99 protein-coding genes, 3 tRNA genes and 1 pseudogene (2 of these 103 cut by a window edge) are annotated in these 113,411 nt (G+C 62.8%); 49 read left to right on the top strand and 54 right to left on the bottom strand.

Translation table 11 applies throughout. The annotated features are described in order from the left end of the window. Positions 1–2,218, bottom strand: partial view of a PAS domain-containing hybrid sensor histidine kinase/response regulator gene (locus tag AC1D1L_RS00750; RefSeq protein ID WP_477338025.1) — the 5' portion only. The gene continues 1,271 nt to the left of window position 1, outside the view; 2,218 of the gene's 3,489 nt are visible here — the first part of the coding sequence; the start codon lies at positions 2,216–2,218; the stop codon falls past the left edge of the window. Between the two features lie 249 nt (positions 2,219–2,467). Here AC1D1L_RS00750 and mscL point away from each other — a divergent pair, with 249 nt between their 5' ends. Beyond that, positions 2,468–2,887: a large conductance mechanosensitive channel protein MscL gene (gene mscL, locus AC1D1L_RS00745; protein ID WP_477338023.1), complete on the top strand. Its 420-nt coding sequence runs from the start codon at positions 2,468–2,470 to the stop codon at positions 2,885–2,887. A 114-nt stretch (positions 2,888–3,001) separates the two neighbouring features. Next, the gene (locus AC1D1L_RS00740) at positions 3,002–4,168 is read left to right on the top strand and encodes a pyridoxal phosphate-dependent aminotransferase (protein WP_477338021.1); all 1,167 of its coding nucleotides are present in this window, start codon (positions 3,002–3,004) and stop codon (positions 4,166–4,168) included. Positions 4,169–4,186: 18 nt separating this feature from the next. Here AC1D1L_RS00740 and hemA read toward each other — a convergent pair whose 3' ends face one another. Then, a complete protein-coding gene (gene hemA, locus AC1D1L_RS00735; protein WP_477338019.1) occupies positions 4,187–5,464 on the bottom strand; it encodes a 5-aminolevulinate synthase in 1,278 nt (425 codons plus the stop codon). 277 nt (positions 5,465–5,741) lie between these two features. On the opposite strand from hemA, the gene galE reads away from it, so the two are divergent. The 3 genes from galE to AC1D1L_RS00720 all read left to right on the top strand — a co-directional run bounded on the left by galE (position 5,742) and on the right by AC1D1L_RS00720 (position 9,922). Then, positions 5,742–6,737, top strand: coding sequence for a UDP-glucose 4-epimerase GalE (gene galE, locus AC1D1L_RS00730; protein WP_477338017.1), 996 nt, complete (start codon positions 5,742–5,744; stop codon positions 6,735–6,737). Between the two features lie 105 nt (positions 6,738–6,842). Next, on the top strand, positions 6,843–8,093 hold the full coding sequence (locus AC1D1L_RS00725; RefSeq protein WP_477338015.1) for a D-amino acid dehydrogenase: 1,251 nt from the start codon (positions 6,843–6,845) through the stop codon (positions 8,091–8,093). 2 nt (positions 8,094–8,095) lie between these two features. Beyond that, positions 8,096–9,922, top strand: coding sequence for an alanine racemase (locus AC1D1L_RS00720; protein ID WP_477338013.1), 1,827 nt, complete (start codon positions 8,096–8,098; stop codon positions 9,920–9,922). Here AC1D1L_RS00720 and AC1D1L_RS00715 read toward each other — a convergent pair whose 3' ends face one another. The 7 genes from AC1D1L_RS00715 to AC1D1L_RS00685 all read right to left on the bottom strand — a co-directional run bounded on the left by AC1D1L_RS00715 (position 9,923) and on the right by AC1D1L_RS00685 (position 17,092). After that, positions 9,923–11,299 (bottom strand): FGGY-family carbohydrate kinase, encoded by a 1,377-nt coding sequence (locus AC1D1L_RS00715; protein WP_477338011.1) that lies wholly within the window; start codon positions 11,297–11,299, stop codon positions 9,923–9,925. Further along, positions 11,296–11,613 carry an L-rhamnose mutarotase gene (gene rhaM / locus AC1D1L_RS00710; protein ID WP_477338009.1) on the bottom strand — a complete coding sequence of 106 codons (318 nt, stop codon included), beginning with the start codon at positions 11,611–11,613 and terminating at the stop codon, positions 11,296–11,298. Before rhaM ends, AC1D1L_RS00715 begins: the two co-directional genes overlap by 4 nt. Beyond that, positions 11,613–12,608 (bottom strand): ABC transporter permease, encoded by a 996-nt coding sequence (locus tag AC1D1L_RS00705; RefSeq protein ID WP_477338007.1) that lies wholly within the window; start codon positions 12,606–12,608, stop codon positions 11,613–11,615. The genes rhaM and AC1D1L_RS00705 overlap by 1 nt, the downstream gene beginning before the upstream one ends. After that, positions 12,605–13,582: an ABC transporter permease gene (locus tag AC1D1L_RS00700; protein WP_477338005.1), complete on the bottom strand. Its 978-nt coding sequence runs from the start codon at positions 13,580–13,582 to the stop codon at positions 12,605–12,607. Before AC1D1L_RS00700 ends, AC1D1L_RS00705 begins: the two co-directional genes overlap by 4 nt. Beyond that, entirely contained in the window at positions 13,579–15,129 is a 1,551-nt protein-coding gene (locus tag AC1D1L_RS00695) for a sugar ABC transporter ATP-binding protein (RefSeq protein WP_477338003.1), read from the bottom strand. The genes AC1D1L_RS00700 and AC1D1L_RS00695 overlap by 4 nt, the downstream gene beginning before the upstream one ends. A 114-nt stretch (positions 15,130–15,243) precedes the next feature. Next, positions 15,244–16,239 (bottom strand): rhamnose ABC transporter substrate-binding protein, encoded by a 996-nt coding sequence (gene rhaS, locus AC1D1L_RS00690; protein WP_477338001.1) that lies wholly within the window; start codon positions 16,237–16,239, stop codon positions 15,244–15,246. Positions 16,240–16,288: 49 nt separating this feature from the next. Further along, the gene (locus AC1D1L_RS00685; RefSeq protein ID WP_192258893.1) at positions 16,289–17,092 is read right to left on the bottom strand and encodes a DeoR/GlpR family DNA-binding transcription regulator; all 804 of its coding nucleotides are present in this window, start codon (positions 17,090–17,092) and stop codon (positions 16,289–16,291) included. A gap of 184 nt (positions 17,093–17,276) precedes the next feature. Between AC1D1L_RS00685 and AC1D1L_RS00680 the strand changes: the two genes are divergently transcribed. The 3 genes from AC1D1L_RS00680 (at position 17,277) to ggt (ending at position 22,660) form a co-directional block, all read left to right on the top strand. Next, a complete protein-coding gene (locus AC1D1L_RS00680) occupies positions 17,277–19,379 on the top strand; it encodes a bifunctional rhamnulose-1-phosphate aldolase/short-chain dehydrogenase (RefSeq protein WP_477337999.1) in 2,103 nt (700 codons plus the stop codon). Between the two features lie 106 nt (positions 19,380–19,485). After that, positions 19,486–20,778, top strand: a complete 1,293-nt coding sequence (gene rhaI / locus AC1D1L_RS00675; RefSeq protein ID WP_477337997.1) for an L-rhamnose catabolism isomerase — start codon at positions 19,486–19,488, stop codon at positions 20,776–20,778. A 142-nt stretch (positions 20,779–20,920) separates the two neighbouring features. Then, positions 20,921–22,660 (top strand): gamma-glutamyltransferase, encoded by a 1,740-nt coding sequence (ggt, locus tag AC1D1L_RS00670; protein ID WP_477337995.1) that lies wholly within the window; start codon positions 20,921–20,923, stop codon positions 22,658–22,660. Between the two features lie 22 nt (positions 22,661–22,682). Here the strand turns inward: ggt and AC1D1L_RS00665 are convergent, their stop codons facing one another. The 3 genes from AC1D1L_RS00665 to AC1D1L_RS00655 form a co-directional block, all read right to left on the bottom strand. Next, complete coding sequence (locus AC1D1L_RS00665) at positions 22,683–23,027, bottom strand: hypothetical protein (protein ID WP_352592729.1); 345 nt, start codon at positions 23,025–23,027, stop codon at positions 22,683–22,685. A gap of 296 nt (positions 23,028–23,323) precedes the next feature. Continuing rightward, positions 23,324–24,673, bottom strand: a complete 1,350-nt coding sequence (locus AC1D1L_RS00660; protein WP_352592726.1) for a sigma-54-dependent transcriptional regulator — start codon at positions 24,671–24,673, stop codon at positions 23,324–23,326. Beyond that, entirely contained in the window at positions 24,670–26,544 is a 1,875-nt protein-coding gene (locus AC1D1L_RS00655; protein WP_477337992.1) for a sensor histidine kinase, read from the bottom strand. The genes AC1D1L_RS00660 and AC1D1L_RS00655 overlap by 4 nt, the downstream gene beginning before the upstream one ends. 223 nt (positions 26,545–26,767) lie before the next feature. Between AC1D1L_RS00655 and AC1D1L_RS00650 the strand changes: the two genes are divergently transcribed. Both AC1D1L_RS00650 and AC1D1L_RS00645 read left to right on the top strand, forming a co-directional pair. Next, on the top strand, positions 26,768–28,102 hold the full coding sequence (locus AC1D1L_RS00650) for a dicarboxylate/amino acid:cation symporter (protein WP_477337990.1): 1,335 nt from the start codon (positions 26,768–26,770) through the stop codon (positions 28,100–28,102). Between the two features lie 140 nt (positions 28,103–28,242). Then, complete coding sequence (locus tag AC1D1L_RS00645) at positions 28,243–28,824, top strand: histidine phosphatase family protein (protein ID WP_477337988.1); 582 nt, start codon at positions 28,243–28,245, stop codon at positions 28,822–28,824. Between the two features lie 177 nt (positions 28,825–29,001). Here AC1D1L_RS00645 and AC1D1L_RS00640 read toward each other — a convergent pair whose 3' ends face one another. Continuing rightward, positions 29,002–29,766 carry a pseudouridine synthase gene (locus tag AC1D1L_RS00640; RefSeq protein ID WP_477338718.1) on the bottom strand — a complete coding sequence of 255 codons (765 nt, stop codon included), beginning with the start codon at positions 29,764–29,766 and terminating at the stop codon, positions 29,002–29,004. Between the two features lie 119 nt (positions 29,767–29,885). Between AC1D1L_RS00640 and AC1D1L_RS00635 the strand changes: the two genes are divergently transcribed. Both AC1D1L_RS00635 and AC1D1L_RS00630 read left to right on the top strand, forming a co-directional pair. Beyond that, entirely contained in the window at positions 29,886–30,047 is a 162-nt protein-coding gene (locus tag AC1D1L_RS00635) for a hypothetical protein (RefSeq protein ID WP_477337986.1), read from the top strand. A 34-nt stretch (positions 30,048–30,081) separates the two neighbouring features. Next, entirely contained in the window at positions 30,082–30,291 is a 210-nt protein-coding gene (locus tag AC1D1L_RS00630) for a DUF768 domain-containing protein (protein WP_192252188.1), read from the top strand. Between the two features lie 78 nt (positions 30,292–30,369). On the opposite strand, the gene AC1D1L_RS00625 is transcribed toward AC1D1L_RS00630, so the two are convergent. Beyond that, on the bottom strand, positions 30,370–30,828 hold the full coding sequence (locus tag AC1D1L_RS00625) for a hypothetical protein (RefSeq protein ID WP_477337984.1): 459 nt from the start codon (positions 30,826–30,828) through the stop codon (positions 30,370–30,372). 190 nt (positions 30,829–31,018) lie between these two features. Here AC1D1L_RS00625 and AC1D1L_RS00620 point away from each other — a divergent pair, with 190 nt between their 5' ends. Continuing rightward, complete coding sequence (locus AC1D1L_RS00620; RefSeq protein ID WP_112561894.1) at positions 31,019–31,276, top strand: DUF982 domain-containing protein; 258 nt, start codon at positions 31,019–31,021, stop codon at positions 31,274–31,276. Positions 31,277–31,342: 66 nt separating this feature from the next. Further along, positions 31,343–31,942 (top strand): SOS response-associated peptidase, encoded by a 600-nt coding sequence (locus AC1D1L_RS00615; protein ID WP_477337982.1) that lies wholly within the window; start codon positions 31,343–31,345, stop codon positions 31,940–31,942. A gap of 1,021 nt (positions 31,943–32,963) precedes the next feature. On the opposite strand, the gene AC1D1L_RS00610 is transcribed toward AC1D1L_RS00615, so the two are convergent. After that, positions 32,964–34,304 carry a TubC N-terminal docking domain-related protein gene (locus AC1D1L_RS00610; protein ID WP_477337980.1) on the bottom strand — a complete coding sequence of 447 codons (1,341 nt, stop codon included), beginning with the start codon at positions 34,302–34,304 and terminating at the stop codon, positions 32,964–32,966. Between the two features lie 659 nt (positions 34,305–34,963). Here AC1D1L_RS00610 and AC1D1L_RS00605 point away from each other — a divergent pair. From AC1D1L_RS00605 to AC1D1L_RS00595, 3 genes are all read left to right on the top strand, one after another. Beyond that, the gene (locus tag AC1D1L_RS00605) at positions 34,964–35,719 is read left to right on the top strand and encodes an AEC family transporter (protein WP_477337978.1); all 756 of its coding nucleotides are present in this window, start codon (positions 34,964–34,966) and stop codon (positions 35,717–35,719) included. Between the two features lie 416 nt (positions 35,720–36,135). Continuing rightward, positions 36,136–36,705, top strand: coding sequence for a TetR/AcrR family transcriptional regulator (locus tag AC1D1L_RS00600; protein WP_477337976.1), 570 nt, complete (start codon positions 36,136–36,138; stop codon positions 36,703–36,705). A 49-nt stretch (positions 36,706–36,754) separates the two neighbouring features. Continuing rightward, positions 36,755–37,672 (top strand): oxidoreductase, encoded by a 918-nt coding sequence (locus tag AC1D1L_RS00595; RefSeq protein ID WP_477337975.1) that lies wholly within the window; start codon positions 36,755–36,757, stop codon positions 37,670–37,672. A gap of 135 nt (positions 37,673–37,807) precedes the next feature. On the opposite strand, the gene AC1D1L_RS00590 is transcribed toward AC1D1L_RS00595, so the two are convergent. The 12 genes and pseudogenes from AC1D1L_RS00590 to AC1D1L_RS00535 all read right to left on the bottom strand — a co-directional run bounded on the left by AC1D1L_RS00590 (position 37,808) and on the right by AC1D1L_RS00535 (position 45,250). Beyond that, positions 37,808–37,984: a hypothetical protein gene (locus tag AC1D1L_RS00590; RefSeq protein ID WP_477337973.1), complete on the bottom strand. Its 177-nt coding sequence runs from the start codon at positions 37,982–37,984 to the stop codon at positions 37,808–37,810. A gap of 25 nt (positions 37,985–38,009) precedes the next feature. Next, a pseudogene (locus tag AC1D1L_RS00585) lies at positions 38,010–38,771 on the bottom strand (tyrosine-type recombinase/integrase); the annotation flags it as partial. A 218-nt stretch (positions 38,772–38,989) separates the two neighbouring features. Continuing rightward, positions 38,990–39,065: transfer RNA gene (locus AC1D1L_RS00580), tRNA-Phe, on the bottom strand. 225 nt (positions 39,066–39,290) lie between these two features. Continuing rightward, entirely contained in the window at positions 39,291–39,482 is a 192-nt protein-coding gene (gene yacG / locus AC1D1L_RS00575; RefSeq protein ID WP_112561909.1) for a DNA gyrase inhibitor YacG, read from the bottom strand. Then, on the bottom strand, positions 39,479–40,105 hold the full coding sequence (locus AC1D1L_RS00570) for a Maf-like protein (RefSeq protein ID WP_112561910.1): 627 nt from the start codon (positions 40,103–40,105) through the stop codon (positions 39,479–39,481). The genes yacG and AC1D1L_RS00570 overlap by 4 nt, the downstream gene beginning before the upstream one ends. A 19-nt stretch (positions 40,106–40,124) precedes the next feature. Continuing rightward, on the bottom strand, positions 40,125–40,343 hold the full coding sequence (gene infA, locus AC1D1L_RS00565; RefSeq protein ID WP_006200926.1) for a translation initiation factor IF-1: 219 nt from the start codon (positions 40,341–40,343) through the stop codon (positions 40,125–40,127). A gap of 183 nt (positions 40,344–40,526) precedes the next feature. Continuing rightward, positions 40,527–40,994: an arsenate-mycothiol transferase ArsC gene (locus AC1D1L_RS00560; RefSeq protein WP_477338716.1), complete on the bottom strand. Its 468-nt coding sequence runs from the start codon at positions 40,992–40,994 to the stop codon at positions 40,527–40,529. After that, a complete protein-coding gene (locus tag AC1D1L_RS00555; protein WP_436258270.1) occupies positions 40,981–41,466 on the bottom strand; it encodes a UPF0262 family protein in 486 nt (161 codons plus the stop codon). Before AC1D1L_RS00555 ends, AC1D1L_RS00560 begins: the two co-directional genes overlap by 14 nt. 6 nt (positions 41,467–41,472) lie before the next feature. Further along, entirely contained in the window at positions 41,473–42,765 is a 1,293-nt protein-coding gene (hisD, locus tag AC1D1L_RS00550) for a histidinol dehydrogenase (RefSeq protein WP_477337970.1), read from the bottom strand. 110 nt (positions 42,766–42,875) lie between these two features. Beyond that, positions 42,876–43,310, bottom strand: coding sequence for a DUF2948 family protein (locus AC1D1L_RS00545; RefSeq protein WP_477337968.1), 435 nt, complete (start codon positions 43,308–43,310; stop codon positions 42,876–42,878). 287 nt (positions 43,311–43,597) lie between these two features. Continuing rightward, complete coding sequence (murA, locus tag AC1D1L_RS00540) at positions 43,598–44,890, bottom strand: UDP-N-acetylglucosamine 1-carboxyvinyltransferase (RefSeq protein ID WP_477337966.1); 1,293 nt, start codon at positions 44,888–44,890, stop codon at positions 43,598–43,600. A 141-nt stretch (positions 44,891–45,031) separates the two neighbouring features. Continuing rightward, positions 45,032–45,250 (bottom strand): hypothetical protein, encoded by a 219-nt coding sequence (locus tag AC1D1L_RS00535; protein ID WP_477337964.1) that lies wholly within the window; start codon positions 45,248–45,250, stop codon positions 45,032–45,034. Positions 45,251–45,398: 148 nt separating this feature from the next. Here AC1D1L_RS00535 and AC1D1L_RS00530 point away from each other — a divergent pair. Both AC1D1L_RS00530 and AC1D1L_RS00525 read left to right on the top strand, forming a co-directional pair. Beyond that, positions 45,399–45,473, top strand: a tRNA-Thr gene (locus tag AC1D1L_RS00530). 374 nt (positions 45,474–45,847) lie between these two features. Further along, entirely contained in the window at positions 45,848–46,141 is a 294-nt protein-coding gene (locus AC1D1L_RS00525) for a GYD domain-containing protein (RefSeq protein ID WP_142869763.1), read from the top strand. 345 nt (positions 46,142–46,486) lie between these two features. Here the strand turns inward: AC1D1L_RS00525 and AC1D1L_RS00520 are convergent, their stop codons facing one another. Continuing rightward, a complete protein-coding gene (locus tag AC1D1L_RS00520) occupies positions 46,487–46,972 on the bottom strand; it encodes a DUF6314 family protein (protein WP_477337962.1) in 486 nt (161 codons plus the stop codon). Between the two features lie 408 nt (positions 46,973–47,380). Here AC1D1L_RS00520 and AC1D1L_RS00515 point away from each other — a divergent pair, with 408 nt between their 5' ends. Both AC1D1L_RS00515 and AC1D1L_RS00510 read left to right on the top strand, forming a co-directional pair. Then, on the top strand, positions 47,381–47,905 hold the full coding sequence (locus AC1D1L_RS00515) for a hypothetical protein (RefSeq protein WP_477337960.1): 525 nt from the start codon (positions 47,381–47,383) through the stop codon (positions 47,903–47,905). A gap of 262 nt (positions 47,906–48,167) precedes the next feature. Further along, on the top strand, positions 48,168–48,530 hold the full coding sequence (locus AC1D1L_RS00510) for a hypothetical protein (protein WP_477337958.1): 363 nt from the start codon (positions 48,168–48,170) through the stop codon (positions 48,528–48,530). Between the two features lie 113 nt (positions 48,531–48,643). Here the strand turns inward: AC1D1L_RS00510 and AC1D1L_RS00505 are convergent, their stop codons facing one another. Next, positions 48,644–49,417 (bottom strand): SDR family NAD(P)-dependent oxidoreductase, encoded by a 774-nt coding sequence (locus AC1D1L_RS00505; protein ID WP_477337956.1) that lies wholly within the window; start codon positions 49,415–49,417, stop codon positions 48,644–48,646. Positions 49,418–49,553: 136 nt separating this feature from the next. On the opposite strand from AC1D1L_RS00505, the gene AC1D1L_RS00500 reads away from it, so the two are divergent. The 4 genes from AC1D1L_RS00500 to AC1D1L_RS00485 all read left to right on the top strand — a co-directional run bounded on the left by AC1D1L_RS00500 (position 49,554) and on the right by AC1D1L_RS00485 (position 53,825). After that, on the top strand, positions 49,554–49,697 hold the full coding sequence (locus AC1D1L_RS00500) for a hypothetical protein (protein ID WP_477337954.1): 144 nt from the start codon (positions 49,554–49,556) through the stop codon (positions 49,695–49,697). A gap of 185 nt (positions 49,698–49,882) precedes the next feature. After that, positions 49,883–51,277 carry a multicopper oxidase family protein gene (locus tag AC1D1L_RS00495; protein ID WP_477337952.1) on the top strand — a complete coding sequence of 465 codons (1,395 nt, stop codon included), beginning with the start codon at positions 49,883–49,885 and terminating at the stop codon, positions 51,275–51,277. A gap of 154 nt (positions 51,278–51,431) precedes the next feature. Then, on the top strand, positions 51,432–52,745 hold the full coding sequence (locus AC1D1L_RS00490; protein ID WP_477337950.1) for an NAD(P)H-dependent oxidoreductase: 1,314 nt from the start codon (positions 51,432–51,434) through the stop codon (positions 52,743–52,745). Positions 52,746–52,946: 201 nt separating this feature from the next. Further along, positions 52,947–53,825, top strand: coding sequence for an MBL fold metallo-hydrolase (locus tag AC1D1L_RS00485; RefSeq protein ID WP_477337948.1), 879 nt, complete (start codon positions 52,947–52,949; stop codon positions 53,823–53,825). 50 nt (positions 53,826–53,875) lie between these two features. Here the strand turns inward: AC1D1L_RS00485 and proC are convergent, their stop codons facing one another. From proC to AC1D1L_RS00470, 3 genes are all read right to left on the bottom strand, one after another. Further along, positions 53,876–54,691: a pyrroline-5-carboxylate reductase gene (gene proC / locus AC1D1L_RS00480; RefSeq protein ID WP_477337946.1), complete on the bottom strand. Its 816-nt coding sequence runs from the start codon at positions 54,689–54,691 to the stop codon at positions 53,876–53,878. 85 nt (positions 54,692–54,776) lie between these two features. Next, positions 54,777–56,096, bottom strand: a complete 1,320-nt coding sequence (locus tag AC1D1L_RS00475) for an O-antigen ligase family protein (RefSeq protein ID WP_477337944.1) — start codon at positions 56,094–56,096, stop codon at positions 54,777–54,779. After that, entirely contained in the window at positions 56,065–57,063 is a 999-nt protein-coding gene (locus AC1D1L_RS00470) for a glycosyltransferase family 2 protein (RefSeq protein WP_477337942.1), read from the bottom strand. The genes AC1D1L_RS00475 and AC1D1L_RS00470 overlap by 32 nt, the downstream gene beginning before the upstream one ends. 173 nt (positions 57,064–57,236) lie before the next feature. Here AC1D1L_RS00470 and AC1D1L_RS00465 point away from each other — a divergent pair, with 173 nt between their 5' ends. The 3 genes from AC1D1L_RS00465 to AC1D1L_RS00455 are packed head-to-tail and all read left to right on the top strand — an operon-like array spanning position 57,237 to position 60,120. Continuing rightward, positions 57,237–58,409 (top strand): glycosyltransferase, encoded by a 1,173-nt coding sequence (locus AC1D1L_RS00465; RefSeq protein ID WP_477337940.1) that lies wholly within the window; start codon positions 57,237–57,239, stop codon positions 58,407–58,409. After that, positions 58,406–59,200 carry a WecB/TagA/CpsF family glycosyltransferase gene (locus AC1D1L_RS00460; protein ID WP_477337938.1) on the top strand — a complete coding sequence of 265 codons (795 nt, stop codon included), beginning with the start codon at positions 58,406–58,408 and terminating at the stop codon, positions 59,198–59,200. Before AC1D1L_RS00465 ends, AC1D1L_RS00460 begins: the two co-directional genes overlap by 4 nt. Then, positions 59,197–60,120: a DUF6492 family protein gene (locus AC1D1L_RS00455; RefSeq protein ID WP_477337936.1), complete on the top strand. Its 924-nt coding sequence runs from the start codon at positions 59,197–59,199 to the stop codon at positions 60,118–60,120. The genes AC1D1L_RS00460 and AC1D1L_RS00455 overlap by 4 nt, the downstream gene beginning before the upstream one ends. On the opposite strand, the gene AC1D1L_RS00450 is transcribed toward AC1D1L_RS00455, so the two are convergent. Continuing rightward, positions 60,117–61,412, bottom strand: a complete 1,296-nt coding sequence (locus tag AC1D1L_RS00450; protein ID WP_477337934.1) for a lipopolysaccharide biosynthesis protein — start codon at positions 61,410–61,412, stop codon at positions 60,117–60,119. The genes AC1D1L_RS00455 and AC1D1L_RS00450 overlap by 4 nt on opposite strands. Positions 61,413–61,611: 199 nt before the next feature. On the opposite strand from AC1D1L_RS00450, the gene AC1D1L_RS00445 reads away from it, so the two are divergent. From AC1D1L_RS00445 to AC1D1L_RS00430, 4 genes are all read left to right on the top strand, one after another. After that, positions 61,612–63,975 (top strand): GumC family protein, encoded by a 2,364-nt coding sequence (locus AC1D1L_RS00445; RefSeq protein ID WP_477337932.1) that lies wholly within the window; start codon positions 61,612–61,614, stop codon positions 63,973–63,975. A 230-nt stretch (positions 63,976–64,205) separates the two neighbouring features. After that, the gene (folD, locus tag AC1D1L_RS00440) at positions 64,206–65,105 is read left to right on the top strand and encodes a bifunctional methylenetetrahydrofolate dehydrogenase/methenyltetrahydrofolate cyclohydrolase FolD (protein ID WP_477337930.1); all 900 of its coding nucleotides are present in this window, start codon (positions 64,206–64,208) and stop codon (positions 65,103–65,105) included. A 53-nt stretch (positions 65,106–65,158) separates the two neighbouring features. After that, positions 65,159–66,121 (top strand): GlxA family transcriptional regulator, encoded by a 963-nt coding sequence (locus AC1D1L_RS00435; RefSeq protein ID WP_112561945.1) that lies wholly within the window; start codon positions 65,159–65,161, stop codon positions 66,119–66,121. A gap of 149 nt (positions 66,122–66,270) precedes the next feature. Continuing rightward, positions 66,271–67,941, top strand: a complete 1,671-nt coding sequence (locus AC1D1L_RS00430) for a vWA domain-containing protein (RefSeq protein ID WP_477337928.1) — start codon at positions 66,271–66,273, stop codon at positions 67,939–67,941. A gap of 67 nt (positions 67,942–68,008) precedes the next feature. On the opposite strand, the gene edd is transcribed toward AC1D1L_RS00430, so the two are convergent. The 3 genes from edd to zwf form a co-directional block, all read right to left on the bottom strand. Further along, entirely contained in the window at positions 68,009–69,832 is a 1,824-nt protein-coding gene (gene edd, locus AC1D1L_RS00425) for a phosphogluconate dehydratase (RefSeq protein ID WP_477337926.1), read from the bottom strand. Between the two features lie 65 nt (positions 69,833–69,897). Then, positions 69,898–70,614, bottom strand: coding sequence for a 6-phosphogluconolactonase (gene pgl, locus AC1D1L_RS00420; RefSeq protein ID WP_477337924.1), 717 nt, complete (start codon positions 70,612–70,614; stop codon positions 69,898–69,900). Further along, positions 70,596–72,065, bottom strand: coding sequence for a glucose-6-phosphate dehydrogenase (zwf, locus tag AC1D1L_RS00415; RefSeq protein WP_477337922.1), 1,470 nt, complete (start codon positions 72,063–72,065; stop codon positions 70,596–70,598). Before zwf ends, pgl begins: the two co-directional genes overlap by 19 nt. Positions 72,066–72,389: 324 nt before the next feature. On the opposite strand from zwf, the gene AC1D1L_RS00410 reads away from it, so the two are divergent. Both AC1D1L_RS00410 and AC1D1L_RS00405 read left to right on the top strand, forming a co-directional pair. After that, complete coding sequence (locus AC1D1L_RS00410; protein WP_352558744.1) at positions 72,390–73,136, top strand: SDR family oxidoreductase; 747 nt, start codon at positions 72,390–72,392, stop codon at positions 73,134–73,136. Between the two features lie 101 nt (positions 73,137–73,237). Next, a complete protein-coding gene (locus tag AC1D1L_RS00405) occupies positions 73,238–74,113 on the top strand; it encodes a glutamate ligase domain-containing protein (protein WP_477337920.1) in 876 nt (291 codons plus the stop codon). Between the two features lie 48 nt (positions 74,114–74,161). Here the strand turns inward: AC1D1L_RS00405 and AC1D1L_RS00400 are convergent, their stop codons facing one another. The 6 genes from AC1D1L_RS00400 to AC1D1L_RS00375 all read right to left on the bottom strand — a co-directional run bounded on the left by AC1D1L_RS00400 (position 74,162) and on the right by AC1D1L_RS00375 (position 80,435). Then, on the bottom strand, positions 74,162–75,019 hold the full coding sequence (locus AC1D1L_RS00400) for an SH3 domain-containing protein (RefSeq protein WP_477337918.1): 858 nt from the start codon (positions 75,017–75,019) through the stop codon (positions 74,162–74,164). 247 nt (positions 75,020–75,266) lie between these two features. Further along, the gene (locus AC1D1L_RS00395; RefSeq protein ID WP_477337916.1) at positions 75,267–76,553 is read right to left on the bottom strand and encodes an NAD(P)/FAD-dependent oxidoreductase; all 1,287 of its coding nucleotides are present in this window, start codon (positions 76,551–76,553) and stop codon (positions 75,267–75,269) included. A 139-nt stretch (positions 76,554–76,692) separates the two neighbouring features. Next, entirely contained in the window at positions 76,693–77,061 is a 369-nt protein-coding gene (locus AC1D1L_RS00390) for a four helix bundle protein (RefSeq protein WP_477337914.1), read from the bottom strand. Positions 77,062–77,100: 39 nt separating this feature from the next. Further along, entirely contained in the window at positions 77,101–78,537 is a 1,437-nt protein-coding gene (locus AC1D1L_RS00385) for a glutamine synthetase family protein (protein WP_162712151.1), read from the bottom strand. Between the two features lie 102 nt (positions 78,538–78,639). Continuing rightward, on the bottom strand, positions 78,640–79,458 hold the full coding sequence (locus tag AC1D1L_RS00380; protein WP_477337912.1) for an ATP-grasp fold amidoligase family protein: 819 nt from the start codon (positions 79,456–79,458) through the stop codon (positions 78,640–78,642). A 152-nt stretch (positions 79,459–79,610) separates the two neighbouring features. Then, positions 79,611–80,435: a hypothetical protein gene (locus AC1D1L_RS00375; protein WP_477337910.1), complete on the bottom strand. Its 825-nt coding sequence runs from the start codon at positions 80,433–80,435 to the stop codon at positions 79,611–79,613. An 87-nt stretch (positions 80,436–80,522) separates the two neighbouring features. On the opposite strand from AC1D1L_RS00375, the gene AC1D1L_RS00370 reads away from it, so the two are divergent. Then, positions 80,523–81,239 (top strand): HAD family hydrolase, encoded by a 717-nt coding sequence (locus tag AC1D1L_RS00370; RefSeq protein WP_477337908.1) that lies wholly within the window; start codon positions 80,523–80,525, stop codon positions 81,237–81,239. Positions 81,240–81,279: 40 nt separating this feature from the next. Here the strand turns inward: AC1D1L_RS00370 and AC1D1L_RS00365 are convergent, their stop codons facing one another. From AC1D1L_RS00365 to aceA, 3 genes are all read right to left on the bottom strand, one after another. Then, positions 81,280–81,741, bottom strand: a complete 462-nt coding sequence (locus AC1D1L_RS00365; protein WP_142870044.1) for an ANTAR domain-containing protein — start codon at positions 81,739–81,741, stop codon at positions 81,280–81,282. A 276-nt stretch (positions 81,742–82,017) separates the two neighbouring features. Then, positions 82,018–82,260 carry an SMc00767 family acetate metabolism repressor gene (locus tag AC1D1L_RS00360; RefSeq protein WP_006202762.1) on the bottom strand — a complete coding sequence of 81 codons (243 nt, stop codon included), beginning with the start codon at positions 82,258–82,260 and terminating at the stop codon, positions 82,018–82,020. 54 nt (positions 82,261–82,314) lie between these two features. Further along, on the bottom strand, positions 82,315–83,604 hold the full coding sequence (gene aceA / locus AC1D1L_RS00355; RefSeq protein WP_477337905.1) for an isocitrate lyase: 1,290 nt from the start codon (positions 83,602–83,604) through the stop codon (positions 82,315–82,317). Between the two features lie 248 nt (positions 83,605–83,852). Here aceA and AC1D1L_RS00350 point away from each other — a divergent pair, with 248 nt between their 5' ends. The 7 genes from AC1D1L_RS00350 (at position 83,853) to AC1D1L_RS00320 (ending at position 91,938) form a co-directional block, all read left to right on the top strand. Then, positions 83,853–85,286 carry a helix-turn-helix domain-containing protein gene (locus AC1D1L_RS00350; protein ID WP_477337903.1) on the top strand — a complete coding sequence of 478 codons (1,434 nt, stop codon included), beginning with the start codon at positions 83,853–83,855 and terminating at the stop codon, positions 85,284–85,286. A gap of 149 nt (positions 85,287–85,435) precedes the next feature. Continuing rightward, positions 85,436–86,335: a DUF2167 domain-containing protein gene (locus AC1D1L_RS00345; protein ID WP_477337901.1), complete on the top strand. Its 900-nt coding sequence runs from the start codon at positions 85,436–85,438 to the stop codon at positions 86,333–86,335. Positions 86,336–86,519: 184 nt separating this feature from the next. After that, a complete protein-coding gene (locus AC1D1L_RS00340; protein ID WP_477337899.1) occupies positions 86,520–87,455 on the top strand; it encodes a DMT family transporter in 936 nt (311 codons plus the stop codon). 374 nt (positions 87,456–87,829) lie between these two features. Next, positions 87,830–88,927, top strand: coding sequence for a polyamine ABC transporter substrate-binding protein (locus tag AC1D1L_RS00335; protein WP_477279726.1), 1,098 nt, complete (start codon positions 87,830–87,832; stop codon positions 88,925–88,927). Positions 88,928–89,008: 81 nt separating this feature from the next. Next, complete coding sequence (locus AC1D1L_RS00330; RefSeq protein WP_477337897.1) at positions 89,009–90,148, top strand: ABC transporter ATP-binding protein; 1,140 nt, start codon at positions 89,009–89,011, stop codon at positions 90,146–90,148. A gap of 9 nt (positions 90,149–90,157) precedes the next feature. Then, positions 90,158–91,123, top strand: a complete 966-nt coding sequence (locus tag AC1D1L_RS00325) for an ABC transporter permease subunit (protein WP_477337895.1) — start codon at positions 90,158–90,160, stop codon at positions 91,121–91,123. Further along, positions 91,120–91,938, top strand: coding sequence for an ABC transporter permease (locus tag AC1D1L_RS00320; RefSeq protein ID WP_477337893.1), 819 nt, complete (start codon positions 91,120–91,122; stop codon positions 91,936–91,938). Before AC1D1L_RS00325 ends, AC1D1L_RS00320 begins: the two co-directional genes overlap by 4 nt. 67 nt (positions 91,939–92,005) lie before the next feature. Here the strand turns inward: AC1D1L_RS00320 and AC1D1L_RS00315 are convergent, their stop codons facing one another. After that, entirely contained in the window at positions 92,006–93,862 is a 1,857-nt protein-coding gene (locus tag AC1D1L_RS00315; protein WP_477337891.1) for an AsmA family protein, read from the bottom strand. A gap of 329 nt (positions 93,863–94,191) precedes the next feature. Here AC1D1L_RS00315 and AC1D1L_RS00310 point away from each other — a divergent pair, with 329 nt between their 5' ends. After that, the gene (locus AC1D1L_RS00310; RefSeq protein ID WP_477337889.1) at positions 94,192–96,150 is read left to right on the top strand and encodes an acetoacetate--CoA ligase; all 1,959 of its coding nucleotides are present in this window, start codon (positions 94,192–94,194) and stop codon (positions 96,148–96,150) included. A gap of 271 nt (positions 96,151–96,421) precedes the next feature. Here AC1D1L_RS00310 and AC1D1L_RS00305 read toward each other — a convergent pair whose 3' ends face one another. Further along, positions 96,422–100,420 carry a PAS domain S-box protein gene (locus AC1D1L_RS00305; protein ID WP_477337887.1) on the bottom strand — a complete coding sequence of 1,333 codons (3,999 nt, stop codon included), beginning with the start codon at positions 100,418–100,420 and terminating at the stop codon, positions 96,422–96,424. 299 nt (positions 100,421–100,719) lie between these two features. Here AC1D1L_RS00305 and AC1D1L_RS00300 point away from each other — a divergent pair, with 299 nt between their 5' ends. The 3 genes from AC1D1L_RS00300 to AC1D1L_RS00290 all read left to right on the top strand — a co-directional run bounded on the left by AC1D1L_RS00300 (position 100,720) and on the right by AC1D1L_RS00290 (position 102,034). After that, positions 100,720–101,178: a phasin gene (locus AC1D1L_RS00300; protein WP_436258321.1), complete on the top strand. Its 459-nt coding sequence runs from the start codon at positions 100,720–100,722 to the stop codon at positions 101,176–101,178. A 348-nt stretch (positions 101,179–101,526) separates the two neighbouring features. Further along, positions 101,527–101,603: transfer RNA gene (locus tag AC1D1L_RS00295), tRNA-His, on the top strand. A gap of 176 nt (positions 101,604–101,779) precedes the next feature. Next, entirely contained in the window at positions 101,780–102,034 is a 255-nt protein-coding gene (locus AC1D1L_RS00290; RefSeq protein ID WP_477337885.1) for a hypothetical protein, read from the top strand. A gap of 34 nt (positions 102,035–102,068) precedes the next feature. Here AC1D1L_RS00290 and AC1D1L_RS00285 read toward each other — a convergent pair whose 3' ends face one another. Then, positions 102,069–103,187, bottom strand: coding sequence for a DmpA family aminopeptidase (locus tag AC1D1L_RS00285; RefSeq protein WP_477337883.1), 1,119 nt, complete (start codon positions 103,185–103,187; stop codon positions 102,069–102,071). Positions 103,188–103,256: 69 nt separating this feature from the next. Beyond that, positions 103,257–104,867 carry an exodeoxyribonuclease VII large subunit gene (xseA, locus tag AC1D1L_RS00280; RefSeq protein ID WP_477337881.1) on the bottom strand — a complete coding sequence of 537 codons (1,611 nt, stop codon included), beginning with the start codon at positions 104,865–104,867 and terminating at the stop codon, positions 103,257–103,259. 121 nt (positions 104,868–104,988) lie between these two features. Between xseA and AC1D1L_RS00275 the strand changes: the two genes are divergently transcribed. Next, entirely contained in the window at positions 104,989–107,202 is a 2,214-nt protein-coding gene (locus AC1D1L_RS00275) for a bifunctional diguanylate cyclase/phosphodiesterase (RefSeq protein WP_477337879.1), read from the top strand. 6 nt (positions 107,203–107,208) lie between these two features. Here AC1D1L_RS00275 and AC1D1L_RS00270 read toward each other — a convergent pair whose 3' ends face one another. Then, positions 107,209–108,165 (bottom strand): LysR substrate-binding domain-containing protein, encoded by a 957-nt coding sequence (locus tag AC1D1L_RS00270; protein WP_477337877.1) that lies wholly within the window; start codon positions 108,163–108,165, stop codon positions 107,209–107,211. Between the two features lie 179 nt (positions 108,166–108,344). Here AC1D1L_RS00270 and AC1D1L_RS00265 point away from each other — a divergent pair, with 179 nt between their 5' ends. Beyond that, positions 108,345–108,635: a DUF1127 domain-containing protein gene (locus tag AC1D1L_RS00265; RefSeq protein ID WP_477337875.1), complete on the top strand. Its 291-nt coding sequence runs from the start codon at positions 108,345–108,347 to the stop codon at positions 108,633–108,635. 359 nt (positions 108,636–108,994) lie between these two features. On the opposite strand, the gene AC1D1L_RS00260 is transcribed toward AC1D1L_RS00265, so the two are convergent. The 4 genes from AC1D1L_RS00260 to AC1D1L_RS00245 form a co-directional block, all read right to left on the bottom strand. Next, positions 108,995–110,023 carry a DUF937 domain-containing protein gene (locus AC1D1L_RS00260; RefSeq protein WP_477337873.1) on the bottom strand — a complete coding sequence of 343 codons (1,029 nt, stop codon included), beginning with the start codon at positions 110,021–110,023 and terminating at the stop codon, positions 108,995–108,997. Positions 110,024–110,113: 90 nt separating this feature from the next. Next, positions 110,114–111,487 (bottom strand): glutamate--cysteine ligase, encoded by a 1,374-nt coding sequence (locus AC1D1L_RS00255; RefSeq protein ID WP_477337871.1) that lies wholly within the window; start codon positions 111,485–111,487, stop codon positions 110,114–110,116. A 142-nt stretch (positions 111,488–111,629) separates the two neighbouring features. Further along, positions 111,630–112,364 (bottom strand): 16S rRNA (uracil(1498)-N(3))-methyltransferase, encoded by a 735-nt coding sequence (locus AC1D1L_RS00250; RefSeq protein WP_477337869.1) that lies wholly within the window; start codon positions 112,362–112,364, stop codon positions 111,630–111,632. Positions 112,365–112,395: 31 nt separating this feature from the next. Further along, positions 112,396–113,043, bottom strand: a complete 648-nt coding sequence (locus AC1D1L_RS00245; RefSeq protein WP_477337867.1) for a hypothetical protein — start codon at positions 113,041–113,043, stop codon at positions 112,396–112,398. A gap of 87 nt (positions 113,044–113,130) precedes the next feature. Here AC1D1L_RS00245 and AC1D1L_RS00240 point away from each other — a divergent pair, with 87 nt between their 5' ends. Continuing rightward, positions 113,131–113,411 carry the beginning of a type 1 glutamine amidotransferase gene (locus AC1D1L_RS00240; RefSeq protein ID WP_477337865.1) on the top strand. It continues 418 nt past the right edge of the window, so only the first 281 of its 699 coding nucleotides appear in the window; its start codon is at positions 113,131–113,133; its stop codon lies beyond the right edge, outside the window.

The following is a 113,411-nucleotide window of genomic DNA, read 5'->3' as shown; positions in this document are numbered from 1 at the left end:
GCATCGGGTTGGAGCGCAGTTCCAGGATGCGGCCGCTGGTCTTCAATTCCATCTGCCACGGGCTGACGAAGCTGGTCAGCCGGTTGAGCATCGCCACACGCTGGTCGGCCGGGATGTCGCCGCGCTCGGCCAGATGGCGCAGGATAAGGTCGAGCGAGACGCCGACCTGACCCATCTCATCGGGCAGGTCGAACAGCGCGCGATATTGTCTGTTCCAGCAGATCAGGCGGAAATCCCGGTCGAAGACGGTGATGCCCTGTTCCATCTGGTCGAGCGCTATCTGCAGCAGGTCGCGATTGTGCTGCAGCGCCTCGGTGGCGTCGTCGAGCAGGCGGAACGCATCCTTGGATTCGCGGTCGTTGCGGCGAAACAAAAGCGACAGGATCAGCCGTGCCGAAGACGAGCCGACTGCGCTTGCCAGCAGCTGCTCGGAAAAGCGGATGACATCCATGCTGGCCTGCTCATTGCCATGCAGCGAGACGCCGGTGCTTTTCTCGAAGGACTGGAAGGAGCGCTCGGTGCGCTCGACGCCGAGATAGCGCGATATGGTGTCCTTGAGGAGGTTGACGGTAATGGCGGTGCGGAAGCGGCGCAGGCTGGGCATCGGGCCGGACTCGCGCGGCACGAAGATTGACGCCTGGATGCGCTCCAGCGGCACCGACGCACGCGACAGTGAGCCGAGGACAAAAAACAGCGTGTTGACGGACAGGCTCCAGAGCACACCGTGGTTCAACGGCTCGGCGACGGTGCCGAACAAGGCCTGCGGCCGCAGCGCCTCGAAGCCGAACAGCCCTTGCACGACGATGTCGGCATCGGGCGCCGACAGCGAAGGCAAAAGCAGCGTGTAGCCCCAGACGAGGATGCCGGCGACCATGCCGAGTGCAGCGCCACGGCCGTTGGCGCCGCGCCAGATCAACCCGCCGATCAGCGCCGGCGCGAATTGGGCGATGGCCGCGAACGACATCAGGCCGATCGACGACAGCCGCGCCGCGTTGGTGCTCTCGCGGTAGTAGAGGAAGGCGATGAACAAAAGGATGAAGATCGCGCCGCGCCGTACATTGAGGATCAGCGTCGACCAGTCCTCATTTTCCGAGGTCGTGGTCTTGAGCAGCCGGCGCACGAACAGCGGGATGACGAGATCGTTGGAGATCATGATCGACAGCGCCACGCTTTCGACGATGACCATGGCGGTCGCCGCCGACAGGCCGCCGATGAAGGCCGCCATGGCGAGCACGTCATGGCCGCTGAACAGCGGCAGCGACAGCACATAGAGATCGCTGCTGGTCCTGGTGCCGACCAGCGACAGGCCGGCGAAGGCAATCGGCAGCACGAACAGGTTGATCGCCACGAGATAGAGCGGAAACACCCAGGTCGCAGTGCGCAATTCGGCCTCGCCGCGGTTCTCGACGATGGTGACGTAGAACTGGCGCGGCAGCATGATGATGGCAAAGCCGCTCAGACAGGTCAGCACCAGCCAGGTGGCGAGCGAGGTGTTGTAGCCCATCGCCTGCCGCACCTGGTTGTTCTCGGCCAGTTTGTCGATCATGTCGCCCGGCCCCCCGAAGATCAAGAAGGTGACCATCAGACCGATCGCCAGGAAGGCGGCGAGCTTGACCACGGTTTCGACCGCCACGGCCAGCACCAGTCCGTCTTGGTGTTCGGTGGCATCGGCATGACGGGTGCCGAACAGCACCGCAAACAGCGCGAGCAGCATGGCCACCACCAGCGAGATGTCGCTGACGAACGGATCGAAGGACGGCGGCGATCCCGTATAGTGCTCGACCATCAGGCCGACCGAACCGGAGATCGCCTTCAACTGCAGCGCGATATAGGGCACAGCGCCAATGGTGGCGATCAGCGTGGCGATCGCCGAGACGGCAAAACTCTTGCCATAGCGGGCGCCGAGGAAGTCGGCGATCGAGGTGATCTTCTCGCTCTTGGCCAGCCGCACGATGCGGTTGAGCAGCGGAAAGCCGAACACGAACACCAGCACCGGGCCGGTATAGATGCCGAGGAATTCGAGGCCGCGCTCCGATGACAGGCCGACCGAGCCAAAGAAGGTCCAGGACGTGCAGTAGATGGCCAGACTGAGCGCGTACATGAAGGGCCGGGCACGGCCGGGCCCGGAAGCCGCCGAACGCCGGTCGCCGAGGCTGGCGATGACGAACAGCAGCGTCACATAGGCGACGGCAATGATGACAATGAACCAGCCCTGCACGGCCCGAAAGTTCCTCCTCGGCCAGCTTTCATCCGGCCAACCCAGACGCAATCACAGCTTTGGGGTCGAGTCCATCGCGGCTTTCGGCGCATGGCGGCTGCCTGTCACCCGCGCGCCATGACCTAAGGTAAGGAGAAAGCGGTGTTTTCCGACTTTCGCTTCTGTTGCAACCGCAGGTTTTTGTTATGGTATGGCGGGCCGGCGCCGGAGGACGGCGGCAGCGCGGCCTGCCATGACAAGGAGGGTCGAATGCTGAAAGAATTCCAGGAATTCATTTCCAAAGGCAATGTGATGGACCTGGCCGTTGGTGTCATCATCGGCGCCGCCTTTGGCAAGATCGTCGATTCTCTTGTCAACGACATCATCATGCCTTTCATCGGCGCGCTTGGCGGCGTCGACTTTTCGAACTATTTCATCGGCCTGTCGTCATCAGTCCATTCGACCAACCTTGCCGATGCACGCAAGGAAGGCGCGGTGTTCGCCTACGGAAATTTCATCACAGTGGCGCTGAATTTTGTTATTCTCGCCTTAATCATCTTCCTGATGGTCAAGGCGGTGAACAATCTGCGCAAGCGGCTCGAGCGCGAGAAGCCCGCGGCCCCGGCTGCGCCGCCATCGGCTGATGTTGCGCTGCTCACCGAGATCCGTGATCTGCTCGCCAGGAGGTAACACCGGGAAACAGCCATAGGCGATTCTGGACCAAAACCCCGGTCGTTCGCGGCCGGGGTTTTCTGTTGTCGCATCTGCTAAGAGCACTTCCTCGACATCAAAACGGACCTGTCCATGACCCTGATCGATAGCTTGCGCGCCGAAGCCGTTGCCGCCCCTGAAAGCGGCATTGTCGCCGTCGTCAATTACGGCCGCACGCGCGAGGGCATGATCCCGCTCTGGGCCGGTGAAGGCGATTTGCCGACGCCTGCCTTCATCTCCGAAGCCGCCGCCAAGGGGCTCGCCAATGGCGAGACCTTTTACACCTGGCAGAAGGGCATTCCGGAGCTCAGGCAAGCGCTTTCCCGCTACTATGCCAGGCATTTCGGCAAGAATTTCGCCGAAGAGGAATTCATTGCCACCGGTTCCGGCATGCACGCCATCCAGCTGGCGCTTGCCGCCGTCGCCGGCAGCGGCGACGAGGTCATTTATCTGTCGCCGGCCTGGCCGAATTTCGCCGCCGCCGCCGGTGTCTCCGGCGCTACGCCCGTGGCGGTCACGCTCGACCAGTCCGGCAATGGCTGGTCCTGCGATGTCGACAAGATCGCAGCTGCGGTGACACCGCGCACCAAGGCGCTGTTCGTCAACACGCCATCCAACCCGACCGGCTGGACCGCCGACAAGGAAACACTGCAGGCGATCCTCGATCTCGCCCGCGAAAAGGGCCTGTGGATCATCGCCGACGAAATCTATTCGCTGTTCCACTACGGCCACGGCCGCGCGCCGTCCTTCCTCGACATTTCGGCCGCGGAAGACCGCATCCTGTTCGTCAACTCCTTTTCCAAGAATTGGGCGATGACCGGCTGGCGCATCGGCTGGATCAAGACCCATCCGGACCTGCAGCAGGTGTTCGAGAACCTGATCCAGTATTCGACCTCGGGTGTAGCCCAGTTCATGCAGCGCGGCGCGGTCGCCGCCCTTGACCACGGGGATGCCTTCATCGTCGAGCAGGTGGAGCGCGCGCACGCGGCACGCGATCTGGTCTGCGGCATAATCGGCGCCACCGGCAAGGCGCGGTTCACCGTGCCGCAAGGCGCTTTTTATCTGTTCTTCACGGTCGACGGCCTCACCGACCCGCGCCGGGCCGCCTTCGACATCGTCGACAAGGCCAATGTCGGCCTGGCCCCGGGAACGGCCTTCGGCGCGGGCGGCGAAGCGTTTTTGCGGCTGTGTTTCCACCGCCGCCTCGATCAGCTCGAGGAAGCGGCACACCGGCTGGCGGGATGGATGAAGACTGTTTGAGCTGAACGGGCGGCGGCTTCAGCCGCCCGACTTCGGCACCAGCAGCGGAACAATCCGGTCGCTCTTGGCGACAGCGGGCCGGCCTGCCGAACCGTAGGGAATGCCGAGCGCATCCCATGTCTCGACCAGCGCGTCCTGCAGTCCCGCAATCAGTGCATCGGAATGGAACGGCGTCGGCGTGATGCGCAGCCGCTCCGTGCCGCGCGGCACTGTCGGATAGTTGATCGGCTGGATGTAGATGCCGTGCACGCCAAGCAAGCGGTCGCTGGCCATCTTGCAGAGTTCCGGGTCACCGACCAGCACCGGCACGATATGCGTCGGCGAGTCCAGCACCGGCAGGCCGGCGGCAGACAGAACCTCCTTGGTCCGCGTCGCCTGGCGCAATTGCGCGTCGCGTTCGGCCTGTGAGCGCTTCAGGTGGCGGATGGAGGTGGTGGCGGCGGCGGCGATCGCCGGCGGCAGCGCCGTGGTGAAGATGAAGCCCGGCGCATAGGAGCGCACCGCATCGATGATAGCGCTGTTGCCGGCGATATAGCCGCCGAGCGTACCGAACGCCTTGGCGAGCGTGCCTTCGATGATGTCGATGCGGTCGGCCAGGCCTTCGCGCTCGGTGATGCCGCCGCCGCGCGGTCCGTACATGCCGACGGCATGGACCTCGTCGACATAGGTCATGGCATTGTAGCGTTCGGCCAGTTCGACGATCTGTTTGATCGGCGCAATGTCGCCATCCATCGAATAGACGCTCTCGAAGACGATCAGTTTGGCGCGCTCGCGACCCGCCGCCTGCAACAGGCTTTCCAGATGCGCGACGTCATTGTGGCGGAAAATCTTCTTTTCGGCGCCCGAGCGCCGCACGCCCTCGATCATCGAAGCGTGGTTGAGCTCGTCCGAGATGATCAGGCAGTTGGGCAAAAGCCGCGCAATGGTCGAGATCGAGGCTTCGTTGGAGACGAAGCCGGAGGTGAAGACCAGGGCCGCTTCCTTGTCGTGCAGGTCGGCAAGTTCCACTTCGAGCTCGACCAGCGGGTTGCTGGTGCCGGAAATGTTGCGGGTGCCGCCGGCGCCCGAGCCCATCTTGCCCGCCGCGTTCTGCAACGCGGCGATGACATCGGGATGCTGGCCCATGCCGAGATAGTCGTTGGAACACCAGACGGTGATTTCCTCGGCGCGGCCATTGGAACGCCAGATGGCGCGCGGAAACCTGCCGACGATGCGCTCGAGGTCGGCGAAGACGCGGTAGCGCCGCTCGGCATGAAGCTGGTCGATCGCTTCCTCGAAGAACCGCTGATAGTTCATGTCGCCTTCCCAGTTTTGCGCGGGATCATAATCATTGGCCCATTCGTCGTCCACCGGGCCCGTTTGGTCAAAATGCCACGCCCCGCCACTGTTCCTAACGATCCAGGATCGTGGCTTATTCCCTTGATGTGCATCACCTTTGTTTCACTACGATGCCTTGGGCCGCTGAGACTGTTACGGACTTAACACACCGGTCTTGTATAGCCCTGCGGCGGTCTTTCCAGTAAGGCGGCATTTGAGACAGTTTCCGATAAATCTTGAATAGCGAGGATACGGAATGACGGTTTTGGTGACAGGCGGCGCCGGCTATATCGGCAGCCACATGGTCTGGGAACTGCTGGATGCCGGTGAAAGCGTCGTCGTGCTCGACCGGCTTTCCACCGGCTTCGAATGGGCGGTGGCGCCGGAGGCCAAGCTGGTTGTCGGCGATGTCGCCGACAGGGAACTGGTCGGCCAGATCATCCGGGACAACAAGGTCGGTGCGATCATTCATTTCGCCGGCTCGATCGTGGTTCCCGAATCGGTTGCCGATCCTCTCGCCTATTACGAGAACAACACCTCGAAGACCCGCACGCTGATCGAAACCGCGGTGCGTGAGGGCGTGCCGCATTTCATCTTCTCCTCGACTGCCGCCGTCTATGGCGGCGCCGGCCTTGAGCCGGTGCGCGAGGATGCCCGCCTGGCGCCGGAATCGCCCTACGGCCTGTCCAAGCTTATGAGCGAATGGATGCTGCGCGATGCGGCGCTTGCCCATCCCTTGCGCTACACGGCGTTGCGCTATTTCAATGTCGCCGGCGCCGATCCCAAGGGCCGCACTGGCCAGTCGACCCCGGGCGCCACTCATCTGATCAAGGTCGCCTGTGAGACCGCGCTCGGCAAGCGTCCCTTCATGCAGGTGTTCGGCACCGACTATCCGACGCCGGACGGCACCTGCATGCGTGACTACATCCATGTCAGCGACCTGGCCGCCGCGCATCGCCTGGCGCTGGAGCGGCTGCGCGCAGGCGGCGACAGCCTCGTCGCCAATTGCGGCTACAGCCATGGCTATTCGGTGCTCGAGGTCATCGACAGCGTGCGCCGCGCCTTCGGCCGGGATTTTGAGGTCAAGATGGGCGACCGCCGTCCGGGCGACGCCGCCGCCGTGGTCGCCAATTCGGATCTTGCCCGCGCCGAACTCGGCTGGACCCCGCAACGCGACGATCTCGACCAGATCGTTGCCGACGCCCTTGCCTGGGAGCGTATCCTGACGGGCAAGAACTCCGCGCGGAGCTAATCCAGGCCCTGCCGAGGGCTCGCAAGGCGCGCCGCGAAGCGCTATTGAAGGCATTCGCAAGCAAAGCGTGGAGGCGCTGCGCCGCGAAGAGCCTGGGGGAACGGCATGAGGATAACGGTGCTCGGGGCCGGCGTTGTCGGTACGGCGGCCGCCTATTATCTGGCTGCCGACGGCCACGAGGTCACCGTGATCGAGCGGCATCCGGCGCCGGCGCGCGGCACAAGCCAGTCCAATGCTGGCCTGGTCTCGCCGGGTGACGCCACCGCCTGGGCCTCGCCGGCGGCGCTCAAGACGTTTTTGCGCGCGCTCTGGAACCATGATCTCGGCATCAAGGTCAGGCTGCGCTTCGATCCCTATTTCCTCGCCTGGAGCCTGCGCTTCCTGCGCCAGTGCACGGTGGCGCGGCTGCGCGCCAACAGCCGGGTGAAATTGCGGCTGGCGCTCTATTCGCGCGACTGCATCAACGCCATCTCGGCCGACACCGGCATCCACTATGACGAGCGCAAGAAGGGCATCCTCTATTTCTTCCGCTCGCAGCACAGTCTCGACACCGGCACCGACAATTATCGCTATCTGGCCGAACACGGCCTGCCGATCGAGATCGTCGGCCGCGACCGGCTGATCGAGCTGGAACCGGGTCTCGCCGGGGTGAAGGAAAAGATCGCCGGAGGGGTCTATTCGCCGATCGACCAGACGGGCGATTCCCGGCAGTTCGTGGAAAAGCTCGCCGCCTATGCCGTCGAGAAGCTCGGCGTAAAGTTTCTGTTCGACACCACGGTCGAAGGACTCGATATCGACGGCGACCGCGTACGTGCAGTGATGACCTCGGCCGGTCCCATCGCAGGTGATGCCGTGGTCATCTCGATGGGGCCGGAGAGCGGTCAGCTCGGCCGCCGCTACGCCATCGACTTGCCGGTTTATCCGGTGAAGGGCTACACCGCGACCATTCCGCTGGAGAACGAAAGCAAGGGTCCGACCATGGGCGGCGCCGACGAGGACCAACTGATCGCCTATTCCAGGCTGGGCAACCGCTTGCGGCTGGCTTCAACCGCCGAATTCACCGGCTTCGACCGCACCCATCGTCCAAGCGACTTCGCCGCCATGTTCCGGACCGGCAAGGACCTGTTTCCCGGCGCCTTCGACGAGAAGAAGGCGGAGCTGTGGGCGGGCCTGCGGCCGATGATGCCGAACTCGGTGCCGGTCATCGGCCAGGCGCGCTACAAGAACCTCTATCTCGACACCGGCCATGGCCATGTCGGCTGGACCATGGCCTGCGGCTCGGGGAAGTTCCTTGCCGATCTCGTCGCTGGCCGCAATCCGGAGATCGACCCGCAAGGTCTGGTCTACGGAGGCTAGGTATGTCGGGACCGCAAGTCGCCATCGACCTTGGCCGCATCGAGCGCAATGCGCGCACCATCGTCGAACGCTGCGCGCTGTCGGGCATCAAGGTGTTCGGCGTCACCAAGGGCACGTGTGGCATGCCGCAAGTGGCGCGCGCCATGCTGCGCGGCGGCGTTTCCGGTATTGCCGAATCTCGCTTTGAAAACATCCGCCGGCTGCGCGACAGCGGCATCAGCGCGCCTATCATGCTGTTGCGCAGCCCGCCAATGGCGCGCGTCGAGGAGGTGGTGCGCACGGTCGACATCAGCCTGCAGTCGGAGCTGACCACGATCCGCGAGATATCGCGCATCGCCGAGCGCATGGGCCGCGTCCACGACATCATGCTGATGATCGATCTGGGCGACCTCCGAGAGGGTATCTGGCCGAGCGACCTGATCCCGACCGTCGAGCAGATCCTGGCGTTCAAGGGCGTGCGCATCGCCGGCATCGGCACCAATCTCGGCTGTTTCGGCGCCATCATGCCGACGCCGGAGAACCTCGGCCAGCTTGTCGCTCATGCCTACAAGACCGAGCGCCTGTCCGGCAAAAGCCTCGACTTCATTTCCGGCGGCGCATCGTCGTCGCTGACGCTGCTGCTCGAAGGCAAGTTGCCGGCCGGCATCAACAATCTGCGTGTCGGCGAGGCGATCCTGCAGGGCGGCGTCGAGACCTTCCGCGACGTGCCGTGGCCGGAACTCGAGCCCGATGCCTGCCGGCTGACCAGCGACATCATCGAGGTCAAGCTCAAGCCGTCGCGGCCGATCGGTGAATCCGGCTACGACGCTTTCGGCAACCAGCCGGTCTTCGCCGACGAAGGCGACCGGCTGCGCGCCATCGCCAATATCGGCCGCGAGGACGTGCTGGTCGAAGGGCTGACGCCGATCGCCAAGGGGGTGAGGGTGCTCGGCGCCTCCAGCGACCATCTGCTGCTCGACGTGCAGGACGCCGATCCGCGCCCGGCCGTCGGCGACCGCGTCGCCTTTCGCATGAACTATGGCGCCATGCTTCTGGCGATGACCTCGGAATATGTCGAGAAGGCGCCGATGCACGACGTCGCCGACTTTTCCGGCCGCAAGATGGTGTCGATCTCGGCCGAACAGGCAGCCGCCGGCATCCTCGCCCGCGAAGGAACCGGCGCGCGGCTGGAGGCGATGAATTTCGACGTGGTGGAACTGGCCGACATCGAACGGCCGCCCTCAGGGTTGATCCGGCTCGCTGCCGGCGCCGACCGCCGCATCGCCCACAAGGCACTGACCACAACGGCGCGCGCGACGCATTCCTTCGGCCTGATCTGGATCGATTCCATCGCCGCGTTGATGCCTGAGGATGAAGAGGGCAGAGATCTGCCGGAAGCCTCTGTGCTGGCGCGCACACTCGGTCTCGACCATAAGGCGGGCGCGCTGCAGCCGCAGCTGTCGCCGGAAAATGTCGTCATCATCGGCCTGCGCCACGCCGATCCGGCCGAAGCGAGGGTGCTGATGGATTCGCGTGTCTCGGCCTTCACCATGACCGACATCGACGCCATGGGCATGCGCGACCTCATGCATGAGGCGATCCGCATCGCCACCTCGGGAACGCAAGGCTTCCATGTCAGCTACTCGCCCACGGTCACCGAATTCGCCGGCTGGGCAGCAGGCTCCGGCGGACTGACGGTGCGCGAAACGCATCAGGCGATGGAAGCGATCTCGCTCTCCGGCGGCCTGCTGTCGATGGATGTCTCGGGCCTGGCCGCCGATCTTGAGCCAAGGATCGGCACAGATGTGGTCAACTTCGTCATGTCCGCCTTCGGCAAGCGGATTTTGTGATCAGCCCTGCGCTCGTATCGCCGCGCGCCACGCGCTGACATAGGCCGCCCAGATCGGGTCGGTCTGCGGTTCTATTCGCTCGCCCTTGCCGTGCGCTGTTACCTGATCCGTTGCCAGCAGTGCAGCGCCGATGCTGGTGCCGGTGGCCGCCTCGGAGGCGATGACGATACGCGCGGTCGCCGCGGCCAGCATGCCGACAAAGAGGCGGTTGCGGGCAAAGGGTCCTTCCACGGTGGTCGGGCCATCGGCGCCGATCAGCTCGAGGCAGGTCGCCGTCATCAGCGCCAGATAGAACGAGATGGCGGCGAAGCGCTCGCCCTTGCTGATGCCCTCGGCATTGAGCCATGCCGCGGCATGGTGCGGAAAAGGCCCCGATCCCCGCTGTGTCGAAGGCAAAAGCAGCATTCTTCTTGTCAGAACGGCGAGCACATCGCTGCCGCTGTAATCCTGCGGTGTGTCCTTGGTCAGCAGGGAAAACTCACGGCCACCCATGAAGCGGGCCGAGGGCACGGGAGCGCCCAGCGCGTTGACATTGACCAGCGTGTCGCGCGCCGCATCGAGTGCAATCTCCCGGCCGCCGACGGCCATCGACACCACCCAGGTGCCGGTCGAGACGACGGAAAGGGGCGGCTTGTCGGAGAGAAGATGCGGCAGCAGCGAGGCATTGGAATCGTGCAAGCCGCAAAAGACTGGCGTCTGCGGACCAAGCCCGGTTCGCGCGGCAAGCGCCGGCAGGATCGGCCCGAGGCGATCCCTGGCCGACCGCACCGGCGCCATCAGGCTGCGCCATTTCAGGCTGTCGACCATCGACGAAAAATCGGCTGTCCACGGATCCCACAGATCGGTGTGGCAGCCGAGCGAGGTCACCTCATTGGCGGCGACGCCGGTCAGGCGTAGCGCCCAGTACTGCGGGTACATCAGCATCGCAGCGGTCTTGGCAAATTCGGCGGGAAAACGCTTATGCTGCCAGAAGAATTGCGCACCCAGATTGAGGCCGAGGGGCAGACGCGGAGTCCCGGTTTCAGTGAAGGGCGGACGGATCGCGTCATACTCCGCCGCCAGCCTGTCGGGTCCGTCGAACTCGTAGTCGAGCACCGGCAGCACCAGTTCACCAGAAGCGTCGACCAGCACACCTGTTGCGCCATGGGTGGTGATCGAAATGGCGTCGATGCGCTGTTCGCGGTTGAGGCTGGCCAGGCTGTTGAGGATGAATGTCCACAGCGCCTCGACATCGTGATGCGGGTAGGGCGGCTGCCGCAGCGGCGCATTGGCCATCCGGCGCAAAGCCACCTCGCTCAGCGTGACGAGATCGACCAGCGCCACCTTGGCGTTGGTCTTGCCGATGTCGATGACGGCGATGTGGCGCAGCCCACTCATGCCATATGGAACACTGTTTCCAGCTGCACGGCCACCGGCTCGTTGTCGGGCTTCGTTTCCATGATGTCGGCCATGTGGGCCCACCAGCGCTGCATAACCGGATGTTTCGGCAGGTCGGCCATACCATGATCGTCGCGCCGCCACAGCACGCCGAACAATATGCCTGTCTCTTCGTCGAGATGGATCGAATAGTCGGCGACGCCGGCTTGCTTCAGCAGCGCGACCAGCGACGGCCAGATCTCGTCATGGCGCTTTTTGTACTCGGCCCTTATGCCGGGCTTAAGCTGCATCTTGAAGGCGTATTTCTCAGGCATCAGCTGACACCACGCAGCCGCCGCCAGACGATCGGCAGCGCGATGACAATGATCAGCAGCAGGCCGATGAAGATCGACATGACGATGCCGGGTACATTGAGCAGGCCGAGCCCGAAGGTCACCAGCCCCATGATGAAGGCGGCGAGCACGACGCCCAAAATGCTGCCGGAGCCGCCCAGAATGCTGACGCCGCCCAGCACCACCATGGTGATGACTTCGAGCTCATACCCCTGCGCGATCGACGGCCGCGTCGAGCCGAGCCGCGAGGTGATCAGCACCGAGGCGATGCCCGCCATCAGCCCGGTCAGGCAAAACAGGATGAATTTGATGCGGCCGACACGCACGCCGGAAAACTGTGCGGCGACCGGATTGTTACCGATGGCGAAGACGCGGCGGCCGAAACTGGTGCGATGCAGCAGGAACCAGTAGACGACGGCCGCTATGAGGAACAGCACCAGCTCGAACGACACCACCCACCAGACATAACCCTGGCCGAACAAAGCGAAGCTCTCGGGGTAACCCTTATAGGCCTGGTCGCCGAGGATGATGAAGGCGATGCCGCGAAACAGGCTCATCGTGCCGATGGTGACAACGATGGATGGCAGGCCAAGTCGGGTCACCAATAGCCCGTTGAAGGCGCCGCAGCCGAGCCCGACGACAATGCCGATCAGCACCAGCACAGGTGTGTCCGCGCCGGCCTGCACCGCCATGCCCATCATGGTCGACGCGAGCGCGATGATAGCGGCGACCGAAAGGTCGATCTCGCCCGAAATAATCAGCAGCGCCATGGCGAAGGCGATCAGGCCCTTCTCGGTGAAATTGAAGGTCAGGTCCGAAAGTGAATAGGCGTCGAGGAAATAGGGCGAGGCGAAACTGTTGACGGCAAAGATCGCGACCGCCACCACGACCAGCAGTGCTTCCCAGGAAAAGATCGCCGAGGAGAGCGGCTTGTCGAGCCGGTCGGGGATGTGGCGCGGGGCCGGAATGTCGCTCATGCCGCCTCCGCTTTCCGCAGGATGATACGACCTTGCTGGCGTTCGCCGCGCGCGTTGAGCACGACGGCCAGAATGATGGCGCTGCCCGAAATCGCCATCTGCCAGAAGGGCGAGATGTTGATGACCGGCAGAGCGTTGGAAATGATGCCGAGAAACAGTGCGCCAAGCACCGCGCCGCCGACCGAGCCGATGCCGCCGGCAATCGAGATGCCGCCGATGACGCAGGCGGCGATGATGTTGAGCTCGTAGCCATTGGCGACCTCGACCGAGGCGATGACATAGCGCGAAATCCAGAGATAGCCGGCGAGGCCACCGATCATGCCGGAGATGCAGAAGACGATGAATTTCGTGCGGCCGACGTCGATGCCGGCATAGATCGACGCCGTCGGGTTGACGCCGATGGCGTAGATCGAGCGGCCGAGCGCGGTGCGCGTCATCAGCACGAAGAACAGTGCGATGACCAGTATGGCGATCCACGACAGCACCGGAATGCCGAGGAAGGCCGCCCGTTGGAAGCCGATGAAGTCAGGGCTCATCTTGTCGGCATTGACCCAGGCGCCACCGGACAGGACGAAAGTGGCGCCGCGATAGATGGTCAGCGTGCCCAGTGTCACCACGATCGAAGGGATGTCCAGCCGCCACACCAGCAGACCGTTGATGGCGCCGAGCACCAGCCCGACAGCAAGCGCGATAGCGATCAGCAGCGGGATCGGGATCGCCGGATGTGCGGCGTTCAGCATCGCCACCACCATGCCGGTGAAGCACAGATTGGCGGCCATCGACAGGTCGATCGACCGCGTCAGGATGACAACCATCTGTCCCAGAGCCAGGATCATCAGGATCGAGGTGTCGTTGAACACCTGGCCGAGATTGCCGGGGTCGGCAAAGGCCGGGAAGCGTGTCGAGATCAGCCCGATCAAAACGACGATGGCTGCCGCCAGCCAGATCTCGCGGTGTTTCAGAAAAGCCTTCATGCCGCGATCCCCGCTGCCGTCCTGACCAGCGTTTCGGCGTCCAGCCCCTTGTTGTCGTAGACCGCCGCAACCAGGCCCTCGCGCATGACGACGACGCGGTCGGACATGCCGAGGATTTCGGGCAATTCCGACGACACCATGATCACAGACAGGCCTTGGGCCACGAGCTCGGCCATGAAGCCATGAACGGCGGCCTTGGAGCCGATGTCGATGCCCTTGGTCGGCTCGTCCAGGATGATCACCTTGGGCGCGGTCGCCAGCCATTTGGCGATGACGATCTTCTGCTGGTTGCCGCCCGACAGCGTGCCGACATCCTGGCTGAGCGAGGAGGCCCTAAGGTCGAGCCGCTCGGTATAGGAGCGGGCGAGCGAAAACTCTTCCGCCAGCCGCAGCAGGCCGGATTTGGAGGTGCGCTTGAGCGAGGGCAGCGAGACATTCTGGAAGATCGGCAGGCCGATCACCACGCCTTGCTTGCCGCGCTCCTCCGGCACGTAGACGATGCCGGCCTCGATCGAATCCGCCGCAGATCTCGGCGCGATTATCTTGCCCTCCAGCGTGATAGTGCCGGCTGAGGTTCGGGTGATGCCCGATATCGCCTGCATCACCTCTGAGCGCCCGGCGCCGACAAGGCCGTAGAAGCCGAGGATCTCGCCCTTGTGCAACTCGAAGCCGATATCGTTGAATTCGGTCGGGTGCGACAGGCCGGAGACCGACAGCACCGGCTCGCCAATCTCGGCTTTGCGCTGCGGAAAGATGTGATCGACGGAGCGCCCGACCATCATGCGCACGATCTGGCTCTGGCCGACATCCTTGATCAGCCCTTCGCCGACCATCTCGCCATCGCGGAACACCGTGTAGCGGTCGGCGATGCGGTAGATCTCGTCGAACTTGTGGCTGATGAACAGGATCGCCTTGCCTTCCTCCTTGAGGAATTCGATCAGCAGAAACAGCTCCTCGATCTCCTTCATCGAAAGGGCTGCGGTCGGCTCGTCCATGATGACGATCTGCGCATCGATCGACATGGCGCGCGCCACTGCGACGAGATGCTTGTTGGCGATGCCGAGGTCTTTCAGCCGTGTGTCGGCGTCGATATGCCCGGCATGCATGGTGTCGAGTACTTCGTGCGCTTGTCTGCGCATCGTGCGCCAGTCGATGGTGCCAAAGCGGGTACGTGGCGCATGACCGAGAAAGATGTTTTCGGCGACGCTCAGATCGTCGAACAGCACCGTTTCCTGATGGATGGCGGTGACGCCGTGGCCGAAGGCGGCATGAGCGCTGGGCAGAGTGACGGCCTGGCCGTCAATGCTGATCGTGCCGGCGTCGGGCTGGTAGATGCCGGTCATGATCTTGACCAGCGTCGACTTGCCGGCGCCGTTTTCGCCGATCAGTGCCGTCACCTGGCCGGGGTAAAGGGACAGGCTGACATTGTGCAGCGCGCGCACGCCGGGAAAGCTTTTGGAGACGCCGGACAGCGTCAGGCGCGGGGTAGCCTTACCCTCCCCCTTGTGGGGAGGGTCGCGAACGATGTGAGCGGGGTCTACTAGCATATCAAGGTCCTGGCACATGGAGATGTCGCCACCTCCACCCCGTCTCGCCGGTTTTGCTTCGCAAGACCGCCTCGCCGACCCTCCCCACAAGGGGGAGGGTACTGGCGCTCCAGATCAATAGATCTTGGAGAACTTCTCGATGTTGGTCTTGTCGAACTGGAAGGGCGGAGCCATCGCAGCCGAGTTGGAGTCGTCGAGCGTGACCTTGCCGACGCGGCCGATCGACAGAGTGGCGCCCGGCTTTGCCTCTTCCTTCTTCACCGCCAGGTCATGGGCGAGGTACACGGCGGAGTAGCCGAGGTCGATCGGGTTCCACAGCGCAACCGCCTGGCTGGCACCGTTGTCGATGAACTTCTTGAACTCGGACGGCAGCGCCAGGCCGGTGACATTGACCTTGCCGATCAGGTTCGCGTCGGTGACGACCTGGGCGGCGGCAACAACGCCGACGGTGGTCGGCGCGATGATCGCCTTGAGGTTCGGATAGGATTTCAGCAGGCCCTTGGCTTCGTCGGTGCTCTTGGCCGAATCGTCATCGCCATAGACGGTGGCGACGAGTTTGATCTTGGGGAATTTCTCCGGCAGCACCTTCTTGGCCGCTTCGATCCAGGCGTTCTGGTTGGTCGCGGTCGACGAAGCCGACAGGATGGCGACTTCGCCGCCTTCCGGCAGATAGTCGGCGGCGAGCTTGATGATGGTCTCGCCGATCAGGCCGGTGTCGGACGGGTTGAGATGCAGCTGGCGGCCTTCCTTGGCGACGCCCGAATCCCACGAGATGACGGTGATGCCGCGCTCCATCGCCTTCTTCAGCACCGGCACCAACGCGTCGGCGTCATTGGCCGAAATCGCGATGGCGTTGACCTTCTGCGCGATCAGCGAATTGACCACTTCGATCTGCGCTTCGGCTGTCGCCTTGGTCGGGCCGGTGTAGATGATGTCGACATCGCCGAGTTCCTTGGCCGCCTCTTCGGCGCCCTTGTTGGCGGCGTCGAAGAAGCCGTTGCCGAGCGACTTCACCACCAGCGCGATCTTGACGTTCTCGGCATAGGCGGCATTCACGAACATGGCGGCCGAGAATGCCGCCGTCACCATCAATTTCTTCAAGAAGCTCATTGTATTTCCTCCCTTTGAGCGTTGCATTCCATCGTCGCTGCGGTTGGTCTCAGGCCTGCAGCGAAGATTCTTCCTTTGCCGACTTGCGGGCGACGATCAGCGTCACACCTGCGGTTTCCAGCATGTTGGCTTCGCGATCCTCGATGCCGTCATCGGTGATAACGGTGGCGATGCGCTTCAGCCCACACAGGATCAGGCTGGAGCGCTGGCGGAATTTCGAGGAATCGACCAGCACCACCAGCTCGTCGGCCTGGTCGATCAGCTTCTGCTCCGCCTGGATCAGCAGCGGGTCGCCTTCCATCAGGCCGAGCGGGCCGAGCCCCTGCGCACCCATGAACATGCGGCGCGCATAGAAATTGCGCGTCACGTCATTGTCGAAGGGCGACAGGATGATGTTCTGCTCGCGGTAGATGGTGCCGCCCGACAGCATCACCGTGTTCTTCGAATGCTTGAGTAGATGCTCGGCGATCGGGAACGAATTGGTGAAGATCGGCATGCGGCGTCCGGTCAGGAAATGCACCATCTGGAAGGTGGTGGTGCCGCCATTGATGATGATCGGCTCGCCGTCTGTGCAGAGCTCCACCGCTTCGCGCGCAATCGCCCGCTTCTGCGACGCATTCAGCGTTTCGTTGACGGAAAAGGGCCGGCCGGCGAGGCCGATGAACTGTGGAGGCGAGATTGCCTCGGCGCCGCCGCGCACCCGGCGCAGGCGCTTTTGTACGTGAAGGGCTGCGATATCGCGCCGGATCGTCGCCTCGGACGAGTCCGTCAGGTCGACCATCTCCTGCACCGTCACCACAGGCTTTTCCTGGACGGCGGACAGAATGATCCTGTGGCGCTCTTTTTCGTGCATGGTTCCTCCCTGCACGCTCATGAGGCACTAGAAAACAACCAGTGTCAATCATTTCCGATCATATAATTTCATTGTGCAGTGCAATATGATTGATATTGATCGTTTGTGATTGACAACCGACCTGCTTGCGTAGACATTCCCGGCAAAATGGACCGCGCCTTTTTGCGTCCCAGGGAGGATAATCATGCTCGACAAGCGCTCCGGCTCGCGCCTTGCCAATCTATGGGACGACGCGAAGGCCAACGGGCTGAGTGAGCCTGAGCTTCTGGTCTATCGCTCGAACACGCTGGGCTCCGACAAGCGCGTCACCAACTATGGCGGCGGCAACACTTCGTCCAAGATCTGGCAGAAGGACCCGCTCACCGGCGCTGAGGTCGAAGTGCTCTGGGTCAAGGGCTCGGGCGGCGACAGCGCCTCGATCAAGCTCGACGGCTTCGCCACCCTCTACATGGACAAGCTGCGGGCGCTGAAGGGCCTCTATCGCGGCGTCGCGCATGAGGACGAGATGGTGGGCTACCTCCCCCACTGCACCTTCAACCTCAATCCGCGCGCGGCCTCGATCGACACGCCGCTGCACGCCTATGTGCCGAAGCCTTTCGTCGATCACATGCATCCCGATGCCATCATCGCCATTGCCGCCGCGAAGGATTCGAAGGCGCTGACGAAAGAAATCTTCGGCGACGCCATCGGCTGGTTGCCATGGAAGCGGCCGGGCTTCGAACTCGGCCTGTGGCTGGAAAAATTCTGCGTCGAACATCCCGAGGCCAAGGGCGTCATCCTGGAAAGCCACGGCCTGTTCACCTGGGGCGATACGCCCAAGGAATGTTACGAGACGACGATCTCGGTCATCAACCAGGCGATCGAATGGTTCGAGCGCCGCTCCGAGGGCCTGGCCATCTTCGGCGGCGAAGTGGTCAAGTCGCTCAACGCTGCTGAGCGCCGCGCCATCGCGGCAAAACTCATGCCGAGGATCCGCGGCCTGATCTCGGAAAAGAGCCACAAGCTCGGTCATTTCGACGACCAGCCCGCCGTTCTCGAATTCGTCAACTCCAGGGATTTGCGCCCGCTGGCCGCGCTCGGCACATCATGCCCGGATCACTTCTTGCGCACAAAGATCCGCCCGCTGGTCATCAAGTTTGATCCGGCCAAGCCCGATGTCGATGCGGTCATTGCCCGCCTTGCCGACGACATTGCCGAATACCGCGTCGGCTACCAGGCTTACTACGACAGCTGCAAGCATCCGGATTCGCCCGCCATACGAGATCCCAACGCCGTCGTCTATCTGATGCCTGGTGTTGGCATGTTCACCTTCGCCGGCGATAAGGCAACGGCGCGCATTTCGGGCGAGTTCTACGTCAACGCCATCAATGTCATGCGCGGCGCCTCGACCGTCTCGTCCTATGTCGGCTTGCCTGCACAGGAAGCCTTCGACATCGAATACTGGCTGCTCGAGGACCTCAAGCTGCAGCGCATGCCGAAGCCGAAGTCGCTTGCCGGCCAGATCGCGCTGGTCACCGGTGGCGCCGGCGGCATTGGCCGGGCCACAGCCAACCGGCTGTTGCGCGAAGGCGCCTGCGTGGTGCTGGCCGATATCGACGAAACAGCGCTTGCCAGCGCCAATGAGGAACTGGCAAAGGCCTATGGCAATGACTTCGTCCGCCCGGTTCTGATCAACGTCACATCGGAGGAACAGGTCGTCTCCGGTTTTGCCGAAACATCAGTCGAGTTCGGCGGCATTGATATTCTCGTCTCCAACGCAGGCCTCGCTTCCTCGGCGCCGATCGAAGAGACGACGCTGGCGCTGTGGAACAAGAATATGGACATCTTGTCGACCGGCTATTTCCTGGTCTCTCGCGAAGCCTTCCGGCTGTTCCGCGCCCAGAAGATCGGCGGCAATGTCGTCTTCGTCGCCTCCAAGAACGGCCTGGCCGCATCGCCCAACGCCGCCGCCTACTGCACCGCCAAGGCCGCCGAGATCCATCTCGCCCGCTGCCTGGCGCTGGAGGGCGCGGAAGCGCAGATCAGGGTCAATGTCGTCAATCCGGACGCCGTGCTGCGCGGCTCGAAAATCTGGACCGGCGAGTGGAAAGAACAGCGCGCCGCCGCCTACAAGATGTCGACCGACGACCTCGAAGAGCACTACCGCTCGCGCTCTATGCTGAAGCGTTCGGTGTTCCCGGAAGACATCGCCGAGGCGATCTACTTCTTCGCCTCCGACATGTCGGCCAAATCCACCGGCAACATCATCAACGTCGACGCTGGCAACGCGCAGAGCTTTACGCGCTGAGCGAACGTCGAAGCGCTTCCCTTCTCCCGTCACTATGCGGGGAGAAGGTGGCCCAAAGGGCCGGATGAGGGGCAGCGCTGACGAACGCATTTGGGAGGAATAGCACTTGTCCGAAACCATCATTTCCGCCGACCTCGTCGCCAGCCACAACGCCCAGCGCGAGGCCAACCTTGAACGCGATTACGCCTCTCTCCGCGAACGCCTCGACCGCTGCGGCATCGCCATCGACGATATCAGAGACAAGGTCGAAAAATTCGCCGTTGCCATTCCGTCCTGGGGCGTCGGCACTGGCGGCACCCGCTTTGCCCGCTTTCCCGGCGCTGGCGAGCCGCGCGACATCTTCGACAAGATCGAGGACTGCGCCGTCATCAGCCAGTTGACGCAGGCGACACCGACCGTCTCGTTGCACATCCCCTGGGACAAGGCCGACCCGAACCGGCTGAAGCAGGCGGCCTCGCGCTTCGGCCTCGGCTTCGACGCCATGAACTCCAACACTTTCTCCGACGCGAAGGACCAGAAGCTCTCCTACAAATTCGGCTCGCTGTCGCATGCCGATGTCGGCACCCGCCGGCAAGCGGTCGAGCACAATCTCGAATGCATCGAGATCGGCAAGACGCTCGGTTCGAAGGCGCTGACGGTATGGATCGGCGACGGTTCGAATTTCCCGGGCCAGGTGAATTTCGCCAAAGCCTTCGAGCGCTATCTCGATGCCATGAAGGAGATCTACGCTGGCCTGCCGGCCGACTGGAAACTGTTCACCGAGCACAAGATGTACGAGCCGGCCTTCTATTCGACGGTCGTGCAGGATTGGGGCACCAACTACCTCATCGCCAGGGAGCTCGGCGACAAGGCCTTCTGCCTGGTCGACCTCGGCCACCATGCGCCCAACGTCAACATCGAGATGATCGTGTCACGGCTGATCCAGTTCAAAAAACTCGGCGGCTTCCACTTCAACGATTCCAAATATGGCGACGACGATCTCGATGCCGGTTCGATCGACCCCTACCGGCTGTTCCTCGTCTTCAACGAACTGGTCGATGCCGAGCTTTCCGGCGTCGAGGGTTTCGATCCCGCCCATATGCTCGACCAGAGCCACAACGTCACCGACCCCATCGAAAGCCTGATGCTGTCGGCGGTCGAGGTGCAGCGCGCCTATGCCCAGGCGCTGCTGGTCGACCGCAAGGCGCTGGAAGGTTTCCAGGACGGCGATGACGCGCTGATGGCGACGCAAACGCTCAAAAGCGCCTACCGCACCGATGTCGAGCCGATCCTGGCCATGGCGCGGTTGAAGAGCGGCGGCGCCATCGATCCGGTCGCCGCCTATCGTGCGGCAGGATACAGGGCGAAGGTCGCAGCGGAGCGGCCTGCGGTTGCGGGCGGCAGCGGCGGGATTGTTTGAGGTTGGCTGATCTCCCCCACGAGGGGGGAGATCAGCAACTCCTCGGCCAGCGGGCGAACACCAATATGTGTTCACTCATATTGATGATGGACTCGGCCGCTCCAAGTAGCTCTTCTAGGCACACTGAACTTGGAGCACCGCCATGCCCTTGACCCGCCGGACGCTGATTGGCGTCACCCTTTCGCTCGCAATAGCGCTGACGCCATCCGCAGCCGTCTTCGCTGCCTCGCCGCAGCCGGCGAAGGGCGAGCACGGCATGGTCGTGACCGCCCAGCATTTCGCGTCGGAAGCCGGCGTCGAGGTGCTGAAGAAGGGCGGCAACGCCGTCGATGCGGCGGTCGCCGTCGGCTATGCGCTCGCGGTCCTCTACCCTAATGCCGGCAATATCGGCGGCGGCGGGTTCATGACCATACGCTTCAAGGACGGCAAATCGACCTTCCTCGACTTTCGCGAGCGCGCGCCGCTGGCGGCAACCAAGACCATGTATCTCGACAAGGATGGCAAGCCGGTGAAGGGCGCCAGCCTTGATGGCTATCTCGCGGTAGGCGTGCCGGGTTCCGTGGCTGGTTTCGAGATGGCGCGCGAAAAATACGGCACGCTGCCACGCCAGGACTTGATGGCGCCGGCAATTACCTATGCCAAGGATGGCTTCGTTCTCGACCAGGGTGACGCTGCTTCATTCGCAAGCAATGCCGCGCGGCTGGCGAAGGACCCTGCCGCGGCCGCCATCTTCCTGAAGCCGGACGGCAAGCCCTATGGCGCCGGCGAGCGTCTCCTCCAGCCCGACCTTGCCGCCTCGCTCGCCGCCATTTCCGAAAAAGGCGCCGATGCCTTCTACAAAGGCGCCATCGCCGATGCCATCGTCAAGGCGAGCGGCGCCAAGGGCGGCATTCTCGCCAAGGCCGATTTCGAGCAGTATGCGGTGCGCGAACTAAAGCCGGTGAGCTGCACCTATCGCGGCTACGAGATCATCTCCTCGCCGCCGCCGAGCTCCGGTGGCGTCATCATCTGCGAAATCCTCAACGTGCTGGAAGGGTACCCGCTATCCTATCTCGGCGCCGACTCGGCCGAGACTGTGCATGTCATGGTCGAGGCGATGCGCCATGCCTATGTTGACCGCAACTCGGCCCTTGGCGATCCCGATTTCGTCGACAACCCGGTCTCGAAACTGCTCGACAAGGGGTACGCCAAGGACATCCGCGACAAGATCGACCCGTTCCGGGCGGCGGTCTCTCAGGACCTGATGCCGAAGGGCTTTGGCGAGTCGAACGAGACGACGCATTATTCGATCATCGACAATGACGGCAACGCGGTCGCGGTCACCTACACGCTGAACGGCTCGTTCGGCGCCGGTGTCGTTGCCGACGGCACTGGCATCCTGCTTAACAACGAGATGGACGATTTCACCCAGAAGCCCGGCGTGCCCAATCTCTACGGTCTGGTCCAGGGCGAGGCGAATGCCATCCAGCCGAAGAAGACGCCACTGTCGTCTATGAGCCCGACCGTCGTGGCCAAGGACGGCAAGCCGTTCATGGTCATCGGCAGCCCTGGCGGCTCACGCATCATCACCATCACGCTGGAAGCCATCGTCAACGTCATCGACCACGGCATGAACATCCAGGAGGCGATCGACGCGCCGCGCATCCATCATCAGTGGCTGCCCGATACGATCTATGTCGAACCGTTCGGCCTGTCGCCCGACACCGAAAAGCTGCTGGCCGGCATGGGCTACCACCTCGATCTCGCTGATTCGACCTGGGGCCAGGCGGCCGGCATTCTTGTCGGAGGCAAGAGCCTTGCGGAAATCGAGAAGGGTGGCGGCGCCCGCTACAACGGCGCCATCGACAGCCGCGCCGCATCCGGCGAGGCTCTAGGATACTAGATCACGATCAAACAAGGATCGATCAAAGGACGAGCGTGAGGGTCGATCCGACCAGCATCAGCGCGGCGATGCCAACGAACAGCGCGTAAATGCGCGGCCGGTCGAGCAGCAGCGCATTGCCCGATATCCAGGCGGCGGTCGCGCCGCCAAGCGCAAACAGGAAGCCGTTGCGGTGGCCGAAGGTCATGGAAGCGGCCATCAGCCCGCCAATGATGAGCGCGCCGAACACGATGATCACGGCGACGGCGTATTTCTCGAAGTCGTTGCCGCCGCCCATGGCCGGGCCGATCGCGTTCAAATTCGGCAGATCGTCCGGATCGAAGGGATTGGTCGACCCATATTCATCTTGACCGACAGGTTCTCGCATCACTCATTCTCCGCTGACCGGCAACAAATCATCAACATCTGCCGAGCGCAACCGGATCGCGCATTGCCGAAGGCGGCCGATGCGGTCTTCAACACCTTCTGATGCCGACTTGCCACGGTTTTTTCGGACAGGGTCGCAAAATCCACCACGCTTTAAAGCAATTCCAGGAAAAGTGTGATCGGTTTTCCCGGGAAAAGCGCGTAGCGCTTTCCCTTGGGAATTGCGCCGAAACAAAGAGATAGAGCGGTTCGCCGTTTCCGTGAAACGGCGAACCGCTCTAGGCTCACACCCCTGAATTACCTGGAAAAATCGCTGCGCACGATGCCGTGCCGCTGCAGTTTGTCATAGAAGGTCTTGCGCGGGATGCCGAGCGCCTCGATCGTACGCCGGACATCGCCGTCATTGCGGCCAAGCGTCTCGCGGATCACATCGGCCTCATAGCGTTCCAGCCGTTCCGGCAGCGAACCGGCGTCGTCCGTTTCCGCCGAGGCGGAAAGCGACGCTTGCGCCGCTTCCTCAAGCCCAAGCACGAAACGCTCGGCGAAATGCGCCAGCTCCCGCACATTGCCCGGCCAGTCATGCTGGCCGAGATGGCGATGTACCGAAGCCGGCACAACGGGTACCGGACGGTGGAAGCGGGCGGCGGCGCGCTCGGCGAAATAGAAGAACAGCAAGGCAACGTCGTCGCGGCGTTCGCGCAGCGGCGGGATCGAGATCGTCACCACGTTGAGCCGGTAATAGAGATCCTCGCGGAAGGCGCCGCGCTGGCCGGGATCGCCGAGATCGACCTTGGCGGCGGCAACGACACGCAGATCGACCGGCCGCACTTCGTTGGTGCCGAGTGGCGTCACCTCGCGCATTTCCAGCACCCTGAGCATCTGTACCTGGGTCGAGACCGGCATGCTTTCGATCTCGTCGAGGAACAGCGTGCCGCCGCTCGAATGCTCGATGCGGCCGATCCGCTTCTTCTGTGCACCGGTGAAGGCGCCGGCCTCATGGCCGAACAATTCGCTCTCGATCACCGTATCCGGCAGCGTGCCGCAATTCAGCGCCACGAAATTTCCCTTGGCGCGCCGGCTCCAGCGATGCAGCAGGCTCGCCACCACCTCCTTGCCGGAGCCGGTCTCTCCGGTTACCAGCACATCGACATCGGTATCGGCGATTTGCCTCAGCGTGCGGCGCAGCCGCTCCATGGCTGGCGTCTGGCCGATCAGCGGCAGCCCGTCCTGCGCCTGTTCGGCGCTTTCGCGCAAGGCGCGGTTCTCCATCACCAGGCGGCGCTTTTCGGCTGCGCGCGCCACGCTTTGCGCCAGCCGGTCGGCGGCGAACGGCTTGGTGATGAAATCGTAGGCGCCGTCCTTGATTGCCTTGACTGCAACCGCGATGTCGCCATGCCCGGTGACCAGGATCACCGGAATGTCAGGATCGAGCTGCAAAACGCGATCGAAGAGCTGCAGGCCGTCAATGCCGGGCATACGGATGTCGGACACCACCACGCCGGAGAAGTTGGCGTCGAGCCCGGCCAGCGCCTCGGCAGCGGAAGCAAAGGCCGACACCGAAAAGCCGGCAAGCTCCAGCGTCTGCCGAGTGGCTCTCAGCAGCTCGCTGTCGTCGTCGATCAGGATGACCGGTGCGGTGTCCATCATCGAGCCTTGGCGAGGTGAACGGTGAAGCGCGTGCCGTCCCTGCCGCTCGCCACCTCGATGCGACCGCCATAATCGGCGACGATATCCTGCGAGATGACGAGGCCGAGCCCAAGGCCTTTCTCTTTCGACGTGTTGAACGGCGTGAACAGCGATTTGAGGATAGCGGGCGAAATGCCCGGTCCGTTGTCGGCGACGGCAAGCGCCACGCCGTCGGCCGTTTCCTGCGCCGAAACTTGCACCCTGGCGCCGTCGCGGCCGTCCAGCGCCTCCAGCGCGTTCTGGAAAAGATTGATCAGCACCTGCTCCAGCCGCAGCCGGTTGCCCATCACCTTGAGTGTCTGCGGCGGCAGCGTGATGTCAAGCGCGTCCAGCCGGCCGGCAAAGCGGCTCCTGAGCAGCACGACCGCCCCTTCGATGACGTCGCGCAACTCGACCGGCTCGGCCGCGGTGCGACCTTTGCGGGCAAAGACCTTCAACTCCTCGGTGATGCCGCCGATGCGCTCCGTCAGCGCCGCAATCGCGCCAAGGTTCTCCTCGGCCGAGGCGGTCTGCTTGCGCTCCAGGAACACACGCGCATTGTCGGCATAGGCGCGGATCGTTGCCACCGGCTGGTTGATCTCATGCGCGACGCCGGCGGCAACCTGGCCGAGGGTCGCAAGACGGTTGGCCTGCACCAGTTCCTGCTGCATGACCTGCAGCTTGGCCTCCGTGCTGCGGTGATCGGTGATCTCGGCCTGCAGCCGGTCGCGCGCCAGGCTCAGATCATGCGTGCGCTCGACGACGCGGCGTTCGAGCTCGATGCGCGCCGCCTGTTCGGCGGCAATGCGCATCTGCGCCGACTGCCGTCGCCACAGGAGATAGCCGGCCAGCGCCAGCAGCGGCACCACCACGCCCAGCGCCAGCAGCCGCATTTCACGCACCGCAGCCGCGATCGGCGCTTCGGCCGGGACGAGATAGTCGAGCCGCCATGGCGTCGATTGGACCAGTGTCGAAAGTCTGAGATATTCGGCATCGCTGCCGCCGGGCGTCACCGCATGCACCATCGATACGTCAGGGCTCAATGCCTCAGGGCGGGTGATCGGCAGCGGGATCAGCGGCGCGTTGCCGAATTGCTGGCTGCTCCGGATGGTGGCAGCCAGCGGGCCGGCAAGTGGTGCCGTGGTCATGAAACGCCAGGACGGCACGCTGGTGATCAGCACGACGCCATGATCATCGCTGACATAGGCCGGGCGGTTGGCCTCGTGCCAGTCGGCCTCGAGCTGGTCGAATTCCATCTTGACGACGACGACGCCAAGCGGTGCGGCCGCATTGCCGACGCGCCGCGAAATGTAGAGGCCGGGGCGCTTGCTGGTGTTACCGAGAGCGAAATACTCGGCGGTTCCGGATTGCATGGCGCCGGAGAAGTAGGCGCGGAAACCATAGTCGTTGCCGACAAAGCTGGTCGCCTCACGCCAGTTGCTGGAAGCGATTGCGAACCCGTCGACGCCGGTGACATAAAGCACCGACGCCTTGGTGCCGGAGACCAGCCCTTCGAGTTTGCGGTTGAGCACGTCGATCGCGACTGCGCCTTTGTTCTGCAGGGCGTCATGTACCTGCTGATCCTCGGAAAGGAGAAGCGGCAGCGCCCGCGGGCTTTCCAGCACCGCGCGCAGCAGCGCAACCTTCAGGTTGGCATCGGTGCGGCCTTGCGCCGCCAGCGTTGCGACCTCGGCACGGCGCGCATAGAGGCCGGCGCCGGTGAGCGCCGTCGCCACGAACACAAGCGCTATTCCCGCAAACAGCAGCCAGGCGCGGCGTGCCCGCTTGCCGAGTTGCTCCGGCGTCGATGACAAGGCAGCGGCAGGGCGTTGCAGCATCGCCCATTTGTGCATGATTTCGCACAAAGCACAATTCAGTCATGCGGATGTCCGCACTTGCGTCTGAGCGACACCAACCTCGATCGATCGAAATAATCAACAAAATCAAGGAGTACGACCTCGCCACGCGGTCTGGCACGGCAGTTGCAATGATCCATTCAGCAGTCGCAAGGCTGCGGAGGTCAAAACAACTGCCCCGGGAGGTCGAGCTTTCGATAGGGGCGCCATGGAGGACGTCATGCAGCCAGCATCCGCTGCCGCCGAACCGCGCGGCAAAGTACCTTTCTACCGGCATCTTTATGTGCAGGTCCTGACGGCGATCGCCGCCGGCGTCCTGCTCGGTCATTTCTATCCTGAACTCGGTGCTTCGCTGAAGCCGCTCGGCGATGCCTTCATCAAGCTGGTCAAGATGGTGATCGCGCCGGTCATCTTCCTGACGGTGACCACCGGCATTGCCGGCGTCTCCGACCTGAAAAAGGTCGGCCGCGTGGCCGGCAAGGCGATGATCTATTTTCTGGTGTTCTCGACCCTGGCGCTGATCGTCGGCCTGGTCGTCTCCAATATCGTCCAGCCCGGCGCCGGCATGCACATCAATGCGGCAACGCTCGATCCCTCGAAGGTCGCGACCTTCACCGAGAAAGCGCATGACACGACCATCGTCGGCTTCCTGCTCAACATCATCCCCGACACCATCACCGGTGCCTTCGCGCAGGGCGACATCCTGCAGGTGCTGTTCTTCTCGGTGCTGTTCGGCATTTCTCTGGCTCTCGTCGGAGACCGTGGCCGTCCGGTTGTCGATTTCCTGCAGGCGCTGACCTCGCCGATCTTCCGCCTGGTCGGCATCCTGATGAAGGCCGCCCCCATCGGCGCTTTCGGCGCCATGGCCTTCACCGTCGGCAAATACGGCATCGGCGCGATCGCCAACCTCGCCTTCCTGATCGGCACCTTCTACCTTACCTCGCTGCTCTTCGTGCTGGTCGTGCTTGGCGCTGTCGCATGGTACAACGGCTTCTCGATCCTGGCGCTGATCCGCTACATCAAGGAAGAGCTGCTTTTGGTGCTTGGCACCTCGTCGTCCGAAGCGGCACTTCCCGGCCTGATGGCCAAGATGGAGCGCGCCGGCTGCACCCGTTCGGTGGTCGGCCTGGTCATCCCGACCGGCTATTCCTTCAATCTCGACGGCACCAACATCTACATGACGCTGGCCGCCCTGTTCATCGCCCAGGCGACTGACACGCCGCTCACCTATGGCGACCAGATCCTGCTGCTGCTCGTCGCCATGCTGAGCTCCAAGGGTGCGGCCGGCATCACCGGCGCCGGCTTCATTACGCTCGCCGCCACGCTGTCGGTCGTGCCTACGGTGCCGGTCGCCGGCATGGCGCTGATCCTTGGCGTCGACCGGTTCATGTCGGAGTGCCGGGCGCTGACCAATTTCGTCGGCAATGCGGTGGCGACCATCGTCGTGGCGCGCTGGGAAGGTGAACTCGACCAGACCAAGTTCGCCGCCGCCATGGCCGGCACCTTGTCCGAGGAAGCCGACCTGGCGCTGTCGGGCGATCTGCAGCCCGCCTGATCTCCCAAGGCGTTCGACCTCAAGGCCGCAGCCGCTTCGCCGGCTGCGGCCTTGTTTCTTTAGCAACAGATGCGCGGCGGCTGGCGCCGGCCGCGCCTTCCCGGCTAGGGTGCGCTCGGGTCCAAGCCGAAGGTGAGTGAATGAGCAGCGCGTATCCCGAAATCTACCTCGTCCGTCACGGCGAGACCGAATGGAGCGCGTCGGGAAAGCACACGGGCCGCACCGACATCCCGTTGACGACGGCGGGCGAGGCCGCCGCCCGCGGCGTCGCGGACCGGCTCGAGGGCCTGTCCTTTGAGGCGGTGTGGTCAAGCCCGTCGCAGCGCGCCTTCAACACCTGCACGCTTGCCGGCTTCGGTTCTGCTGCGGTGAAGAAGGACGATCTGCAGGAATGGGACTATGGCGCCTATGAGGGCGTAGGGACCAAAGAGATTCTGGCCAAGCGTCCCGGCTGGCAATTGTTTCGCGATGCCTGTCCCGGCGGCGAGACCGCCGCGGATGTCGGGGCGCGAGCCGACACAATCATCGCCGGGATGCGCGCCATCGAGGGAAACGTGCTGGTATTTTCGAGCTCGCATTTCCTCAGAGTACTGGCAGCACGCTGGCTCGGCCTGCCGCCTGAGGGCGGCGCGCATTTCGTACTCGACACCGCCAGCATCAGCATCCTCGGCTACGAGCACGACCTGACCGAGCCCGTCATCCGCAAGTGGAACCAGAAATAGTCCTGGTTGAACTTCTGACGGATGCGCGAGGCCCCTCATCCGGCCGCTTCGCGGCCACCTTCTCCCCGCGGGGGAGAAGAGGCGAGCACCGACGCCGGCGACCTCCTCTCCCCTCGGGGAGAGGTCGGATTGTCCGAATTGCCCTTTGCAAATCGGTTGGCAATCCGGGTGAGGGGGCTAACGCAGTCCCGCAGTCGCCAGCAGCGCCAATTCCTCTGATGTCAGATGCCGCGCCTGACCCTTGGCGAGCTCACCGAGTTGCAACGCGCCGATAGCCACTCGAACCAGCCTCAGCACCTCGATATCGAAGGCGCCGAGCAGGCGGCGGATCTGGCGGTTGCGGCCCTCATCGAGCACGATCTCCAGCCAGGCTGTGCGGCCGCCGCTGCGCAGCATCTCGATCGATTGCGCCGTCAGCAACTCGCCATCGACATCAGCGCCGTCGCGAAATCGCGCCAGCATCGCCTCGTCAGGCGCGGTGCCGATCTGCACGTGGTAGGTCTTGGCGACATGCGACGCCGGATCGAGCAGGCCATTCGCCCAGCGCGTGTCGTTGGTCATCAGCAGCAGGCCTTCGCTGGCCTTGTCGAGGCGCCCCACCGGCGACACGAAAGGCAGGTCGAGTCCGGCAAGGCAGTCATAGACGGTGCCGCGCCCCTCGGGGTCGTCGCGGGTGGTGACCAGCCCGCGCGGCTTGTTGACCATCAGGTAGACCCTGGCCTCGGCAGTGACGTACTCGCCGTCAACACTGATGCGATCACGGTTGAGATCGACGCGAAGCGACGGATCGCGCACCACCTTGCCGCCGACCCGCACGCGTCCCTCGGCGATCAGCAGCTCGGCCTGCTTGCGCGAACACAGACCAAGCTTGGAAAGCGCCCGGTTCAGGCTGACGCCTGTGCCCAGGGCCGATTGTCGGTTAATATTGGGCGGCTGCGCCATAATCCTGTTCTGCATCACAATGAGCGGCAGCGACAGATGCCACGCGGCGCGATGGTGGCGCAACATGCTCGACAGAAGCCGAGCTCTCCAACTCAGGGGCGTCGGGCTCAGCGCCGGCCATGGAACGCGGCCTCGCGAAAGACGTTGTTACTGACGAGCGAACTGTCGCGAAGGGCATTGGTATGAAGAAAATCTACGAGAAACCGGTACTCGTGAAGCGGGGGAAGCTCACCAGGCTGACGGCCCAGATTGTCGCCTCCGGGGTCATTTTGGGAGAGTGATTTCCGATCGAACTCCAGGCAGGAGAACAATTCAATGAGCGAGCGCGGCGTTGATTTTATGCAAGGCTGGATACACGAGCACCTGCCGGGTGAACTGCCTGCCGACAAGGCAACAGCTCGAATCCTGACCACGCTGGCAGCCCTGGATGCTCGGCATTCAGGCCTTGAGGTCAGCGAGATCGAAGAGGATTTCGGTTCGCTGGAACGGGTGATTTACGAGGCGCTCGATCAGCCCGAAATCTAAGCCCGCTGCAGGCGAATGTCGGCCCATCGCCTTCTTGGCGGTGGGCTTTTCTATGATTGCCTCCGTGAGGGCGCAGCCCTATGCGGCACGCATCGATTGCGCTGCCCTGGCTGGCGGCAATTCGAACACAGTGGCGCCGTTCTCCTGGCCGCGCTCGACATAACCGATGACGCGGAACCATTTGGCGACGTCGGCCCGCTGCAGCCAACTGCGCGAGTGGATGGGAAGGTTGCCGGCGAGCGCCTGGACATGGCGGATGTGGCGCCGGCAGAAGCGGACCGTCGCGGCGCTGAAAAAACCCTCCTGCGCGGCAAACAGCGTGTCGGCGGCGTCGCTGTTCTCATGCCAGGCGATGATCGCCACCGTCTTGTCGCCCTCGACCAGCGCGTGAGCGCGGCCTTCCTTCAAATTCATCATCAGATTGTCGTAGGCGGCCTTGCTGTCCTTGCCGGCGGCCGCATACTCGTCCGACATACGCGTGGACAAATCCCGAAAAACACTCTCGAGATCGCCTATCGTAGCTGCGCGTGCTCGCATTTCTCCTCCTGCAGCCCCGGCAGGTAGTTTGCCCTAGGAAGAGGGGATTACCAAGCAAATCAAATCCGCAATCTGGCCCCTGTGCGCAAAGTGATTTCGGCAAGCGGGGTTTTTGTGTTGGCAAATCGTGCCTGTGGAACCGAACTGGCTCTCCCGAATTGACACTGCGGTCGCGTTCGGGAGGGAAAGCATGCAAGACCAGCATTTCGATGAGCCGGTTCGCGTCGCGCTCGGCAGGTCCAGAAACACGATCTACAAGGTCGAGCGTGTCGCCCAGGCCGCCGACATCCTCATCAACCGCTGGCCGGTGAAGACGGGCCGCTATCACGTCGCGGCCCGCAAAGCCTGCCTTGGCGCTCTCGAAGGCCTGAAAGAGGCCCGCTATGCCCGCGCAGCCTTCGTCAATGCGGCGATCGAGGCCGATATACTGGTTGAGCGCGATGCCTAGAGCGGCCCGCTGCTTTTCATCGCCGCTTCGTTTGCCTTAAACTGGCAGCCCGGTTCGGAGCCTTCCATGTGCAACGATTATGAACAGCATATTCTCTGGGCTGAATATTGCCGGATGCTGGAGTCGTTGGCCCTCGAGATACCCACCCACCAAACCGAACTCGACCTGCCGCAGGCGGACGACATCCACATCAATGATCCGGCCCCGATAATGCGCGCCGCCGGCGACACCGGCGTTGTTGAACTGGCTTCGATGACGTTCGGATTTCCACCGGCCGGACCAAAAGGCGGACCAGTGTTCAACTTCCGCTCCGAAGGTCGGCAATTCGGGAGCAGCAAACGCTGTCTCGTACCGGCATCCGCCTTCTTCGAATTCACCGGCACCAAATACCCGAAGGCCAAGCATCGCTTCACCCTCAACGGCTCTCCGTTCATGGCCATCGCAGGGCTCTGGCGTGAAGCCGTCGGCAACAAGCCGCCAACCTTCACCATGCTGACGACCGAGCCTGGACCGGATATCGCGCCCTATCACAATCGGCAGGTGGTCGTTCTTCAGCCCGAGAACTGGTCCGCCTGGCTCAATCTAACGAAGCCGGAAGCCGAGCTGCTGCAGCCGCTTCCGGCCGGGTCGCTGGGCGTGGAGACTGTGCGCGCCGACAGTTCGTAGTTCGGTTGCGGAGGCGCACCGGCATATTCAGCGTCCCGAGATCCGCCTGGAGCCGCCGGTAAGAGGTCAGTCACCTGATTTCTTCAGAGAAAGAGATGGTGCCCGGAGGCGGATTGCGCTCGGTACGCGCCTCGGCATTGATTTCTATATGAAATTTCCTGCGACGTCGAGATCTTGTAACACAGGTCTGTAGCGCATCGCTCTTAGCGCCCCTCGGCTTCCGGAAGGCTCGAATTAATGATTGTCGAAGGTGTTGTGGGGTGTTCCGAGGGCGGCCGCGCAATAGACCTCCAGGATGGCTTGGTTTACGGGATCTGATTCAACCACATATCGAAAGTCCATCTTTCGGATTCTTGTTTTGGCTGCAGAGAAATGGGCTCGATACTCCAAATCCAACATCTTCATAGCGCGGGTTTCTGGGTGACCTTTCACATTCGAGATTGCGGTTCGATCGCTCGATAAGCATGCCAGCCTGAATGCGAAGGGAGCCACGCCATCCCCAGAGCTTTCGCGGCGATGTGCGTAGTAACGGCCTATGATGTCGTTTGATCGTCCAACGTAGAGATGGCACTCTCCCTCGGTCAGCAGATAGACACCACGCAGCCGTCTATCTTTAGGCAGATTGACGAGTGGGAATCTATCCCCGCGAATGGGCTGCATCTTCATTAGTCGTTCAAATGAGGGCACAAGCGTCTCCCAACCCGCCAATCACCGTATTCCAACCCTTGGCGATTTGAGCCAGCGGCAGCGCAATACGCTCTCCTTGCGTTCGATCAGCGTCAAAATGAACTAAGACCGCCTGCTCGGCTGTCGCGCCCCTCTCGTATTAGCGCCGCTAAGCGGATCTACGCTTATTCAACTGGATGTCGTTGCTGTTGCATTAGCCCGTATAAAATGTCCTTCGGGATCTTAGGACGATCACCGCGAGAGGGACATTTGACGGCGCAGAGAGAAATCCCAGCGCTTAAGAAAACACAAAATGCAGTCTAACACTCCTGCGGCTCTTCCCAGCGCAAGGGGGTCAGTGGCCGTCGTGATCGGCAATCACGTTGCAGCGTCCATCCGTCCCGAAAAACAAACCTCTGCCGGCCCCCTCTTTCCACCAACCATTTCCGGACGCAGAGCGACGCAGACTGACCACGCCGAAACGCCACGCGCTCTTGTCGCCCTGGTAGGGCTGCAAGGAGAATAAATCTTCGTAGTGCGGCACCGGCCAGGTGTGATCCAGCACATCCCAGTCGCCTATCTTCCCACCAAGCCACATATCAAAATGATCTCGAATCTTTGTGGCGGGCGGATTCGGATAGAGGGCAATTAGATGGGCTGTTCCGTCAGGATCGAGCTTGGCAGGCAGCGATTCGACAATTTTTCGAAGCAGGTCTGTCCCTTGCAGTCCGCCGCTCCAGAAATTGTCTCCTGGTTGCGCCGCACTGTCAGGAGCGTAAGGAGGATTGGCCAAGAGGAGATCGCATGTTCCCTCGATTGATTTGAACAAATCGCTTAAAATAAACTGTGCGTTGCTTTTGCCGTTAAGCATTGCATTGAACGTTGCAAATTCAACAGCGCGCGGATTGACGTCCGCGCCGATAACCGACGAACAATGATCTGCCGCCAGTATCGCGTGAATACCGGATCCTGTCCCCAAATCGACTGCCCGCCGCCGTGGACTTCTTTTGACCAAGCCGCCGAGAACAAAGCTCTCTCCCCATAACCACATGACCTGATTGATTGTGGAATTCTTGGCAGCATGGTCCGTTACAATGTAGCTGCCGTAGCAAGGAAATAAACACGCGTTCGCTTGCAGGACTCCGCCCCCACAGTCGGTCAGGAGGCCCATATCAAGCGCTGTATCGACGAACCTCGACGTAAGCTGTTTGGCAACGAGGTTCGCGTTGACCTGGCGGCCATCAATAAAGAGCGAAATAAGATTGTCGATGGGATCGTTTGCACGAGCGACCCAGTCGGGTCTCATCGAGGTCCAGAAATTAACCCCTAGGCGAGGAAAAACCCCCAGTCGCTTTGCGCAACTAGCGAGGTCAAAACTGCAACTGCGCAATTCGCTCACAAATTGCGTCATTCGTTCAGGTGCCACCGGAACCGGTGCAGCAACTTCGCGACAAATCGTCTGCAGTGTCGAGCTTGCTGGCTGTTCGGATCTAGCTGGCGCCGCTTCAGCCAAACGACCTGGCGGCGTATCCGCTTGCAGGAGGGCAATTATCTCATCTTTCTGATCGACAAGTGCCGATTTCAATTCCGCGTCGATTGCACCCACAGGAGCACTGCATCTAAGCCGAGACCCTTCTACCCATAGGTTCACCTTGCGGCTACGTAAAATTGTTAGAAGCGTGCTGACGTCCATCATGAGTGTTCCTGATACTGAACGTTACCTTCGAAGGGTGGAGACTGGCTCTACCCGATGCGACCACTTTGATCGGCGGGTCAGCCCACTCCCACGAGGCCGTTAAATCGACCGCGTCGCCAACTAGTCAAACACCATCAATGGCCTGAATGTGTATCCCCTTCACTGCCCTTCCAGATGGATCATCCATACTTGCAAATTGCTGAGACCAAAGAAAGGCGTCGGCGAGGAGCAGGCGATCGAGGGACCGACGGGAACCGTTAGGCAAGCTGTTCGATTTTTGAAGATGCTATCAAAGATGCGGGAAAGCACGGAGAGGGGCCACGGTAGCTGACTCGCAGAAGTCCATCAATTACACCTCGACGACCGTTCGCGATTTTCATCGAAACAGAATCTATCCAGCGCGATTGCACTTGAGACCAAGGGCGACCAATCGGACAACTTTGATGCCGCCTGCAAGTTCGTCAATCTGATGACTGATCATGCCTCCGCTTGGGCGGCCATAGTATAGGCAGGAACGCGGCTCTCATAAGGCTGCCAACGAAGCATTCTAAGGTGGATTTTCGGGTGGGTGGACATCCATCAGGTTCTTATGTCCTACTGGAAATAAAGCATTTTCAGTAGAAAAATGGTGCCAGAGGCGGAATCCGAGAAGATTAAATGTGGACGTTTTTTCAGGCTACTGCGCCGGATGGCTTCGGATCGTCGACAACCGCCACGTCGGCGATCTGAACACTTTCGTGATGAGTTTCGCGCTGCCTGCCTCACTGTTCGTGGCGACCGCAACGGCACCGCAAGAGGAGATGGTCGAGCAAGCGCCACTCTTCCTGATCCTCGGCTTCGTGATGCTGCTCGTTTATCTTGCATGGTATTTTCTTGTCCGTGCTTCTTCGGATGTTTCCAAGGCAGACGCGGCGCTTCAGGCCTTGACCATATCCTTCCCAAACTTGGCCGGAGTTGGCCTCCCCGTGGCAGCTGCCGTTGTCGGAACGGGCGGCACCGTTCCGGTCGCCGTCGCGCTTGCCGTCGGCTCGATGATTGTCAGCCCACTTTCTTTGATCGTCGTCGAACTGGATACCAGGCATGCGAACGAAGAAACGGCAGTGGGCTCCGCGGAACAGGTTTGGACGGCACTCCTTCGTTCAGTAACGAAACCGATCGTTCTGGCTCCCGCGCTCGGCATACTGTGTTCGCTAGCCGGACTGAAGCTCATTTCCCTCGCCAAGGCGAGCCTCATGCTCATCGGAGTCACCGCTCCCGGCGTGGCGCTGTTCCTGACAGGCCTTGTCCTCTCCTCGCAACCGTTTCGCTTGAATTGGAAGGTGATCGCTGCAACGGGGCTTGCCGACGTCGGCCGACCGGTCTTGACTGCGGCAATCGCGTTTGCGTTGCCAATCCCCACCGAGCGGCAAACATAGCCATTCTGATCTCCGCTGTGCCGTCGGGTTTCTTCGGCATTCTATTTGCGGTGAACTATCGTCTCGACTCCGGGGCAATCGGCTCGATGGTCATCGCCAGCACCCTGTTTGGCATCGCCACACTGGCAATCGTCTTAGCGATGCTTTCCCGGCCTAGGCGGTTTACATCTCCTTCTTCCCGCACTCGCTCGAAGATCGTCCATTAAGAGAGGCGCTGACGGACCGAGCCCGTGACAAACATTTCGGGAGGGTGAATCGTGGCCGGCGCAATCCATCGTAGAGGCGGCGACGCGGGCCGAAGCGACTTTCGAATTGATACCGCCGCCGTGCCTGTCGCGGGGCTGCCCCCTTGACCAATCTCATGCCACCCCCTATATGATTGAGCATCCACTCACTCAATATCGTTAGTTGGAAATATGGCGCGTCCCCTCAGTGAAGAAAAGCGACAGGCATTGCTCGATGCAGCGGCCGAGTTCGTCGCCAGCCTGGGCACAGCCGCGTCCACGGCCAAGATAGCAAAGGCTGCTGGCGTGTCTGAGGGAACGCTGTTCACTTACTTTCCAACCAAGGACGATCTGCTCAACCAGCTCTTTCTCGAGATCGAGACCGACCTCACAGAGACGATGCTGGCGCCATATCCCGCGGACGACTCCGCCAAAGAGCGGCTATTCGCGGTCTGGAACCGTCTGATCGACTGGGGACTGGCTCACGCCACGGCGCGCAAGGCCCTTCGCCAGTTGAAGGTGTCGGATCGTGTGACGGCGGAAAGCCGGAACCGGTGCCACGCCATGCAGCGGGATGCGCGGACGATGGTGGAGGAGTGTCTCGCCGGCCATGCCGCGCCTGACAGGATCGCCTTCTACATCGATACCATTCTCTTCGACTTGGCCGACATCAGCATCAACGCGGTCACAGCCAAACCGCAGGAAAGTGACGCCATCCGGCAGGCCGGATTCGACCTGTTCTGGAAGGGGTCCGCCGCCTGAGTTTTATCCCACAAATGAGCATGTAAGCACTCACACATAAGGATCGAAAATGTCGAATAGTAAGGGTTTCACCGAAGCCAATGTCCCCCAACAGACGGGGAAAAGCTTCATCGTCACGGGCGCCAATGCCGGCGTCGGGTTCGAAATCGCGCGGGTGCTTGCCGCCAGGGGCGCGCGCGTCCTGCTCGGCTGCCGCGAACAGACCAGGGCGCAGGATGCCATCGCGCGGATCAAGCGGATCACGCCGAACGCCGATCTCGTCTGGTTACCGCTCGACCTCGGTGACCTGGAGAGCGTTCGTACCGCAGCCGAGATCGCCGCGAAGGAGCCGCGGATCGATGCGCTCATCAACAATGCCGGGGTTATGAACCCACCTCTGACGCGCACGAAGCAGGGGTTCGAATCGCAGTTCGGCGTCAATCATCTCGGCGTGTTCGCGCTCACCTCGCTGCTCCTGCCGAAGCTGGCGGAGACGCCGGGAGCGCGGGTGGTCGTGACCTCGAGCGTCGCGCATCTGAAGGCCAAGATCGACTGGGACGACCTCAATGCCGACAAAAACTATATCAAGACCGAACGCTACGGCGCCAGCAAGCTGGCGAGCGCGCTGTTCTTCTTCGAACTGGATCGTCGCCTGCGCGCGGCGAAGTCGCCCGTCACAGCAATCGGCGTCCATCCTGGCGTCGCTGCCACAAGTCTTGGCCGTCACATGGGGCTGATCCAGATCGTTGGCCCAATCGTCGGCCTGTTGCTCAATAGCGCCGACAAGGGCGCCTGGCCGGCGCTTCTGGCCGCGACCGGCAAGGTGAAGCCTGGAGGCTATTACGGTCCCACCGGCTTTGGCGGAATCCGCGGTGCAGCCGGCGAAGCAAGGCGGGCGCCGCATGCCGAAGATCCGGCGCTCGCCAAGCGGCTCTGGGAGGTCTCCATCGACATGACCGGCATCGATCCGGGCTTGCCGGCCGCCTGACCTCACTCACCATCGGCTTCCGCAACATCGCTCATGCGCGCCGAATTTTCCAAGCTGAGCTTCGGCGTCGCTTGATCTAGACCAAGACCGGCCAAGACCCCACCTGGGAAGAGATGCGTCCCGACGTCGCTGGTTTCAGGACGTCACGACGCTCGACTGCAAATGTTGCAGTCGGAGCGCCGCAGGTCTTCGGCGGCGCGTGCCGTCCACACCGCTTTCGCACCGTTCCTCCGTCCAGTGCTGATCGAGCACTGCCTCGAACACGGGGAGGATACCGAACTGGGCTTGCGTGCGCAGATTGGATTTTGCCATGAAAGCTCATGGCAAGTCAGCCTAACACCGAGCTTTCAAAATCGAACTCGTCCCACTCTGCCGCGCGAAGCTCGCCGGGGCGAGGAAACGCCAGCGCCATCAGCTTCAGGGCGGCTCGGGTTGTAGGCTGTCCGTCAAATGTATCGATAGCCCTCAGCAAAGCGTCCAAGTGCTTCGGATCGGTAGTCGCGGCGCGAGGCGTTACCGGTCGGACTGATGAGTGCGCCTCTGAGGGCGAAGGTCGGATCTGTCTCGGCGCGTGCGGTCGCGATAGCGTATCGAAACACGCTGCCGATGGTGGAGCGCAATCGCCTGGCCGACTCGTATCGACCGCGAACCTCTACGCGACGGATGGCGGTAAGGATGGTCGCCGTATCGATCTCCCGAATGCACTTGTCGCCGATTATCGGATAGGCAAAGTCGAGCAGCCATTTGACCTTGCTGATCGTCCGGTCGGCACGTCCCTCCTTCTTCAGCTTGTCAACATATTCGTCCGCGATTGAGCGAAAGGTGTCCTTTGCCGAACCGGCCTTTCGCAAACTGCGTTCTTGTGCGGGATCGATGCCAGCCAGCAGTGGACGTTTTGCATTATCGCGGGCTTCGCGTGCCTCGGCGAGGGAGATGAGCGGGTAGCCGCCTAGCGCGAGAACCTTCTGCTCGCCGTCAAATCGATAGGCGAGGCGCCATAGGCGCGATCCTGTGGGCTGCACCCAAAGCTGGAGCCGCCTCCGTCTGACAGTTTGACGAGTTTTGAAGCGGGTCTGGCATTTCGGCATTTTACATCGATGGGGCCATTGATGGGACCTCACTTGGCTTCTTGATACCAACAGGATGCCCAATACCAACGGAAATACCATCCCGGCGGCCCGTTGGACCAAGTACGCGAAGATCTCCGTGAAACGCGCCTGGCCACTGGTTCCCTGCAAAAAAATGAGCGATTTCATGGACTTGCAGACACAGAAGCCTAGGGGCTTCGGCGAGAGGGAATGTCGGGAGAAGAGGGGATGGTGCCCAGAGGCGGATTCGAACCACCGACACGCGGATTTTCAGTCCGCTGCTCTACCAACTGAGCTATCTGGGCCTCGCCGGCAAACGAGATATCGTTGACCGGATTTCAGGAAAGCACCGTGGGCGCCCCTTGAAAGCGCGTGGGTTATAGCACGGGAATCCCGCCTGTCCAGCGCCTAAGCGCCGATTTTCCGGGGCAATTGTCGCGGATAGGTGACGGGGCTCGATCGGCGTCGGCAAAGCAGCAATCGCGCAAGGTCGGCCAAGTGAAATTGTCGCGGCCGGCGCCGCGCAGACCCTACTTCGGCTCGTCGCTCTCCTCCTCATCATCACGCGCGGTGATGACATAGGCGCCTTTCAGCCAGCGGTTGAGGTCGATGTCCTTGCAGCGCTTCGAGCAGAAGGGATAGGTCTCGCGCGCCGATGGCTTGCCGCATTCGGGGCAGGGGCGCTTCGGGCGCAGCGGCGTGACCTTGTCGTCCAGGCTCATGGCCGCGCGGTGTGCCAGTTGGTGTGGACCTTGAAACCTTCACCGGAAAGCAGCGCCACCGTCTCGTAGAGCGGCAGGCCGACGATGTTGGTGTAGGAGCCGACCAGCTTGACGACGAAGGAACCGGCGAGACCCTGCACGGCATAGCCGCCCGCCTTGCCCCGCCATTCGCCTGACGCGACATAGGCGTCGATCTCCTCGCGTGGCAGCCGCTTGAAGCGAACCCTGGATTCAACCAGCCTTTGGCGCAGTTTGCCGCCCGGCGTGATCAGGCAGATGCCGGAATAGACCCGATGCGAACGGCCCGACAACAGCCCAAGGCAGTTGGCGGCGTCATCCAGCGTCTCGGCCTTGGGCAGGATGCGGCGCCCGACCGCGACCACCGTATCGGCGGCCAGCACGAACCCCGGCGCATAGTCTTCCTCACTTTTCAGCGAAGCCAGCGCCTTCTCGGCTTTTTCCGTCGACAGCCGCTTGGCCAGCGAGCGCGGATGCTCGGCGCGCAGCGGCGTCTCGTCGACATCGGCCGGCAGCACGCGGTCCGGCTCGATGCCGGCCTGCTGCAACAACTCGATCCGGCGCGGTGAACCCGAGGCAAGCACCAGCTTCTGCAAAATGCTCATCGCGGTCCGGATCTAATTCTTACTTGAAACGATAGGTGATGCGGCCCTTGGTCAGGTCATAGGGCGTCATCTCGACCAGGACCTTGTCGCCGGTCAGCACGCGGATGCGGTTCTTGCGCATGCGGCCGGCCGTATGGGCGATGATTTCGTGTTCGTTTTCGAGCTTCACCCTGAACATCGCATTCGGCAACAATTCCGTTACGACACCCGGAAACTCGAGGACTTCTTCCTTCGGCATTCGATACCTTTGCTTGGATTGCAGTTCCGGCGTCCTGGAGTGCCCAGGCCGGAATTTCGGCGGAACCTATATGATAATCGTCCGCTTGTGAACACGCTTAGATCGCGTCATATGCGACGCGATCTAAGCTTTTGTTATGCATGTCGTTGTCTCAAAACCGGGACCACTTTTGAGCGACATCCATTAATCCGCCGCGTTTTTTGCTTCCGGAAGCAAAAAACGTCGGCTAATCCGCGTTTTCAGCCGCTCGCGGACGTCGCGGTAGCTGGCCATGATCTGCTCGCGCCTGCCGCCGACATCGGTCGGGTCGGGCATCGGCCAGTACTCAACGTCGACGGCAAGCGAGCGGGTAAGTTCGAGCGCGGCGTGGTGCGCTTCCGGCGCCAGCGTAACGATCAGGTCGAAATAGTGGTCCTCGAGATCGTCCACTGCTTTCGGCTGGCGCTCGCCCAGCGTCAGCCCTTCTTCGGCCAGCACCGCATCGACAAACGGGTCGCGCTCGCCCCTGTGCACGCCGGCAGAGGCAACGAAAATGGCCGGCGGCAGCATGCGCCGCGCCAGCTGCTCGGCCATCGGCGAGCGCACGGCGTTCATGCCGCACAAAAACAGGATCGAACGGGGCAGAGCGGCAGACAGTTCAGCCTCGCCAATGCAGCACGCAGACCAGCGTGAACAGCCGCCGCGCCGTGTCGAAGTCGATGTCGATCTTGCCGGCAAGCCGGTCCATCAGCGTCTGCGAGCCTTCATTGTGCAAGCCGCGCCGGCCCATGTCGATCGCCTCGATATGGCTCGGCGTCGAGGAGCGGATGGCGTCGTAATAGCTTTCGCAGATCAGGTAATAGTCTTTGACGATGCGCCTAAGCGGCGTCAGCGACAGGATGTGGGTGACAACGGCAGCGCCATCCTCGCGGGCGACCGCAAACACCAGCCGGGATTCGGCCAGCGACAGTTTCAAGCGGTAGGGGCCGGCGCCGTCATCATTGACCGGCTGAAAGCTGTTTTCCTCGATCAGGTCGAAGATCGCCACCGCGCGCTCATGTTCGACGTCGGGCGTCGAACGGCCGATCGATTCGTCGAGTTCGACGTCGATCAGTCTTGCGCGGGTTGGATCGCCGTCCGCCATGTCCGCCTACATGTTCAGCCGGATCGCGACGGAGCGGCCATGCGCGTCGAGGCCTTCCGCCTTGGCCAGCGCGATCGCCGCCGGCGCAAGTGCTCTCAGTTGCTCCGGCCCGAGCTTCAGGATCGAGGTGCGCTTGACGAAGTCGAGCACCGACAGGCCCGACGAGAAACGCGCCGAGCGCGCCGTCGGCAGCACGTGGTTGGAGCCGCCGACATAGTCGCCAATGACTTCGGGCGTATGACGGCCCAGAAACACCGCACCTGCATTGCGCATCCTGGCCAGGAAACCCTCCGCGTCGTCGATGGCCAACTCGACATGTTCGGCGGCGATGCGGTCGACCAGCGGCAGCGAGGCCTCGATTGTGTCCACCAGGATCACCGCGCCGAAATCGCGCCAGCTGGCTGCAGCCGTCTCTGCGCGCGGCAAACTTTGCAGCTGGCGCTCAACCGCCTGTTCGACGGCTTTGCCAAACGCGGGATCGTCGGTGATCAGGATCGATTGCGCCGACACGTCATGCTCGGCTTGGGCCAGAAGGTCGGCGGCAATCCAGTCGGGATCGTTGCTGCCGTCGGCCACCACCAGAACTTCCGACGGGCCGGCGATCATGTCGATGCCAACCGTGCCGAACACCTGGCGCTTGGCCGCGGCGACATAGGCATTGCCGGGTCCAACGATCTTGGCGACCGGCTTTATTGTTTCGGTACCATGGGCAAGCGCTGCGATCGCCTGCGCGCCACCGACGCGGTAGATTTCCGAGACGCCTGAAATGTCGGCCGCCACCAGCACCAGCGGGTTGATGACGCCGCCCGGCGCCGGCACCACGATGACGATGCGCTCGACGCCCGCCACCTTGGCCGGTACGGCGTTCATCAGCACCGAGCTTGGATAGCTCGCCGTACCACCCGGCACATAGAGCCCGACCGCCTCGATCGCCGTCCAGCGCGAGCCCAATTCGACGCCGGCGGCATCGGTATAGCGGTCGTCCCTGGGCATTTGCCGTTCGTGATGGGATCGGATGCGGTCACGGGCGAACTTCAGCGCCTCGACCGTCTGCGGATCGGCTTGCTTGTAGGCCTGAGCGATATCTTCCTTCGACACGGCGATACCGAGCCTGTCGAGCTCGGCGCGATCGAATTTCCTGGAATAGTCGATCAGCGCCGCATCGCCCTCGGCGCGAACCCGCGCAATAATGGCGCGCACAGCGGTATCGACGTCCTCCGACACCTCCCGCTTGGTGGTCAGGAAGGCGGCGAAACACTGTTCGAAACCGGCGTCGGACTGGCGAAGCGTGATGGCCATCGGCTGCGTCTAGATCATGATGAGATTTGGTTGAAATCTCACCATGATCTAACCCTTTGTTGGAGCATGATCTTTTCCAAAAACCGGTACCCACTTTTGGGGATCATACCTTAGCCCCTGTGCACCGGACGCGAGGTGGCTTCCCAGGAGCCGCCTATATCGGCAAGCCGCGCCTCGATGCATTCGACATCGAGCATGATCGTGCCGCCGCCGGAGAAGACCAGCTCAACGATGCCGGCTGGCTTGCTGATCTCGACAAAGCTGATTGCCAAGAGCGACAGCACCTCGGCCGGCCTGTCCCGGGCAATCCCGTTGGTCTTGGCGCCGAGCACGCGGTCGAAATGCAGCACCGCCTGGCGCCGTTCATTGTGCCGGCTGAACAGGCCGGATTTCGCCTCCCAGACGAAGCGGTTCATGGTCAGCAGGAAACGCTTGGCCGAAGGCAAATATTCGAGGTCCGAAACCTTCATCACAGCATCCTGAACATGGGCCGAGACGATGCTCAGATCCTGATCGTCAAGCGCAATGAGTTTGAGGGCTGCCATGCGGAATTTGTGCCTAAGGTTGGTCTGAAGCCTTCTGTTAGGCGGTCTTGGCGATCCGCGCAACCGTTGGCGAAGCTGCTGATCTCCCCCCTTGCGGGGGAGATGCCCGGCAGGGCAGAGGGGGGTGGGAAGGATCGCCAACGTTTCGAGTTAGCCTGTTCCGCAGGAGAACTCGCGCGAGGGCGCTGCACCGACTGGCGACAGGCCGGCGGGACAGCACCCCCCTCTGTCCTGCCGGACATCTCCCCCGCAAGGGGGGAGATTAGTCGTCACCACAGAAGCAATCCTTAAGCCGAAATCCGCTCGATCACGGCGCCGCAGTTGGACAGCTTTTCTTCCAGCCGCTCAAAACCGCGGTCGAGGTGGTAGACGCGGTTGACCGTGGTCTCGCCTTCGGCCGCGAGGCCGGCAATGACCAGCGACACCGAGGCGCGCAGATCGGTCGCCATGACAGGCGCGCCCTTCAGCTTGGCGACGCCGTCGACGATCGCCGTCTGGCCCGACAGCGTGATGTGGGCGCCGAGGCGGGCCAGTTCCTGCACATGCATGAAGCGGTTTTCGAAAATGGTCTCGGTGATACGCGACTTGCCCTTGGCCATGGTCATCAGGCCCATGAACTGTGCCTGCAGATCAGTCGGGAAGGCCGGGAAGGGCGCCGTCGTCACGTCGACCGGCGCAATGCCGGCGCCGTTGCGCCGCACACGAATGCCGGAATTGGTCGGCGTGATCTCGGCGCCGGTCTGCGCAATGACGTCGAGCGCTGTCTGCAGCAGATCGGCGCGCGCGCCTTCCAGCACCACGTCGCCGCCGGTCATGGCCACCGCCATGGCATAGGTGCCGGTCTCGATGCGGTCGGGGATTACGCGCACGCGCGCGCCCGACAGCGATTCGACGCCGTCGATGGTGATAACAGGCGTGCCCGCGCCGGAAATTTTTGCGCCCATGGCGTTGAGGCATTCGGCGAGGTTGACGATTTCGGGCTCGCAGGCGGCGTTTTCCAGCACCGTCTCGCCTTTGGCCAGCGACGCCGCCATCATCAGTACATGGGTGGCGCCGACCGAGACTTTCGGGAACACGTAGCGGTTGCCGACGAGGCGGCCGTTCCTGGTCTTGGCCAGGACATAGCCGGTGTCGACATCGATGTCGGCGCCCAGCGCCTGCAGGCCTTCAAGGAACAGATCGACCGGCCGCGTGCCGATGGCGCAACCGCCCGGCAACGACACTTTGGCCTCGCCCATGCGGGCCAGCAGCGGGCCGATCACCCAGAACGACGCCCGCATTTTTGACACCAGTTCGTAAGGGGCGGTCGTGTCGACGATGTTGCGGGCCGAGAAATTGATGGTGCGCGAATAGCCCTCATTCTGCTTTTCGCGGCGACCGTTGACCGAATAATCGACGCCGTGATTGCCGAGGATGCGGATCAACTGCTCGACATCGGCCAGATGCGGCACATTTTCCAGCGTCAGCGTGTCGTCGGTCAGCAGCGACGCGATCATCAGCGGCAGGGCTGCGTTTTTCGCGCCCGAAATCGGAATGCTTCCGGCGAGCTTGTTGCCGCCGACAATTCTAATGCGATCCATGAGAGAATGTCCCCTCGGCCCGAAAGGCCGGTTTTCGTCAGTTTGAGTATCGGCCCGTCTAGACCATTGGCCGGCTTGGTTCAAGAAATAGGATTTCCTGCCGCTTTGGCCAAGGTGGCGGGCCAGTGTGGCGGCTTTTGGTTAGTCCTTGTGCATTTTTTCAGCAGCCGCCAGGCCCTCCGGGCGATTGTCGGCATCGCCGGCGCGCTGCTTGTCAGCGTCGCCGTTGCGCCGTGAACGCGCCTGCGCCTTGCGCTTCATGAGATTGGCGCGCAGCTGCTCTGCCAGGCGGTCCTTGCGGTCCGTGCCGCTCTTTTTTGCCGGATCGGCCCTTTTCGGTGGAATTGTCTTGTCGTTCATCGTTCCGTCCCACCCGTGACTGGCAGGCTTGCCGTTCTGGGATAGCTAGCATTGTGGCGCCGGCATGTCAGCGAAACTGGTATGGCAAAGCCTTTCACAGATGCCTTGCGCTTGTCGGTTCGATATGGCAGAAGCCCCGCCATCAGCGGCTGCGGTAGCTCAGTGGTAGAGCACTCCCTTGGTAAGGGAGAGGTCGAGAGTTCAATCCTCTCTCGCAGCACCAGTCTATCTCATTGAAATCATTGAAGCCCTTGATTTGCAAGGCATTGCGTCCATTGTCTTGTTGCAAAATGGTTGCAAGCGTCATGGCCGGAGCCAATCGGAATTTCTTGTTCCGCGACAGCCGCTACTACGCTCGGCCGGTCATTCCGAAGGACCTTCGCCCTGCCATGGCAGGAAAGACGTAACTTCGAACGCTCCTCCGAGCTGACCGCCGCGCCGCGCTGAAGAAACTTCCAGGGGCAGTCGCGACCATCCAACGGCGACCATGGTCTTCCTTGCCCCAAGTGGTTCGCGCACCTGACTCGTGTTATCGTAGTTCCGGGAGACGGCGGACGCGCCGTGAGTGCCCGCCCGCTCCCACCATGGGAGGAACAAATGGCTTATTACGTATTGCTGTCAAATTTCACAGATCAAGGTATCAAGAGCATAAAGGATACTCAGAAACGTGCTGAGGCCTTCAAGGCGATGGCCAGCAAGAACGGCATCAAGGTTCACACCCTGTTGTGGACGCTTGGTCAACATGATGTTGTGGCGATTGCCGAGGCCGACGACGACATTGCTGCGACCGCACTGGCCTTATCGATCGCATCGCTCGGCAACATCCGAACTCAGACATTGAGAGCGTTCGACGCGGCGGATATGGCCAAGATAATGGCAAAGATGGCCTGACCGCCGCTGTGCTGCCTTGCGCAGACGATTGAAGCCGACCGCTGAGCCGAACGGCGGCAGGCCTGTCTGTTTTCCATTAAGCAAAACCCCGGCAGAGCCGGGGTTTCTTGAGGGACGTTCAACTCGACGCATGGGGCCCTTCCGGCTGGATCTACGAGGTCATGACCTCGTAATCTACTTGCCTCGGCCAAGCTGGTTCATCAGGTCCTGGTTGTCCCAGAACAGCCATTCGTGGTCCAGGCCGACTGGTACCGATCCTGGAAAGCTGGAGCATGACCGGCTTCAGCCTCTACGCAATCTATCTCAGTCGGAAATCCTGCCTGCGAAAGTCCGGGTCTTTATCAATTACCTGGAAGAGGTTTCGCGCTCACCATCCCCGGCATCTAGGCGACGAAACCGGCTGAGGCTCGCGTAGTTCTTGCGCGGCCCTTTGACCCGCCACGCCTCGGCCCATTCGTCGGGGCCGCGAAACAAGAAGCGCCCGGCATAGACATCGGCGCCGCAATGATGCTGGACGGCCTGTGTTGCCTTCGGCTCGAGCTCGATGAAGTCGCTGCCGTCGGCACGAAGAATCCGGATCGAACGGTCGCGCCGCTCAAGCCGGTAGGCCCGGCTCGCCGGCATCGCATGAGCGCCGATTTGCATGACGCCGCGCTCGGTGAATGCATCCGCGGTCACCACGGCGTTGCCGGTGAAATTGTATGTCGCACCGGCAAGGAAATCGATCATCGTGCGGCGGACCGTCCAGTCGCCGGCAAGGCTGTCGGCGATGCTCTGCCACGGCCTGGCGTCGACGCCGGCCGCATCTTCGGTCAAATAGATGCGATCCACATTATACCCGTAACAATACCGCGCTTCGTGTCATGGATCACATTAAAGGCCCGGACAGCGTCGGGCAAAGCCATTCGACCGTGACGCCTGTCAGGGTCACAAAACTAGCGGTTAGCTTCGTTTCATAACGGCCGTCTAACAACAGGCTCCAGCCTTGCATGGCGGCATGCAGGACGTGCCGCATCCGGGCTCATGGCACGGTGTTCGACGATCGCAAAGTCATTGTCGGCCGCTATGTCTTCGCTCCAGCCCGCGTGCGGCCGAAAAGTTCTTGCCCTGGAGTGAACAAACTCACAGTCCGGAAGCAACATTTCTGTATAGCAATCGTGATCGAGAACACATCATTGCCGATGCGCTCGAATTTATTGATATCTTGCGCAACGATCTTAACAGGGCAGGGAGGATGAAATGGCCAAGAATTGGGAATTGAGAATTACGCGTACCGGTGAGCAGACAAGAGGCCCGAAGCGCAGAACAGTCGGGAAGTATGAAGTCTTTCACGACGGTGTCAAAGTGGCCGGTCTTTCCGGCGTAACTGCCGAAACGAAAGGCCCGGGCGACAACGGCACTGCCGGCAACAATCGTTGTGTTGAGGCCGGCACCTATAATCTGTTCACGCAAGCCGGCGCCAAATATGTGACGATCGGCTACACCTCGAACGTCAATTCGGCCGCGCTGAAGCGTCCCGGCCTGCTGCTGTTGCCGACCGGCAAACGGGTCGGCATACTGATGCATCCGGGCCGCGGCTTCCTGTCTTCGATCGGCTGCATCAACCCGGCGACCAAGCTTGCAACCGCCACCGACGACATCAACTTCGTCGACAGCCGCAAGCGTGTCATCGCCATCATCGACGACATGAAGGCGTTTCTTGGCGCGTCCTTCCCGAGCAGCAACGGCGTCAAGATTCCGAACGCGACGATCGTGATCAAATAAGAACACCGCACCGGCGAGGCCGCCGGCGGACGTGACGGTCATGTCCGACCTCCGGCATTCCAACCTCTGGCGCATGGCGCCGGAGGCTATTGCAAGCCGAGGCGAGCGGCCCAACGGCCTCAGCGCCGAGTGGCCATTTCACCATCCTGACAAAAACGCGCAGACCGTCGTGTTACGGTGCCGATGGTGCTCGCCGCACCACGTTGCGCCTGCCATTGCGTGAAGAGGAGATAGTGTCACGTCCAGGATCAATCGCCGCGCCTTGCTGTTTCAATCGGGTGGCGCCGTTGTCACGTCGACCATTGTGGCGAGAGCCGCCGTCGCAAAGCCATCGCCACAGGAACAGCAATCGTCCAATCACCTGCAAGGGCTGATCGAAACCCACCGGGCAGCTTACGTTGCCTTCGGCAAGGTCGTTCGCAACGTGCGCGCTGACCGCTCAGACCGCGAAAGAGCGAGCCGGAATGAGGAGAAGGCGTTGCTGGCCATCTGCGCTTATCCCGCGGCTGGAGAAGGCGACCGCCTGGCCAAGGCTCGATATCTCCTGGAGATAGAGGCCCGCGGCGAACTTGACCTTCCGGTGCATATGCAGACGCTTTTGCGTTCGACGATGTCGAAGAGATAGCACCGGCGCGAAGGCCGCTTCCACCTGTGGGCCTGGTCGCCGTCGCCAATGGCGCCATCCATTCCGCCGGCGCGCCTGCCGCGCTTTTGACCGCGGCGCGGATGCCGGGCGCTCTAAGCCACAGACCAGCCGCCATCGACCAGGATGTTGGCGCCGGTGATCAGCGAGGCCGCCGGCGAAGCCAGAAACACGACCGTTCCGGCAACGTCGATCGGGTCGCCGATGCGGCCGAGCGGAATGTGGCCGAGCACATGGGCGTGAAACTCCGGCTCGGCCAGCGAGGGGCGCGTGCCATCGGTCCAGATGAAGGTCGGCGCCACGCTGTTGACGGCGATGCCGTGCTGCGCCCATTCGGCGGCCAGGCAGCGGGTCAGATGGTTTATCGCCGCCTTGCTCATGCAGTAGATGGCCTCGCCCTTCAGCGTCACCGTGCCGGCCTGCGAGCTGATGTTGATGATGCGCCCACCTTTCTGCGCAATCATCAGCTTTGCCACCGCCTGGGTGGTGAAGAAGGTGCCCTTGAGGTTGACGTTGACCGTCAGGTCGAAATCGTCCTCGGTGACGTTCTCGGCCAGGTTTTCCGGCCCGAGCCCGACATTGTTGACCAGAACGTCGATGCGGCCAAAGGTGGCGTGCGCCTCCGCGACCGCCTTGCGCACGGTGGCGAGATCGGTCGCATCCATATGCACGGCCAGCGCCCGCCGGCCGATGCGCTCGATCTCGGCGACAAGCTCGGCCCCGTCGGCCTTGCTGCGCACGCCCACGATCATGTCGGCGCCAGAGCCGGCGCAGGCCAGCGCACAGGCGCGGCCAATGCCGCGTGAGGCCCCGGTGACCAGCACCACCTTGCCGGCAAGGTCGAATTTCGGCGTGTAATCCGTTGTCATTGCAAACCCTCCCCTAAGAAAGCCGTCAAGCCTGAATTGCATTATCCGGCGGCCATGCTGAACAGTATCCGCTCGCAAGCTGAAAGCCAGCCGGCGCCGTGCGCATCACGTGCTGGTGGATCTGGGCGCGGCCCGCATGGACAAAGCGATGGCCGAGGAAGCCATCGCCGCTTGTCAGGAGGCGCTCGGCATCTTCCGCGACAAGAAGATGGACGATCTCGCCTCCGGTTCGGAAAAGAACCTCGCCGAAGCGCAGGCGCTGCTCGCCGAACTGCACTGAAACTGGAGTGCCGGGTTCCGGCCGGCGGACGAATGGGCGTGACGCCAGCGTTAACGCTATAGCGCAAGCAAATGTCATCGGCTCGCCATGGCATGACAGGGAAGCGATGTGGCAGTATCGGCACTTGCGCCGGTTGCCGTCACCATCCAGGACACTGGCGCGACTATGTTCAGTTGGAGCGCTAGATGACCGTACTCACCCGCCGCAGGCTTCTAAAAACAGCCGCGGTAGCCGGCGTCGGCGGGGTCGGTCTTGCGGCGATGGCCAGGCTCGGCGGCTGGGCCGCGGCCGCTCCGGAGCCGGTGGTGCTCAAGACGGCAAAGATTCAGGCGAAGTTCATGGATGTCGGCGAGACCCGGGACGTGCTGACTTATGGTGAAGGCGGAATGCCGCCGGTGCTCAGGATGAAAAAGGGCGAGCCTTTCGCCGCGCGCCTCGTCAACGCCATCGACGATCCGACGACCATCCACTGGCACGGCATTCGCGTTCCAAACAAGATGGACGGCGTCCCCTTCCTGGTTCAGCCCTACGTCTACACCGGCGATCATTTCGACTACGCCTTCACGCCGCCCGATGCCGGCACCTTCTGGTATCACCCGCATTGCAACACGCTGGAGCAGATGGGCCACGGCCTGACCGGCGTGATCGTGGTCGAGAATCCCAACGATCCGAAATTCGACGCCGAGGCGGTCGTCAATCTGCGCGACTGGCGGCTCGGTGACGACGCCCAGTTCATCCAGCAGTTCCGCCCGCGCGATGCCGCAAAAACCGGAACCTATGGCACGGTACGCACCGCCAACTGGCTCGACCAGCCGCAATTCGACGCGCCGGCCGGCGGGCTGGTGCGCCTGCGGGTCGCCATCACCGACGTCACCCGCATCTACGCCTTTCGTGTAGAAGGCACGGAAACTGCGGTCATTGCGCTCGACGGCAATCCGGTGCCGCAACGTTTTTCGCCCGATGCCTTGCTGCTTGGACCGGGACAGCGCATAGACCTCGCCATTCGCATGCCCGACCAGGAGGGCGCCATCGTCAATCTGGGCGATGTCAGGGGCACCAAGCCCAAGACGCTCGCCACCTTGCGCAGCACCGGCAGCTCGCTCAAGCGGGACCTGCACGACCTCGCGCCGCTGGAAGCCAATCCGGTGGCAGAGGTGGACCTCACCAGCGCCAGGCATATTGCGCTCTCGCTCAGCGCCACGGCCGAAAACGTGCCGAGCGGTAGCATATGCGGCTCGCTCGGCTACAGTTTCTGGGCCATCAACAAGGTGCCATGGCCCGGCGACACGCCGGACCAGACCGCACCCTTGGCCGAGTTGAAGCTCGGCAAAAGCTATGTCATCGACATGGAGAATCTGACGCCGCAATCGCATCCGATCCATCTGCACGGCATGAGCTTCAAGGTGCTGTCGTCGTCGACGCGCCAGGTGCAGCCGGTAATCTCCGACACCTATCTCATCCAGCCCAACGAGAAGGTGCAGCTCGGCTTCGTCGCCGACAATCCCGGCGACTGGCTGCTGCACTGCCACGTCATCGAACACCAGAAAACCGGCATGACGAGCTACGTCAGGGTGGTTTGAAGTGACGCTTGGCCATCCGGCTTCAAGAGCGGGTTAACCTGGTCGGCCAAGCTTATTGTAGGAGAAATTGCCACTGTCCGCCGGTTTCGTTGGCAAAGCAGGGCCGTTCCCTGCTATTCCCGCCTGCAAATCAAGAAGCCGTGGATACGCTTGCATGACCAATGTTGCCCTGACCGGACTGGCCCGCGATCTCGCCAGGCGCGCCGCCGAGGGCAAGCCGGTGCGCATCGGCGTCATCGGCTCCGGCGAAATGGGCACCGATCTGGTCACGCAAGGCATGCTGATGCCGGGCATTTCGATCTGCGCCATCTCGACGCGCCGCCCGCACACCGCGCGTGACGCCATCCGCATCGCCTACGGCGACGAAGCGATGGCGGTCGAGGCCGACACGGCATCGAAAGTCACCACCGCGATCGAGTCGGGGAAAATCGCCATCACCTCGAACGAGACGCTGGTCGCCAATCCGCTGATCGACGTCGTCATCGACGCCACGGGAAAGCCCGGTGTCGCCGCAGATTTCGACCTCAAGGCAATGGAGCATGGCAAGCATCTGGTGATGATGAACGTCGAGGCCGATGTCACCATCGGCTGTTATCTCAAGCAGCAGGCCGACCGGCTCGGTGTCGTCTATTCGGTCGGCGCCGGCGACGAGCCGTCGAGCTGCATGGAGCTGATCGAGTTCGCCTCGGCGCTCGGCTACACCATCGTCTCGGCTGGCAAGGGCAAGAACAACCCGCTCAACCACGATGCCGTGCCGGACGACTATCGCGAGGAAGCGATCCGCCGCAACATGAACCCGCGCATGCTGGTCGAGTTCGTCGACGGCTCGAAAACCATGGTCGAGATGTGCGCCATCGCCAACGCCACCGGACTGGTGCCAGATGTGCCTGGCATGCACGGCCCCAAGGCCGACCGCGACCAGCTGGCAAAGGTGCTCATTCCACGCGCCGATGGCGGCATCCTGTCGAAGAAGGGTGTGGTCGATTACACCATCGGCAAGGGCGTGGCGCCCGGCGTCTTCGTCATCGTCGAGGCCACGCATCCGCGCATCGTCGAGCGCATGGACGATCTGCATATCGGCCATGGTCCCTACTACAGCTTCTTCCGGCCCTATCACCTGACCTCGCTGGAAGTGCCGCTGACCGCGGCGCGCATCATGCTCTATGGCCGGCCCGACATGGTGCCGCTGCCGAAGCCGGTCGCCGAAGTCTGCGCGGTCGCCAAGCGCGATCTCGCCGTGGGCGAAACGTTCGATGCCATTGGCGAGACCTGCTACCGTTCCTGGACCATGACCGCTGAAGAGGCGCGCGCCCGCCGCGCCGTGCCGGTCGGCTTGCTCGAGGGTGGCAAGGTGCTGAAACCGGTCAGGAAGGGCGAACTGCTGACCACGGACAATGCCACGCCCGACCAGACGACAAGGCTGTACGCCCTGCGCAAGCTGCAGGATGAGATGCTTTATGGCGGCTAGGCCTTCGGCCGTCTGGAAAGCGGCGGGGGGCAATCGCAGAGGGCGCTCCCGTACCCATGCGATCATTGTCTGATCCATTCAGACACTCTGTCTTTTTGACCCGGATTTTTCAAACGATGCGGAGATGCCAATCTCGGACTGATCAGTTGAAACCCATTGAGGATTGAAATCTTGCAAACCGGTTGGACAAGACGCGACACGATGAAAACCCTTCTGGCCGCCGGCACGGTTGCCATGCTGCAACCCCTGGTCTTCGCAGCCATGGCTGCCGGCAAGCTGAAATGGACCTATTTTCAGGCTGACGAGAACGGTTTCCGCCGCACGCCGGTGCTGCTGACCGGTGAGAAGGAAGCCATCCTCCTCGACGGCGGATTTACGCTGTCCGATGGCCGTGCGGTCGCGGATGCGATCAAGGCGACGGGCAAGACCCTAACCACGGTCTACGTCAGTTGCAGCGACCCTGACTACTACTTCGGCCTGCGCCCCATCGCGGATACATTCCCCGGCGCCAGGATCATTGCGGCCGGCGCAACGGTGGCGGCGATCAAAGCCAATGTGCAAGCCAAGCTCGATGTCTGGAGGCCGCAGCTCAAGGACAATGGACCAAAGACTTTGGCGGATGTCGTCATTCCCGAGGTTTCCGATGTCACCGCGCTTGAAATCGAAGGAAATGCGGTCGAGATCGTCACCGTTACCGATCTGAAAGACCGGCGCTATCTCTGGGTGCCCAGCCTTGAAGCCGTGTTCGGTGGCGTACTCATCTCGTCGGGCGTGCATGTCTGGGTTGCCGACGAGCCAACCACTGACGACCGCAAAAAATGGATTGCCGCCCTCGATGAAATCACGGCGCGCAAACCTAAAATCGTGGTGCCGTCTCATCAGCTAGCCGGTGCACCGGACGGTCTGGCTGCGGTGGAATTCACCCGCGCCTATCTCGAAGCGTTCAATGAGGAAGCCGACAAGGCGAAATCCGGCGTCGAGCTGATTGCGGCGATGAAGCGGCGCTATCCCGATCTGCTCGACGTCTCGTCGCTGGAGCTGGGCGCAAAGGTCGCCAAGGGTGAAATGAAGTGGGGCTGATGCGGGTTGCCTCGGGTCAGGGCTGCACACAGCCCTGACCCCCGCAGGGGTTACTTCCCCAGTTCCACCGACCTGAGCCGCGCCGCTTCCACCGCCTCGGTCAGCAGCTTCGTCAGCCGGTCTTCGCCCATCAACACCGCAAGCGCCGCGGCGGTCGTGCCGTTGGGGCTGGTGACCTGCTGGCGCAGCAGGCCGGGCCCTTCGCCGCTTTCGGCGGCGAGCGCGGCGGCGCCATAGACGGTCTGCATGGCGAGCAGCCTGGCAGTCTCGGTGGGCAGCCCGGCTCTCTCGGCGGCAACTGTCAGCGCCTCGATGAAGTGGAAGATGTAGGCCGGACCGGAACCCGAAACCGCCGTCACCGCATCCATCAGGCCTTCATCGTCGATCGTCGTCACCACCCCGCTCGCCGACAGCAGCTCGGCGACGAAACGCCTGACATCGTCGGTCACCAGCGGGTTGGAATAGACCACCATCATGCCTTTGCCGATCGCGGCCGGCGTGTTCGGCATGCAGCGGATGATCGGCGCGAGATGGCCGAGGATATGCTCGAACGTGGCGACCGGCATGCCGGCAGCGATGCTGACGAAGGTGGTCCTGCCATCGGCGAAACGCTTGTAGGCAGCGGTGACGTCGCGGATCACTTGCGGCTTCACGGCGATGACGACGAGGTCGGGCTCAGCATCGACCGGGATGCCGTTGGCATCCTCGGCCACACCGCAGCCAAGATGCTCGGCGCGCTTGCGCAACTCGGCATTGGGCTCGACCACGAACACGGCATGTGGCGCAAGCTTGCCGGATTTCAGCCAGCCCGCCAGCATGGCGTAACCCATATTGCCGCAGCCGGCGAGAACAAGCCTGATCGTCATTGAGAGCCCTCCGAGAACGCCTCTCCTTAGACGCTCGTAGCGGAGCGGGAAAGCCCCTCAAGGGCGCACGGATCAGGCCAGCCGGTCAAGAGCGCCGGCGCACCGCGATCGGTCGCAGCGACACTTGCCTCAGGCCAAGCACGCCGAGCACGAAGAACAGCCAGACCGGGTCGCCGCGATGAAAAAAGAAGCTTTCGAGAAAGGCGTTCAGCGCCGTGAACAGCACCACCATCATGAAGAAATCACCGAGATAGATTTTCTCCTTGCGCGGCGGGATGCGCATGTAGTCGCGCAGCGGCGCGATCAGGAAGGTGTAGACCGCCACACAAAGCGCCGGAATGCCCATCAGCACGGCGATGTCGAGATAGCCGTCATGGCCGTGCACGATAGTCCTGATGTCCCAAGGCCGGTCGAAAGGCTGGTCCTGGCTGAGCAGCAGCGGCGTGCCCCAAAAACTTTCATAGCCGTAGCCGGTCCACGGCTTCTTCGCCAGCATCTCGCCCGAGAACTCCCACAGCGTCGTGCGCCCTGTATAGGTGAGGTCGGGGAAATAGGTTGCCGCCAGCTCCTTGACCGGTGGGATGAAGACGATGCCGAGCGTGCCGACCGCCGTCGCGATGATCGCCAGCGCAAACAGGATCGGCGTGCCGAACCGCATGCCGATCAGGCCAGGCAGCACCACGATCAGGATCGAGAACGGCACCAGGCCGGCCGTCGTCTTGGAGCCGGTGTGCAGCATGAAGACCATCGCCGCGCCGAAGATCGCCGCGCCCCAGAACCGCTGCCCACGCCGGAAGAGGTAGAGGCCGGCGAAGCTGAAGCAGGCCATGACAGGCCCGGCGATGTTCTTGTGGGCGAAGACGCCGCGCCACAGGCCGGCATGTTCAGGTTCCTGCGAGTCCGCCGTGTGCAGCGCTTCGTGCGGAAAGACGACGAGGCCGACATAGGACAGGCCGATGACGACGATGGCGGTGAAGATGATGACTTTCGAAAAACTGTCGGCGTCGCGCGGCAGCACCAGGATCGTCGCTATCGTCAAAATACCGAGCAGCGTGAAGAAGGCCGCGCGCATCGCCGAGGACGGGTCGGTCGCGTTGACGACCGAAAGCATGAAAAAGCCGAGCATCAGGATCCAGGACGGGCTGAGCAGCGAGCGCACCACCTTGGGGTCGGCGAACGTCAGCAGTGAGAAGATCGAAATGGCGCCGAGCGAACTGAAGCCGAGCTGATTGACGATGTCGCCTCCGTCGCCGGTCAGTTCCGCACCTGCCGGCTGAAACGGCCGGAACGACACGATGATGACGGCAAACAACAGCGCGGCAATCGCCGTCGCCACGCCGTCGCGGGTGACGATGCCGCCCAGCAGCAGCTCGTCAGTTCTTCTCAGGCTGCCTGTATTGCTCATTGGCGTATCCGAATTCGGCAAGCACGCGGCCGAGCGCGACATAGACGGGATAAAGCGCCGTCGACGGGGAGCCTGTCCGCGCCAGCCTGACTGCACCGCGCAGCGGCGAGGCGGCAAGAAGCGCCAGGCTTTTAGCAAAAACCTTAACCCCGGCCAACGGTGTGCCGGCGCGTTTCTTCTTCTCGACCAGTGTCGAGATCACGCCGTTGCGCAAGGATCGGGCACGGATCCAGTCAGCCTCGACGCGCCTGGCCGGGACGCCTTCGCGCACCTTGGCCTCGGCGCACCAGCCAAGCACGAACCCTTTCTGCGCCGACCGGCTGAGAAAGTCGGAATCGCCGCCACCCATGAAATTGAAGCGGAGGTCGAGGAAGGGCGGCCCCATGGTGGTGAGCACGTTGCGCCCGACCAGAAGATTGCCCGAGGAATAGAGCGCCGCAACGCGGCCAGTTTCGCGATAGGGCGGCGCAAACACCGGGTGCTCGGCCCATTTCGCATGGGCCGGATCGGCAAACACCGGTACTTGCGGCCCGCCGACAATGTCGGCGCCGAGTGTCTCCGACGCATTGCACATCCGCTCCAGCCAGTCGGCGTCGGCGATCTCGTCATCGTCGATGACCAGCAAATGCCTGAAGTCCGGAAAATGCAGGATCGCCGTCTGCCAGCCGGCATTGTAGGCGCCGCAGTTGCCGCGCTCATGCGCGATGATGACCATGCCCGTCATATCGCCGCGCTCGAACAGCGGCACTGCCGCCTTGGCGCCTTCACGCGCATCGGCTTCGTTCTCGATGACGATGACGGCAAAACGCCTGGCGGTCGTTTGCGCCTTCAGCGACGCCAGCGTTTCCAGGAGCAGTTGCGGCCGCTTAAAAGTCGGCAGCGTGACGACGGCTTCGATGGTCTCGGCGGCGAGCCCCGGAGAGCGTCCCGCGATCGATACCGAACCATCCGATGGCAAAGGGATCATCCGCTTCCAGCCGCAAGTATTAAATCTGGTTTTCGATAGCATTGCGATGATAACGTTTCGTTAATCACCTTTCGCAGCGGCGCCGGCCGATCCGCGCCTTTCAACCGTTGCGTTGTGTGACTTAATCAAGGGTTCACCCAGCTTTGCTAGTGGCTCGTGCCTGGATAGGTGAGATGCATCTGCTGTTCGCCACATCGATCGTGCCCGACGGCGCACTCGCCTCGGGCTATGAGATCGCCAATGCTGCGATCATCGCCGCCTTGCGGCGCGCCGGCGTGCGCGTCACCGTCATCGGCTTCATCTGGCCGGGCAAGGCGCCCAGCGATCCCGAAAACACCATCGTGCTCGGTGCCGTCGACGTGCGCACGGAAAGCGCCTCGGCGCAGCAGAAGCTCGCCTGGCTCGGCAAGGCGATGCTCTCGGGGCTCACCTTTGCTTCCGTCAAGCTGCGTGCGGTTTCCGACAGCGAAGTCGGCGCCGCGATCGAGCGCGCCGGTCCCTTCGACGGCTATGTCCTGAATTCCGTGCAGTTTGCCGGCGCCTTCGAAAAACTGTTCGCCGACCGCCCGTCTATTTTCGTCGCCCACAATGTCGAACATGCTTCGGCCAGGGAGAATGCGGCTGCTACAAACAGTCGCTTCCAGCGCCTGCTGTTTGTCCGCGAGGCGAGGCTGCTCAAGATCATGGAGGAGCGGCTCTGCCGCCAGGCTCGCTTCGTCTTCACGCTGGCCGAGGAAGACCGCGCCGCACTGGGGGTTGCCTCCGACGACCGCTCGGCGGTGCTGCCGCTGGTGACCACCGCCACGGCGCCGAAGCCGGTAAAGCCGCGCATCATCGATTGCGACGCGGCGCTGATCGGCACCTGGACCTGGCAGCCGAACCGCATCGGCCTTGACTGGTTCCTGGAAAAGGTCGTGCCGCATCTTCGCCGGGATTTTCGCATCAGGATCGCCGGCAACATGCCGTCCGACGTCACCTCTTCGCATCCCGGTGTCGAATTCGTCGGCCGCGTGCCCGACGCGCAGGCTTTCGTGCGCGGCGCCGCCGTCATTCCGCTGATCAGCACCGCCGGCAGCGGCGTGCAGCTCAAGACCATCGAAACGTTCGAGCTTGGCCTGCCGTCGGTCGCCACCAGCCGCTCGCTGCGCGGCATCGACCATCGCCCCGTTAACTGCGTGGTGACAGACGATCCGGCCGCCTTCGCCGGCGCGCTGGAAGCGGCGGCGGCTGATGTCAGGGATGTCGACGGCAGCGCCTTCCATCGCAGTCAAATGAAGGCGCTCGATGCCGCCATCAGGCTCGGCCTGGAAAGGCTCGGGCCGGTTGGGCAGGAGGTGTTTGCATGAACATGCACACCGCCCGCGCCGCCCTTGGGCTCGATAGCCTGAAGATGATCCTCGGCATTTCGGTCGTCGCCATCCGCTGGGGTGACGCGATCGCGCTGCTGGCCCGGCTGATTGCCGAGCGGCGCTTCACCAAGGTCAGTTTTCTCAACGCTCACAATGCCAACATCGCCTATACCGATCCCGTCTTTGCCGAAGCGCTCGACGATTTCCTCATCCTGCCCGACGGCGTCGGCGTCGATCTGGCGGCAAAGCTGCTCTACGGCGCGCCATTCCCGGACAATCTCAACGGCACGGATTTTATTCCGGCCTTTCTGCAGGCATCGGCAAGGCCGCTGACCGTCGGGCTGCTTGGCGCCACCCGCGCCAACGCCGAGGCGGCGTCGATCAAGCTGGCGGCGCTGGCCGTGCAGCACAAATTCGTCGTCATCCATGACGGCTATTTCTCGCCCGCCGAAGAGCAGGCAATCGTCGACCGCATCGAGGCGTTGCGGCCCGACGTGCTGCTTGTCGCCATGGGCGTGCCGCGCCAGGAATTGTGGATCGCCCGTCATATCGATGCTCGCCACTGCACGCTGCCGATCGCCGTCGGCGCGCTGCTCGATTTCCTCTCCGGCTCGGTGCCGCGTGCGCCGCTGTGGATGCGCCAGCTGAGGCTCGAATGGCTGTTCCGCCTGTGCATCGAGCCGGGCCGGCTGTGGCGCCGCTACGTCGTCGGCAATCCCTTGTTCCTGTGGCGTGCCGTCAGGCAGAAATTCTCGCATCGACCCAGGCCTGCCGGAGAGCTGCGGTGAACAGCCGCTTCGTGCCTGATACCGCCGCCGACACGGGTGTCCTGCCGCAGACGCCGACAGCGGCGGTGGTGACCGCCAGCTATGCGCCGGATTTCGAGCGCTGCCGTCTGCTGTGCGAGACCCTCGACTGCCATGTCTCCGGCGTGGCGCATCACTACATACTGGTTGAGCATCGCGAGGTAGCGCTGTTTCGCCAATTGGAAAACAGCCGCCGCACTGTCGTCGACGAACGCGACCTGCTGCCGCGCTGGCTGCGCGTGTTCGACGATCCTATGAGCCTGTTTCGCCGCCGCCTCTGGCTAAGCTTCAAGACCCAGCCACTACGCGGTTGGCATGTGCAGCAGCTGCGCCGCATCGCCATCGCTGCGCATGCGGGGGAAGACGTGCTGGTCTTCTGCGATTCCGACGTCGCCTTCGTCAAACCGTTCGATCTGAACGCCTTCTGGCGCGACGGCAAGGTGCGGCTGTTCCGCCGCGACGGCGTGCTGTCGAGCGAGGGTCACGACGAGCACTGCATCTGGTCGCGCAATGCGGGCTCGGCGCTTGGCATCGATCCATCCGAAGTTTCGACCCACGACTATATTTCGACGCTGATTGCCTGGCGCAGGCAGACCGTGACGGCGATGTGTGCTCAGATCGAGAAGGTTCATGGCCGGAACTGGGTCGAGGTCATCGGCTCCGCGCGCAGATTCTCCGAATGCATGATCTACGGCCGCTATGTCGATGATGTGCTGAGGGGCGCCGGCCATTTCCACGGCTCGGAAGAATTCTGCCGCGTGCATTGGACCGGCGAGGCGCTGTCGGATGACGAATTCCGCAGCTTCGTCGCCGCCATGGCGCCCGAACAGGTGGCGATCGGCATGCAGTCCTTCATCGGCACCGATATCGGCCGCATCCGCCGCCTGATCGGGCTGGACTAAATAGCTTTTGCCGGCTTGCGCATCGCTGAATAAGTCAGCAACGCCGAGGCGAGATAGAGCAGCAGGAAGACGACATTGAGCGCCAGCACCAGAGTGGGCGTGTCGGCGATGGTGGTCAGCACATAGGTCAACAGCACCGCCTTCAGCCCGGCCAGCAGGCCGAGATTGAGTGCGCGGATCGCGGTCTGGCCACGCGCGAACAGAAGCTCGGCCTGGTATTCGACCAGGTTGCGCAGTCCCGGCACGCCGATTGCCAATGCCACCAGCGGTGCTGCCTCGGCGACATTCCGGCCCAGCGCATTGGGGAAGAAATGCAGGACGATGCCGAGTGCCGCCAGCGCCAATGTCGATACCAGGAACACGCCGGCTTCGATGCCACTCTTGACCCGCAGTCGCGACAACAGTTCCGGCGCCCGCATCATCCGCTGCACCAGCATCATCGAGAAGGTGCGGATCGGGATTGCCGTCAGGTCGACCAGCCGCATGATGATGGCATAGATGCCGGCCAGATGCGGCCCGCCGATCGCCAGCACGAGCAGCTTGTCGAATTCCGACTGCAGGTAGAACAGCACTTCGGCTCCGGCGACATAGATCGAATCGGCAAGCCGCCGCAGATACAGCTCGGTGCGCAGCCTGAGCCGCTGGCGCGGATAGTAGAAGCCGAAGGCGAGCAACAGCGAGGCGGCGTTGGCGCCGATGTAGAACAACGACCACACCCAGACGCTGTGTTGCCCCGACAGCATGAACAGCACCGCGCCCAGCGCGCGAAACGCCGTGGTCACAATCGACAGCACGGCGGCGCGACCGAATTTGCCGAGCCCATTGTTGACGATCAGCACCACCTCGACCGGCCGCCACAAAAGTGCCTCGGCAAAGACGATTGCGGCAAAGACGGCCAGCGGCACGGTGCTGGCGAAGAAGATCAGGTAGACACCCCAGGAGGCGGCCGCCAGCAGCGGCAACGACACGGCGCCAAGCAGCAGGAAGCCGGCTGTGAAGGTGCCGATCAGGTTGGGTCGGATGGTGGCGGTCCGGTAAAGCGCCGAGATGAAACCGAAGGCGAGGATGCGCGACAGCATGACGCCGGCCGCCGAGGCGGTGGCGAACATGCCGAACTCGGCGATCGACAGCGTGTTGGCGAGTGCGATGAAATAGGCGAGCGAGAACACCAGCCGCCCGCCGGCGCCGCTGACCGCCGAGAGATAGTCGCGGACCAGCCCCCGTCGTTCGGCCACGAAGGTACCGATCCGGGCGAGTGTCCGCCTTTGCGGTGTGTCGCTGGCCTGCATCATGTCGAGGAAAGCCATAGGCCGGAAAGTTTAACGTGCGGTTCTGACCACTCTTTTCCGCTCTCGACAATGTGCGGCAGAAGCGAGAAAACTTCGGCTTCGGACCAAGGAAATTAACCTTTTGTTTCCCATGCCTGTTTAGCGTGGCTTAACGATTGGCCGACCGCCGCTCCCAAGCCGCCAAGGGTAAAGTTTCGAGACAATGGTCGACAGGGAAAACCGTGAAGACTGGAGGCGCGAGCGCTCCCTCCTGGCGCTCGGCAAGGCTGTGCGCGGCGACGAGGCGGCGGATGCATCGCCGGTCTCCATCGGTGACCGGGCCGATCCGTCATGGCGCGAGGACGCCGCAACGCGTCACCGGATCGCCCGCTCGCAGCGCGAGGCGCGGTCGAATCCCGCGCCAGCGTCACCGCCCGAGCCGCCGCAGTTCCAGGCCGCCGGCGAATCCGCTTCGGCCGCCAGCACATGGTCTCAACAAGACGAAGCTGTCCGCTATCCGAGAGCCGGCGCGGCTGAGGAGCCTGTTCGGCGTCAGGAGCATGCCCGGGGTTTCGATCGCTCTCGCGCCGCCTACGAGCCCCGCCATGCCGACGGGCAGCGGGCGGACCGCGACGACGATGACGGACAGGAATGGAAGCCGCTGATCGATCCGCTGCAGGTCGTCCGCGGCATCACCCGGTCCAAGCTGCTGATCGTCTCGACGACGATACTGGGAACGGTGCTTGGCGTTGCCGTTGCCGTCTCGACGCCGAAGAAATACGAAGCCACAACACAAATGGTCATCGAGCCAGGCGACCTGAAGCTTTCCGACAACGATCTCACCCAACCGGTCGGGCAGCCCGACGCGGCGCTGGCCGTCGTCGAAACCCGCATCAAGATGGTGACATCAGGCAAGGTCCTCGACAAGGTCGTCGCCGATCTCCATCTCGTCGACGATCCGGAGTTCAACGGACAGGGCTCCGGCGGCCTTGGCGTCATGTCGCTCATCCGCTCGATACTGTCGCGCCAGGATGGACCTGGCGGTGCCGGTGAAGTGCGCCGCCAGGCGCTGGCGGTCGGCAATCTGGCCAAGAGCCTGTCGGTCGAACGCAGCGGCAAGAGCTTTGTCGTTTCCATCAGCGCCACCACCCAAAGTCCCGACAAGTCGGCGGAGATCGCCAACACGACGAGGGACGTCTTCCAGCAGGAGGCGGCCCAATACCAGTTCGGGATGGCCGGACGCGCGACGGACCAGCTGACGGCCAAGCTCGATGACCTGCGCAAGGATGTCGAAACGGCCGAGCGCAAGGTCGAAGACTTCAGGGCCACGCACGATCTCGTCGACGCGCAGGGCCATCTGATCAGCGACGACCAGATGCTGAAGCTCAACGAGCAGCTCTCCGTCACCCGGGCCCGCACGCTGGAACTCAACGCCCGGGCGGCGTCGGCCCGTTCGCTGGACGTCAATTCGGTTATCAACGGCACCTTGCCGGAAGAAATCAATTCCAACACGATGAGCGAACTGCGCGCGCAATATGCAGCTTTGAAGCAGGAGGCCGACCGCGCCGCCGTGCGTCTGGGGCCGCGTCATCCCGAATACCAGGCGCTCAACGCCCAGCTCGACGGCTCACGCGAGCGCATCGCAGGCGAACTGCGCCGCATCGCCTCGTCGCTGCAGGTCGACTTGAAGCGCTCGGTTCAACTCGAGCAGGATCTCGCCTCCCGCCTGGCCCAGGCAAAGGTCCAGAGCGGCGACGTCAACAGCGACCTTGTCAGCCTGCGCGAACTGGAGCGCGATGCCACCGCCAAGCGCAACGTCTACGAACAATACCTTCTGCGCGCCAAGGAGACCGGCGAACAGCAAAACATCAACACCACCAACATCAATCTGATGACCCCCGCGCAACCGCCACTCGAACCCAACGGACCGTCGCGGGCTGTAATAGCGCTGGCCGGCCTGCTGCTCGGCCTTTTTGCCGGCATCGGTCTCGGTGCGATGCGCGGCGCCTTTGCAAGCCTGCGCGACGCCGCTGGCTCGCGTTCGCGCGGCAGAACAGACGAGCGCCGGCCAACCGTCGAAGACAAGATCTATCGCGCAGCGCCACCGCCCGCACCGCCGCCTGCAACACCTGCGATGCCCTTGGCCGCGACCGCACCCGCCCAGGCCGCAGGTTTGCTCGGTGGACTGTTGTCAGCGATACGCAATGCCATGCCAGGCGGCGAGACGCCGCAAGGAAAACCCGCTGAGATGAGCCGCGCTCACCCGGCAGCGTCCGCCATCGCCGAACCTGCAAGGCCGGTGCAGGAGCCCGTGGGCTATCGTCAGCCGGACTTCAGGCAAGAGGTTCCGCACGCCTATCCCTATGAGCAGCAGCCCGGCTACGCGCAGCCCGCTCAGCCGGCCGACTACGCCTATTCGCAGCAGCCGATGCCTGCAGCGTCCGGGCAGTGGTCTTCTCCGCAGCCGGCCGAGGCGGCGCCGGACGACCAGCAGGCGCAAATCGACGATATTCGCGCCGGCCTGCGCGAATTTCGCGAGGCGGTGCGCGAACTCACCGAAAACCGTTCGCGCCGCCGTTATTTCTGAACCCCGCCGGCACGGAATAAAAGCGGCCGGTTTCGAGTTTACGGCATCTGACGGCGCTTTGACGGGATTGCCCAAGCGAAATTTCGTGAAAATGCCGCGCAGCATGGCGCCCAAAAAGCGCTGCCGTCGGGCTTGACCCGAATGGGCGGAACGTTTGGAACAACGACATGCGCGAAACAATGTTCAAGGCGCGCGCCGCGCCTTGGCTGGAATGATGTCGAGGATGGTTCATGGCCGAAGTGATTGACGGAAAGATCGTCGCCGCAGACGTGGTTCAGAAGGTCAAGGCCTTGACCGCGGACCTGATCGCCAAAGGCAAGGCCAAGCCCGGCCTGGCGGTGGTCATTGTCGGCGAGGATCCGGCAAGCCAGGTCTATGTCGCCTCGAAGTCGCGTACCGCCAAGGAATGCGGCTTTCATTCGCTGCAGCACACGCTGCCGGTCGACACGTCCGAAGAGGCATTGCTGAAGATCATCGGCGAGCTCAACGCCGATCCGGCCGTCAACGGCATCCTGGTGCAGCTGCCGCTTCCCGCCCATATCGATGCCGGCAAGATCATCCAGGCGATCGCGCCGCAAAAGGATGTCGACGGCTTCCACTTCATCAATGTCGGCAAGCTCGGCACCGGCGAACTCGAGACCGCTTTCGTGCCCTGCACGCCGGCGGGCTCGATGCTTCTGATCGAACGCGTGCGCGGCAAGGATCTTTCCGGCCTAAATGCGGTCGTTGTCGGCCGCTCCAACATTGTCGGCAAGCCGATGGCCAATCTGCTGCTTGCCGCCAATTGTACAGTCACCATCGCCCACAGCCGCACCAGGGACCTGCCGGCGCTGGCCCGTACCGCCGACATATTGGTGGCGGCCGTCGGCCGGCCAGAAATGGTCAAGGGCGATTGGGTCAAGCCGGGCGCCACGGTGATCGATGTCGGGATCAACCGCATTCCGGCACCCGAGAAGGGCGAAGGCAAAACCCGCCTCGTCGGCGATGTCGCCTATGCCGAGGCGGCGAAGGCCGCTGGCGCCATCACCCCGGTGCCCGGCGGTGTCGGACCGATGACCATTGCCATGCTGATGGCCAATACGTTAGCCTCAGCCTACCTCGCGGCCGGCTTGAAGCGGCCTTCCTTCTGACCCAGAAAGCAGCTTCTTTGCCGAACCCCAGTATTCCCTCTGAACGGCCGGTCATGGATGATCCCGTTCAAGGCGGCCGGCAGTTCGCGTTCCTGCTGGTCGACAAGTTTTCGATGTTTTCGCTGGCCGCGGCAATCGACACTTTCCGCTCGGCCAACCGCCTGCTCGGTCGCGATTTTTACGGCTGGACCACAGTCTCGGCCGACGGCGATCCGGTCATGGCCTCCAACGGCCTGCCGCTCAAGATCGACTATGCCGTCGCCGACTTGCCGCCGGTCGACATCCTGTTCGTGTCGGTGGGCTTGTCGATCGAATTCCCCGGCAAGAGCAAGGTGCTGGCGGCGCTGCGCAGCTGGGGCCGGCGCGGCAACGCGCTCGGGGCGCTGTCTGTCGGTTCCTATCTGCTCGCCGAAGCCGGCCAGCTCGAAGGCTATCGCTGCACCATCCATTGGGAGAACCGCGCCGGCTTCGTCGAGCGCTTTCCCGATATCAACTGCACGGGCAACGTCTTCGAGATCGACCGCAAGCGCTACACCTGCGCCGGCGGCACTACGTCGATCGACCTGATGCTGGAGATCGTGCGCGGCGATTTCGGCTCCAACCTTGCCAATGGCGTCGCCAACCAGTTCCAGCATGAGCGCATTCGCTCCGCCGGCGACCGCCAGCGCGTCGGGCCGGAACGTGACCTTACCGGCAAATCAGAGAAGCTCAGGCGCATCGTCGAACTGATGGCCGACCATCTCGACGAGCCGCTGTCGGCGGTGCAGCTTGCAAAGTCGGCGGGCCTGTCGGTGCGTCAGGTCGAGCGCCTGTTCCTGCGCCATTTGAGCGTGACGCCCGGCCGCTATTACATGCGGCTCAGGCTCGAGCGGGCGCGCGAATTGCTGCGCCAGACCAATATGCCGATCCTCGATGTGGCGATCGCCACCGGCTTCACCTCGCACTCCTATTTCGCGCAGAGCTACCGTCTGCAGTTCGGCCGTCCGCCTTCCGAGGAGCGGCGCACCACCTACTGATGCGGTGCTGAGCCAGCCTCGGAACAGGCCTTCGCCCGAGGCCGATCCTGTTACACTGCAACCGTTCGTGACACGCTCTAGGCTTGTGTCCGAACGCGCCGTCAAATAGCTTCCGGCGCGGACCAGAGGGCGGCCTCAAGGAGATTCCAATGGCGGGACTTTTGCGGAGCGTCGCTGCGGCGCTGCTCCTTTTGTCGATGACGTCGCTCGGCTTTGCCGCGAACAAGGTCATCATCATCCTTGACGCTTCAGGCTCGATGTGGGCCCAGATCGACGGCAAGCCGAAGCTCGAAATCGCGCGCGAATCGCTCAGAACCGTGCTGCAGTCAGTCCCGGCCGACGACGAGATCGGCTTCATGGCCTATGGCCATCGCGAGAAGGGCAGCTGCGAGGACATCGAGCTGATCGTGCCGCCGCAGGCCGGCTCGGCCAGTGCCATTTCGGCCGCCGCCGACAGCCTGAAGTTCCTCGGCAAGACGCCGCTGACCGCTGCCGTCAAGCAGGCGGCTGAAGCCTTGAAATACACCGAGGACAAGGCGACCGTCGTTCTCATCACCGACGGGCTTGAAACCTGCGAAGGTGACCCGTGCGCGCTGGGCAAGGAACTGGAAGCGTCGGGCGTCGACTTCACCGCCGATGTCGTCGGCTTCGGCCTGACCGCCGACGAAGGCAAGCAGATCGCATGCCTGGCCGACAACACCGGCGGAAAATACATCCAGGCTTCGGACGAGAAGGCGCTGCAGGAAGCGCTGGTCGAAACCGTCGCGGCCCCAGCACCAGCGCCTGAACCCGCTCCGGCGCCTGCTCCGGCACCGGCTCCGGCGCCCGAGCCGGCCAAGCCGGAATTCAACCTACTGCCGACCTTGGTGCTTGCAGAAGGCGGTGATCCGGTTACCGACGGCAATGCCTGGGAAATCTACAAGGCAAAATCCGACGGCACGCGTGGAGACAACGTCACCACCGAATACGGTGCCTACAAGGGCAATCTGGAGCCGGGCGACTACATCATCGTCGCGCGTGACGGCGAGGCCAAGACCGAACAAAAGCTCAAGATCGAGGCAGGCCAGGTCTACAGCCCATTGTTCACGCTGAACGCTGGCACTCTGATCATCCATCCGCGTCCCAGCGCGGGGGCGGATGTCGTCGATGGCGCGGCTGTCGTGGTCGACTATCCGGGCGCTGACAATCCGGCGACCTATTACGGAACCACGAAAGTCGTGTTGCCGGCCGGCGACGAGAAGGTGACAGTCACGATCGGGCAGGGCGTGGTAAGCGAAACAATCCCGCTCGCTGCCGGCAAGACCGTGGAAAAGGACATGATCGCCGGCGTCGGACATGTCGTTGTCAATGCCTACTATGTGGCCGGCGGCGACAAGGCCGACGGTTCCGGCATCGGCTTCAAGGTGCTCAAGGCGAAAAAGAAGATCGACGGAACACGGCAAGAAGTGACCTATGCCTATGGTCCAGACAGCAAGTTCGATCTGCCGCCCGATGACTACGTGTTGATCACGACGGTCGACCTCGCCGTCGTCGAGCAGCCGTTCACCGTCAAGGTCGGCGAGTTCGACGATGTGAAGGTCGCCATGAACGCCGGTGTATTGGCAATCACCGCGCCCGGCGCATCGAAGATCGAGATTTTCGAGGCCAAGAAGGACATCAACGGCAATCGCAAGTCACTTGGCTACGCCTACGATCAGAAGTATCAGGCGGCGATAGCGGCCGGCGATTATGCAGTCGTCTCGGAGAAGTCGGACAACAGTTCGAAGGAAGGCACCGTAACGGTCAAGGCCGGCGAGCGAGCCGAGCTCACGGTGCAATAGGATCGTTCGCACGAATGCAAAAAGGGCGGCCACCAGCCGCCCTTTTCATATACGAGGCAACAATGCGTCAGGCCGTGCCGAAAGCGCTGGCGCCATGATCGGCGCGGCCGACCAGCTGACGGAAGCCGGCGAACAGCTCGCGGCCGAAGCCGAACTCGTTGCCGATGAGATCGATGTCGGCCGTGCGGCGCAGCGCGAGCTCAGGCCCAGGCACCAGCACTTCCAGCGTGCCGGCGTCGGCGTCGAGCCGGATGATGTCGCCGTCATGGATCCGGGCGATAGGCCCTTCCTCGACCGCTTCCGGCGTCACATGGATCGCCGCCGGCACCTTGCCGGAAGCACCCGACATGCGCCCGTCGGTGACCAGCGCGACGCGCTGGCCGCGATCCTGCAGGATGCCAAGCACAGTGGTCAGCTTGTGCAGTTCCGGCATGCCGTTGGCCTTCGGCCCCTGGAAGCGGATGACGGCGATGAAGTCACCTGTGAGCGTGCCGGCCTTGAAGGCTTCGTTGAGGCCTTGCTGACTGTCGAACACCTTGGCCGGCGCCTCGATGACGCGGCGTTCCGGCTTCACGGCGGAGGTCTTGATGACGGCATGGCCGAGATTGCCGGCCAGCACCTTCAGGCCGCCGGTCGGCTGGAAGGCTTTGGCGAACGGCGCCAGCACTTTCTCGTCGCCGCTCTGCAGCGGCGAGGCTTCGCGCACCACGCTGCCGTCTTCGCCGAGCTTGGCCTCGACCGCATAGGGCCGGAGGCCTTCGCCCCACACCGTCTGCACATCCTCATGCAGGACGCCTTCGTCGAGCAGTTCGCGGATCAGGAAGCCAAGCCCGCCGGCGGCATGGAAATGGTTCACGTCGGCAAGCCCGTTCGGATAGACACGGGCCAGAAGCGGCACCGCTTCCGACAGGTCGGAAATGTCCTGCCAGGTCAGCGTGATGCCGGCTGCCGCCGCCATGGCGATGAGGTGGATGGTGTGGTTGGTCGAGCCGCCGGTGGCGTGCAGGCCGACCACGCCGTTGACGAAAGAGCGTTCGTCGATCATGCGGCCGACCGGCGTGTAGGCGTTGCCCAGCGCGGTGATCGCCAGCGCCCGCTTCGTCGCCTCACGTGTCAGCGCGTCGCGCAGCGGCGTGCCCGGATTGACGAAGGAGGCGCCGGGCGTATGCAGGCCCATGATCTCCATCAGCATCTGGTTGGAATTGGCGGTGCCGTAGAAGGTGCAGGTGCCCGGCCCATGATAGGATTTGGACTCGGCCTCGAGCAGTTCCGCGCGTCCTGCCTTGCCCTCTGCATAGAGCTGGCGAACCTTGGCCTTCTCATCATTGGGCAGGCCCGTCGTCATCGGTCCGGCCGGCACGAAGACGGCCGGCAGATGGCCGAAGGTGAGGGCCGCGATCACCAGCCCAGGCACGATCTTGTCGCAGACACCGAGATAGACGGCGGCGTCGAACATGTTGTGCGACAGGCCGATCGCGGCGGCCATGGCGATGATGTCGCGTGAGAACAGCGACAGCTCCATGCCCGGCTGTCCCTGGGTTACGCCGTCGCACATGGCCGGCACGCCGCCGGCCACCTGCGCGATGCCGCCAACTTCGCGCGCGGCATCCTTGATCAGCGCCGGAAACGTCTCGAACGGCTGATGCGCCGACAGCATATCGTTGTAGGAGGTGATGATGCCGAGGTTCGGCACCTTGTCGGCGCCGAGGGCCAGCTTTTCAGACGGGCTGCAGACGGCAAAGCCATGCGCGAGGTTACCGCAGGACAACACCGAACGGTTGGCGGTGCGGCTCGAGGCCTCGGCGATGCGCCCGAGATAGCGCTCGCGGCCGGCTTTCGAGCGCTGGCGGATGCGTTCCGTGATGGCTTCGATGTCGCGTCTGGCTGTCATGGTCGGTCCTTTCGAGCCCCGGAGAACGTCCTCCCACTGTTTGCCGGGGCTGCTTTTCGTGAAAATCAGGGTGCCCAGAACACCTCTACCGGTATCGGGGCTGCTTCGAGCACTTTGCGAATGGGCTTCTTCGCACCCGGTCCCATCGCATTCTCGAAGGCGATGCGCTTGTCCTCGCCTTCGATATGCAGCGCGATGAAGCCGGCGGCGATGATGCGCGCCATCGATAGGGTCAGCCGCGGCTCGCCGCCGCTCGGTGCATGCACCGGCAGCACGATCCTGCGCGAGGCAGGATCGAGCAAGTCGCTGAGGTTATCTGCATCGGGAAAGAACGACGCGGTGTGGCCGTCGCCGCCCATGCCGAGCACGACGACGTCGAGCGGCCAGGCCAGTGCCTTGAGTGCCATGTCGTCGGACGCTGCGGCAGTCTCGATGCTTGCGGCCTCGTGATACATCGGCACGAATTGCGCGGCCGCCGCCGCGTTCTGCAGCAGATTGGCGGCTACCAGCCCGGCATTCGAGCGCGGCGAGGAGGCCGGCACGAACCGTTCGTCGACCAGCGTGACCGTCACCTTGTTCCAGGCGATCGGAATGGCCGACAGCGCTGCAAAGAACTTCGCCGGCGTGGTGCCGCCGGAAACGGCAAGCAGAGCCGTGCCGCGCTCGTCGATGGCCCCGGTCAGCCGCGCCGCGACGTTGCCGGCAAGGGCTGCCGCCAGGTCCTGGCGCCCGGTAAAGCCGTTCCAGCTGTAGGCGGGTTCGCTCAATTGCTCTCGTGCCATGTCCGCCCGTCGCGTTCGATCAGCGCAATCGAGGCCGAGGGGCCCCATGTGCCGGCCGTATAGCCTTGCGCCTCCTGCCTGGCGCTCTCCCAGGCGTTCTGGATCGGATCGATCCACTTCCATGCCGCCTCGACTTCGTCGCGGCGCATGAACAGCGTCTGGTTGCCGCGCACGACATCCATGATCAGCCGTTCATAGGCATCGGGCGCGCGACCGTCGAAAGATGTTGCAAAGCTCATGTCGAGGGGGATCTGGCGCAGCCGCATGCCGCCCGGACCCGGATCCTTGATCATGATGAATTGCTTGACGCCTTCGTCGGGCTGCAGCCGGATGACCAGCTGGTTGGCGAAGATCGGTCCCGCGCTCTCGTCGAAGATCGAGAAGGGGATCGGCTTGAACTCGATGACGATTTCCGAAACCCGGCTTGCCAGCCTTTTGCCGGTCCTGAGATAGAACGGCACGCCGGCCCAGCGCCAGTTGCCGATCTCCGCCTTGATGGCGACGAAGGTCTCGGTGTTGCTGTCCTTGCCGAGCTCCTCGACATAACCCTTCACCGCGCCACCGGCCGACGCGCCGGCACGGTACTGGCCACGCACCGTGTGCTTGGGCGCCTCGTTGCCGTTGATGCGCTTCAGCGCGCGCAGCACCTTCAGCTTCTCGTCGCGCACGGCGTCCGCGTCCATCGAGGACGGCGTTTCCATGGCGACCAGGCACAAAAGCTGCAGCATGTGGTTCTGCACCATGTCGCGCAGCGCGCCAGCCTTGTCGTAATAGGTGACGCGGTCTTCGAGACCGACGGTTTCGGCGACCGTGATCTGCACATGGTCGATATGCGCGGAGTTCCACAGCGGCTGGTAGAGCGCGTTGGCAAAGCGCAGCGCCATCAGGTTCTGCACCGTCTCCTTGCCGAGATAGTGGTCGATGCGGAAGATCTGGCTTTCGTCGAAATCGTCACCGACGGCATCGTTAAGCGCGCGCGCCGAGGCAAGGTCGCGGCCGATCGGCTTTTCCAGCACGATGCGCGAGTTCGGCGTGATCAGCTTGTGCTCTTTCAGCTTGTGCGAGATGTCGCCGAACAGCGCCGGCGCTACCGCCAGGTAGAAGGCGCGGATGCGGTCGCTGTCGCCGATCGCCTTTTTCAGCTTGTCGAAGCCGGCGCCCGTCGTCGCGTCGGCCGACACGTAGGACAGCCGCGCCAAGAACGTCTTCAGCTCCTTGGCGTCGATATCGGCCGGCTTGACGTGTTCGGAAATCGCTTGGCTGGCGAAAGCCTGGAATTCCTCGTCGCTCATCTTCGAGCGCGACGTGCCGATGATGCGGGTCGGCTCGGAAAACTGATGGTCGCGCTGGCGATGGTAGAGCGACGGCAGGAGCTTGCGTTCCGACAGGTCGCCGGTGCCGCCGAAGATGATGAAGTCGAAGGGATCGACGGGGATGATCTGGCTGGTCATGGTCTGTCCGCTTTGACGCCGCACACTGTGACGCGGCTGGATATAATCTAATCGATTTAAATTATCCAGTGCCATGGTGTCACATCAAGGACCAATCACTGCATATTGATTCGGTCCAAATGTGCCTTGACACTGGCTGCCACCCGGAGGCTTTTCGTCAAGGTATGGTCCCGGGGAGCTTTTCGCACCTGCAACATAGAGCGGGAATGTGACGAAAGCTAATGCATGTCGCTCAAAAGTGACCCCGGTTTTGAGAGTACGACATGCATCAAAACAAAGAGAGAAATGCGCATGCGAGGTGATCTTGGAATGAGCGGAAAAAGCATGCGTCTGGAAAACAAGGTCGCCGTCATCACCGGTGCGGCAGCGGGCTTCGGCGAAGGCATGGCCAGGCGCTTTGCCGAAGAGGGCGCCAAGGTCGTCGTCGCCGACCTCAACGCCAAGGGCGCGGAGCGTGTCGCCGCCGACATCGGCGAGGCCGCGATCTGGACCCAGACCGACGTTTCGCAGCGTTCCGAATTCGACGAGATGGTCTATGCGGCAAAAAACGCCTTCGGCCGCATCGACATCATGGTCAACAATGCCGGCTATACCCATCGCAATGGCGACATGCTCGACGTCGACGAGGCGACCTTCGACCTGATCACATCAGTCAACATGAAGGCGATCTACCATGCCGCGCTTGCCGTGGTGCCGATCATGGAGCGGCAGGGCGGCGGCGTCATCCTGACCACGGCTTCGACCGCAGGTCTGCGGCCGCGGCCGGGCCTCACCTGGTACAATGCCTCGAAAGGCTGGGCGATCACCGCCACCAAGTCGATGGCTGTCGAACTCGCGCCCAAGAACATCCGTGTCAACTGTCTCTGCCCTGTCGCCGGCGAAACCGCCATGCTGGAGAAATTCATGGGCGCCGACACGCCCGAAATCCGCGAGAAGTTCCGCGCCTCGATCCCACTCGGCCGGCTGTCGACACCGCTCGATATCGCCAACGCCGCGCTGTGGCTCGCATCCGACGAAGCCGCCTTCATCACCGGCGTGGCGCTGGAGGTCGATGGCGGCCGCTGCATCTAAGCAAATTTGAGGGAAGTACCTCTCTGTTCGCAATGCGTGGCAGATAGAGCAACGTCAGCAAGAGTTCGCATCGGTTCGCCGGCCAGCCGAGGAACGAACAGTTGTCGTCACGCCAGGCCCAGTTTGACTTCACGATCCACCGAAAGGCAGTGCTCGGTATGGCATCTGGCGCGAAGTGCCGGATTGCGACCTTTGGCCAATCCGAAAGGGCAGACTACCGCGTGAGTGACGTGTATGCCGCGTATCCAGAATTGCTGCGGTTCACCCTTCGTTGGCGCGGTGGCAGCCTGAATATTCATGCGCCTTTTCCCGGCGAGTTCTGGCTGCCGACTGCAGCCGCGGTGGCCGCCGCCTTGGAACTTGGCGTCTCGCCAGAGAAAATTGCTGGGCAAGTGGCATCGTTTGAACCGTTACCCAACCGCTCCACCGTGCAAGAGGTACAAGCAGGTCCGCAATTCCTGGTCGATACCGCCAAAGCGCCCTGGCATTCGATCAACATTGCCCTGGAGATGATTGCAAAGGCCAAGGCCTCTCGTAAGCGCATTGTGCTTGGGCAGATATCCGACTACGCCGGCTCGTCGAGGAAATACGGCACCGCCTACAAGATCGCGCGCGAAATCGCCGATGAGGTCATCTACACGGGCGACAATGCGCATCGCTCGCGCGCCAGCCAGGCCGACCGCGACAGCGGCCGTTTCATCGAGCTTCGCAGTGCCAAGGAAGTTTCGGATCATATCAAACAGACGGCAGGCCCAGGAGAACTAATTCTGCTGAAAAGTTCGTCCAACCTTCATCTGGAAAGGATCGCGCTCGCCTGGACGCACGATGTGAAATGCTGGATTCCGGTATGCGGCAAGTCAGAAAGCTGCCAAATGTGCGGCCTGTATGAGGTGCCGTTCGAGGAGCACTCGGATTTCCTGGCAAAGCGCAAACTTGCCCGCAGAAGACACCGTTTCAGATGGTTGCTCGGTGGCTGACCAGAATCTGGCGGCTTGGTCCCGGGCAGCCTCGACGACGTCGTTGTCTCACGCCCTGGTCTTGATGTAGCTCTTGTAAATCCAGCCGCGCTTGCCGTTGTAGACGATCTGGCACCATTTCTTGCAGCTCACCACCTGCACCGATGACTTGGCGGGCACGGTTCCCATGGCGGCGGCATTCTTCTTCGGACCGGTGCGCATTGTCACTGTCCTGAGTATGCGTCCGGTGGCATCGGCAGCAGCCACCTTCTCTGGCTGGGCCTTGGCCTGGGCATCATCCGCTGCCGCGGAAGATTGCGCATCCGGCAGTTGCGGTTTCGGTGTTGGGATAGCGGCGGTTTCGGCGCCGTCGGTGTGCCCGGCGTCTGGTGCAGCAACCTTTGACAGCTGCGTCGTGGCATCGCTCTGCGCCGACGGTTCCTCGTAAGCTGCCGCATCTGATGGCTTGGCTGCTGCCTGCTCGGCCGCGGCCTGATCGGACGGCGTGGCTTCAGCGTCGCTGTTCGATTGCGGCGCAGTCCAGCGCGGATCGTTGGCCGCCAGCGCCGGTATCGCGGCCGCCCCAGCAGCCACCGTTGGCGAAACCGCATCGCCCTTACGTGCGGCCTGCGCCGCCGCTACCGCGGCAACTGTGACCGGGGCGATCTTGGTTGTCTTGACCGGGATGGTTGGAACGCTCTGCTGCGAAAGAGGCTGTGTGCTGGCGCTCGCCTGCCGGTCGTTGGCCGGCAACGCCAGCCAAAGCGCGATACCCGCCACGCCAAGCAGCGCAGCGGTGCCGACCGCGGCGATCACCAGATGCGAATTCGTGCGCACCCCCTGCCAGAAGGAGGGCCGCATGTCGTAACCGAACTGCATGGCAAAGCGCCGTCGTTCCGGCGCCCCGAAACTGAAGGGCTCGTTCACGTTTGCCACCTCCAACATGCGGCCGATGTTCTTTCGATCAGCGCCGGAAGGCCGGCATCCGATCGGCATCGGTCCCAAAAACAAGCGGGCAGGCCCGCAAAAGTCCCCGTTCAATCACCCAGAACCGGCACCTTTTACCCGCGATTGTGGCATCAGTGCGCCCCAACCGTGGATTCTGCACCCTTGTTAAGGATTCTGCAATGTGTCGCTCAAGCAACGAATATTACAGACGGAATCGCTTGTTGCTCTAGATTCGATCGCGCAGCGCAAACCAGTTGAGCGCCAGGAACAGCAGCGGCGTGCGAAAGCGTCGGCCGCCGGGGAAGGCCGGGATGTTCAAATCCTCGATCAGCTTGAGCCGATCGCGGTTGCCGGCGACGGTTTCGGCATAGAGTTTGCCGAAGAAGTTCGACAGCATGACGCCGTGACCGGAATAGCCGCCGGCCGAGATCACATTGGGCATCACCTCGCGCACGAACGGCTTTCTCGGCACGGTGATGCCGACATAACCGCCCCAGCCATGAGTGATCTCGACATCCCGGAGGTCCGGATAAAGTTCCGCCATCTGCCGGCGGATATGGATATGGATATCCTTCGGATCGTTGACGCCGTAGACCTCGCGCCCGCCGAACAGCAGCCTTCCATCCCTGGATTTGCGGAAATAGCGCACAACGAAACGCGAATCGTCGACCGCCTCGCCGCCCGGCAGCACCTTGGAGTCCACCCCCAGCGGCACCGTCGCGCCGATGAAGGATCCGATCGGCATGATGTGCGCGGCACTCACCGGCTCAAGGGTGCCGCCATAGGCGTTGACGGCGATCAGGCATTTCTGCGCGGTGATGGTGCCTCTCGGCGTCGTGACCCTGACCTTGCCGCCGCTGGACGTTATGCCGGTCGATGGCGTCTGCTCGAACAGGTGGGCGCCGGCCGCGGTCGCCACCTTTGCCGTGCCGATCACCAGTTTCATCGGGTGGATGTGTCCTGTGCCGGTGTCGCGGGTGCCGCCGAAGTAGCGTGTGGAGCCTAGTCGTTCGGCCGTTTCCCTGGCATCCATGAAGGCGATGTGCGGATAGTTGAAGCGGCCCGCCATGATCTCGGCATGCGCCTTGTAGTCGTCGACATAGCGCAGCTTGTGCGCCACCGACAACTGACCGTGCATATAGTCGATGTCGATCTGGTTGACGGCGGCGAATTCGAGCAGGTGCGCCTTGGCTTCCTCGGCAAGATCGAACAGCGCCTTGGCACGGGAGAAGCCGTATTCGGCCTCCATCTCCTCGGCCCAGGCGCGCTGGCCGGTGCCGAGCTGGCCGCCATTGCGCCCGGAGGCGCCGTCGCCGAAGCGATACGCCTCGATCAAGACGACATCGGTCCCGGCTTTGGCCAGATGGGCTGCCGCAGAAAGGCCGGTAAACCCACCGCCGACAATGACGACGTCGCATTGGCGATCACCGTCTAGCGAAGGGTACTCGGGCCGTGGCCCAGCTGTATCCTCATACCAGGAGCGGCCGGGAGAAATGGGGGATTGGTAAGGCATGATGCTCGCTAGGGCAGTAGGGCAGTAAGGCAGTAAGGCAGTAAGGCAGTAAGGCAGTAAGGCAGTAGGGCAGTAAGGCAGTAAGGCAGTAAGGCAGTAAGGCAGTAAGGCAGTAAGGCAGTAAGGCAGTAAGGTGGGGCTATTCTGGAGACAATTTGCGGATCAGAAGTCGCAAGAGCGTTCCAACGCTCTCGCTGGTGGTCATCAAAGCGTTGACAGCTTCGTGCGAGGCGATCCCGACACGTTGCGCAATCAAAAGATGCGTCTCCAATTCCTTGAGGGAGCCTTGGGCAATTCTGAGAAATTGCTGATAGGAAGCCCGGCTCTCTCGACCGTAGCCCTCGGCGATGTTGGCGGGAACGGAGGTCGCCGCACGGCGTACCTGACCTGTCAGCCCGTAGCGCTCATCCTTTGGCCAGGCTCTGGTTGTTTCGTAGATTGAAACCGCCAAATCCATAGCCTGCTGCCAGACAATCAAATCCCGGTACGATTCAATCTTGGCTGCCATCCTCGCCCTACTGCCCTACTGCCTTACTCCCCTATTCCCCTAAACATTCAGCAACAAATACTCCCGCTCCCACGGGCTGATCACTTCCATGAAGGTCTCGAATTCCGCCCGCTTGATCGCCGCATAGGTGGCGGCGAAGGACTTGCCCAGGAGGGCGCACAATTCCTCGTCGCCTTCGAACAGGTCGACGGCCTCGAGCAGGCCCCGCGGCAGGTCGATCTCGTCGGCATTGGCGGTGGTGAGCACCGGAGGCTCGGCCTTGATCTTGTTGGTCATGCCGATCAGCCCGCAGGCAAGCGACGCCGCCAGCGCCAGATAGGGATTGGCGTCGGAAGACGGGATGCGGTTTTCGACACGTCGCGCCGCCGGGTCCGAGCGCGGCACGCGGAACGCCGTGGTGCGGTTGTCATATCCCCATTTGTTGTTGACCGGTGCCGAGGCCGACTGCGTCAGCCGGCGGTAGGAATTGACATAGGGCGCGAACATCACCAGTGCATTCGGCACATGCTTCTGCATGCCGCCGATGAAATGGAAGAAGTCGTCGGTTTCCGAGCCGTCTTCGGCCGAAAAGATGTTCTGTCCGGTCTTCTTGTCGATGATCGACTGGTGGATGTGCATGGCCGAGCCAGGCTGGCCCTGGATGGGCTTCGCCATGAACGTGGCGTAGATCTCGTGCTTCAGCGCCGCCTCGCGGATGGTGCGCTTGAACATGAACACCTGGTCGGCAAGCTCGATCGGATCGCCGTGGCGCAGATTGATCTCGAGCTGGCCGGCGCCCTCCTCATGGATCAGCGTGTCGATCTCCAGGCCCTGGCTTTCCGAGAAATGGTAGATGTCGTCGATCAGTTCGTCGAACTCGTTGACGCCGGCGATCGAATAGCCGGCGCCGCCGCCGATGGCCCGTCCCGAACGCCCGACCGGCGGCGTCAGCGGATAGTCCGGATCGGGGTTCTTGCGCACCAGGTAGAATTCGATCTCGGGCGCCACCACCGGCTTCAGCCCGCGCTTGTCATAGGCAGCCAGCACGCGCTTCAGCACGTTGCGCGGCGTGAACTCGACCGAGCGGCCGTCCTGGTGGACGAGGTCGCAGATGACAGCTGCCGTCGGGTCTTCTTCCCACGGCACCACGGTCAGGGTCGACAGATCCGGCATCAGCTTCAGATCGCCATCGTCTTCCGGATAGTGAAAACCGTTACCATCCTCGGGATAGCCGCCCGAAATCGTCGTCATGAACACTGCCGAAGGCAGCGCCAGCGAGGTGTTGGAGGTGAATTTCTTCGATGGCATCATCTTGCCGCGGGCGACGCCGGCCTGGTCGGGTGTGATGCATTCGATGTCTTCGATGCCGCGCCATTCCAGCCAGGCGCTGACTTCCTTCCAGTTCTTCACGCCGCGTTGGTTTTTCACGAAGGCAGGCGTGCGGACGCGTCCTCCGCGGCTCGACGGACGGACTTCCTTTTTTGCAGGCGGCATCATTCACCAGATTGGGTTGCGGATTTTGGAGTATAGCCGGGGCGGGTGATGGAAGGGAAGGGGAGGCCACCCGATAGGTTGTGCCAGCAACGGGATGGACTTCGGCTAGAAGGGTTTGCCGGGCAGCGCGTTCGTGTCCAGCCATCGATGCAAAGCGCCGGCATAGAGCCTGCGCCATCCGGTCTGCGGTGCGGTCAGAAACCAGGATTGGCGCAAATCCCAACTGTCGCTGCACAAATCTCTGAGCCGGGTGTTGATGATGCCTTTGCCGGACAGCGGATAGACGGAGAATTCCGAAAAGAAGACGACGCCGTTGAGGTCGTAGAAATCGCAACGCATGTGATCGAACGGCGCTGTCAGTTTCTCCGCGATTTCAAGCATGCGCGGGAAGGATGCAGGTAGGTCAATCTTCACCCATTGGGGGCCGCTTCCCGGCGGCGGCGGTGCATAGTTACCGTCACGGTCGAAATGACATTTTTGTTCGTTGCCTTGCTCGTCCCGTCGTGCGGCATAGACATAGGCGGTCGTCCCGCGAGACACGTGGAACTTGTATTCCAGGCGGATCGGCTCACCGTTCTCGATCAGCATCTCTTCCACAAGGATGCGCCTGGTGGCGTCCCTGTAGCCCCATTCGCCGAATTTCCTGCCATAGCGGCGGCGCATCCAGCGAGCGGTACGCCGGCGCAGCTTGGCTCTGTCCACAACGCCATTGCGGATCATCATGTTCCAGCGGCAGCCGTGATTGGCTTTCACCACGACATTGCCGGCAAACAGCTCTGTCGGAATCTTTGTGGCGTCGGCCCCAGACCATAGGACCTCGGCAGTCCTGAGTTCTGGACAGGTGGACAATGCGTAGGTTTTCGAAGCGAGCTTGTCGCAAGCCGTCGTGAAAAACGGATTGTGGTCGAAAAGCTTTCGCCACAAGAACTTGTCCGCATAGGAAGCGGGTCTCGCCGGATCCGGCAACACGCCACTATGGTCGAATGTGCGTATGCAAATCATGGGATGGCGCACCAGGCACCATGCCCGCGCCAAGGCGAGGATCGCTCGATCGCTCGTTCCAAGAGCCGGCACGATCAGCCCAGCTGCCGGGTGGAAGATGAACCGCCTCGTCGGGCGACGAACACGTCTCTCGTCATGTTTCGCGAAATGCTCGTGCGGCCAATGACCTCAAGCCGGGGGTCAAGTGTGCGTTCCGCATTTTCAGCCCAAAGCCTGCCTAGCGAAACTGGCTCCCACAACACGATCTGCACAGTGTCTGGCGCGGTATCGGCTATACGAGACACGACGGCTGCCTTGGGCGAAACCATGCTCGCGACATAGACAACCTCAGCGTCGCTATAATCATAATCGCACCCGTCGCAAAGCTCGGCCCGCATGCGCATATAGCCGAGCTTGGCCGCGAGCCTGTTTGCCGTTTCGACGGCTTCGGGCTCGATGTCGAGGCCGATGATCTCAGGGACCGTTGTTTGATCGTGAATACGGAACATGGTGAATGGTCGCCCGCCGCAGCCGACCATGACAGCGCGGCGGCAATTATCGAAATCGACATGATCGAAGACTTCGTCGAGGCGGTTATAGGCATCCTTTGACGATAGCACGCCTATGCTTGTTTTCCCTGCCGCGATCCGTCCGAACGATGCCGGACCATCCAGATTCTGATCCAGCATCTGCCTGATCTCGGCGGTGTCCTGCGCCTGCACCATCTTGCCGAATGCGGCGGTAAGCGCCGGTCGGTACGAGAAGAGTTCCGGGTGGGCGTCAAGCAATCCTTCGCCGGCATCGTGTCCCATGGCGATACCGAGATCTCGGATGGCATTGATGAGCTCGGTCGGATTATGACCTTGCAAGGACCCCAGAATCCGCTCCAGCCTATCCTTCCAGACGCTCGGTTCCGTCATACTGCCCAACCCATAACCCTTGCCTTAGCTAGCAGCGCCCGGCGACAACGTCTACACCACGACATTCACGCAAACGGGCAGTCGACCATGCAGCCTCGCAAACATCTGACAACCATCGGCTTCGATGCCGACGACACGCTGTGGCAGAACGAGCAGTTCTTCCGCATGACCGAAAAGCGCTTTGCGGCATTGCTCGCCGATCATGGCGAGGTCGAGCACATCTCGGCGCGGCTGCTCGAAGCCGAAAAGCGCAACCTTGCCGTTTACGGTTTCGGTATCAAGGGGTTCACCCTCTCAATGATCGAGACGGCGATCGAGGTGACCGAGGGCCGTGTGCCGGCCGCGACCATCGCCGAAATCCTTGCCGCCGGCCGCGACATGCTCGGCCACCCTGTCGAGGCGCTGCCGCATGCGCGCGAGACCGTGGAAAGGCTCGCCGGCGCCTATCATCTGGTGCTGATCACCAAGGGCGATCTGTTCGACCAGGAGCGCAAGCTGGCGGCCTCGGGCCTTGGCGATCTGTTCGACGCCGTCGAGATCGTCAGCGACAAGAGCGCCGCCACGTATGCCCGGATATTCAGTCGCCATGGCGGTAGCCCGCAGAACAGCATGATGGTCGGCAACTCGCTGAAGTCCGACGTTGTGCCGGCCATCGAGGCCGGCAGCTGGGGCGTCCACGTGCCGCACGAACTGACCTGGGTGCTGGAACACGTCGAGCCGCCGGTCGAAGCTCCCCGCTTCCGCTCGATTGCCGATCTTGGTGAACTGCCGGCCTTGATCGAAAGCATCGACAGGAAAGGTTGACCGCCTTACCTCGTTTCAGACAGTGAAGCGCGGAGTGCGATCAGCCGCGCCCGAGACCGATCAGCCGGTCGATCACCGGCTGCAGCCTTTCGGTGGTGATCGGCTTGGTCACCACCACATCGACCACGCTGGACAGCCCGAGGCTTTCGGGCGTGCCGGTCTTGGTTGAAAGCAGGATCACCGAGGGAAGCGACCGGCCCGACGCTCGCCGCAAGGCATCGATGGCCGACATCAGCGCGTCGCAATCCTTGTTGTCGGCGCCGCCATCGAGAACGACGGCGCCCGGAATGAGGGTGCGCAGTGTCTTGGTCGCCATTTCGAGTGACTCGGAGATCGGCTTCAGCCCGGACTTCTCGACGATCTTCGACACCACCACCCGGTTGATCGGCGATTTTCCGACGACCAGCACGTGGGAGAAATCCGTTGATATCTCGGAGTTCGCATCCCTGCTTGTCGACTTCAGATGTTTGGCGGTGTCGGTCTCGCGATTCACAGGGCACATGGGCGTTGCGGGCACTCGGCGCTGCTTCAATGCAGGGTTGAAATACGAGAGCCAATTGGCGCGAGATCGCGCGCCATGTCAAGCTGAAATGGCGGAGCCGGGAAATATAGCCAGAAATATTAAACCGCGAAACCAAGGTCTGTTTTCAGACTGTAGTTAAGTTCGTGCTCAGAAGCGAAAGTCACCCGCGCTGAAAACGCGCGGGTGACGTTGAAATCAGCCGGTGCATGACCGTGTCAGAAGATTCCGCAAGCACAAAGCTTCCGTGAGGGAAGATCATCCGTGACTCTGCTGCGTGACGATCACCGGGATCAGCAGGTCACCCCAATTGCCGTCGCCGCCATGGTGCCGAGCCGAGCGCACCAGTTCCACCGAAACGCCCGCCTCGACTGCCTTCATCACCGATTGATTGAGCCTGTGCAGGTCGTTAGCCAGCATGCGGATGGTCGCCTGCTGGTCGACGCTCATGGTGGTGGACTGCTCTTCTGCACGTTCCTTGACGCGGCTTATCGATGCCATTTTTCTTCTCCTGTGTCCCTTGCCCTGTTGGGCGTTTCCTCTGGTTGTTCGCTGTTATTCCGCTGCCGGCTTGAACTGGGCATGCTCGGTCGATTCATGCATGGCGGTGGTCGATGACTGGCCGCCGCTGATCGCCATCGACACCGCATCGAAATAGCCGGTGCCGACCTCGCGCTGGTGCTTGGTCGCGGTGTAGCCATGGACTTCGGCCGCGAACTCGGCTTCCTGCAGCTCGGAATAGGCCGCCATCTGCCGCGCTTTGTAGCCGCGGGCCAGCTCGAACATGCCGAAATTGAGCTGATGGAAACCGGCCAACGTGATGAACTGGAACTTGTAGCCCATGGCGCCTAGCTCGCGCTGGAACTTGGCGATCGTCGCGTCGTCGAGGTTCTTCTTCCAGTTGAACGACGGCGAGCAATTATAGGCGAGCAGCTTGCCAGGGTGATGCCTGCGCACGCCCTCGGCGAACTTCTTGGCCTGCGCCAGATCGGGCTTCGAGGTCTCGCACCAGATCAGGTCGGCATGCGGCGCATAGGCAATGGCGCGCGCGATGCATGGTTCGATGCCGTTCCTGACCTGGTAGAAGCCTTCGACCGTGCGGCCGGCATCGTAGTCGACGAACGGCTGGTCGCGCTCGTCAATGTCCGAGGTCAACAGTTTTGCCGCTTCCGCGTCGGTGCGCGCCACGACCAGCGTCGGCGTGCCCATCACGTCGGCCGCAAGGCGCGCCGCATTGAGGTTGCGGATATGCGCCGCGGTCGGGATCAACACCTTGCCGCCGAGATGGCCGCATTTCTTTTCCGAGGCCAGCTGATCCTCATAGTGGACGCCGGCGGCGCCCGCCTCGATGAACGCCTTCATGATCTCGAAGGCGTTGAGCGGTCCGCCGAACCCGGCCTCCGCATCGGCGACGATCGGCGCGAACCAGGTATCGACCGACAGGCTGTTGCCTTCCGAGGTCTCGATCTGGTCGGCGCGCTGCAGCGTGCGGTTGATGCGCTTGACCAGTTCCGGCGCCGCATTGGCGGGATAAAGCGACTGGTCCGGATACATGGCCGACGCGGTGTTGGCGTCGGCGGCGACCTGCCAGCCTGAGAGATAGATTGCTTTCAGCCCGGCGCGCACCTGCTGCATCGCCTGGTTGCCCGACATGGCGCCGAGCGCGTTGACGAAGTCTTCCTCGTGGATGAGCTTCCACAGCCGGTTGGCGCCCATTTCGGCAAGGCTCTGGCGGATCTGGACCGAGCCGCGCAGCCGCTTCACATCGTCCGGCGAGTAAGGCCGTTCGATGCCGTCGAAGCGGCCTTCGGGCGCGGATGGGACGAGATTGTAAAAATCGGTCATTTTTCACTCCAGATCAATCGATGCCAGTGTCTGCAACGCCGCGTCATCGGAGATTGTGCGCCGTCAATGTGTGACATCATTTACATTGCGGCGCGAAGAGAGCCTAGAGAAACCGCCATATCTCGCAGAAAATAAGAGAAAACCTGTGTTGTGTTTGACGGGCGAGCCCTGTAAATTTGTCACGATTGTAAAAACCGATGCGCGCTCATGGCGCGCAAGCGGTGTAAAATTCCTGTCAAGGACAGCCGATGGCCGACCAGAAGATCTTTGCGGGGCCGCGCATCCGCCGCATCCGCCTCGCCAAGGGCCTGACCCAGACGGCGATGGCCGAAGGCCTCGGCATCTCGCCCTCCTATCTCAATCTTATCGAGCGCAATCAGCGGCCGCTGACGGTGCAGCTGATCCTGAAACTGGCCTCGGTCTACAAGGTCGACCCGCATGAGCTGCAGGGCGAGGCGAGGGGGTCGATCTCGGCCTTGAAGGAGGTGTTCAGCGATCCGCTGCTTGCCGGCGAATTGCCAGGCGACCAGGAGCTGATCGAGCTCGCCGAGGCTGCGCCCAACGCATCGGCCGCGATGATAAAGCTGTTTCGCGCCTATCGCGAGCAGGCCGAGCGGCTGTCCGATCTCAACGAGCTGCTGGCGCGCGAGGGCAGGGCAACAGCACTTTCCGGCGCCAGGCTGCCGATCGACGAGGTGCACGAGATTTTCGAACGCCGGCCGAACCATTTTGCAGCACTCGAGGAAGAGGCCGAGGCCTTCACCTCGGTGCTCGACCCGGGCGATGATCTGTTCGGCGCGCTAAAGGCCTGGCTGAAGCGCGAATACGGCATCGTCGTCAAGGTGTTGCCAGTCGCCACCATGCCGAACTGGCGCCGCCGCTATGACCGCCATTCGCAGCGCCTGTTCCTGTCCGAACGGTTGTCGCCTTTCGACCAGTTGCGCGAGGTCGCCATGGAGGCCTGCCTGATCCGCATGACCGTCGCAGTCGCCGGCGAAATCCAGGCGCTGAAGCTCGGCACCGATGAAGCCCGCCGGCTCGCCCGCTTCGAACTCGGCCGCTACGCCGCCCATGCCTTGATGATGCCTTACCAGGCCTTTCATGCCGCCGCCGTTCGGGCCCGCTATGACATCGATGTGCTGCGCTCGCGCTTCGGCGTTTCCTTCGAGCAGGCGGCCAACCGTCTGACCACCCTGCAGCGTCCGGGTGCCTCCGGTGTGCCGTTCTTCATGCTCGAGGTCGACAATGCGGGAAACCGCTTCCGCAAGGCGGGCGGCCAAGGCTTTCCACAGAGCCGTTTTGGCGGCGGCTGTCCGAAACTGCCTGTGCATGCCGCCTTTGCACTGCCTGGCCAGATTCTGGTGGAGGCTGTAGAAATGCCTGACGGCGCCGAGTTCCTCTGCATCGCCCGCACGCTCGAGGGGCCGCAAGGCTCGTTCTCGGAGCGCCCGCGCCGTACCGCGCTGCTGTTGGGCTGCGACATCGGCTTTCGCGACGAGATCGTCTATGGCGCGGGGCTGCCGGCGTCGGCAAAGACCGGACAGGGCGCCGCCACGGCGATCGGCCCGGCTTGCCGGCTGTGCGAACGCATCGGCTGTCTCGCCCGCGCCGAGCCGCCGGTGACCCGCCCGCTCGGCCTCGACGAGATGGTGACGGGCTTGAGCGCCTTCGACTTTCAGTGATGCTTGTCGAGGTTTGGGGGTCCTCGAAGAGGCGCCTGCACATTAGCGACGAGAAATATAGATCCTGTCCCAGCCGAGGCGATGGAAATATTGATTAAGCATCGGCGCTGCGGTATCGAAAGGTGAGGGCAGCCAAGGGGGTGGCTTATATGGACGGGAAAGCTTTGTGGCTTGGCGTGGCGCTTGCCTTTTCGGCAGGGCCTGCTCTGGCGGAAAAATCCTCTGAATTCTTCAAGGGCTATCAACAGTATAGCGACGACGGCAAGGCATTCCTGGACAAGATCAATCCGAAGACCGGCGCGGTCGACCTTCCGGAGGGCATCCATCTCGATCTCAAGGACAAGTTCTACTTTCTGGACAAGAAGGATGCGACATCCGTTCTGACCGAGGCCTGGGGCAACCCGCCTGATACCGCCTCTGAAGCGATCGGCATGATTTTCCCGGCCAAGTATGAACCCATCGCCGGCAACGGTTGGGGCATCGAGCTGCGCTATGAAAAGATCGGCTATGTCGATGACAGCAACGCCGCCGCCATCGACTACGCCGAACTGCTGAGCAGCATGCAGGCGGACACTTTGTCGGCCAACGATCAGCGGGTGAAGGACGGCTATCAGCCGATCAAGCTGATCGGCTGGGCTTCGCCCCCTGTCTATGATTTCGTCCATAAGCGGCTGCACTGGGCAAAGGAGCTGCAGTTCGGCGACGATACCGTCCACACGCTCAACTACGATGTCCGTTTCCTCGGCCGGGAAGGCGTCTTCGTGATGAGCTACATCGCCACGGTGGAACAATTGCCGGAGATCAAGCAGAGCCTGGATGAAGTGCTCGGCGTTGCCGATTTCAACACCGGCAAGAAATACACCGACTTCCTGCCAGGCACCGACACCATCGCCGCAGTCGGCATTGGCGGCCTCATCGCCGGCAAACTGGCGGCCAAGGCAGGGCTGATTGCCGTCGCGCTGATCGCGCTGAAGAAGTTCGGCATTCTCGTGTTGGTTCCGCTGGCCGGTCTCTGGCGCTTCATCCGCGGCAACAAGACCACGTCATAGGCGCCATCGACTTTTTTGACTGAATGCCGCCGGCTGGCAGGCGGTGCGCCAAAGGGAATGCCGGGCTGGATCACGTCCGGCTGCAGCCTTTGCGCTAGGCGAATGCGGCACGTTTCCGTCGTCCATTGTGCATCATGCCGTCCCGAGATAGCCGACAGTCGCAACCATGACCGACACCGCATTAATGCCGATAACTGCTTCGCCGGCCGTGTCGCCGCGCGACGAGCGCATCGGCTTCCTGCTGGTGTTCCTGTCGGCGCTGATGTGGAGCTTTGGTGGCACCATTGCCCGCTTTATCGGCACTGCCGACAGCTGGACGGTGGTGTTCTGGCGCTCGCTGTGGGCGGCTGCGTTCCTGATTTGCTTCATGGCCTGGCGCGACGGCTGGCGCGGCGTGCCGCGGCTGTTTCGCGACATGGGCCTGCCCGGCCTTGCCGTTGCCGTGTGCTTCGCCACTGCCTCGACGTGCTTCGTTGTCGCGCTTGCCTACACCACCGTCGCCAACATCCTGTTGATGCAGGCCGGCGTGCCGCTGCTGGCGGCATTGCTTGCCTGGGTGCTGTTTCGCGAACGCGTCGCCGTCGCGACCTGGGTGGCGATTGCCGCCGTCATCGCCGGCGTCGCCATCATGGTGTCGGATTCGCTCGACGGCGCCGTATCGCCGATCGGCGACGGGCTGGCGCTGGTGATCGCCGTCATGTTCTCGATTGCCACCGTTATCACCCGTCGCTTCGCCCATGTCCGCATGACACCGGCGACCTGCCTAGGCACGATGCTGGCAGCGGCGTTTGCCGCGTCGCAAGCCACGCAGTTTGCGGTTTCCGGCCACGACATGGCTTTCCTGTTTGCCTTCGGCGTCGTCAATCTCGGCCTTGGCCTTGCCTTCTTCGCCACCGGCGCCCGGCTGGTCCCGGCGGCGATCGCTGCATTGCTCGGCACGTTCGAGCCGATCCTTGGCCCGATCTGGGTCTGGCTCGTCCATGCCGAGGTGCCCTCGGTGCGCACCATCATCGGCGGCGCCGTTGTGGTTGCCGCGCTGCTCGTCCATATCGGGATCGAATTCAAGCGCCAGGCGCGGCCGGCGCGGCCCGGCGTCACCGGCCTGCCTTCCCCGAATTGACGCTGCCTTTGCCCGTTTGACGGAGCCGCGCGCCCAAAGCGCGAGATGGGCCATTGACAACGTTGCTACCGCACGGGCAGGCTGGAGACACGGCAACAACAAGACAGGCGTATCTTGCCAAGTGTCCCCGCCGGTCGGACCAAGACCGGATCACAGCGTCGTATCCCTGCCCGCGCCACGGCGAAAGCCTCTGACGGCGTCGGCGTACCCGCCAGGCGGGCACACAGAGCCATCATCCATCGCTCGAACCGCCCGCATGGTGCCGGCAGTTCGCGCTTGTGGCTGCCCGGAAAGCTCAATACTCTGAAGCAAATGCCCAATCGCGCTGGAACAGCGACGAATTGGCGAAGGAACACTCATCAAAGGAGAACAGCATGATCCGCAAAGCGCTCTGGCTTTCGGCAACCTCGGCATTTCTGACGCTTTTTACCGTCGGTGGCCATGCCGAGGACCGCGTCGTCAACGTCTTCAACTGGTCGGATTATATCGACAGCTCGATCATCGAGGACTTCACCAAGGAAACCGGCATCAAGGTGGTCTATGACACCTTCGATTCCAACGAGATCCTCGAGACCAAGCTGCTTGCCGGCGGCAGCGGCTACGACGTCGTCGTGCCCAGCGGCAATTTCCTGGCGCGCCAGATCCAGGCCGGTGTGTTCCAGAAGCTCGACAAGTCGAAGCTGCCGAACATCTCCAACATGTGGGACACCGTTCTGGAACGGACCGCCAAATACGATCCGGGCAATGAATACTCGATCAACTACATGTGGGGAACCGTCGGCATCGGCTACAACATCAAGAAGGTGCAGGCAGCACTCGGCACCGACAAGATCGACAGCTGGGATGTGTTCTTCAATCCCGACAGCCTGGCCAAGCTGAAGGACTGCGGCGTCTATGTGCTGGACTCGCCTGCCGACATCATCCCGGCGGCACTGAAATATCTCGGCCTCGACCCCAACAGCACCTCGCCCGACGACATCGCCAAGGCCGAGGAAACCTTGCTGAAGGTGCGGCCCTACATCCGCAAATTCCACTCGTCGGAATACATCAACGCCCTCGCCAATGGCGATATCTGCCTGGCGGTCGGCTGGTCGGGTGACGTCTTCCAGGCGCGCAACCGGGCCGTGGAGGCCAAGCAGGGCGTCGAGATCGGCTATTCCGTGCCCAAGGAAGGCGCGCAGATGTGGTTCGACCAGATGGCGATCCCTGCCGATGCGCCGCATGTCGCCGAGGCACTCGAATTCCTCAACTACATGATGAAGCCGGAAGTGATCGCCAAGTCGTCCAACTATGTGTTGTACGCCAACGGCAACAAGGCCTCGCAGCAGTTCGTCGACAAGGCGCTGCTGGATGATCCGGCGGTCTATCCGGACGCCGAGACCTTGAAAAAACTCTATACGGTCCAGCCCTACGATCCCAAGACGCAGCGTCTGATCACGCGCAGCTGGACCAAGATCGTCACCGGCCAGTAAGCAATGCGACATGGCCCCGGCAGTCACCTGCCGGGGCCATTCTTCTGGGGCAAGAAGCAAAAAAACAGGACGGAGTGGGACATGAAATCGCTTGGCAGCATCCGCAGGGATTTCGCGCCATGGAACGACCCGAACGCCAAGCCATACATTCAATTCGAGAACGTCACCAAGAAGTTCGGCGACTTCACCGCCGTCAACAATCTGTCGCTGACCATTTTCGAGCGCGAGTTCTTCGCGCTGCTCGGCGCGTCCGGCTGCGGAAAGTCGACGCTGCTGCGGATGCTCGCCGGCTTCGAGGAGCCGACCGCCGGCCGCATCCTTCTCGACGGCCAGGACCTGCGCGGCATCCCGCCCTACCGGCGCCCGGTCAACATGATGTTCCAGTCCTATGCGCTGTTCCCGCATATGAGCGTGGAAAAGAACATCGCCTTCGGCCTCAAGCAGGAAGGCATGCCGGCGCCGGATATCGAAAAGCGCGTCGCCGAGATGCTGAAGCTAGTCAAGCTCGAGCAGTTCGCCAAGCGTAAGCCGCACCAATTGTCGGGCGGCCAGCGCCAGCGCGTCGCGCTCGCCCGCTCGGTTGCCAAGCGGCCAAAAGTGTTGCTGCTCGACGAGCCGCTCGGCGCACTCGACAAGAAACTGCGCGAGGAAACGCAGTTCGAGCTGATGGATATGCAGCAGACGCTGGGGCTCACCTTTGTCGTCGTTACCCACGACCAGGAGGAGGCCATGACCATGGCCGACCGCATCGCCATCCTTGAAAAGGGCGAGGTGATGCAGGTCGCCACGCCCGCCGAAGTCTATGAGGCGCCCAGCTCGCGCTTCGTCGCCCACTTTGTTGGCAATGTGAACATGTTCGAAGGCAAGGTCGCCGAGCGCGCGGGGAACACGACGCGCATCACCGGAGCGACCGGAGCCCAGATCGTCGTCGAAAACAGCGCCGATGCCGTCGCTGGTTCCAACATCGTCTTCGCCATCAGGCCGGAGAAGATCAAGGTGTCGTCCAAAAAGCCGGCCGATGGCGCCAATGTGCTCGAAGGGGAGGTTTATGACGTCGCATATCTCGGCGATATGACCGTCTATCATATCAGGCTTGACGACGGGCAGATGGTGCGGGCAAGCGCGCTCAACGCGGCGCGCGTCACCGAGGATCCGCTGACCTGGAACGACCGTGCCTGGGTCTCCTTCCGGCCGGACGCCGGCGTCGTGCTGACACGATAGGGGGCGGCCATGTCCAACATTGCCATCACCGACGCCGGCCCATCGACAGCGGCCAAACCATTGCTCACACGGCTCGGCGCCGGCTTTGTCAGTCGGCTCGTCATCATCGTCCCCTATCTCTGGCTGCTGTTCTTCTTCTTCATCCCGTTCATCATCGTCTTCAAGATTTCGCTGTCGCAATCGGCAATCGCCATGCCGCCCTACACGCCCGTGCTCGACTTCACGGACGGCATTTCCGGTTTCTTCGCCGGCTTCCGCGATCTCAACTTCGACAATTATGTCTGGCTGACGCAGGACGCGCTTTACTTCAAAGCCTATGTCACCAGCGTCATTATCGCTGCAGTCTCGACGATCCTGACCTTGCTCGTCGGCTTCCCCATCGCCTACGGGATGGCGCGCGCGCCGGTGACCATCCGCCCGACCTTGCTGATGCTGGTGATCCTGCCGTTCTGGACCTCGTTCCTGATCCGCGTCTACGCCTGGATCGGCATCCTCAAGCCCGAAGGGTTGCTCAACCAGCTGCTGCTGTCGCTGCACGTCATCAATCAGCCGCTGATCATCCTCAACACCTACACAGCGATCTTCATCGGCATCGTCTATTCCTACCTGCCATTCATGGTGCTGCCGCTCTATTCGTCGCTGGAGAAGATGGATTATTCGCTGATTGAGGCAGCCAAGGACCTCGGCTGTCCGCCGACCGCCGCCTTCTGGAAGATCACCTTCCCGCTGTCGCTGCCTGGCGTCATTGCCGGTTGCCTGCTGGTGTTCATCCCGGCCGTCGGCGAGTTCGTCATTCCCGACCTGCTCGGCGGCTCGCAGACGCTGATGATCGGCAAGACCTTGTGGAACGAGTTTTTCGCCAACCGCGACTGGCCGGTGTCGTCGGCCGTCGCCGTCATCCTGCTGCTGCTCTTGATCGTGCCGATCATGCTGTTCCAGCAGGCCCAGGCACGTGCCCAGGAGCAGGACAAATGAACGCCACCTGGAGCCGCTTCAACGTCACTTCGGTCGTGCTGGGCTTTGCCTTCCTCTATCTGCCGATCGTGCTGCTCGTCGTCTTCTCGTTCAACGAATCGAAGCTGGTCACCGTCTGGGGCGGTTTCTCGACCAAATGGTATGTTTCGCTGTTCCACAATCAGGGGCTGATGGACGCCACTTGGGTGACGGCGCGCGTCGGTGTCATCTCCGCCACGGTGGCAACCGTGCTCGGCACGCTGGCGGCCCTCACCTTGACCCGCTACACCCGCTTCCGGGGCCGCATCCTGTTTTCCGGCATGGTGTTCGCGCCGCTGGTCATGCCGGAAGTCATCACCGGTCTGTCGTTGCTGTTGTTGTTCGTTGCCGTCGGTCTCGACCGTGGTTTCTTCACCGTCACGCTTGCCCACATCACTCTGACCATGTGCTTCGTGGCCGTTGTCGTGCAGTCGCGCCTGGTTTCGTTCGACCAGTCGCTGGAGGAGGCCGCGATGGATCTCGGCGCAACACCTGTGAAGACCTTCTTCCAGATCACGCTGCCGGTCATCATGCCGGCTATCGTGTCCGGCTGGATGCTGGCCTTTACCCTCTCGCTCGACGATCTGGTGATCGCGTCCTTCACGTCTGGCCCCGGCGCCACCACGCTGCCGATGAAGATCTACAGCCAGGTGCGTCTCGGCGTGACGCCGGAGATCAATGCCGCCTGCACCATCCTGATCGCGGTTGTGGCAGTCGGTGTCGTCATCGCCTCGGTCGCCAACAAGCGGCGTGAGGTGCAGCGTCAGCTCGACGAACAGGCCGCGCAGCGCGGCTGATCCCGAGCAATTCCGTTCGGAATTGTGTCAAACAAACAGAGCACGGCAGCTCCCGGGGAGGGGCTGCCTATTCGCCCGAAATGCCGCGGCTGATCGGCGAGATGAACGGTGTGCTCCAGGTGCCGCCGACGAAGAAGGATGACTGATTGTTGGGGCCCTGCTGGCCATTGGCCGGCGCTGCCGCCGGATCGGCCTGGGTGATACCGCCCGACAGCGCCAGCCCGCGTCCGCCATAGGACGCGATGCCGGACAGCCAGATCTTGTATTTCGCCGAATTGGCCTCGGCCTTGTCCAGCCGCGCCACACCCTTCGAGATGGTGGCCTTGAGCTCGGCGCCGTCGATCGGCAGCGTCCCGTCCGAGACATCGTCGAGCGCGAAGAAGCCGCCCTGTTCGGTGTGCTTCAGAAACGCCGGCAAATTGAGCCCGCTCAGTGCGCCTGGCCCGAACGTCGCCGAGACCGAGCCGTCAGCGGTCTCGAAGATCGAGTCCCACGATTTCCCCGGCCCTTTGAGGATAACCGAGACCGTGCCGGTGCTGGCCGGCACCAATCGCGTCATGCCGGCAGCCTTGCCGAAAGCGGCGCCGTCAATGTCGGAGGCGAGCAGCCGGATCTCGACCTGCGAACCCTCCGGCTTGCGGTCGAAGCGCAGGCTGCTCTGAACGTTGCCGCCAAAGGCCGACGCATCGGAAATGTCGAAGACGGCAAGCCCGTTCTTGACCTGTGCGGTGGCGGCGACGTCGGCAAGCTGGATTGCGCCGGCCGAGGCATGCGCCGCCGATAGCCTCAGATCCAGATTGACGCGGTCGGCAAAGCTGGTGTCGATTTCCCCGGGGCCGGTTTCGCCGGTGGGCGCCAGCGGCGTGAAGGCGGAGAACAGCGACCTGAGATCGAGCGTATCGAAGGCGAGCGTGCCGGAAATCACCGGCAAGGCGTCGCCGAACGAGAAGTCCAGCGCCCCCATTCCCGGGTTGTTGTCGAGCGCGACCGCGGTGTTTTCGAATTTGATGCGGCCGGCCGTCGCCGTGATCTTGCTCGAAATCGACACCGAGCCGATTGCGGCGCCCGGTGCAATTCCGGCCTGCGACCATTCCAGCACGCGCCGCAGCGACGGTGCGGCGAATTTCACCTGGCCGTCGAAATAGGCGTTTTGCGACATGCCGGCCGTGCCGTCGAACGAGAAGCTGGCCGGCGCAGCCTTCAACGAAAAGGTGATTGGCGCAGCACCGCCGGCAAACAGAACCAGCGGATTGGCCGAGGACGCATCGACGGTGACGCTTTCGCCGCGCCAGATGCCGGTCGCCGACAAGGTCGCATTGCTGTTCATCGCCGCCCAGTTTGCCTGGCCGCTGAGGCTGGTCAGCAATTCGACGTCCTTGCCGCCGATGGAGGCGACCAGGCGGCCGTCCCTGAACTCCACAGTGCCGAACGGATCGGTCGGCAGCTTGCTCAGATCAGGCTTCGCCGGATCGGCGCTGACCACGCCGCGCGCGGTGTCGATGGAGCGCGTGATGCGCCCTCCGGTCGGCATGGCGGGCATAAACATGCCGTTTGCGGTGCGCTGGACCCGGATCGTCGGCCGCACCAGCCGCGCCGTCGAAAACACCACATCGCCCTGCAGCGCCGCCATGGCTGAAAGGTCGACCTCGACCCGCTCGGCTTCGATCACCGGCGGCGCGTCGGTCTCGGTCCACTGCGACAGCGTGACGTCGCTCAATATGGCGCGGAAGTTCGGCCACACCTCGATACGTGGCGAACCGTCAATGGTGACCCTGAAACCGCTCCATGCGCTCATCTCCCAGGCGATGCGGTCGCGCACGATCCGGGTCGAGGCAATCAGCGGCAGAGCGGCGACGACCAGCGCGATGACGAGCACGGCAACGCCGATCGCCCATATTCCGTGCCGGATCAAAGGTGATGGCATATCGCCCCGTATGCTTTCATTCCGACAAAAATCGCCCGATGGGTGTAACCCAGCGCTGACGCATTTCAAGTCTTTATGGCCCGGCGATGGCAATTGCGCACACCTGGCCGAGTTTAGCTGAACAAAATCTTGCTCTGCCGCATGGCGATAGGCATAAGCGATGCAGCTTCAGCCTGGCACGAGACGCGGCGTTTTTGGGACAGCGGCGTCTGTAAAGCTGGGGCTAATGCATGTCGCCCGGAAGTGCGCAGCGGTTCCGGGACAGCGACATGCATAGAAACAAAAGCATATCAGTCTTGCGACGCGACCGGCTTCAAGGAGGATCGATCATGGCTGCCGAAGCACCGCTCTGGACCCCGACGCAAGACCGGATCGATGCAGCGACGCTGACCGCCTTCATGAAGGCGGCGGCAGCCAAAACCGGCGCATCGTTTGCCTCCTACGCCGAGCTGCACCGCTGGTCGGTCGAGGATCGCGAAGGCTTCTGGAGCCTGCTGTGGGACTTTTGTGGCATTGTCGGCGACAAGGGTGAGACGGTGCTCGTTGATGGCGACAAGATGCCCGGCGCATCGTTCTTCCCCGATGCGACGCTCAACTTCGCCGAGAACCTGCTGAAAAAGATCGGTTCCGGTGCGGCAATCGTCTTTCGCGGCGAGGACAAGATCGAGCGGCGGCTGTCGTGGAACGAACTGCACCAGCTGACCTCGCGCTTTCAGCAGCTTTTCCTGTCGCTCAAGGTGAAAAAGGGCGACCGTATCGCGGCGATGATGCCCAACATGCCGGAAACCGTCGCCGCCATGCTGGCCGCCGCCTCGATTGGCGCGGTCTGGTCGTCCTGCTCTCCCGATTTCGGCGAACAGGGCGTGCTTGACCGTTTCGGCCAGATCGAACCCGTCGTCTTCATCGCGCCGGACGGCTACTGGTACAATGGCAAGGCAATCGAGGTTGCCGACAAGATCGCTGCCGTTGCCACGAAGCTCGAAACCGTCGGCAAGGTGCTGATCGTCGACTATCTCGGCACGTCGCGCGATATCGCAGGGATTATCGACAAGGCCGTGGCGCTGGAAGAGGCGCTGTCGCCTTTTGCGGCAAAGTCCGTCACATTCGAGCGCCTGCCGTTTGCGCATCCGCTCTACATCCTGTTTTCGTCGGGAACGACCGGCATTCCCAAATGCATCGTTCATTCGGCCGGTGGCACGCTGATCCAGCATGTGAAGGAACACCGGCTGCATGCCGGCCTCGTCGAAGGCGACCGCTTCTTCTACTTCACCACCTGCGGCTGGATGATGTGGAACTGGCTGGTGTCGGGCCTGGCGTCAGGCGCGACGCTGCTGCTCTATGACGGCTCGCCCTTCTACCCCGACGGCAATGTCCTGTTCAGCTTCGCCGATGCCGAGAAGATGACCTTCTTCGGCACCTCGGCCAAATTCATCGATTCCGTGCGCAAGGCCGGCCTCAAGCCGATCCGCAGCCATGATCTGTCGACCGTGCGGGCGATCTCCTCCACCGGCTCGCCGCTGTCGCCGGAGGACTTCCGCTTTGTCTATGACGGGATCAAGGAGGACGTGCACCTTGCCTCGGTCTCCGGTGGCACCGACATCGTCTCCTGCTTCGTTCTCGGCGTGCCGACGCAAGCTGTCTGGACCGGCGAGATCCAGGGGCCCGGCCTCGGCCTTGCCGTCGATGTCTGGGATGATGACGGCCAGCCGATTCGCGAGGAGAAAGGCGAACTGGTCTGCACAAAAGCGTTTCCGTCCATGCCGATCGGATTCTGGAACGACCCTGACGGCAAGAAATACCAGGCCGCCTATTTCGAGCGCTTCGACAATGTCTGGTGCCATGGCGACTTCGCCGAATGGACGGCGCATGGCGGCATGTTCATCCATGGCCGCTCCGACGCGACGCTCAATCCGGGCGGGGTGCGCATCGGCACGGCGGAGATCTACAACCAGGTCGAACAGATGCCGGAAATCCTCGAAGCGCTGTGCATCGGCCAGGATTTCGACAATGACGTGCGCGTCGTGCTGTTCGTGCGGCTGGCCGCCGGCGTGACGCTGGACGAGGATCTGGAAAAGCGCATCCGGGCGAAGATCCGCACCGGCGCCAGCCCCCGCCACGTGCCGGCAAAGATCGTTGCCGTCTCAGACATCCCGCGCACCAAATCGGGCAAGATCACTGAGCTTGCGGTGCGCGACGTGGTCCACGGCCGCGCCATCAAGAACAAGGAGGCGCTGGCCAATCCGGAGGCGCTGGAGCTGTTCAGGAACTTGCCGCAGCTCGCGGAGTGAGCGCCGCCGGCATGGTTAACGAGATATGTCGGTCGAATTTACCTAGATTTCACGAGTGGTACACATTCGTAAATTTTTTGGGCGGCCGGTAAGGAGCTGTTAAGGCCCGGCGTCGATAGTCACACGTAACTTGAGGGAGAAATCCCGTTCCTCGTCCCCTGAGGATCAGATTCGCTCAAGCCCCCGTTGTGACAGCAAAATCCCTTTAAGGCGTCCTGTTGGACGCCTTTTCTTTGTGCCGGTTTTTGTGCCGGTTCTGGATGGAGCGGCTCTATTCCGCCAGAACACGCGTCGACGGGAAGGCGACCTCGACCAGCGTTCCTTCGCCGGGTGTCGAGGTGATGGTGAAGCGGGCGCGGTTCGCCTCCACCATCGCCTTGGTCAGCGGCAGGCCGAGGCCGGTGCCGTCACCGCGTCCGCGCTTCAGCGCGTTGATCTGCTTGAACGGCTTCAGCGCCTGCTCGATCTCGGCATGGCTCATGCCGATGCCGGTGTCGCGCACCCGCATGACGACGTCGCCGGAGGTTTCATAGGCGGTCGACACGATCACCTGGCCGCCGGCCTGCGTATAGCGGATGGCGTTGGACAGGATGTTGAGCGCGATCTGGCGCACGCTTCTGAGGTCGGCGACCACTTCCGGCAGCCGCGAGGCGAAGCTGGAGCGAATGATGACGCGCTCGCGATTGGCCTGCGGCTGCATCATCGCCACCGTCTCGCCCAGCGTATCGTTGAGCGACACCGCCTCGTAGTCCATCTCCTGCTGGCCGGCTTCGATCTTCGAGATGTCGAGCAGGTCGTTGACGAGGTCGAGCACATGATTGCCCGAGCGGTTGATGTCGCGCAGATAGTCGCGGTAGCGGTCATTGGCGACCGGGCCGAACTTCTCATCCACCATCAGCTCGGAGAAGCCGATAATGGCGTTGAGCGGCGTGCGGATTTCGTGGCTGATGCGCGCGAGAAAATCGGTCTTCTGCGAGGAGGCGCGCTCGGCCACCGCGCGTGCCTGGGTCAGGTCCTCCTCGGCGCGCTTCCACTGCGTGATGTCGCGCACCACGGCGCAGAAGCCGCTGTCGTTGGGCAGCCGGCCTATGGTCATGAACAGTGGAATGAAGCGCCCCTGCGCCTCCCGCCCGATCACCTCGCGGCCATCATTCATGACGCTCGCCACGCCGGGCTCGGACAGGCCGTTGAGATAGTCGCGCGCCGCGCGCTGGCTTTCGATGGCAAACAGCGAAGCGAACGGCTTGCCGGTCACCTCGTCGCTGTCGAAGCCGAACAGCGCCTCTGCCGGCCGGCTGATCGAGCGGATGTCGCCGTCACGGCCGATCAGCACCACGCCATCGGTCGCGGTGTCGATGATGGTGCGCATTTCGGCAATGCGCGATTTGAGCTCGGAAACGTCGGGCTGCGTCTGTTCTTCAGCTGCGACATGCGCAGCCACCGGCGCCTCATCGTCGCCGGTGCGCCGCACCACCAGCATCAGCGCCTTGCCGGCGCGCCATGGCACCGAACGCAAAATGGCTTCGATCGGAAATTCTTGGCCCTCGCGCGTCTTCAGCCGAAGCGCATGGTCGCTTTCATCTGCCGCTTCAGAATAGGGATCGGCAAATAGCGCGTCGAGGCCGCCAGCATCGCTCAAATCCTCGAGCGTGTCATAGCCGGTGAGGTCGAGGAATTCCTCATTGGCGTAGTAAAGCTCGTCACCGGAATGGATCAGCAGCGGCACCGGCAATTTGCCGAGCAACGAGGTGTCCGGCGCCTTGTGTTCATCTCCGGCCGAAAATGCCGAGGGCACGAACCCTTCAAGCTTGAGCGGCGGCACTTTCAGGCGCGGCGCTTCTGCCGGCGCGGTGTCCGCAGCGCCGGCCTTGTCACCGTCTTGCACGGCCGAACCGGTCGCCTCGCCAGCCGGGGCCCAATCCTCATTGTCCTCGGCATCGCGGAAATCGGCGGCAGTCATGCTGTCGTCTTCGCCGGCATCGGCCGGCGCCTCGGCAACAGCCGGTTGCGGTTCGGAAGCTTCGACGGTCTCTTGTGCGCTCGTCTCTACCGGCTGGGAAGCCGGCGCCGGTTCGCTACCGGAAGACGTCGCCGCGTCGCCTTCGCCGGTGACGGAGCCTGGTTCGGGATCGGCATAGTCGAGCAGCGAGCGCGACACGATCGGCGCTTTCGTCTGGCCCGCATCCTTGTCTGCAGCCGCTTTGTCCGGCTGGGCGCCGTCGAGCCGCGCCAGATCCTTTTCGTCCTCGGCGTCGCCTTCGGGCGGTTCGGCCTCAGCCGTTTTGCTTTCAATTGCCGGTGTTTCGGATGCGGCTGCCGGGATGGCTTCGTCCGTGGTCTCGGCGGGTTGCTGGGCCGGCGCGGCCGTTTCAGCCTGGTCCACCTCGACATGATCCGGCTTGGGCTGATCTGCCTTGGCGCGGTCCGGCCCGGCCCGGTCCGGCGCCACCTGACCTGGCTTGGCAGGTTCGGCCGGCTTGCTGGTCTCCGGCTGCTCCGGCGGGGGATTGTCCTTCTTCAGCCGCTCGCCGATCTCTCGGAAAGCGCTGCGTTCCAGAGTCGACAGGCCCTTGTCATTGGCGGGCTGCCGATGCTCGGCCAGCCGAATGACCTTGTCGGCGAAACGCCGTTCCTGCTTCGGCACGATGGTCAGTGCAGGCACTTCGCCCTCGAACGGATCGGCCGCCTTGGGAGCTTCCGCCACGGTCTGTTCCGCGGCTGGCTCGGCTGCCGCCGGTGGCGTGCGGTTGGGGACCAGCGCCATGCCGATCGCTTCCGGATCGACCACCGCATCGCTGGCGCGGGCGACGCCGAACCCACGGAACCCTTCGAAGGCGCGGCTGCGGCCATAGACGGGGAGTGCCGCCAGATCGACAGGAATCTTCAGGTCCGTGCCGGTCACCGGCCACAGCACCGAGCGGCCCGACCAGGTGTCGCGCCGTTCGAGCAGGCCGGCGATCTCGCCAGAGGCATCGAGGCCGAATGTTGTCGCGACATCCTTGAAGCGGCGGCCGATCACATCGGCGGCGGGCTTGCCGACGATGTCGGTGAATTCCGGCGACAGCGCGCTGAATTTGCCCTCGGCGTCGGTGCGCCAGACGAAACGCAGCGGCGGCGCCGTGCGGTCGATCTCGCGGGCGGCGGGTGGCGCAGCCGGTGAGGTTACATTGGAGGGCAGGGTGGGCGAGGTGGCAACAGTACTGTCCGGCTGCGGGCTCACCGCCGACACAACCGATTCCGGCTCGGCTTCGGTCGGGCTGTCCGGCTCGCTCGCCTGCGGCTCTTCGCCGGCATGGAAGTACCAATGATCATGTTGCACAGGCGCGCTGTCGTTCGCCGCCTGCTCGCGGCCGGTCGTTTGCCCGCGATCGTCTGCCTTTGTATCGGTTGACGCCGAAGCATCATGCTCAGTCGCTGTCGGAGCGGCCTCGGCGACGTCTGGCACGACCGCGAGCGGTGCGCCCTGATTGCCGCTTGCTGCGGGTTGGTCGGCTACTGCATCTGCCGTTACTGCTGCCGCGTCCTCTGGGGCGGCTTGCGTCGGGTCTGCGTCCTGCTGCGCTGCAGCAGGTTCGGCATCCAGCTCACCGACGGGATTTTCCTCCCCGAGCTGATCCTCGTCGATGACCACCAGCAGATGCCTGGACTCGGTCAGACGGGCAAAGCCCGCCGGATAGGACGTGGTACCGCCCGGGACCAGCCGCTTGACGATGCGGTCGTCCTGGCTCGCCACATCGGCGACGAGCGCCGCCAGCGTTTCAGGCCGGATGGCGAGCGCGGCAAAACCATCCGAAGCCGCCTCGACGGTGCCGGCGGCGTCGACAAAGGCGATGAAATGGCCGTCTTCGTTAAAGCCGCTGATGGCGCGGGCCGCAATGTCGGCGGCACTGCGCGAGCCGGTCTGCGCTGCCGGCAGCGCCAGCATGATGGCGCTTTCGCCGTCCGGCATGGTCACCGCACTGGCCAGGAAGCCGACGGCGCGGCTGGTCATGCCGGTCGCCAGTCGCACCGTGATGGCACGGTCGCTGCCGATCTTCGGGAAGCCTGCGGTCGCCATGATCTGCCGCCTGGCGATCAGCGGCAGCTGTGCCGAGGCGCCGATGATGGCTTCGATATCGGGATAGCCGAACACCGCCGCGCCCGGCCCGTTGGCCCAGATCACCTGTTCGAGGTCAGCCGACAGAATCGCGATCGCGTCGCCGGCGGCAAAGCGCTGGCGGACCGCGTCGAGCACGGCGACATCGAGGAAAGAGTAGTTCTCGGACGGCATGCGCTTGGCGGACCCTTTCGGTGAAACCTCTTGGCGAACCTACAAGGCGGGCAATTTGCAGTTAACGCTTTGTTAATAAAAGCCCAAGCGGCGAAGGTCCACAAGCCGTGGCGGAAAGCAGACGGAATCTCTGGCCTCTTGGTTAACGACCCTTGGGTAATGCCGGGGTAACGTCGCGGAAGAAATTTATGGTGCACTGCAACAAAGATATTGCATCGCACAAAAAAACCGCTATATTGCCATCATACATGAACTAGACGGCTTTCTGTCAAAGCCGCTACCCCCCGAAAGGACGGAAAATGACCAAGGCCAAGACCGGTGAGACCATCGAAAACGTTGAATTCCCGAGCTTCGACGCCTCCAAGGCGACCGACCAGATCCGCGCTTTCGCCGAAAAGGGCGTTGAGCAGTCGAAGGAAGCCTATTCCAAGCTGAAGACCGGCGCCGAAGAGACCCAGAAAGTTCTGGAATCGACCTTCGAGACCGCCAAGACCGTCTCCAGCGACCTGTCGCTCAAGACCATCGCCGCTCTGCGCGCCAATGCCGAAGCCGGCTTCTCGCATCTCGAAGCCTTGATCGGTGCTAAGTCGCTGTCGGAAGTCGTCGAGCTGCAGACCGCCTTCCTGCGCAAGCGCGTCGAGTCGACCGTCGAACAGGCCAAGGAATTCCAGGCCGTTGCTTCAAAGGCTGCCGAAGACGTCTCCAAGCCGGTCAAGACCGCTTTCGAGAAGGCCCTGAAGGACATCAAGGCCGCCTAATAATTACGCACAACTCTGCGATGCATCAAAACGTCGCATTTCGTCAGACAAATAGATGTGCGATAGAGTTGTCCAGCGAATACCCGGCGAGTGGAACCTCCTCCCTCTGCTCTCCGGGGTGACCAGCCAGCACCTCCTCCCGCTGGCTCGTAACAGGAAAAGGCCGGCACCTCCTCCCGCCGGCCTTTTCTTTTGCCTGCTGAAAAGCGGTGCCCGCTCGAGGAACCGGGCTTTGCCTTATCAAAGGCCTTGAATTAGACTCTGATAGACCGTATTGGACGCATCGCCGAACGACAGAGCGGATCTCGGAGAATGAATTTTTCGCCACGATCTGGCTCAGGCGAACGTGCCGTTGTAGCTCAGATGGTTAGAGCGCCGGATTGTGGATCCGGAGGTCGCTGGTTCGATCCCAGCCAACGGTACCACTCTATCAAACAATCAGAACGTGCTCCTTGAACCCTTCCCTTCCTTCGGCTTTGTGGACCTCGGGCAAGATCGGCTTGCCGGGCGAAGCCGACTCGGTTCGAATGCGGGCATGCATCCTTTGCCGGGTGCGGACGTTTACGATTACCAACCGGCATAGCCGCCAGGGAAAAGCAGTATGAGTGAACATGCGATCGAGTTTTTGCGCGGGTGGATTGGTGAAAAGGTCCACTGCCAGCACTCGCCGGTAAAGATCGAGAAGCAGGCCGAAACCCTGGCCAAGGAATGCGCCGCCGAGGCGGCCGAGGTCGGCATCCCGCTGGAGGATATCCAGGAAGAAGTCGGCGACATCCAGGAGCTGATCGCCTCGCGGCTCGAAGAGGCGGCCGAGGCCGACCAGAGCAACGCAAATTCGGGCAAGCCCGCCGAATAAATGTCAGGCCCGGCCGCCAGAGCCGGGCTCCCATCTATCCAAACCGATTTTTCAGCCAGGCCTTCGGCAGCGCCGGCACGAAATTGCCGTCGCGCCCGCTCATATCCTCATTGGCGACCATCGCATTGAGGATCGCCTCTTCCACACCCTGCACCACCGCATCGAAGAACGGGTCGATATCGACGTCCGGAATGTAAGCGGCGCTGGCCGTCTGTCCTGGCGGCGCAAGTGCTGCTTGCGGGTTGGCGGTGGTGAAGGCGAGGAAAATGTCACCCGAACTGTGGTAGCCGAAGCCGCCGGTCATGGCGATGCCGAGCGGCACACGCCTTGCCAGCCGCTTCATCTCATGCGGCAGGAAGGGCGCATCGGTGGCGACGATGGCGATGATCGAACCCTTCTCGGCGCGCGGCGTGCCTTCGCGCATCGCCGGTTCCACCAGATCAGGTCCGACGCGCGCGCCGCTCAGCGTGAAATTGTGCCGCTTGCCGAAATTCGCCTGCACGAACACGCCGACCGTATGTCTGACACCTTGCCATTCGACGAGGCGCGAGGCCGTGCCGGAGCCGGCCTTGAAGCCGAAGGCGATCATGCCGGTGCCGCCGCCGACGCTGCCTTCCTCGATGGCTCCGCCGGTGGCACCGTCGAGCGCGGCTTCGACATGTTCGAAGCCGACATGATGGCCGTTGATGTCGTTGAGGAAGCCGTCATAGGTTTCCGCCGCCACCGGCAGCCCCCAACCACTGTCGAGTGCCGCCGGCAGCACGCGTTGCATCCAGCGCAGCGTGCCGTCGCGGGTGACGCCGCAGGAATGCGTGTTGGTGATGGTGACCGGCAGGTTGAAGGCGCCGACCTCCTCGATGATATGCGAGCCCGTCAGCTCGCCATTACCGTTCTGGCTGAACACGCCGGCAAACACCGGCGTGGCGAGCTCCGCTAACGGTCGCGGCAGGATGGCGGTGACGCCGGTGCGCACCGGTCCTGTGCCGACATCGAGCGGACCATCGCCTGAGATCAGCGTCGCATAGCCGACGCTCACACCGGGCACGTCGGTAATGGCATTGAAGCGGCCTGGCGTGCCGTCAAAGGCAATGCCGAACGCGCGGGCCCGCGGCTTGCCGGCCGGCGTTTGAAGATGCGGGTCGTGTCCGGTCATGCCGTCCTCCAGAGCAATTCCAGGAAAAGTGTTAGACGGTTTTCCGTTTCCTCGAAACGATGAACCACTCTAGAAAAGCGAGCCCTGATTGCCCGGTTCTTTGGGTTTGCTGGGGGCAGCCTTGGCAGGCGCGGGCTTGCTGGCAGGCGGCACGGCCGCTGGTTTGGCAACTGCCTCCTGCTGCCCTGTCCCGCCGGTCGCAACGGCGTCCGTGGTGCCGTCGGCGAACTCGATTTGCAAGGATGCGCCCGGCGCAACATCCGCCGCCAGCTTGATCACCGCACCTTCGGCGTCCTTGACCAGCGCGAAGCCGCGCGCCAGCACCGCCTTGTGCGACAGCGTCGCCAGCAAGCGGTCGGCCTGGGTCAATTGCCCGCGCAGCCGGTCGAGCCGTCGCGACACGGCATGATCCTGACGGCGCGTCAGTGCGGCCAGCGCGTCCGCCTGCAGTTTCTGCCGCCTGACAATCGGCGCTGGCGACAACCGCTTTGCCGTGCGCGAAAACCGGGTGCGCCGTTCGCGCACGATGCCGAAAAATGCCGCTTGCGCCCGCGCCAGGTCGCGTCCGGTCAGCGTGCGTGCCTCGTTGATGCGTCGCGACAGGGTGGCCGGCGTCAGCCGCTGGCCCTGAAGCTTGGTCCGCTTGCGCTCGATGCTGACCGACAGCGCCCGGCCGAGCCGGCTGGTCGCCTCGTCCAGGCGCCGGCGCGGCAGCGCCAGCAACTGGTCGGGCGAGGGGAGCGCGCGGGCGGCCGCGCGCGAGGCCTGCCGTTTGCGTTCGAAATTGCGCAAGACCGCCGCCTTGAGCCGTGCGCCAAGACTGGCGAGCGTCGCTTCGAGATCCGCCTTCACCGGCACCGCGATCTCCGCTGCGCCCGTCGGCGTTGGCGCCCGCATATCGGCGACGAGATCGATCAGCGTCCAGTCGGTCTCGTGGCCGACGGCCGAAATCACCGGAATGCGCGAGGCGGCAACCGCACGCGCCAGACCTTCGTCGTTGAACCCCCAGAGATCTTCCAGGCTGCCGCCGCCGCGCGCCACGATTAGAAGGTCGGGCTGGGCAATAGCGCCATCCCAGGCCAGCGCGTTGAAGCCGTTGACGGCGGCCGTCACTTCCGCGCCTGCCGTCTCGCCCTGGACTCTCACCGGCCAGACCAGCACATGCAGTGGAAAGCGGTCCTTGATGCGGTGAATGATGTCGCGGATGACCGATCCGGTCGGGGAGGTGACGACGCCGATGGTGCATGGCATGAACGGCAGTCGCCGCTTGCGACCGGCGTCGAACAGCCCTTCAGCCTGCAGCCGTCGCTTGCGCTCTTCCAACAGTGCCATCAGCGCACCGGCGCCGGCCGGCTCGAGATTATCGATGACGATCTGGTAGTTGGATTTGCCGGGATAGGTGGTGAGCTTGCCGGTGGCGATCACCTCCATCCCCTCTTCGGGGCGGAATTTCAGCCGGCTCATCGTGCCTTTCCAGACCACCGCATCGAGCCGTGCGCGGTCGTCCTTGAGCGTGAAATAGGCATGGCCGGAAGAGTGCGGCCCGCGATAGCCGGAGATTTCGCCGCGCACCCGCACATGGCCGAAGACATCTTCGACCGTGCGCTTAAGCGCGCCGGAAATCTCGCTCACCGTATATTCGGTGGCGTTTGTGCGTGATTCGGATTCTGCGTCGCTCATGGTTCGATTGGGGAGCGGTTATCGGCCTGCGTCAAGGCGGCGCTCAATCGTCGCCAATATAATAACGCGATCTTAAGCCCGATTTGCTTTGAGTGTAGGTCACTCAAATGGCCAAGGACGCATGAGCGCACGCCCGAACAGTAGCCCGTTGACGCACCAGGTCACGCTGACCGTGCTGATGCTCGCCGCCTTTGCTTTGGCGATGGTCGTCGGCTTTGGCATATACGCGACCGCGCAAGCCGATCATGTCTCGCTCGAACGGCAGAAGATCTTCCTCACCAATGGACTGAAGGATCAGATCGCGGCGGTCGCGCGCGAGCAGGAAAGCGTTACCGTCTGGGACGATTCCGTGATCAACACCAAGGCCGGCAATCAGACCTGGATAGAGGAAAATCTCAGCGTCTGGATGTACTCCTACTACGGTCACAACCGGGTCTACATACTCGACGCCGGGAACCATCCGGTCCACGCTATGCGGGAGGGCAAGGTGCTCGACCCGTCCGTCTATGGCGAGGACGAGCCCGCGATGCAGCCCACCATCGAAAAACTGCGCGGCATGATCAGCCAGCCACCGAAGGCTGATGCTTCCGGGGCGCCGGCGAAGATGATCGCCGAGGATCTGGTGTCGCTCGGTGGCAAGCCTGCAATCCTCAGCATCATGCCCCTGGTGCCCAGTTCGGATCGCGTCAGCCAGGCGCCGGGAAGCGAGTATCTGCATGTGTCGGTCGAGTTCCTCAACGATGCGGTTATCGCCAAGATTGCTGAAAAATACCTGCTGGATGGCGCTCATCTGCTGACGCTGTCGCAGCCGACCGGATCTGCCGCCATTCCGCTGCTCGATTCGCGCGGCGTCATCCTCGGCTATATCGGCTGGGACCAGGAGCGCCCAGGCCTGACGCTGGTACGCAAGGCGGCCCCGGCCTTGATCATCGGCCTGCTGCTTGCGGCAAGCGTGCTTGCCTTCCTGCTCCGGCGTCTGCGCCGTGCATCATGGGCGCTGCAAACCAGCCAGGACCAGGCGCAATATCTCGCCTTCCACGACATGCTCACCGGCCTGCCCAACCGGGCACTGTTCGAGGACCGGCTGCGGCGTGCCTTGCTCAGCTCCGGCACCGATGCCGGCAAGGTGGCGCTGCTTTACCTCGACCTCGATCGTTTCAAGCATGTCAACGACACGCTTGGCCATCCGGCCGGCGACGAGCTCGTTCGCCAGACCGCCGCCAGGCTGCAGCATACGGTTCGCGACGTCGACACGGTGGCAAGGCTGGGCGGCGACGAATTTGCGGTGATCCTGCTCGATGTCCGCAACATCAGGAGCGCCGAGGACATTTCGGACCGGGTGCTGCAAAAATTGCAGGAGCCGTTCAAACTGATCGACGACCAGGTCTTTGTCGGCGCCAGCATCGGTATTGCCTTGTCGACGGGGCCGGATGCGGACGCCGACGACCTGCTGCGCAAGGCCGACATCGCACTTTACGAAGCCAAGAGGAATGGCCGCGGCCGTTACCAGATCTTCGCCGGCGACATGGACGACCTTTTGCTGCGCAAGCGCAAGGTCGAGAGCGAGCTGCGCAATGCGCTGAACGGCGGCACCGGCATCAAGCTCGCCTACCAGCCGGTCTTTGCCAGCAACGGCAAGACCATTGTCGGCGCGGAGGCGCTGATCCGCTGGGCACACGACGTCCATGGCGCATTGCCGGCGGCGCAGTTTATCGCCATCGCCGAAGAACGCGGCATGATCGGCCAGCTCGGCAAATGGGTGTTGCTGGAAGCCTGCCGCTTCGCCGTCCGCACCGAATTGCCCTGGCTCGCCGTCAACGTGTCGCCGCTGCAATTGCGTGACGCCGGCTTTGCCGAAGAGGTTGCCTCGATCCTCGCCGAGACCGGGCTGGCTCCGGAGCGCCTGCAGCTCGAGATCACCGAAAACGTGCTTTTGGAAAACAGCGACGCGACCAGAACGACGCTCGCCAACCTGCGCCGGTCGGGCGTCGGCATCGTGCTCGACGATTTCGGCACCGGCTATTCGTCTCTGAGCTATCTGCGCCGCCATGCCATCGACAAGCTCAAGATCGATCGCTCCTTTGTGCGGCTCCTCGACGGCGACGGCAATTCGGGCGCCATCGTCAAGGCGCTGATCGATCTCGCCGGCGCCCTCAAGGTCGAGGTCACCGCCGAGGGCGTCGAGACCGAAGCGCAGAAGACGCTGCTGGTCGCCATGGGTTGCCAGCAACTGCAGGGCTATCTCCTGTCGTCGCCACTGGAGCCGGCGCAATTGCTGGCGTTGCCCGGCCTGTCGTCGGCCAACGCAACGACAGAGGACGCCGCGTCGGCCTGATCCGCCTCACCAGCCCGGCAGGATCTGGTTCGGCTTGCTCCGCCTCATCTTGGCGAAGGCAAGTGCCGCGAAATCGAAGCTTCCCGTCTCTTCGCCGAGCGGCACGGAAATGTTGTCGAGGCTTTCCGAAATATGGCGCGCCAGCGCATCGACGATTTCGGGCCGCGAGGTCTGGCCGCGCATGATGCCGATGCGGCAGTCGGGCAGCGCGCCAAAGCCGTCGGCTTCGCCCAGCACCCGCATGCCGGGCCGCAGCGCGCATTCAGGCAGCACCGAGATTGCGAGCCCCGACAGCACCGCGGCGGTGATGACGGTTGCCGAGAAGCTGGTGAACAGGATGCGATAGTCGCGGTTCTGCCGGTCGAGCACATCGACGGCGGCGCGCCGCCAGATGCAATTCGGCCGGCCGAAGGCCATTGGCAGCACTTCCTGTTCATGCGTGGCATGGTTGGCCGAGGTTACCCACAAAAGTGGTTCGCGCCGCACCACTTCCGACTGGCCGCGCGTATCATTGTGCGTCACCAGCGCCAAATCGAGATTGCCGCGCTTGATATGCTCGACCAGCCCCGGCGTCGGCTCACAGATGACGGTCAACTCGACGCGCGGGTTGGAGCGCGTGAAGCGCGCCATGATCTCGGGCAGGAAGCGGTCTGCATAGTCGTCGGGCGTGCCGATGCGGATGGTGCCTTCGAGCCGCCGGTCGTCGAAGGCGGCCAGCGTCTCGCGGTTGAGATAGAGCAGGCGCCGCGCATAGGAGAGCAGCTTGTCACCTTCCTCGGTCAGCCTGTTGGTGCGGCCGTCCTTTTCGAACAGCGGCTTGCCGATCCGCTCTTCAAGCCGGCGCATCTGCATCGACACCGCCGACTGGGTGCGCAGCACTTCCTCGGCGGCGCGGGTGAAGCTGCCGGTATCGGCAATCGAGATGAAGGTCTGCAACTGGTCGAGATCGAGTGGCGCTTTCATCGGGTCCAATCCATCACTAGCGTTGATGCTAAAGATTAGAAACATTCGTTGGATTAATCAATCGCGTCGTGGCAAATTCCCTGACATCCACATGAAGGCATGTGAATCGAGACCGGAACGGCGCTTCTCCCAAGCACTGTTTGCCCGGCTTCGTCCGCTCGACTCCGAAGGAGACTGACATGACCACGATCGATTTCGCCACCGAGACCTCGCGCATCACCTCGCGTCCGGCCGTTGCGGCGCGCGTGGCCAACGCTCTTCTCAACGCCTTCCAGGCCTGGAAAAATCGCCGCGCCTTCTATCGCCTTGGCGAGATGTCGGACGCCGAACTCGCCGATATCGGCCTGACGCGCGCCGACCTCCATGTCGCCATAGATGTGCCGTTCGGCGGCGATCCGACCGTGAAGCTGCGTGCGATCGCGAGCGATCGTGCGGACACGATCGAAGATCTCGCCCGCAAGGTAGCGTGATCGATAGCGCTTTGCTTCGGTTGCCGTGAACCTTTTCCGGTTCTCCGCGACCAAGGAGTATAGCAGGCTCCCCACTCCCTGCCGGATCCCCGCCGGCCAGCCTGCACATTGGCCCGGTCCTCCTCCAGGACCGGGCTTTTCTTTTTCAGCTGAGTCGTCATTCTTGGGCGTAGCGACGCGAAGCGGAGCGAAGACCCAAGGATCCATGCCGCGACCATAGCCGAAAAATGCGACGGTGCAGAATTCTGCACCGTCGCAACGCCTTGAAGTCACCGCATGGATCCCGGGGCCTGTGCCGCGTCGCTTCGCCCCTTGCTCCGCCCCAGGATGACGACGTCTCGAAGGCCGGCGGTAAGGCCCTACCGCCGGTCCATGTCCCGCTTGAACTGGTCGAAGATCGTTTCCACGCCCTTCTGATATTCGTCGCGCTGCTGAGCGCCGGTCTCGAACATCTTGCCGAAAATATCGTCGAACGGGTTGCGTGGCCTGCCGCTTGGATTGGCCTGCGGTTGTGGCGCCTGGCGCTGCTTCGCCTGGGGCTGCTGCGGCGCTGGCTGCCCACCGGGCAGACCGAAACCACCGCCGCCACCTTGCCGCAGCATCTCTTCAAAAATCTTGCCCAGCGGGTTGTCGCCGTAAGGGCTCTGAGTCTGTTGCGGCTGCGCCCGGCCTTGCGGCTGCTGTGCCGCGCCGCCGCCGAACATATCCTGCAGCACCTTGCCGAGCGGATTGTCGCCATAGGGGTTGGGTGCCTGCTGCGGCTGGCTTTGCGGCTGTTGCGCACCGCCGCCGAACATATCCTGCAGCACCTTGCCCAGCGGGTTCTCGCCATAAGGATTGGGCGCCTGCTGCGGCGCAGGCTGTGCGCCGCCGCCGGCCTGCCGCATCATCTGCTCGATGATCTCGCCGAGCGGATTGCTGCCACCGCCGAAGCCGCCGGCGGCCTGCATCTGGCCCCCCATCAACTGGTCTGTCGTCTGCTTGAACAGTCCGCCCATCACCATCGAGGCGATGGCTGGCAGCATCTGCTGCAGGATCTGCTGGCTGACGCCGGTCGCTTGCGCGGCCTGACTGGCCACGGCGCGCGACAGCTCCTTCGAGCCAAACAGATGGCCCAGAATGCCGTTGCCTTCATTGACGCCTTGCGGCGAGAAGGCCCTGGTCGCGTCCTCGAAGTACTTGGCGTGCTGGCCGCTTGCCATTGCCGTCATGAAGGCCCCGAGCCCGTATGGGTCGGCGGTGTTGCGTTGCAAGCCTTGCGAAAAGGCTGGCAGCAGGGCGGCGACCGCAGCCTGCGTCTGCTGCATCGAGAGCCCGTACTGCTGGGCAAGCGCCTGCATACCATTGCCGTTCTGCGCCTGCGCCAATATGTCGAACAAGGTAGGCATCGGTTTCTCCTCCGGGAAATCCTCGAAGAAGAGCCTAGTTGGTTTCAATGCTCGATTGAAGCGGCTTTTGCCGCAGCTCGAGCCGCGCCGTCAATAGGCATATTCCATGAACACCGGCTCGATCGAACCGCCCCAACGCGTGTGGTAGGCCGACAGCATTTCCTCGGCGCTGGTGGTGCCGCGCGCCACGACTTCGTCCAGCGTATTGAGGAACGAGGTTTCGTCATAGCCGTCGCGATTTTTCTTGCCGCGGTTCTTCAGGCCCATGCGCGAAATGACCAGCACGTCGCGGGCGATGTCGCGCAGCGTCGTGTTGCGGAAGGGCGCCGAAATGCCTTGTTCCGGCACCGCATTGCGCATCGCCAGCGTTTCTTCATAGGTCCAGCTCGAGGTCAGCGCCTCGGCGGCGTCGAGAGCGGCCTCATCGTAAAGCAGTCCGACCCAGAAGGCCGGCAGCGCGCAGATGCGCCGCCACGGCCCGCCATCGGCGCCGCGCATTTCAAGGAAGCGCTTCAGCCGCACATCGGGAAACAAGGTCGACAGATGGTTCGCCCAGTCGCCCATCGTCGGCAGTCCGTCGGGCACTTCATTGCGCGCAGCACCCGCCATGAACTGGCGGAAGGTGACGTGCGTCATGTCGTGATAGTGGCCGTCGCGAATGACGAAATACATCGGCACGTCGAGCGCCCATTCGACATAGTCGGCAAAGCCGAACTCGGGCGAGAAGCAGAATTCGAGCAGGCCCGAACGCTGGTTGTCGGTGTCCCGCCAGATATCGCCGCGCCAGCTCTGCAGCCCGTTCGGCCGGCTGTCGGTGAAGGGCGAGTTGGCAAACAGCGCCGTCGACAGCGGCTGCAGCTTCAGCGACACCTGCATCTTGCGGCGCATGTCGGCTTCGCTCTCGAAGTCGAGGTTCACCTGGATGGTGCAGGTGCGGTACATCATGTCGAGACCCTTGCTGCCGACCTTGGGCATGTAGCGGGTCATGATCTCGTAGCGTGATTTCGGCATTTTCGGCGTCTCGGCCAGCGACCATTTTGGGCTGCCGCCGAGGCCGAGGAAACGGATGCCCATCGGCTCGGCGATCTCGCGCACCTGCGCCAGATGGGCATTGCCCTCGCGGCAGGTCTGGTGGATCGATTCCAGCGGTGCGCCGGACAGTTCGAACTGGCCACCTGGCTCCAGCGAGATGGCGCCCTGTCCGGTCGGCTCGACCAGGCCGATGATGCGGCCGTCATCGATGATAGGATCCCAGCCGAGCTTGTGCTGCATGCCTTCGAGGATGGCGCGGATGCCGCGCTCACCGCCATAGGGCACCGGCGCGTTGCCATCGACATAGAAGGGGAACTTCTCGTGCTCGGTGCCGATGCGCCATTTGTCACGAGGCTTGTTGCCTTCGGCCAGGTGTTCGACGAGTTCGTCTACGCCTTCGATGGGCCGGAAATCGGTTGTGTCGCGCGCCATGGAACCCCCTTTGCGGCTCTCGGAAGACCGCCGGCGCTAGATGGACGAAATGTCAGTAGCCGATCAAGCGAAAAATCCTGAGCCACAGGTCAACAGGAATTGAACCTGACCGCCCCGTCCGTCCCTTGCAACAGGCAAAGTTTCACCAGTCGCCCACCGTAGCCTGCATCACCGCCAGTGCCGCAACCGCTGCCGTGTCGGCGCGCAGGATGCGTGGGCCGAGCGGGATGGCGGTGACGAAGGGGAGCGCGCGCAGCATCTTGCGCTCGTCATCGGAAAAGCCGCCTTCCGGCCCGACCAGCAGCCCAAGCTTCTTTTCCCTGATCGCCTGCAATGCCGGCAGCGGATTGTTGGTCGAGGCGTCCTCGTCGCAGAAGATCAGCCGCCGTTCCTTGTCCCAGCCGGAGAGCAGGCGCTCGAATTTTTCCGCATCGCGCACCTCAGGCACCGCCAGAATGCCGCATTGTTCGGCCGCCTCGACGACATTGGCGCGCAGGCGATCGATGGAGGGTTTTGCCACTTGCGTGTGCTGGGTGACCACCGGCTGCAGGATGCCGGCGCCCATCTCCACCGCCTTCTGCATGAGATAGTCGAGCCGCCCCTGCTTCAGCGGCGCGAAACAATATACCAGATCGGGCAGCGGCGGTTGCGGCCGCTGCAGGACCAGAACTTTCAGCCGCACCGCTTTCTTCGACTTGGCGGCGATCGCCGCCGACCATTCGCCATCGCGGCCGTTGAAGACAAGGATTTCGGCGCCTTCGCCAAGTCGCAGCACATGCATCAAATAATGGCTCTGCTGCTGGCCGGCATCGAATTCGATGCCTACCGCGAGATCGTCCGGCACGAACAGCCGCTGCATCTTGTAATTGGCGCGCATCGCCGAGGAATGGTCGAGGCGGTTCCCGGCGTCAAGCCTCGGCGGAAGGATGCCACACAGGTTCAAAGCCCTGCCGCAACACCGAAATGGTTGTCGCCGGTGTCAGCAAGTGAACCTGTCGACCGGCAAAGCTCGCAAACCCTACTGCACCACCGTAGCCCGCGAACGACCAACGCAGTGTCTTGCAGCCGCGCAACGCATAGGCGGTGCCGGCATCCGCGATCATCGCCCCGTCCGGCAATCCGGCCAAATCTTCCGCCTTGATCGCCGGTGGATTGCCGCCCGAAGCCAGCCGCTCCTTGTGCAGACGCTTGTCGACCATCGGCGCGCGCGGCTCGGTCACACCGAAAGCTTTGCCGAAACGGCCGACAAAATCCGTGGCTCGCTCACGCCGGCAGTAGAAACAGGGCCGGTGCCCGGCTGCCAGTGCCGTCACCTCGTCGAGGAAGAACAGCTCGGTCCAGCCGGCCTTGTCACCCGGCCGATTACGGCCCATCGGCTCGCGCCGCACATTGCCAAACTTGCAGACGCAGATGATCCACGCCTGAAGCGCCCAGCGCTTTTTCAGCAGCTTCTTGGTCTGCGGGTCGTGGATGATGCCGCGATTGCCGGTGAACAGGCCGCGTTCCGGCACGGCACGAATGGCGCCGAACGGATCGACCCGGTTTTGCAGTGGCATAGCTCTCTCCTGGAACGCGCATCTTGGCTGCAATGCTGGCGACATGATATCGCTCGTCGCGTCATTTCATGTCAGCAGGATTTCCGTATGCGAGTGCTGGTGGTCCAGAACTACGACAACACCGGTCTCGGCCAGGTCGGCGCGGCACTTGCCGAAGCCGGCGCCGATCTCGACCTGCGCCGACCCTACAAGGGCGATCCGCTGCCTGACGACGCGACCGGGCACGATGCCATGGTGATGCTGGGCGGCGGTCAGAACGCGCTGGCCGACGATGACTACCCCTATTTCCCGGCGCTGCTCGAACTGACCCGCGATTTCGCCGCCAAGGATCGCTCTGTGCTCGGTATCTGTCTGGGCAGCCAGCTGGT

This window comes from Mesorhizobium sp. P2_D6 (assembly GCF_056404315.1).
This window is presented reverse-complemented; position numbering and strand designations above follow the sequence as displayed.

What these genes read in the sequence shown, in the direction of transcription:
- AC1D1L_RS00705 (WP_477338007.1), bottom strand. Translation starts at nt 12,608, where the DNA reads ATGAGCGACATTCCGGCCCCGCGCCACATCCCCGACCGGCTCGACAAG.
- AC1D1L_RS00325 (WP_477337895.1), top strand. Translation starts at nt 90,158, where the DNA reads ATGTCCAACATTGCCATCACCGACGCCGGCCCATCGACAGCGGCCAAA.
- AC1D1L_RS00665 (WP_352592729.1), bottom strand. Translation starts at nt 23,027, where the DNA reads ATGCGAGAACCTGTCGGTCAAGATGAATATGGGTCGACCAATCCCTTC.
- AC1D1L_RS00315 (WP_477337891.1), bottom strand. Translation starts at nt 93,862, where the DNA reads ATGCCATCACCTTTGATCCGGCACGGAATATGGGCGATCGGCGTTGCC.
- AC1D1L_RS00285 (WP_477337883.1), bottom strand. Translation starts at nt 103,187, where the DNA reads ATGACCGGACACGACCCGCATCTTCAAACGCCGGCCGGCAAGCCGCGG.
- AC1D1L_RS00320 (WP_477337893.1), top strand. Translation starts at nt 91,120, where the DNA reads ATGAACGCCACCTGGAGCCGCTTCAACGTCACTTCGGTCGTGCTGGGC.
- AC1D1L_RS00450 (WP_477337934.1), bottom strand. Translation starts at nt 61,412, where the DNA reads ATGATGCAGGCCAGCGACACACCGCAAAGGCGGACACTCGCCCGGATC.
- AC1D1L_RS00270 (WP_477337877.1), bottom strand. Translation starts at nt 108,165, where the DNA reads ATGAAAGCGCCACTCGATCTCGACCAGTTGCAGACCTTCATCTCGATT.
- AC1D1L_RS00525 (WP_142869763.1), top strand. Translation starts at nt 45,848, where the DNA reads ATGGCTTATTACGTATTGCTGTCAAATTTCACAGATCAAGGTATCAAG.
- AC1D1L_RS00305 (WP_477337887.1), bottom strand. Translation starts at nt 100,420, where the DNA reads ATGCCGTCCGAGAACTACTCTTTCCTCGATGTCGCCGTGCTCGACGCG.
- AC1D1L_RS00490 (WP_477337950.1), top strand. Translation starts at nt 51,432, where the DNA reads ATGACCAATGTTGCCCTGACCGGACTGGCCCGCGATCTCGCCAGGCGC.
- AC1D1L_RS00395 (WP_477337916.1), bottom strand. Translation starts at nt 76,553, where the DNA reads ATGCCTTACCAATCCCCCATTTCTCCCGGCCGCTCCTGGTATGAGGAT.
- AC1D1L_RS00290 (WP_477337885.1), top strand. Translation starts at nt 101,780, where the DNA reads ATGAGTGAACATGCGATCGAGTTTTTGCGCGGGTGGATTGGTGAAAAG.
- AC1D1L_RS00635 (WP_477337986.1), top strand. Translation starts at nt 29,886, where the DNA reads ATGGAACGCGGCCTCGCGAAAGACGTTGTTACTGACGAGCGAACTGTC.
- AC1D1L_RS00475 (WP_477337944.1), bottom strand. Translation starts at nt 56,096, where the DNA reads ATGAGCAATACAGGCAGCCTGAGAAGAACTGACGAGCTGCTGCTGGGC.
- pgl (WP_477337924.1), bottom strand. Translation starts at nt 70,614, where the DNA reads ATGGCACGAGAGCAATTGAGCGAACCCGCCTACAGCTGGAACGGCTTT.
- AC1D1L_RS00300 (WP_436258321.1), top strand. Translation starts at nt 100,720, where the DNA reads ATGACCAAGGCCAAGACCGGTGAGACCATCGAAAACGTTGAATTCCCG.
- AC1D1L_RS00460 (WP_477337938.1), top strand. Translation starts at nt 58,406, where the DNA reads ATGAACATGCACACCGCCCGCGCCGCCCTTGGGCTCGATAGCCTGAAG.
- AC1D1L_RS00390 (WP_477337914.1), bottom strand. Translation starts at nt 77,061, where the DNA reads ATGGCAGCCAAGATTGAATCGTACCGGGATTTGATTGTCTGGCAGCAG.
- rhaM (WP_477338009.1), bottom strand. Translation starts at nt 11,613, where the DNA reads ATGCCTGAGAAATACGCCTTCAAGATGCAGCTTAAGCCCGGCATAAGG.
- AC1D1L_RS00645 (WP_477337988.1), top strand. Translation starts at nt 28,243, where the DNA reads ATGAGCAGCGCGTATCCCGAAATCTACCTCGTCCGTCACGGCGAGACC.
- murA (WP_477337966.1), bottom strand. Translation starts at nt 44,890, where the DNA reads ATGGATCGCATTAGAATTGTCGGCGGCAACAAGCTCGCCGGAAGCATT.
- xseA (WP_477337881.1), bottom strand. Translation starts at nt 104,867, where the DNA reads ATGAGCGACGCAGAATCCGAATCACGCACAAACGCCACCGAATATACG.
- AC1D1L_RS00740 (WP_477338021.1), top strand. Translation starts at nt 3,002, where the DNA reads ATGACCCTGATCGATAGCTTGCGCGCCGAAGCCGTTGCCGCCCCTGAA.
- AC1D1L_RS00725 (WP_477338015.1), top strand. Translation starts at nt 6,843, where the DNA reads ATGAGGATAACGGTGCTCGGGGCCGGCGTTGTCGGTACGGCGGCCGCC.
- folD (WP_477337930.1), top strand. Translation starts at nt 64,206, where the DNA reads ATGGCCGAAGTGATTGACGGAAAGATCGTCGCCGCAGACGTGGTTCAG.
- AC1D1L_RS00590 (WP_477337973.1), bottom strand. Translation starts at nt 37,984, where the DNA reads ATGGCAAAATCCAATCTGCGCACGCAAGCCCAGTTCGGTATCCTCCCC.
- AC1D1L_RS00370 (WP_477337908.1), top strand. Translation starts at nt 80,523, where the DNA reads ATGCAGCCTCGCAAACATCTGACAACCATCGGCTTCGATGCCGACGAC.
- AC1D1L_RS00595 (WP_477337975.1), top strand. Translation starts at nt 36,755, where the DNA reads ATGTCGAATAGTAAGGGTTTCACCGAAGCCAATGTCCCCCAACAGACG.
- AC1D1L_RS00545 (WP_477337968.1), bottom strand. Translation starts at nt 43,310, where the DNA reads ATGGCAGCCCTCAAACTCATTGCGCTTGACGATCAGGATCTGAGCATC.
- edd (WP_477337926.1), bottom strand. Translation starts at nt 69,832, where the DNA reads ATGACAGCCAGACGCGACATCGAAGCCATCACGGAACGCATCCGCCAG.
- AC1D1L_RS00340 (WP_477337899.1), top strand. Translation starts at nt 86,520, where the DNA reads ATGCCGATAACTGCTTCGCCGGCCGTGTCGCCGCGCGACGAGCGCATC.
- AC1D1L_RS00350 (WP_477337903.1), top strand. Translation starts at nt 83,853, where the DNA reads ATGGCCGACCAGAAGATCTTTGCGGGGCCGCGCATCCGCCGCATCCGC.
- mscL (WP_477338023.1), top strand. Translation starts at nt 2,468, where the DNA reads ATGCTGAAAGAATTCCAGGAATTCATTTCCAAAGGCAATGTGATGGAC.
- AC1D1L_RS00245 (WP_477337867.1), bottom strand. Translation starts at nt 113,043, where the DNA reads ATGCCACTGCAAAACCGGGTCGATCCGTTCGGCGCCATTCGTGCCGTG.
- AC1D1L_RS00495 (WP_477337952.1), top strand. Translation starts at nt 49,883, where the DNA reads ATGACCGTACTCACCCGCCGCAGGCTTCTAAAAACAGCCGCGGTAGCC.
- AC1D1L_RS00715 (WP_477338011.1), bottom strand. Translation starts at nt 11,299, where the DNA reads ATGAGTGGGCTGCGCCACATCGCCGTCATCGACATCGGCAAGACCAAC.
- hisD (WP_477337970.1), bottom strand. Translation starts at nt 42,765, where the DNA reads ATGGCCATCACGCTTCGCCAGTCCGACGCCGGTTTCGAACAGTGTTTC.
- AC1D1L_RS00500 (WP_477337954.1), top strand. Translation starts at nt 49,554, where the DNA reads ATGGACAAAGCGATGGCCGAGGAAGCCATCGCCGCTTGTCAGGAGGCG.
- AC1D1L_RS00255 (WP_477337871.1), bottom strand. Translation starts at nt 111,487, where the DNA reads ATGGCGCGCGACACAACCGATTTCCGGCCCATCGAAGGCGTAGACGAA.
- AC1D1L_RS00600 (WP_477337976.1), top strand. Translation starts at nt 36,136, where the DNA reads ATGGCGCGTCCCCTCAGTGAAGAAAAGCGACAGGCATTGCTCGATGCA.
- AC1D1L_RS00700 (WP_477338005.1), bottom strand. Translation starts at nt 13,582, where the DNA reads ATGAAGGCTTTTCTGAAACACCGCGAGATCTGGCTGGCGGCAGCCATC.
- rhaS (WP_477338001.1), bottom strand. Translation starts at nt 16,239, where the DNA reads ATGAGCTTCTTGAAGAAATTGATGGTGACGGCGGCATTCTCGGCCGCC.
- AC1D1L_RS00515 (WP_477337960.1), top strand. Translation starts at nt 47,381, where the DNA reads ATGGCCAAGAATTGGGAATTGAGAATTACGCGTACCGGTGAGCAGACA.
- AC1D1L_RS00265 (WP_477337875.1), top strand. Translation starts at nt 108,345, where the DNA reads ATGACCACGATCGATTTCGCCACCGAGACCTCGCGCATCACCTCGCGT.
- AC1D1L_RS00335 (WP_477279726.1), top strand. Translation starts at nt 87,830, where the DNA reads ATGATCCGCAAAGCGCTCTGGCTTTCGGCAACCTCGGCATTTCTGACG.
- zwf (WP_477337922.1), bottom strand. Translation starts at nt 72,065, where the DNA reads ATGACCAGCCAGATCATCCCCGTCGATCCCTTCGACTTCATCATCTTC.
- AC1D1L_RS00470 (WP_477337942.1), bottom strand. Translation starts at nt 57,063, where the DNA reads ATGATCCCTTTGCCATCGGATGGTTCGGTATCGATCGCGGGACGCTCT.
- AC1D1L_RS00660 (WP_352592726.1), bottom strand. Translation starts at nt 24,673, where the DNA reads ATGATGGACACCGCACCGGTCATCCTGATCGACGACGACAGCGAGCTG.
- AC1D1L_RS00260 (WP_477337873.1), bottom strand. Translation starts at nt 110,023, where the DNA reads ATGCCTACCTTGTTCGACATATTGGCGCAGGCGCAGAACGGCAATGGT.
- AC1D1L_RS00650 (WP_477337990.1), top strand. Translation starts at nt 26,768, where the DNA reads ATGCAGCCAGCATCCGCTGCCGCCGAACCGCGCGGCAAAGTACCTTTC.
- AC1D1L_RS00655 (WP_477337992.1), bottom strand. Translation starts at nt 26,544, where the DNA reads ATGCACAAATGGGCGATGCTGCAACGCCCTGCCGCTGCCTTGTCATCG.
- AC1D1L_RS00625 (WP_477337984.1), bottom strand. Translation starts at nt 30,828, where the DNA reads ATGCGAGCACGCGCAGCTACGATAGGCGATCTCGAGAGTGTTTTTCGG.
- AC1D1L_RS00275 (WP_477337879.1), top strand. Translation starts at nt 104,989, where the DNA reads ATGAGCGCACGCCCGAACAGTAGCCCGTTGACGCACCAGGTCACGCTG.
- AC1D1L_RS00620 (WP_112561894.1), top strand. Translation starts at nt 31,019, where the DNA reads ATGCAAGACCAGCATTTCGATGAGCCGGTTCGCGTCGCGCTCGGCAGG.
- infA (WP_006200926.1), bottom strand. Translation starts at nt 40,343, where the DNA reads ATGCCGAAGGAAGAAGTCCTCGAGTTTCCGGGTGTCGTAACGGAATTG.
- AC1D1L_RS00570 (WP_112561910.1), bottom strand. Translation starts at nt 40,105, where the DNA reads ATGAGCATTTTGCAGAAGCTGGTGCTTGCCTCGGGTTCACCGCGCCGG.
- AC1D1L_RS00695 (WP_477338003.1), bottom strand. Translation starts at nt 15,129, where the DNA reads ATGCTAGTAGACCCCGCTCACATCGTTCGCGACCCTCCCCACAAGGGG.
- AC1D1L_RS00410 (WP_352558744.1), top strand. Translation starts at nt 72,390, where the DNA reads ATGCGTCTGGAAAACAAGGTCGCCGTCATCACCGGTGCGGCAGCGGGC.
- AC1D1L_RS00360 (WP_006202762.1), bottom strand. Translation starts at nt 82,260, where the DNA reads ATGGCATCGATAAGCCGCGTCAAGGAACGTGCAGAAGAGCAGTCCACC.
- ggt (WP_477337995.1), top strand. Translation starts at nt 20,921, where the DNA reads ATGCCCTTGACCCGCCGGACGCTGATTGGCGTCACCCTTTCGCTCGCA.
- AC1D1L_RS00435 (WP_112561945.1), top strand. Translation starts at nt 65,159, where the DNA reads ATGGATGATCCCGTTCAAGGCGGCCGGCAGTTCGCGTTCCTGCTGGTC.
- AC1D1L_RS00720 (WP_477338013.1), top strand. Translation starts at nt 8,096, where the DNA reads ATGTCGGGACCGCAAGTCGCCATCGACCTTGGCCGCATCGAGCGCAAT.
- AC1D1L_RS00615 (WP_477337982.1), top strand. Translation starts at nt 31,343, where the DNA reads ATGTGCAACGATTATGAACAGCATATTCTCTGGGCTGAATATTGCCGG.
- AC1D1L_RS00330 (WP_477337897.1), top strand. Translation starts at nt 89,009, where the DNA reads ATGAAATCGCTTGGCAGCATCCGCAGGGATTTCGCGCCATGGAACGAC.
- AC1D1L_RS00250 (WP_477337869.1), bottom strand. Translation starts at nt 112,364, where the DNA reads ATGCGCGCCAATTACAAGATGCAGCGGCTGTTCGTGCCGGACGATCTC.
- AC1D1L_RS00430 (WP_477337928.1), top strand. Translation starts at nt 66,271, where the DNA reads ATGGCGGGACTTTTGCGGAGCGTCGCTGCGGCGCTGCTCCTTTTGTCG.
- AC1D1L_RS00445 (WP_477337932.1), top strand. Translation starts at nt 61,612, where the DNA reads ATGGTCGACAGGGAAAACCGTGAAGACTGGAGGCGCGAGCGCTCCCTC.
- AC1D1L_RS00375 (WP_477337910.1), bottom strand. Translation starts at nt 80,435, where the DNA reads ATGACGGAACCGAGCGTCTGGAAGGATAGGCTGGAGCGGATTCTGGGG.
- AC1D1L_RS00365 (WP_142870044.1), bottom strand. Translation starts at nt 81,741, where the DNA reads ATGTGCCCTGTGAATCGCGAGACCGACACCGCCAAACATCTGAAGTCG.
- proC (WP_477337946.1), bottom strand. Translation starts at nt 54,691, where the DNA reads ATGACGATCAGGCTTGTTCTCGCCGGCTGCGGCAATATGGGTTACGCC.
- AC1D1L_RS00640 (WP_477338718.1), bottom strand. Translation starts at nt 29,766, where the DNA reads ATGGCGCAGCCGCCCAATATTAACCGACAATCGGCCCTGGGCACAGGC.
- aceA (WP_477337905.1), bottom strand. Translation starts at nt 83,604, where the DNA reads ATGACCGATTTTTACAATCTCGTCCCATCCGCGCCCGAAGGCCGCTTC.
- AC1D1L_RS00345 (WP_477337901.1), top strand. Translation starts at nt 85,436, where the DNA reads ATGGACGGGAAAGCTTTGTGGCTTGGCGTGGCGCTTGCCTTTTCGGCA.
- AC1D1L_RS00310 (WP_477337889.1), top strand. Translation starts at nt 94,192, where the DNA reads ATGGCTGCCGAAGCACCGCTCTGGACCCCGACGCAAGACCGGATCGAT.
- AC1D1L_RS00610 (WP_477337980.1), bottom strand. Translation starts at nt 34,304, where the DNA reads ATGATGGACGTCAGCACGCTTCTAACAATTTTACGTAGCCGCAAGGTG.
- yacG (WP_112561909.1), bottom strand. Translation starts at nt 39,482, where the DNA reads ATGAGCCTGGACGACAAGGTCACGCCGCTGCGCCCGAAGCGCCCCTGC.
- AC1D1L_RS00680 (WP_477337999.1), top strand. Translation starts at nt 17,277, where the DNA reads ATGCTCGACAAGCGCTCCGGCTCGCGCCTTGCCAATCTATGGGACGAC.
- AC1D1L_RS00485 (WP_477337948.1), top strand. Translation starts at nt 52,947, where the DNA reads ATGAAAACCCTTCTGGCCGCCGGCACGGTTGCCATGCTGCAACCCCTG.
- AC1D1L_RS00465 (WP_477337940.1), top strand. Translation starts at nt 57,237, where the DNA reads ATGCATCTGCTGTTCGCCACATCGATCGTGCCCGACGGCGCACTCGCC.
- AC1D1L_RS00630 (WP_192252188.1), top strand. Translation starts at nt 30,082, where the DNA reads ATGAGCGAGCGCGGCGTTGATTTTATGCAAGGCTGGATACACGAGCAC.
- AC1D1L_RS00685 (WP_192258893.1), bottom strand. Translation starts at nt 17,092, where the DNA reads ATGCACGAAAAAGAGCGCCACAGGATCATTCTGTCCGCCGTCCAGGAA.
- AC1D1L_RS00555 (WP_436258270.1), bottom strand. Translation starts at nt 41,466, where the DNA reads ATGGCGGACGGCGATCCAACCCGCGCAAGACTGATCGACGTCGAACTC.
- hemA (WP_477338019.1), bottom strand. Translation starts at nt 5,464, where the DNA reads ATGAACTATCAGCGGTTCTTCGAGGAAGCGATCGACCAGCTTCATGCC.
- AC1D1L_RS00535 (WP_477337964.1), bottom strand. Translation starts at nt 45,250, where the DNA reads ATGAACGACAAGACAATTCCACCGAAAAGGGCCGATCCGGCAAAAAAG.
- AC1D1L_RS00385 (WP_162712151.1), bottom strand. Translation starts at nt 78,537, where the DNA reads ATGATGCCGCCTGCAAAAAAGGAAGTCCGTCCGTCGAGCCGCGGAGGA.
- galE (WP_477338017.1), top strand. Translation starts at nt 5,742, where the DNA reads ATGACGGTTTTGGTGACAGGCGGCGCCGGCTATATCGGCAGCCACATG.
- AC1D1L_RS00505 (WP_477337956.1), bottom strand. Translation starts at nt 49,417, where the DNA reads ATGACAACGGATTACACGCCGAAATTCGACCTTGCCGGCAAGGTGGTG.